General features: G+C 64.6%; 102 protein-coding genes and 4 pseudogenes (2 of these 106 only partly in view). 36 read left to right on the top strand and 70 right to left on the bottom strand.

Annotated features, from left to right (window positions below):
- The 3 genes from DMB86_RS14005 to rox form a co-directional block, all read right to left on the bottom strand.
- Positions 1-1,898, bottom strand: the 5' portion of a protein-coding gene (locus DMB86_RS14005; protein ID WP_113718348.1) for a S53 family peptidase. The gene continues 13 nt to the left of window position 1, outside the view; the window shows 1,898 of its 1,911 coding nt (coding positions 1-1,898); it begins with the start codon at positions 1,896-1,898; its stop codon lies beyond the left edge, outside the window.
- Between the two features lie 183 nt (positions 1,899-2,081).
- Positions 2,082-3,101: an acyl-CoA thioesterase gene (locus DMB86_RS14000; RefSeq protein ID WP_113718347.1), complete on the bottom strand. Its 1,020-nt coding sequence runs from the start codon at positions 3,099-3,101 to the stop codon at positions 2,082-2,084.
- 161 nt (positions 3,102-3,262) lie between these two features.
- Positions 3,263-4,702 (bottom strand): rifampin monooxygenase, encoded by a 1,440-nt coding sequence (gene rox, locus DMB86_RS13995; RefSeq protein WP_113718346.1) that lies wholly within the window; start codon positions 4,700-4,702, stop codon positions 3,263-3,265.
- Positions 4,703-4,920: 218 nt separating this feature from the next.
- Between rox and DMB86_RS13990 the strand changes: the two genes are divergently transcribed.
- The gene (locus DMB86_RS13990) at positions 4,921-5,862 is read left to right on the top strand and encodes a phosphodiesterase (protein ID WP_113718345.1); all 942 of its coding nucleotides are present in this window, start codon (positions 4,921-4,923) and stop codon (positions 5,860-5,862) included.
- 36 nt (positions 5,863-5,898) lie between these two features.
- Here DMB86_RS13990 and DMB86_RS13985 read toward each other — a convergent pair whose 3' ends face one another.
- Complete coding sequence (locus tag DMB86_RS13985) at positions 5,899-7,434, bottom strand: stealth family protein (RefSeq protein ID WP_418202332.1); 1,536 nt, start codon at positions 7,432-7,434, stop codon at positions 5,899-5,901.
- Between the two features lie 287 nt (positions 7,435-7,721).
- Positions 7,722-8,915, bottom strand: a complete 1,194-nt coding sequence (locus DMB86_RS13980; RefSeq protein WP_113718344.1) for an alkaline phosphatase family protein — start codon at positions 8,913-8,915, stop codon at positions 7,722-7,724.
- A gap of 338 nt (positions 8,916-9,253) precedes the next feature.
- On the opposite strand from DMB86_RS13980, the pseudogene DMB86_RS21660 reads away from it, so the two are divergent.
- Together DMB86_RS21660 and DMB86_RS21100 are read left to right on the top strand one after the other, a co-directional pair.
- Positions 9,254-9,307: pseudogene (locus DMB86_RS21660) on the top strand (hypothetical protein); the annotation flags it as partial.
- Between the two features lie 83 nt (positions 9,308-9,390).
- Positions 9,391-9,804, top strand: a complete 414-nt coding sequence (locus DMB86_RS21100) for a DUF4386 family protein (protein WP_236783337.1) — start codon at positions 9,391-9,393, stop codon at positions 9,802-9,804.
- A gap of 54 nt (positions 9,805-9,858) precedes the next feature.
- Here DMB86_RS21100 and DMB86_RS13970 read toward each other — a convergent pair whose 3' ends face one another.
- Entirely contained in the window at positions 9,859-10,821 is a 963-nt protein-coding gene (locus tag DMB86_RS13970) for an alkaline phosphatase family protein (RefSeq protein ID WP_113718343.1), read from the bottom strand.
- Positions 10,822-11,118: 297 nt separating this feature from the next.
- On the opposite strand from DMB86_RS13970, the gene DMB86_RS21095 reads away from it, so the two are divergent.
- Together DMB86_RS21095 and DMB86_RS13965 are read left to right on the top strand one after the other, a co-directional pair.
- Positions 11,119-11,295, top strand: a complete 177-nt coding sequence (locus tag DMB86_RS21095) for an MBL fold metallo-hydrolase (RefSeq protein WP_227878391.1) — start codon at positions 11,119-11,121, stop codon at positions 11,293-11,295.
- Entirely contained in the window at positions 11,250-11,660 is a 411-nt protein-coding gene (locus DMB86_RS13965) for an MBL fold metallo-hydrolase (protein WP_227878763.1), read from the top strand. Before DMB86_RS21095 ends, DMB86_RS13965 begins: the two co-directional genes overlap by 46 nt.
- Before the next feature lie 98 nt (positions 11,661-11,758).
- On the opposite strand, the gene DMB86_RS13960 is transcribed toward DMB86_RS13965, so the two are convergent.
- Positions 11,759-12,967, bottom strand: a complete 1,209-nt coding sequence (locus tag DMB86_RS13960; protein ID WP_113718342.1) for an AI-2E family transporter — start codon at positions 12,965-12,967, stop codon at positions 11,759-11,761.
- A 386-nt stretch (positions 12,968-13,353) separates the two neighbouring features.
- Between DMB86_RS13960 and DMB86_RS13955 the strand changes: the two genes are divergently transcribed.
- On the top strand, positions 13,354-14,343 hold the full coding sequence (locus DMB86_RS13955; RefSeq protein WP_472239150.1) for a formylglycine-generating enzyme family protein: 990 nt from the start codon (positions 13,354-13,356) through the stop codon (positions 14,341-14,343).
- Positions 14,344-14,452: 109 nt separating this feature from the next.
- Positions 14,453-15,952, top strand: coding sequence for an arylsulfatase (locus tag DMB86_RS13950; protein ID WP_113718340.1), 1,500 nt, complete (start codon positions 14,453-14,455; stop codon positions 15,950-15,952).
- Positions 15,953-16,073: 121 nt separating this feature from the next.
- Here DMB86_RS13950 and DMB86_RS13945 read toward each other — a convergent pair whose 3' ends face one another.
- The 7 genes from DMB86_RS13945 to DMB86_RS13915 form a co-directional block, all read right to left on the bottom strand.
- Complete coding sequence (locus DMB86_RS13945; RefSeq protein WP_227878389.1) at positions 16,074-16,748, bottom strand: dihydrofolate reductase family protein; 675 nt, start codon at positions 16,746-16,748, stop codon at positions 16,074-16,076.
- 79 nt (positions 16,749-16,827) lie between these two features.
- Entirely contained in the window at positions 16,828-17,484 is a 657-nt protein-coding gene (locus DMB86_RS13940; protein WP_335645007.1) for a putative immunity protein, read from the bottom strand.
- A 214-nt stretch (positions 17,485-17,698) separates the two neighbouring features.
- Positions 17,699-19,972: a transglycosylase domain-containing protein gene (locus tag DMB86_RS13935; RefSeq protein WP_113718339.1), complete on the bottom strand. Its 2,274-nt coding sequence runs from the start codon at positions 19,970-19,972 to the stop codon at positions 17,699-17,701.
- Between the two features lie 180 nt (positions 19,973-20,152).
- Positions 20,153-21,373 (bottom strand): redoxin domain-containing protein, encoded by a 1,221-nt coding sequence (locus DMB86_RS13930; RefSeq protein ID WP_113718338.1) that lies wholly within the window; start codon positions 21,371-21,373, stop codon positions 20,153-20,155.
- The gene (locus tag DMB86_RS13925) at positions 21,366-22,253 is read right to left on the bottom strand and encodes a cytochrome c biogenesis CcdA family protein (RefSeq protein ID WP_113718337.1); all 888 of its coding nucleotides are present in this window, start codon (positions 22,251-22,253) and stop codon (positions 21,366-21,368) included. Before DMB86_RS13925 ends, DMB86_RS13930 begins: the two co-directional genes overlap by 8 nt.
- Positions 22,250-23,284: a cytochrome c oxidase assembly protein gene (locus DMB86_RS13920; RefSeq protein ID WP_227878388.1), complete on the bottom strand. Its 1,035-nt coding sequence runs from the start codon at positions 23,282-23,284 to the stop codon at positions 22,250-22,252. The genes DMB86_RS13925 and DMB86_RS13920 overlap by 4 nt, the downstream gene beginning before the upstream one ends.
- 2 nt (positions 23,285-23,286) lie before the next feature.
- Positions 23,287-23,766, bottom strand: a complete 480-nt coding sequence (locus DMB86_RS13915) for a MarR family winged helix-turn-helix transcriptional regulator (protein WP_171814502.1) — start codon at positions 23,764-23,766, stop codon at positions 23,287-23,289.
- A gap of 69 nt (positions 23,767-23,835) precedes the next feature.
- Between DMB86_RS13915 and DMB86_RS13910 the strand changes: the two genes are divergently transcribed.
- Positions 23,836-25,620, top strand: coding sequence for a chloride channel protein (locus tag DMB86_RS13910; protein WP_113718335.1), 1,785 nt, complete (start codon positions 23,836-23,838; stop codon positions 25,618-25,620).
- A 146-nt stretch (positions 25,621-25,766) separates the two neighbouring features.
- Here DMB86_RS13910 and DMB86_RS13905 read toward each other — a convergent pair whose 3' ends face one another.
- Positions 25,767-26,654 (bottom strand): LysR family transcriptional regulator, encoded by an 888-nt coding sequence (locus DMB86_RS13905; protein ID WP_113718334.1) that lies wholly within the window; start codon positions 26,652-26,654, stop codon positions 25,767-25,769.
- A 119-nt stretch (positions 26,655-26,773) separates the two neighbouring features.
- Between DMB86_RS13905 and DMB86_RS13900 the strand changes: the two genes are divergently transcribed.
- The 6 genes from DMB86_RS13900 (at position 26,774) to DMB86_RS13875 (ending at position 33,477) form a co-directional block, all read left to right on the top strand.
- Positions 26,774-28,234, top strand: a complete 1,461-nt coding sequence (locus tag DMB86_RS13900; protein WP_113718333.1) for an aldehyde dehydrogenase family protein — start codon at positions 26,774-26,776, stop codon at positions 28,232-28,234.
- Positions 28,235-28,236: 2 nt separating this feature from the next.
- Positions 28,237-29,955 carry a hypothetical protein gene (locus DMB86_RS13895; protein WP_113718332.1) on the top strand — a complete coding sequence of 573 codons (1,719 nt, stop codon included), beginning with the start codon at positions 28,237-28,239 and terminating at the stop codon, positions 29,953-29,955.
- Positions 29,952-30,944, top strand: coding sequence for a dipeptidase (locus DMB86_RS13890; RefSeq protein ID WP_227878387.1), 993 nt, complete (start codon positions 29,952-29,954; stop codon positions 30,942-30,944). The genes DMB86_RS13895 and DMB86_RS13890 overlap by 4 nt, the downstream gene beginning before the upstream one ends.
- The gene (locus DMB86_RS13885; protein ID WP_113718331.1) at positions 30,937-31,665 is read left to right on the top strand and encodes a hypothetical protein; all 729 of its coding nucleotides are present in this window, start codon (positions 30,937-30,939) and stop codon (positions 31,663-31,665) included. Before DMB86_RS13890 ends, DMB86_RS13885 begins: the two co-directional genes overlap by 8 nt.
- Positions 31,662-32,042 carry a RidA family protein gene (locus DMB86_RS13880; protein ID WP_227878386.1) on the top strand — a complete coding sequence of 127 codons (381 nt, stop codon included), beginning with the start codon at positions 31,662-31,664 and terminating at the stop codon, positions 32,040-32,042. Before DMB86_RS13885 ends, DMB86_RS13880 begins: the two co-directional genes overlap by 4 nt.
- Positions 32,043-32,106: 64 nt before the next feature.
- Entirely contained in the window at positions 32,107-33,477 is a 1,371-nt protein-coding gene (locus DMB86_RS13875; protein ID WP_113718329.1) for an MFS transporter, read from the top strand.
- A 978-nt stretch (positions 33,478-34,455) separates the two neighbouring features.
- Here DMB86_RS13875 and DMB86_RS13870 read toward each other — a convergent pair.
- From DMB86_RS13870 to DMB86_RS13835, 7 genes are all read right to left on the bottom strand, one after another.
- The gene (locus DMB86_RS13870; RefSeq protein ID WP_227878385.1) at positions 34,456-35,040 is read right to left on the bottom strand and encodes a carboxymuconolactone decarboxylase family protein; all 585 of its coding nucleotides are present in this window, start codon (positions 35,038-35,040) and stop codon (positions 34,456-34,458) included.
- On the bottom strand, positions 35,024-35,359 hold the full coding sequence (locus DMB86_RS13865; RefSeq protein WP_113718327.1) for a hypothetical protein: 336 nt from the start codon (positions 35,357-35,359) through the stop codon (positions 35,024-35,026). The genes DMB86_RS13870 and DMB86_RS13865 overlap by 17 nt, the downstream gene beginning before the upstream one ends.
- Before the next feature lie 762 nt (positions 35,360-36,121).
- Positions 36,122-36,874: a Clp protease N-terminal domain-containing protein gene (locus tag DMB86_RS13860; protein ID WP_113718326.1), complete on the bottom strand. Its 753-nt coding sequence runs from the start codon at positions 36,872-36,874 to the stop codon at positions 36,122-36,124.
- Between the two features lie 104 nt (positions 36,875-36,978).
- Entirely contained in the window at positions 36,979-37,650 is a 672-nt protein-coding gene (locus DMB86_RS13855; RefSeq protein ID WP_113718325.1) for a DUF1254 domain-containing protein, read from the bottom strand.
- On the bottom strand, positions 37,647-38,198 hold the full coding sequence (locus DMB86_RS13850; protein WP_129545542.1) for a DUF1214 domain-containing protein: 552 nt from the start codon (positions 38,196-38,198) through the stop codon (positions 37,647-37,649). The genes DMB86_RS13855 and DMB86_RS13850 overlap by 4 nt, the downstream gene beginning before the upstream one ends.
- A gap of 295 nt (positions 38,199-38,493) precedes the next feature.
- Entirely contained in the window at positions 38,494-39,291 is a 798-nt protein-coding gene (locus DMB86_RS13840) for an ABC transporter permease (RefSeq protein WP_113718322.1), read from the bottom strand.
- Positions 39,284-40,078, bottom strand: coding sequence for an ABC transporter ATP-binding protein (locus DMB86_RS13835; protein WP_113718321.1), 795 nt, complete (start codon positions 40,076-40,078; stop codon positions 39,284-39,286). The genes DMB86_RS13840 and DMB86_RS13835 overlap by 8 nt, the downstream gene beginning before the upstream one ends.
- A gap of 195 nt (positions 40,079-40,273) precedes the next feature.
- Here DMB86_RS13835 and DMB86_RS13830 point away from each other — a divergent pair, with 195 nt between their 5' ends.
- Entirely contained in the window at positions 40,274-40,519 is a 246-nt protein-coding gene (locus tag DMB86_RS13830) for a hypothetical protein (RefSeq protein WP_113718320.1), read from the top strand.
- Positions 40,520-41,086: 567 nt separating this feature from the next.
- Here the strand turns inward: DMB86_RS13830 and DMB86_RS13825 are convergent.
- From DMB86_RS13825 to DMB86_RS13805, 5 genes and pseudogenes are all read right to left on the bottom strand, one after another.
- Positions 41,087-41,509, bottom strand: coding sequence for a cupin domain-containing protein (locus DMB86_RS13825; protein ID WP_227878384.1), 423 nt, complete (start codon positions 41,507-41,509; stop codon positions 41,087-41,089).
- A 1,174-nt stretch (positions 41,510-42,683) separates the two neighbouring features.
- On the bottom strand, positions 42,684-43,493 hold the full coding sequence (locus tag DMB86_RS13820) for a DUF1206 domain-containing protein (RefSeq protein ID WP_113718319.1): 810 nt from the start codon (positions 43,491-43,493) through the stop codon (positions 42,684-42,686).
- Positions 43,490-44,284: a phosphatase PAP2 family protein gene (locus DMB86_RS13815; RefSeq protein ID WP_113718318.1), complete on the bottom strand. Its 795-nt coding sequence runs from the start codon at positions 44,282-44,284 to the stop codon at positions 43,490-43,492. Before DMB86_RS13815 ends, DMB86_RS13820 begins: the two co-directional genes overlap by 4 nt.
- A gap of 166 nt (positions 44,285-44,450) precedes the next feature.
- Positions 44,451-45,612, bottom strand: a pseudogene (locus DMB86_RS13810) (acyl-CoA dehydrogenase family protein).
- Positions 45,613-45,689: 77 nt separating this feature from the next.
- Complete coding sequence (locus DMB86_RS13805; RefSeq protein ID WP_227878761.1) at positions 45,690-45,962, bottom strand: CoA transferase; 273 nt, start codon at positions 45,960-45,962, stop codon at positions 45,690-45,692.
- Positions 45,963-46,027: 65 nt separating this feature from the next.
- Between DMB86_RS13805 and DMB86_RS13800 the strand changes: the two genes are divergently transcribed.
- On the top strand, positions 46,028-46,315 hold the full coding sequence (locus DMB86_RS13800; RefSeq protein WP_227878383.1) for a helix-turn-helix domain-containing protein: 288 nt from the start codon (positions 46,028-46,030) through the stop codon (positions 46,313-46,315).
- Positions 46,316-46,556: 241 nt separating this feature from the next.
- Here DMB86_RS13800 and DMB86_RS13795 read toward each other — a convergent pair whose 3' ends face one another.
- The 3 genes from DMB86_RS13795 to DMB86_RS21090 form a co-directional block, all read right to left on the bottom strand.
- Entirely contained in the window at positions 46,557-47,045 is a 489-nt protein-coding gene (locus tag DMB86_RS13795; protein ID WP_113718316.1) for a VOC family protein, read from the bottom strand.
- Between the two features lie 166 nt (positions 47,046-47,211).
- The gene (locus DMB86_RS13790; RefSeq protein ID WP_113718315.1) at positions 47,212-48,039 is read right to left on the bottom strand and encodes a class I SAM-dependent methyltransferase; all 828 of its coding nucleotides are present in this window, start codon (positions 48,037-48,039) and stop codon (positions 47,212-47,214) included.
- A gap of 228 nt (positions 48,040-48,267) precedes the next feature.
- Positions 48,268-48,846, bottom strand: a complete 579-nt coding sequence (locus DMB86_RS21090; protein WP_227878382.1) for a CoA transferase — start codon at positions 48,844-48,846, stop codon at positions 48,268-48,270.
- On the opposite strand from DMB86_RS21090, the gene DMB86_RS21085 reads away from it, so the two are divergent.
- The gene (locus tag DMB86_RS21085) at positions 48,739-49,074 is read left to right on the top strand and encodes a helix-turn-helix domain-containing protein (RefSeq protein ID WP_227878381.1); all 336 of its coding nucleotides are present in this window, start codon (positions 48,739-48,741) and stop codon (positions 49,072-49,074) included. The two genes, DMB86_RS21090 and DMB86_RS21085, sit on opposite strands and share 108 nt — an antisense overlap.
- Positions 49,075-49,682: 608 nt before the next feature.
- Here DMB86_RS21085 and DMB86_RS13775 read toward each other — a convergent pair.
- Complete coding sequence (locus tag DMB86_RS13775) at positions 49,683-51,140, bottom strand: purine-cytosine permease family protein (protein WP_227878380.1); 1,458 nt, start codon at positions 51,138-51,140, stop codon at positions 49,683-49,685.
- A gap of 484 nt (positions 51,141-51,624) precedes the next feature.
- Here DMB86_RS13775 and DMB86_RS13770 point away from each other — a divergent pair, with 484 nt between their 5' ends.
- Positions 51,625-51,945: an ArsR/SmtB family transcription factor gene (locus DMB86_RS13770; RefSeq protein ID WP_113718313.1), complete on the top strand. Its 321-nt coding sequence runs from the start codon at positions 51,625-51,627 to the stop codon at positions 51,943-51,945.
- Entirely contained in the window at positions 51,942-52,448 is a 507-nt protein-coding gene (locus DMB86_RS13765) for an SRPBCC domain-containing protein (protein ID WP_113718312.1), read from the top strand. Before DMB86_RS13770 ends, DMB86_RS13765 begins: the two co-directional genes overlap by 4 nt.
- A 443-nt stretch (positions 52,449-52,891) precedes the next feature.
- Here DMB86_RS13765 and DMB86_RS13760 read toward each other — a convergent pair whose 3' ends face one another.
- The 8 genes and pseudogenes from DMB86_RS13760 to DMB86_RS13730 all read right to left on the bottom strand — a co-directional run bounded on the left by DMB86_RS13760 (position 52,892) and on the right by DMB86_RS13730 (position 61,890).
- Positions 52,892-54,397, bottom strand: coding sequence for a hypothetical protein (locus DMB86_RS13760; protein ID WP_129545541.1), 1,506 nt, complete (start codon positions 54,395-54,397; stop codon positions 52,892-52,894).
- 667 nt (positions 54,398-55,064) lie between these two features.
- Positions 55,065-55,511, bottom strand: a pseudogene (locus tag DMB86_RS13755) (Clp protease N-terminal domain-containing protein); the annotation flags it as partial.
- Between the two features lie 175 nt (positions 55,512-55,686).
- Entirely contained in the window at positions 55,687-55,929 is a 243-nt protein-coding gene (locus DMB86_RS20635; RefSeq protein ID WP_171814501.1) for a DUF1801 domain-containing protein, read from the bottom strand.
- 796 nt (positions 55,930-56,725) lie between these two features.
- Complete coding sequence (locus tag DMB86_RS21080) at positions 56,726-57,040, bottom strand: sigma-70 family RNA polymerase sigma factor family protein (protein WP_227878379.1); 315 nt, start codon at positions 57,038-57,040, stop codon at positions 56,726-56,728.
- Between the two features lie 32 nt (positions 57,041-57,072).
- Positions 57,073-57,333: a sigma factor-like helix-turn-helix DNA-binding protein gene (locus DMB86_RS21075; protein WP_236783336.1), complete on the bottom strand. Its 261-nt coding sequence runs from the start codon at positions 57,331-57,333 to the stop codon at positions 57,073-57,075.
- Between the two features lie 91 nt (positions 57,334-57,424).
- Positions 57,425-57,790 carry a carboxymuconolactone decarboxylase family protein gene (locus DMB86_RS13740; RefSeq protein ID WP_113718309.1) on the bottom strand — a complete coding sequence of 122 codons (366 nt, stop codon included), beginning with the start codon at positions 57,788-57,790 and terminating at the stop codon, positions 57,425-57,427.
- Between the two features lie 1,042 nt (positions 57,791-58,832).
- The gene (locus DMB86_RS13735; RefSeq protein ID WP_113718308.1) at positions 58,833-60,359 is read right to left on the bottom strand and encodes a serine hydrolase domain-containing protein; all 1,527 of its coding nucleotides are present in this window, start codon (positions 60,357-60,359) and stop codon (positions 58,833-58,835) included.
- A complete protein-coding gene (locus tag DMB86_RS13730) occupies positions 60,352-61,890 on the bottom strand; it encodes an APC family permease (protein WP_227878378.1) in 1,539 nt (512 codons plus the stop codon). Before DMB86_RS13730 ends, DMB86_RS13735 begins: the two co-directional genes overlap by 8 nt.
- A gap of 37 nt (positions 61,891-61,927) precedes the next feature.
- Here DMB86_RS13730 and DMB86_RS13725 point away from each other — a divergent pair, with 37 nt between their 5' ends.
- The 5 genes from DMB86_RS13725 to DMB86_RS13705 all read left to right on the top strand — a co-directional run bounded on the left by DMB86_RS13725 (position 61,928) and on the right by DMB86_RS13705 (position 67,610).
- Positions 61,928-62,629 carry a TetR/AcrR family transcriptional regulator gene (locus DMB86_RS13725; RefSeq protein WP_113718306.1) on the top strand — a complete coding sequence of 234 codons (702 nt, stop codon included), beginning with the start codon at positions 61,928-61,930 and terminating at the stop codon, positions 62,627-62,629.
- A gap of 462 nt (positions 62,630-63,091) precedes the next feature.
- Complete coding sequence (locus DMB86_RS13720) at positions 63,092-64,669, top strand: phospholipase D family protein (RefSeq protein ID WP_113718305.1); 1,578 nt, start codon at positions 63,092-63,094, stop codon at positions 64,667-64,669.
- Between the two features lie 370 nt (positions 64,670-65,039).
- Positions 65,040-66,224, top strand: coding sequence for an FAD-binding domain (locus DMB86_RS13715; RefSeq protein ID WP_113718304.1), 1,185 nt, complete (start codon positions 65,040-65,042; stop codon positions 66,222-66,224).
- A gap of 4 nt (positions 66,225-66,228) precedes the next feature.
- Entirely contained in the window at positions 66,229-66,864 is a 636-nt protein-coding gene (locus tag DMB86_RS13710) for a TetR/AcrR family transcriptional regulator (protein ID WP_113718303.1), read from the top strand.
- Complete coding sequence (locus DMB86_RS13705; RefSeq protein ID WP_129545539.1) at positions 66,861-67,610, top strand: DUF6766 family protein; 750 nt, start codon at positions 66,861-66,863, stop codon at positions 67,608-67,610. The genes DMB86_RS13710 and DMB86_RS13705 overlap by 4 nt, the downstream gene beginning before the upstream one ends.
- A 397-nt stretch (positions 67,611-68,007) precedes the next feature.
- Here the strand turns inward: DMB86_RS13705 and DMB86_RS13700 are convergent, their stop codons facing one another.
- The 3 genes from DMB86_RS13700 to DMB86_RS13690 all read right to left on the bottom strand — a co-directional run bounded on the left by DMB86_RS13700 (position 68,008) and on the right by DMB86_RS13690 (position 70,968).
- The gene (locus tag DMB86_RS13700) at positions 68,008-69,399 is read right to left on the bottom strand and encodes a DUF2254 domain-containing protein (RefSeq protein ID WP_113718301.1); all 1,392 of its coding nucleotides are present in this window, start codon (positions 69,397-69,399) and stop codon (positions 68,008-68,010) included.
- Between the two features lie 114 nt (positions 69,400-69,513).
- The gene (locus DMB86_RS13695; RefSeq protein ID WP_113718300.1) at positions 69,514-69,720 is read right to left on the bottom strand and encodes a hypothetical protein; all 207 of its coding nucleotides are present in this window, start codon (positions 69,718-69,720) and stop codon (positions 69,514-69,516) included.
- Positions 69,721-69,789: 69 nt separating this feature from the next.
- Entirely contained in the window at positions 69,790-70,968 is a 1,179-nt protein-coding gene (locus tag DMB86_RS13690) for a cation:proton antiporter domain-containing protein (RefSeq protein ID WP_113718299.1), read from the bottom strand.
- 468 nt (positions 70,969-71,436) lie between these two features.
- Between DMB86_RS13690 and DMB86_RS13685 the strand changes: the two genes are divergently transcribed.
- The gene (locus DMB86_RS13685; protein ID WP_113718298.1) at positions 71,437-71,721 is read left to right on the top strand and encodes a lipopolysaccharide assembly protein LapA domain-containing protein; all 285 of its coding nucleotides are present in this window, start codon (positions 71,437-71,439) and stop codon (positions 71,719-71,721) included.
- A 583-nt stretch (positions 71,722-72,304) separates the two neighbouring features.
- Here DMB86_RS13685 and DMB86_RS13680 read toward each other — a convergent pair.
- The 4 genes from DMB86_RS13680 to DMB86_RS13665 all read right to left on the bottom strand — a co-directional run bounded on the left by DMB86_RS13680 (position 72,305) and on the right by DMB86_RS13665 (position 77,147).
- Positions 72,305-73,453 carry a glycerate kinase gene (locus DMB86_RS13680; RefSeq protein ID WP_227878377.1) on the bottom strand — a complete coding sequence of 383 codons (1,149 nt, stop codon included), beginning with the start codon at positions 73,451-73,453 and terminating at the stop codon, positions 72,305-72,307.
- A gap of 1 nt (position 73,454) precedes the next feature.
- The gene (dctA, locus tag DMB86_RS13675; RefSeq protein WP_113718297.1) at positions 73,455-74,903 is read right to left on the bottom strand and encodes a C4-dicarboxylate transporter DctA; all 1,449 of its coding nucleotides are present in this window, start codon (positions 74,901-74,903) and stop codon (positions 73,455-73,457) included.
- Positions 74,904-75,013: 110 nt separating this feature from the next.
- Positions 75,014-76,111 carry a tartrate dehydrogenase gene (locus DMB86_RS13670; RefSeq protein ID WP_113718296.1) on the bottom strand — a complete coding sequence of 366 codons (1,098 nt, stop codon included), beginning with the start codon at positions 76,109-76,111 and terminating at the stop codon, positions 75,014-75,016.
- 112 nt (positions 76,112-76,223) lie between these two features.
- Complete coding sequence (locus DMB86_RS13665) at positions 76,224-77,147, bottom strand: LysR family transcriptional regulator (RefSeq protein WP_113718295.1); 924 nt, start codon at positions 77,145-77,147, stop codon at positions 76,224-76,226.
- Between the two features lie 181 nt (positions 77,148-77,328).
- Between DMB86_RS13665 and DMB86_RS13660 the strand changes: the two genes are divergently transcribed.
- Positions 77,329-77,565, top strand: coding sequence for a hypothetical protein (locus DMB86_RS13660; protein ID WP_113718294.1), 237 nt, complete (start codon positions 77,329-77,331; stop codon positions 77,563-77,565).
- Positions 77,566-77,609: 44 nt separating this feature from the next.
- Here DMB86_RS13660 and DMB86_RS13655 read toward each other — a convergent pair whose 3' ends face one another.
- Positions 77,610-78,494, bottom strand: a complete 885-nt coding sequence (locus DMB86_RS13655; RefSeq protein WP_113718293.1) for a VOC family protein — start codon at positions 78,492-78,494, stop codon at positions 77,610-77,612.
- A 101-nt stretch (positions 78,495-78,595) separates the two neighbouring features.
- Between DMB86_RS13655 and DMB86_RS13650 the strand changes: the two genes are divergently transcribed.
- Positions 78,596-79,390, top strand: a complete 795-nt coding sequence (locus DMB86_RS13650; RefSeq protein WP_113718292.1) for an ArsR/SmtB family transcription factor — start codon at positions 78,596-78,598, stop codon at positions 79,388-79,390.
- Positions 79,391-79,966: 576 nt separating this feature from the next.
- On the opposite strand, the gene DMB86_RS13645 is transcribed toward DMB86_RS13650, so the two are convergent.
- Together DMB86_RS13645 and DMB86_RS13640 are read right to left on the bottom strand one after the other, a co-directional pair.
- Positions 79,967-85,828 carry a beta-N-acetylglucosaminidase domain-containing protein gene (locus DMB86_RS13645; protein WP_113718291.1) on the bottom strand — a complete coding sequence of 1,954 codons (5,862 nt, stop codon included), beginning with the start codon at positions 85,826-85,828 and terminating at the stop codon, positions 79,967-79,969.
- Between the two features lie 455 nt (positions 85,829-86,283).
- Positions 86,284-86,511, bottom strand: a complete 228-nt coding sequence (locus DMB86_RS13640) for a shikimate kinase (protein WP_227878759.1) — start codon at positions 86,509-86,511, stop codon at positions 86,284-86,286.
- A gap of 140 nt (positions 86,512-86,651) precedes the next feature.
- Here DMB86_RS13640 and DMB86_RS20630 point away from each other — a divergent pair, with 140 nt between their 5' ends.
- Positions 86,652-86,828 (top strand): hypothetical protein, encoded by a 177-nt coding sequence (locus DMB86_RS20630; protein WP_171814499.1) that lies wholly within the window; start codon positions 86,652-86,654, stop codon positions 86,826-86,828.
- A gap of 120 nt (positions 86,829-86,948) precedes the next feature.
- Here DMB86_RS20630 and DMB86_RS13635 read toward each other — a convergent pair whose 3' ends face one another.
- The 6 genes and pseudogenes from DMB86_RS13635 to arsB all read right to left on the bottom strand — a co-directional run bounded on the left by DMB86_RS13635 (position 86,949) and on the right by arsB (position 93,754).
- Positions 86,949-88,064, bottom strand: coding sequence for an FAD-dependent oxidoreductase (locus DMB86_RS13635; RefSeq protein ID WP_113718289.1), 1,116 nt, complete (start codon positions 88,062-88,064; stop codon positions 86,949-86,951).
- Between the two features lie 1,098 nt (positions 88,065-89,162).
- The gene (locus tag DMB86_RS13625; protein WP_113718288.1) at positions 89,163-89,339 is read right to left on the bottom strand and encodes a CsbD family protein; all 177 of its coding nucleotides are present in this window, start codon (positions 89,337-89,339) and stop codon (positions 89,163-89,165) included.
- A 401-nt stretch (positions 89,340-89,740) separates the two neighbouring features.
- Positions 89,741-91,162 carry an FAD-dependent oxidoreductase gene (locus DMB86_RS13620; RefSeq protein ID WP_113718287.1) on the bottom strand — a complete coding sequence of 474 codons (1,422 nt, stop codon included), beginning with the start codon at positions 91,160-91,162 and terminating at the stop codon, positions 89,741-89,743.
- Positions 91,163-91,349: 187 nt separating this feature from the next.
- Positions 91,350-92,185 (bottom strand): annotated as a pseudogene (locus tag DMB86_RS13615) (NAD(P)/FAD-dependent oxidoreductase).
- A gap of 14 nt (positions 92,186-92,199) precedes the next feature.
- Positions 92,200-92,622: an arsenate reductase ArsC gene (locus DMB86_RS13610; protein WP_113718286.1), complete on the bottom strand. Its 423-nt coding sequence runs from the start codon at positions 92,620-92,622 to the stop codon at positions 92,200-92,202.
- A 52-nt stretch (positions 92,623-92,674) separates the two neighbouring features.
- The gene (gene arsB / locus DMB86_RS13605; protein ID WP_227878376.1) at positions 92,675-93,754 is read right to left on the bottom strand and encodes an ACR3 family arsenite efflux transporter; all 1,080 of its coding nucleotides are present in this window, start codon (positions 93,752-93,754) and stop codon (positions 92,675-92,677) included.
- 98 nt (positions 93,755-93,852) lie between these two features.
- Between arsB and DMB86_RS13600 the strand changes: the two genes are divergently transcribed.
- From DMB86_RS13600 to DMB86_RS13590, 3 genes are all read left to right on the top strand, one after another.
- Positions 93,853-94,203, top strand: coding sequence for an ArsR/SmtB family transcription factor (locus DMB86_RS13600; protein WP_113718284.1), 351 nt, complete (start codon positions 93,853-93,855; stop codon positions 94,201-94,203).
- Positions 94,200-94,697, top strand: a complete 498-nt coding sequence (locus tag DMB86_RS13595) for a GNAT family N-acetyltransferase (RefSeq protein ID WP_335645006.1) — start codon at positions 94,200-94,202, stop codon at positions 94,695-94,697. The genes DMB86_RS13600 and DMB86_RS13595 overlap by 4 nt, the downstream gene beginning before the upstream one ends.
- A 1,167-nt stretch (positions 94,698-95,864) precedes the next feature.
- A complete protein-coding gene (locus DMB86_RS13590) occupies positions 95,865-96,065 on the top strand; it encodes a matrixin family metalloprotease (RefSeq protein ID WP_113718283.1) in 201 nt (66 codons plus the stop codon).
- Between the two features lie 153 nt (positions 96,066-96,218).
- Here the strand turns inward: DMB86_RS13590 and DMB86_RS13585 are convergent, their stop codons facing one another.
- The 14 genes from DMB86_RS13585 to DMB86_RS13515 all read right to left on the bottom strand — a co-directional run bounded on the left by DMB86_RS13585 (position 96,219) and on the right by DMB86_RS13515 (position 109,533).
- The gene (locus DMB86_RS13585) at positions 96,219-96,905 is read right to left on the bottom strand and encodes a prepilin peptidase (protein WP_113718282.1); all 687 of its coding nucleotides are present in this window, start codon (positions 96,903-96,905) and stop codon (positions 96,219-96,221) included.
- A complete protein-coding gene (locus DMB86_RS13580) occupies positions 96,902-97,786 on the bottom strand; it encodes a type II secretion system F family protein (RefSeq protein WP_113718281.1) in 885 nt (294 codons plus the stop codon). Before DMB86_RS13580 ends, DMB86_RS13585 begins: the two co-directional genes overlap by 4 nt.
- 15 nt (positions 97,787-97,801) lie before the next feature.
- Entirely contained in the window at positions 97,802-98,767 is a 966-nt protein-coding gene (locus DMB86_RS13575; protein ID WP_227878375.1) for a type II secretion system F family protein, read from the bottom strand.
- The gene (locus DMB86_RS13570) at positions 98,764-100,275 is read right to left on the bottom strand and encodes a CpaF family protein (protein WP_227878374.1); all 1,512 of its coding nucleotides are present in this window, start codon (positions 100,273-100,275) and stop codon (positions 98,764-98,766) included. The genes DMB86_RS13575 and DMB86_RS13570 overlap by 4 nt, the downstream gene beginning before the upstream one ends.
- Complete coding sequence (locus tag DMB86_RS13565; RefSeq protein ID WP_113718280.1) at positions 100,272-101,486, bottom strand: CpaE/TadZ family protein; 1,215 nt, start codon at positions 101,484-101,486, stop codon at positions 100,272-100,274. Before DMB86_RS13565 ends, DMB86_RS13570 begins: the two co-directional genes overlap by 4 nt.
- Complete coding sequence (gene cpaB, locus DMB86_RS13560) at positions 101,483-102,238, bottom strand: Flp pilus assembly protein CpaB (RefSeq protein WP_113718279.1); 756 nt, start codon at positions 102,236-102,238, stop codon at positions 101,483-101,485. The genes DMB86_RS13565 and cpaB overlap by 4 nt, the downstream gene beginning before the upstream one ends.
- 12 nt (positions 102,239-102,250) lie before the next feature.
- The gene (locus tag DMB86_RS13555) at positions 102,251-103,192 is read right to left on the bottom strand and encodes a pilus assembly protein TadG-related protein (protein ID WP_113718278.1); all 942 of its coding nucleotides are present in this window, start codon (positions 103,190-103,192) and stop codon (positions 102,251-102,253) included.
- On the bottom strand, positions 103,180-103,623 hold the full coding sequence (locus tag DMB86_RS13550; RefSeq protein ID WP_113719564.1) for a TadE/TadG family type IV pilus assembly protein: 444 nt from the start codon (positions 103,621-103,623) through the stop codon (positions 103,180-103,182). The genes DMB86_RS13555 and DMB86_RS13550 overlap by 13 nt, the downstream gene beginning before the upstream one ends.
- Before the next feature lie 118 nt (positions 103,624-103,741).
- Positions 103,742-103,966: a Flp family type IVb pilin gene (locus DMB86_RS13545; RefSeq protein ID WP_113718277.1), complete on the bottom strand. Its 225-nt coding sequence runs from the start codon at positions 103,964-103,966 to the stop codon at positions 103,742-103,744.
- Between the two features lie 252 nt (positions 103,967-104,218).
- Positions 104,219-104,713: a MarR family winged helix-turn-helix transcriptional regulator gene (locus tag DMB86_RS13540; protein ID WP_113718276.1), complete on the bottom strand. Its 495-nt coding sequence runs from the start codon at positions 104,711-104,713 to the stop codon at positions 104,219-104,221.
- Positions 104,714-104,827: 114 nt separating this feature from the next.
- Entirely contained in the window at positions 104,828-105,373 is a 546-nt protein-coding gene (locus DMB86_RS13535) for a MarR family winged helix-turn-helix transcriptional regulator (RefSeq protein ID WP_113718275.1), read from the bottom strand.
- Positions 105,374-106,842: 1,469 nt separating this feature from the next.
- Positions 106,843-107,358 carry a MarR family transcriptional regulator gene (locus DMB86_RS13525; protein WP_171814498.1) on the bottom strand — a complete coding sequence of 172 codons (516 nt, stop codon included), beginning with the start codon at positions 107,356-107,358 and terminating at the stop codon, positions 106,843-106,845.
- Between the two features lie 877 nt (positions 107,359-108,235).
- Positions 108,236-108,889: a sigma-70 family RNA polymerase sigma factor gene (locus DMB86_RS13520; RefSeq protein WP_113719563.1), complete on the bottom strand. Its 654-nt coding sequence runs from the start codon at positions 108,887-108,889 to the stop codon at positions 108,236-108,238.
- 74 nt (positions 108,890-108,963) lie between these two features.
- Positions 108,964-109,533 (bottom strand): TetR/AcrR family transcriptional regulator, encoded by a 570-nt coding sequence (locus tag DMB86_RS13515; RefSeq protein WP_335645005.1) that lies wholly within the window; start codon positions 109,531-109,533, stop codon positions 108,964-108,966.
- A 393-nt stretch (positions 109,534-109,926) separates the two neighbouring features.
- Between DMB86_RS13515 and DMB86_RS13510 the strand changes: the two genes are divergently transcribed.
- The 5 genes from DMB86_RS13510 to DMB86_RS13490 all read left to right on the top strand — a co-directional run bounded on the left by DMB86_RS13510 (position 109,927) and on the right by DMB86_RS13490 (position 113,287).
- On the top strand, positions 109,927-110,664 hold the full coding sequence (locus tag DMB86_RS13510; RefSeq protein ID WP_113718271.1) for a mycothiol-dependent nitroreductase Rv2466c family protein: 738 nt from the start codon (positions 109,927-109,929) through the stop codon (positions 110,662-110,664).
- A 21-nt stretch (positions 110,665-110,685) separates the two neighbouring features.
- Positions 110,686-111,222: an SRPBCC family protein gene (locus tag DMB86_RS13505; RefSeq protein WP_113718270.1), complete on the top strand. Its 537-nt coding sequence runs from the start codon at positions 110,686-110,688 to the stop codon at positions 111,220-111,222.
- Between the two features lie 397 nt (positions 111,223-111,619).
- The gene (locus DMB86_RS13500; protein ID WP_171814497.1) at positions 111,620-112,075 is read left to right on the top strand and encodes a hypothetical protein; all 456 of its coding nucleotides are present in this window, start codon (positions 111,620-111,622) and stop codon (positions 112,073-112,075) included.
- A 289-nt stretch (positions 112,076-112,364) separates the two neighbouring features.
- Complete coding sequence (locus DMB86_RS13495; protein ID WP_227878373.1) at positions 112,365-112,817, top strand: cupredoxin domain-containing protein; 453 nt, start codon at positions 112,365-112,367, stop codon at positions 112,815-112,817.
- Positions 112,818-112,933: 116 nt separating this feature from the next.
- Positions 112,934-113,287, top strand: a complete 354-nt coding sequence (locus DMB86_RS13490) for a hypothetical protein (protein WP_227878372.1) — start codon at positions 112,934-112,936, stop codon at positions 113,285-113,287.
- Positions 113,288-113,473: 186 nt separating this feature from the next.
- Here the strand turns inward: DMB86_RS13490 and DMB86_RS13485 are convergent, their stop codons facing one another.
- Positions 113,474-113,936: the final stretch of a ferritin-like domain-containing protein gene (locus tag DMB86_RS13485; RefSeq protein WP_113718268.1), read on the bottom strand. It continues 491 nt past the right edge of the window; 463 of the gene's 954 nt are visible here — the last part of the coding sequence; its start codon lies beyond the right edge, outside the window — the gene reads right to left on this strand; it ends in the stop codon at positions 113,474-113,476.

Genomic DNA, 113,936 nt, shown 5'->3' with positions numbered 1-113,936 from the left:
GTGAGCCAGCCGGCGCGGGCGCTGCCCCAGCCGGTCTCGCTGTCCCAGCCGCTGCCGACCGACAGGCTCGTGTGGGTGGTGTTGAAGGAGCGCACCGAGTACGTGTATCCGTTGCTCGCATCCAGCCCGTTCACGAAGTCGACGCGGATGTTGCCCGCATCAATGCCCGCACCGGTCACGTCGTGGAAGCCCGAGTGGTCAGAGTAGATGCCCGGGTTCAGGAGCCCCAAACCGTGGCCGCTGGCCTGGATCTTCAACGCCGTCATGCCCGCGAACAGCGGCGAGGCGAGGCTCGTTCCGCCGATGCGGTAGGTGTCGTAGGCCGCGCCACCGGGGAAGCTCTGCGTCTGGCCCACCAGCATGCCGGTGGTCGGGTCGGCGTCCATCGACACGTCGGGCAGCGCACGGCCGCCGTTGGGGCTGTGGATGCCTGCGGACACCTGGTAATCCGGCTCGGCGAAGTTCGACGAGTAGCCGCCCCCGCCGCCGTACAGGAACGGTACGGACTGCGCCCAGGAACCATTGGCGAGGGAGTACTTGGTGGTCTGCCAGCCGGTCTCGCCGGTCACGCCCGCCGGTGTGATGGCGGTTGAGGTGCCGCCGACGCCGGTGACGTACGGGTCGGACGCCGGGTAGTCGGTCTGCGGCGTGCCGAGGGCCGCCGCATCATCGCCCGAGTCGCCCGTGGAGAACGCGTAGCTGATGCCCTCCACCGCGCCCTGCAGGAAGGCGGTCTCGTAGGCCAGCAGGAGTGAGGTCTTGACCACGTCTCCCACGCCGCCCCACGAGCTCGTCACGATGGTGGCGACGCCCTCATCATTGATGCGGTTGAAGGTGTCCAGCAGGTCGGAATCCTGGCAGCTCTTGCCTGCGTAGTAGCGGATGTTCGCCGCCGGCGCCATGGCGTGCACGGCCTCGACGTCCAGCGTCTCCTCGCCATACCAGCCGGACGCGTCGCACTGCTTCGGCGACTTGTTGCCGTTGACCTGCGTGAAGGCGCGCGGAAGGTTCTGGGTCAACTGCCCTTTGATGAACGGCTTGTCGCCAGTGTCGGTGGCATAGCGGTTGGCGTCGGCCTCGATGGTGGGGGAGGCATAGGCGTCGGTGATGGCCACGGTCACGCCGCGCCCGTCAAGTCCAGCTGCCGCGCCGGCCTCGTAGGCGTTGCGCAGCTGCGGCCCGGTGTATCCGCACGGGGCATACGGCAGCGTGGCGCCGTTGAACTTCGGGAGGGCGGTGCCGTCCGGTGTGGGCAGCGTGGTGGAGTTCTGGTCACCGTACCAATGCGAGCAGACCGGCGCGTTGCGGAAGCCGGCACTGGGCGGCGATGGCTTCTGGGTCCGCGGCTCGACGATCGAGACCGTCGTGTCGAGGCCGGAGACGGCGATGATTGCCGAGGCCACGGAGTCGGGGGCGGTGGCAGGGCCCGTGGGCGCCTGCACGCTCAGGCCGTCATGGCTGAAGTTCGCGATGGTCACGCCAAAGGCCTTGTTGGCCGCGGCGACGCTGCCGCTGACGTCGAGGTAGCCTTGGCCCGCAACTGCCTTCACCTTCAGGCCGGCCCCGTTCAGCCAGCTGGTGACGGCACTGGCGGTCGAAGCCTTGGTGTCGAACTGCGCGTGGTACTGGGCTGGCGTGAGGAAGTGGTGGGAGCTTGAGGCGGCCTTGGCGGCGGCCTGAAGGGCGGCGAGCCCGCCGTTCGGTGCGAGGTAGACGCGCACGCTGACGTGGGCGTTGGGGGAGGCTGCGCCGTGGTTCTTGCCGTGGGCGAGCCAGCTGGGCGACGAGTTGGGGATTGGTTTTGGTGGTGGGGCGGCGTCCGCGGCGCCTGCTCCGGTGACCGCCGCGACGACAGCCGCGACAACCACCATGGACACTCCAAGGAAGGGTTTGCGCATTCCAGGATCTCCAGACATGTTCAGGGGCCGTGTGACGATTGTCGGGGCCCGCTGGGTCAAGGCTAAGACTCAGCGGCCGCCGCGGCAACGGTTTTTTTCTCACGCTGGAGACCACCCGCCGCCCAGGGAACGCGCGGCTGAGCCAAAACGCGGCCCGGCAGCGGTGCGGGAACGGGCCCCTCCTTAATGGCCACCCAACGCAACGGATGCAGCTGGCTGGGTGGACGTCGTCGCACTTTTAGCCGCCAACAGGTGGTTCGGGAGCCTGTTTCCCGGCGCCCGGCCGCGGATTTCGAGCAGTTCCCGGGCATGGGCGTGCAGGCGCTTGTCTTCTTCGGTTACGGGAATCCAGGGGGGAACGGGCACCGAGTTGCCGGCGTCGTCGCGGGCCACCATCACGGTCAGGCAGTAGGTGGTCAGGGCCATCTCCCGTCCCTTCGGATCGCCCGAACGGACGTGGACTGCGATGTGCATGCCCTTCGTCCCCGTGTAGACCAGCCGGGCCTCGACCTCCACCACGTGGCCGATCAGCAGCGGCCGGTAGAAGCGCACGCCGCCGGAGAAGACCGCCACGGTGTCATTTCCGCAATAACGTGATGCGCACACATAGGCGGCTTCATCAATCCACTTCATCACGATCCCGCCGTGCACCTTGCCGCCCCAGTTCACGTCGGCGGGGGCGGCCATGAATCGCAGGACCACGCGTTCGGCCGTTCCCGCGTCAGTGTAGTCCTGGGCCTTCATGGCGGCCACGATCTCTTCCCGCACCTTGACCCGGGCCAGGGCCTGATCGCGCTGTTCAATGTCCTCCGGCGTGGCCGGCTCAAACGGAGTTACCGGGATGGGCTTGCCATCCTCGCCCACGGCCACGAATATCACCAGGCACTGGCTGCGCATCGTGGGGGTTCCGCCCCGGGGGTCCCCCGAGGACACCACGGTGCGGATGTGCATCGACGACCGTCCCGTGTAGACAATGGTTGCCTCCACCTCCACCATGTCGCCGCTGTTGACAGGGTCCGCAAAGTGGATGTTGCCCACATAGGCCGTGACGCAATAGGACTTGGCCCAGCCCACCGCGGCGGCGTACGCCGCCTTGTCCACCCACTCCAGCACGGTGCCGGCGTCCACGGAGCCACTGTGTCCGACGTCGGTGGGGGCCGCAAGGAAGCGAAGGGTCACGGAATTGGCGGCAGTCTCACTCATGGAACGAGTTTATTGAAGTGGCAGTGCGTCCACGGCGTGCGGAGTCTCATATGCCCTTTCACCCGTCATAAAGCGCTCGCCGCGTCCCCCTAGGGAACGTCCGGCAATTGACGACGTTTAGACCACCGGTTTTGCGGCCGAGTGCTGGTACCGGAACGTCTTCAGCTCAGGGGCGCGTGCCGCTGGTCGCCGAACCAGCGGATCAGGTGGCCGGCGAGGGCGGCCTGGTCGTCTCCGGCCCACGCAATGTGTCCGTCGGGGCGCAGGAGCACGGCAGGCGCGTGGAGTTCGTCGACCGTGTCCGCGATCCGGTCGACACGGTCTTCCCAGCCGGACGCCGTAAGCCGGCCGGTCTGGTCCAGCAGCAGCCCGCGGCCGGTGCGCATCCGTGCGTAGAGCCGTCCCCGCGTCAGCTTCACGTCCCGCAGGCGCCGGCCGAGCAGATCATGCCCCTGGCCGACGTCGTACCGGACGGAGATCGCGGTGAGCTTTTCGATCAGGTACCGGTTGACGTCGTCGAAGTCCATGAGGTCGGAGACCAGCTTGCGAACGGCCCGGGGCCCGGGCTCGGTGTCGAGCAGCAGCATGTTCGCGCGGGTGGTCTCCAGAACGTCGGCCGCGACGGGGTGCCGTTCCGTGTGGTAGCTCTCGAGCAGGCCCCCGGGTGCCCAGCCTTGGATGGCGGCCGCCAGTTTCCAGCCCAGGTTGAACGCGTCCTGGATGCCGAGGTTGAGCCCTTGCCCGCCGACGGGAGGATGGATGTGCGCGGCGTCGCCGGCCAGCATCACGCGGCCCACCTGGTAGTGCTCGGCAATGCGCGTGGCGTCACCGAACCGTGAGAGCCACCGTGGCGAATGCACGCCGAAGTCGGTGCCCGCCCAGGCACGAAGCTGCTCCCTGACCTCGTCAAAAGCGGGCGGCACTGCCCGGTCCTCCGCCACGTGTGCGGCGGGCACCACCACCCGGTAAAGGCCCCCGCCGATGGGTCCGGCACCGAAGCGTTTCTGGGTCTTGCGGACTTCGGCGACGACGGCGGCCACCTCCTCCGCCGCCGCCGTCACCTCCATCTCACCCATGAGCGTGTCCACCCGGGACGGTTCGCCGGGAAAGGCCACGCCGAGCAGTCCGCGCACGGTGCTGCGGCCGCCGTCGCAGCCCACGAGATAGCGGGAGCGCAGCCGGGTGCCGTCAGCCAGCTCCACCTCCACCTGGCCATCGCCCTGGGTGAGTGCAACCAGCTCGCAGCCCCGGCGGATTTCCGCCCCCAGCCCGGCGGCATGATCTTCCAGCAGCCGGTCGGTGACCGGCTGGGGAATGCCGAGGACGTAGGGGTGGGCGGTATCGAGGTCAGCGGGGGCCGGCTTGGAGATGCCGGCGAAGAAGCCGTTCAGCGGGTATTTCCGACCGTGGGCCAGGAATTTTTCCAGGAGTCCGCGCTGGTCCATCACTTCGATGCTGCGCACGTGCAGGCCCAGGGACCGGGCGATCCCGGTGGGTTTGGCGTCCTTCTCCAGCACCAGGGTCGACACGCCGTGCAGCCGCAGCTCACCTGCCAGCATCGAGCCCGTGGGACCCGCGCCGACAATGATCACATCGAACATGAGGCCTCCCTGTGTCCGCTCCGTTCCGGCGGGGCGTCCCACCACACTAACGCGTCGGGCGGTGCGGCGGGCCGATCCGGACCGCCCTGAAGTCATTGCAGCCAGACGTTATTGCAAATTGTCGGGAGTGTTGGCCCGCAGTTCACCTGGGGGGTGGTTGGATGGAGGTACATGAGAGGGACGGCAGCCGCCGCATCCACCCGACCATTAAGGCAGTCATGGACCACATCGAGGCCGAGCATCCCCGGCCGCGCCACTTCCTGCTTCACCTGAGCGACACCCACCTGCTGGGCGGCCCGGGCCCCCTGTACGGCGCTGTGGACAGTGAGGAGCGGCTGCGCCAAATCTTCGCCGAGATCGCCACGTCGGGCGCCCGGCCGGAGGCAGTCATTTTTACCGGGGACCTCACCGACAAGGGCGAGCTCGACGCGTATGCCAAGCTGCGCGGGATCGTGGAGCCCGCCTGCAAGGAGATGGGCGCCGAGGTGATCTGGGCCATGGGGAACCACGACCACCGCGGAAACTTCCGCGCGGGCCTGCTAGGGGAGCCGGCGGACAGCGCGCCCGTCGACCACACCCGCTTCTTGAACGGGCTGCGGGTCATCACCCTGGATACCTCGGTGCCGGGCTTCCACCACGGCGAGCTCGGCGCGGACCAGCTGGAGTGGCTGGCCGGGGAACTCGCCACACCTGCCCCGGACGGCACCATCCTGGCACTCCACCACCCGCCGGTGCCCAGCGTGCTGGACCTGTCCGTGCTGGTCGAGCTTCGCCGGCAGTCCGAGCTGGCGGCCGTGTTGCGCGGCTCGGACGTACGCACCATCCTGGCCGGCCACCTGCACTACTCGACCAACGCCATGTTTGCCGGAATCCCCGTGTCCGTCGCCTCGGCCACGTGCTACACCCAGGACCTGAACGTCCCGGTCGGAGGCACCCGCGGCCGCGACGGCGGGCAGGCCTTCAACCTGGTCCATGTCTATGAGCACACGATTGTCCACTCCACCGTTCCGCTGGGCTCCGGCCCGACCGTCGGCGAGCAGGTCAGTGCCGAGGAGACCCAGGCCCGCCTTGACGCGGCCGGGGTACGCATTCCCGACCATGCGGCCCGCACCACGGGCATCCCGGTCCGGGCACGACGGCGCGGGCTGGCGCCGCGCTGAACCTCACGGACCGCGCGGGTCGGCAGGGCCGGCGGGCTACTTTTCCCAGGGCGCCGTGATCGGGAAATACTTCTGCAGAAAGTCCGTCACTACCTCGGCGCGTTCCTCGGCGGGGACCTCCGGGAAGCTGCCGTCGTTGAGGCAGAAGAAGTCCGCATTGCGCTTGGCGAGCAGTTTCGCCAGGTATTTCAAGCCCGCCCGCGCCGTCGTGTCGACGTACTTCACCTTGGCGTCCGTTTGAACGGCGGCCCTGCCCGTGAGCAGCCCGTAGTAGTGGTACAGGGAGTTGGTGACGGAAATGTTCTCCGCCGACCGGAAGGTGCTGGCGGCCGTGGCGCTGAATTCCGCGGGGAACTCGCGCTCCATCTGCGCCATGACGCTGCGGCGCAGCGGCGTGGCCGCATGTTCCAGGTGCCGGGTGGTGATGCGCCCGAAGCGTTCCCACAGCAGTTTCCGGTTCACGCGCGCGGCGTTTTCAAAGCCGCTGCGTTCCGTGTCGTTCTCGCCCAGGCCGATCCTGGTCTCCGCCTCGATGAACTTCGTGATCCCGCCCGGGGTGAAGAACATGTCGGGGCCGACGGGACGGCCAAAGAACATGTCGTCGTTGGAGTACAGGAAGTGCTCCGACAGGCCGTCGATGTGGTGCAGCTGGCACTCCACGGCCTGCGAATTGTGCGTGGGCAGCACCGACGGGTCGGCGAAGAACTCCTCGCTGCGCACCAGCGTCACCGACGGGTGCTCGCCCAGCCAGGACGGGGCGGGGGAGTCCGTGGCGATGAAGATCCGCCGGATCCACGGCGCAAAGGTGTAGACCGAGCGCAGCGCATACTTGAGCTCGTCGATCTGCCGGAACCGGGCCTCGTGGTCGTCCCCTTCGCCCACCACCACGCCTTCCATCCGGGCGCGCCGGGCGGCAATGTATTCCGGTGAGCTGCCGTCCACCCAGGAGAAGACCAGGTCGATGTCGAAGCCGATGTCGGAGGCATGCTCGGCGAACATGTTCTCGATGGTCGGCCACACGTGACCGTACCGTTCCACCGTCCCGCGCACCGCGTCCTGCGCCAGCAGCGTGCGCCGGGTCAGCGAGTTTTCGATGGGCAGCACCAGCTGGTCGCCCTCAAAGCTCCACAGCTCGATCTGGACGCCCAGGGACGCGCCGTAGCTGAGCCCGCCGTCAGGCTCCCACCGCGGTCGGTACAGGCGCAGAATGCGGGACTTGCGGTTCCTGGCCGCCATCCCGTCTGCCACCAGCAGTGCCGACTTCTTGCGGGCATCCACCGTCAGGGCATAAAACGGTTCGTTGGCGCAGGCCTCAACGAGGGCCTTGCGCAGCGCGGCACGGTCGGCCCAGTCGACCGAGATCACGGGCCGTTCGTCGTTGCCGCGCACCAGCAGGTAGTTCAGTCCGGCCGCTTCCAGTGCACCGCGGATGAACAGCAGGTCATCCACCATGGCTTCGTTCGGTGTGCGGTCGCGGTTGATGAGGACATACCTGCCGCGGTGGCGGACGACGTCGGGCCTGTCCTTGAAGCGCGCGACGGCGGACGGCGGGGTTTCCTCCACGAGGTCAATGTCGTCGTCGGTTGCGGGATTGCCATAGTAGACATCATGCGCGGCGGTCACGTCGGTAATGGGGGCTCCAATGCTGTGTCGAAAAATGCTGTGTAAAAAAAGAGGGGGTCTCCTTGAATAATAGTCCGTTGGCGGCACCGGGTGGACCAAAACCGCATGCGGAGCCGGCCCGGCTGTTGCGGCGCCGGGTAGGCCGCCCCTCGCCGTCGTCAGTCATCAGGTGCGCCCCGACTGACTGCCCGATCCGGGCGACCGGCCCACTTCAGGCGCCAAGCGTGTAAAGCGTCCTACGTGGTTGCCGGCTTTGGTGGTTTCGGCGGGTTTTTCCTCACGATCCCGTCTGTGGGGGCGGGAACGGCGGTTCCGTCGAGCGCGGTCAGTGCGGGCATCGGTTGACCGGTGGGCCCCTTCCAGACGTCTGGCGGGACAGGGCTGGGTTCCGGGTCCGGGGGAGCGGGCTGAACGATCGCGGTGCCAGGCGCGGGTGGTTCGGGCCGCACGAGTGCCGGGTCGACGTGCGCCGCGAGGGATGGAGCGCCGTCGACCCTGTCGACGCCCATGGCGGGGAGCCCGAGGAGGTCAATGACGGTTTTGGGGATCGATGCGTGGGAGTGCCATTGGGGGTCGATGCCCTGCCGGACCTTGCCGCCAAACATGATCAGGGGGATCCTGGATCCTCCGATGGCGGCAAAGCCGTCCGGGTGGATGGCGTCGGGCACGGTCTCAATGTCCGGGGTGGGGACGGAATCGGTGTAACCACCCCAGTCGTCCCAGGTGAGGATGAACGTGGTGTCTGCCCAGCCGCCGCCGTCGATGACGGCCTGGACCCTGTCCCAGACGAGGTTTTGACCCTTGGTCACGTAGTCGGGCGTGCTGACGTGCGGAGGGTGTTCGTCGTAACCAGCAGGACTCCATACGTAACAGACCTGCGGGAGGGTGCCGGCCTTGGCCATCGGGATGAAGTCCTTGGGCGGGTAGACCTGTGATGAACCGGGTGCGGTGGCCAGGCTTTTGTAAAACTTGGTGGGATACCCGGACCCGTCGGGGAACGCGCCCCAGGGGACGCCGCCGGCCTCGGCGGCAGTGAAGATGGAGGGCAGGTCCCAGACCGGGTGGGGGCCGGTGAACGGGGGGTTCTTCAGGGTCGGCATCTGGCCGCCGATGGCGAGCATGTGTCCCGGTGTGGAGTTTGATCCCGAGCCGAAGTGGTGGTCGCAGAACAGGAACTGTTTGGCCAGCCAGCTGTAGTAAGGGATGACGGTGTCGTTGTTGACCTGCACGTCCAAGGCAGGGTAGTCGCCCATGGCGTAGTGGACCCAGGCGTTGCGGTCGTGGGGCTGGTCAAAGTTGGGGGGTGCGTCCAGCAACTGGCCGTGGTTGGCGACGGCGGCACCCCAGGAAGCCATGGTGGGGAAGTAGAAGTCAGTGGTCTTGTTCTCCTGGATGAAAACCACCACGCGGTGTCCTGGGATCGCAGCCATGTCACGCCCTTCGCTCCTGGCCCCGGTCCTCTGCCCCCGTGCGCCATGTACTCCATCGAAACACACGCGCCCGTCCGCTGGCCATAGCCGGCCGGATTCCCTTGGCTTGGGGGCGGAATGCTTCTACTCCGACCCAAGGAGCACGTCCAGAATCTCACCGACCGCGACTTCATCCAGTCCTTCTCGGCGGAGCGGCAGTGTCGGATGCAGCTCGTAGAAGTTCCGGCTGCCCACGCGTTGACGCGTCAGGTAGCCGCCCTCCACGCCCCTCAGCCCGTCAAACCCGAGACGCCCAATGCCACGGATGAGAAATCGGCGCCGCCGTCGTTCTGTACCCGGTGGCCAGGCGCGTCAGCCAAACCGCCGCCTTGGGCTTCGTGGCCGCCCGACTGGTGGAAACCTGTCTCATCTTGGTCAGCGTCGTCACCCTGCATGCGACCTGCCCTTGGGCTACGTGCTGTACAAGTAAGCGCTGGTGCCCCGCATCTTCCCGATCGTCGCATTCATCGGTGCCCCGCTGCTCCTGGCTTCTGACATCGCGGTCTTCTTTGGCACCTACGGCCAGGTATCGCCGATCGCCGCGCTCGCAGCCCTGCCCGTCGCCGCCTTCGAGCTGTCCCTCGGCCTCTGGCTGATCGTCAAATGCTTCAGGCAGTCGCCGTTGACCCCCGACGGGCCCGTCGATCCTTCGTCCCGACACCCAGTCAACGGTCCAGCCGTGAACACCCGCACCGTCACGCCACGCGCAGGCTTCCCCACGCCAGAGCCGTCGCCCTTTCGAAGGAACCCGATGCGTGTCAGCCAACCCGATTGCGACGGGAAGCTCATCTGGCGTTCAGCAGTCGCACTGCCGGCGGCCATCGGTGGCGACGTCGACACCGGGGGGTGATCTTCTTCTGCTCAGCGTCGTCGGATGGTCCAGCCCGGCTGCCTTTGCTGGGCGCTATTTGAGCATGTCGCGCATGACGGGTGCATTCCTGTCGTTGTCGGTGAGCGGTGCCAATCCCCACACGCTTTCTATCGTGTGCAGCAGGGAGTAGTGGCTGTACGGCAGGCCGGACTTGTAGCCGCGCCGGGCCGCCGGGCCGGCAAAGATGGTCGAGACGGTGTTGTTACCGTTCTCGCCTTCGTCCCAGGTGACCACCAGCAGGGAGTTTTGCGTCGTGAAAGCTGGTGAGGCCAGGATGCCGGGCACTTCGTGTGAGAGCCAGGTGTCTCCGGTCGCCACCGGACAGTCGTGCATGTCGTTGCAAAGATTGGGACTGATAAACACGTAGCTGGGCAGGCTTCGCGGGTCTTGCAGGTCCTCGCTGAGTTGGGCCAGGGGAACATCGTGCGCCGTGCAGGAGGCGTGGTCGCCGGTGACACTGGGGTAGTACATGAACGGGTTGTGTTTCACCGCGTAGGCGCCGGAGTTCTCAGCCGTACAGGGAGCGGGCATGCCCTCGGCGTACATCTTCCAGGTCCGCCCGGACCGCGCAATTTCACCGGTGATGCTCGGCACCCGTGCCGTGCAGCGTCCGCCCGGGGCGCAGTCGTCCGTGATGCCGGCGGTGGTGCCGCCGGTCAGGGCCAGGTAGTTGGGAAGGCTCGGGTGGGAAATGGCCTGGTAGTTGGTCGCGAGTGCACTTTCGGCGGCCAGTTTGTTGATGTACGGGGCGGAAGCATTACCCATGATGGTTGAGGCCGGCTTGTTTTCCTCGACGATGATGACGACATGGTCGATCCCGGGCGGCGTTCCGCCTTTGGCGGCGGGGCTGGCTGAGAGCCCGCTCGAGGACGACGACGCCGGGGCCGCCGGCGGGAGGGTGGCAACGGGGGCCGGGGAGGCGCATCCCGCCATGAACAGCGCGAGCGCGGTGCAGCCGATCACGAACGCGACGAAAAATATGCTCTTGCGGCTCATCACTCGATGCTATCCGCAGCGGTCTCACCCGGCCATCCCCTGTCACAAAAGTCAGGGCTGACGCCATGGAATGGCCCGTCGACCGCGCCGCCCGCCAGGCAACGGACTCCCGGCATTCGGCCATCCTGCCCCCACCGCGGTGGAGCCGGGCATACCGCCCACTGGACGCGTCGTGGGCAGCCGCGATGACGCAGGGGATATTTTAGGCGATCCCCTCGCGACTGCTGCTTGCCATCCGTCACCGCCAGGTACTGCAGTCCCGACAAGCGGTTGCAAAACCCAAGCGGAAGGAACCCCGTGCTGAGGCAGGTCGCGGAGGGTGTGCTGATCCACGAGAGTGAGTTCTGCCAGAGCAACGCCATTGTCGTGCAGGGCCGGGCCGGCGTGTTGCTCATCGACCCCGGGGTTGGGACGGTCCTCGTGTCCGGATTGTCGAGCATCAAGCGCATGCCCCGGGTCATGCGGCGCTGTTGATTGAGGAAAGCGGCGTTCTCGTTGCCGGCGACATGCTTTCCGATGTCTTGATTCCGATGCTCGACTTGACCGACCCCGCCGACCCGATCGAGGACTATCTGGCCGCGCTGCGGCTGCTCGAGGGCGTGGCGGGCGACGTCGATGTCCTCGTGCCCGGCCACGGGTCCATCGGTGGACCTGACCAGGTGCGTGCACGGATCGACCGGGACCGGGCGTACATGCACGCCTTGCGTGACGCCCAGGTTTCCAGTGACCCGCGGGTAGGCCCGTCGGCCAAGCCCGGGTGGGACTGGGTGGGCGGCGTGCACGCACGGCAACTTCAGGTCCTGGCCCGAAGAAGCGGGCGCGACGGAACACCCGGCTAGTACTGGAATTTGTGCCGACGACTTTGGAAAACGGCCGGCACGTGAACTTGCCGGGCCGACTTCTGCGCCGGTGTTCGTGCTGCCCGCCCGTCAGGTAACTATTCCTGGGCCTCGACGGCCGGGGGCTCACCGGCACCCGCAGGATCGGCAGCCACCGAGGGCGTGCCGGGTGATGGCGCCGCGAGCGTGTTCCGTCCGGTCCAGACCTTGATGATCGACCAGCCGACGGCGGTGAGCGGCACGGCCAGCAGGGCACCGACCAACCCTGCCAGCGTGGTCCCGGCGGCGAGGGCGAGGAGGATGGCCAGGCCGTGGATGCGCAGGACCTTGCCCATCAGCAGGGGCTGAAGGACGTGGTGTTCGAGCTGGTTGGCGCCAACCAGGACAATGACCACCACCAGGGCCGGGACAGGGCCGTTGAAGATCAGCGCCACCACGACGGCCAAGGTTCCGGCGGCGGTGGCTCCCACAATCGGAATGAATCCGCCGATGAACACGAACACGGCCAGCGGCAGCGCCAGGGGCACGCGCATGATGGCCAGGGCCAGGCCGATGATGAGCGCGTCGGTCAACGCCACCAGCGCGGTGCCGCGCACGTATCCGCCCAGCACGACGGCGCCGTGATCCGCCGCTATGTGGGCCTTCGTGCGTTGGGCTGCGGGGAGGAAGCCGAACAGGAAGTCGCGGATCTTTTCCCCGTCCTTGAGGAAGAAGAACAAGATGACGGCCATCAATATCGCCCCGACGGCTACCTCAGCGGCAACGCGGAGCCCGGTCAGCGCTTCGTTCCCAAAGGTGGCGCTGAGGATGAACTTTTGGATGGCGTCACGGATCGAACTTATTTGGGCGTCGCTGACCGGGTAGGGGCCTTGAACGAGCAGCCCGTGCAGGCGGTCGATGCCGATGTCGGCCTGGGCAACCAGGTCCTTTGACTGAGACCGGATGAGAAAGACAACGCCGGTGATGACACCGCCGAACACGGCGAGGATGGCCACGAATGATGTCAGCACCGCCACGGCCCGAGGCCAGCGGTGCCGGGTCAGCCAGTGGACCATCGGGCTGATCGCCGAGGCCAGGATCAGTGAAAGGAGGATCGGGGTGAGGACCAGGGGGACCCGCGTGAGAGCCCAGATGACCACCGCGACAAGGGTCAGGACCAACAGCGCCTGGGCCGATCGGATCGCCGACCGTCCCAGCGCGTCGCTCCAGATCACGGGCAGTCCCCGTGCGAATGTCCCGCCCCGGGCATTTGCCAGTGTCACTGTGGGCAGCGGCTCTGCCGGACCGTTGGTTTCAGTTTGCGCCATGGAGGCCATTCTCGCACCGCGGAGGACCGGATGGTGGCGGAGGTGCACTTAAACGCGCCGGGAATGGGCCTCATGTCCGGTGGATGGCGCAGCAGGCACGCGCCTCGCCAAGGCGCAGGAGGCGCGTGCCGCCGTCGTCGTCCGGTTTCAACAGATCCCGCCCGGATCAAGCTGGCAGAGCAGATAAGATGGTTGTACGTCCTTAGCAGAGTCGCAGGCCCACGGAAATGAAATTACCCCCATCGGGTATTTCTACCCGGGGACGAGCCCGGCAGCGACCATACCCCGGACGTGGGACTGGCATTAGGTCCGCTCCGGGCGTCGCGCATAAGGCAAGTCAAGGCGGGGTCCGGCGACCGGTCCCGCCGCCACCCGAAGGAGCACCATTGGCCACCTGCTGCAGCCCCGAAGGCCGACCAACGCCAGGGCACAGCCTCGCCGGCGTCGCCCCTGATCTCGTCACACCGACTGATCTGCCGCGAGGAGCACGAGCCAAGCATGACGACGTCGCCGTGCCCGCAGGCATTTTCGCCATGGGGGATCCCTTCGACGAAGGCTATCCCGCCGATGGGGAAACACCCGTCCACTGCGTCAGCGTCTCGGCCTTCCGGATAGATGTCACAGCGGTCAGCAATAAGCAGTTCGCCGCCTTCATCGGTGCCACCGGCCACCGTACCGAGTCCGAGATGTACGGCAGCTCGGCTGTGTTCCAACTGGCCGTACGGGCGGACGCAAAAGACATTCTGGGCACGGCGGCAGGCACGCCCTGGTGGCTGAACGTCCGCGGCGCCGACTGGGCACACCCTGCCGGACCGCTGTCGAGCTGGGACGAAATCCCAGACCACCCCGTCACCCAAGTCTCCCACTCCGATGCGCTCGCCTACTGCGCCTGGGCCGGCCGCTCACTGCCCACGGAAGCGCAGTGGGAATACGCGGCCCGCGGCGGCTTGGCGCAGGCCCGCTATCCGTGGGGCGACGAGCTGCACGGCGAGGCCGAAGATGGCTCCACCGTGCACCGCTGCAACATCTGGCAGGGCACCTTCCCCACCGTCAACACGGTCGACGACGGATTCCTCACCACCGCGCCCGTGCGCAGCTTCGAGCCCAACGGTTATGGGCTGTTTCAGACCAGCGGCAATGTGTGGGAATGGTGCGCCGACTGGTTCCTGCCCAAGTACTACAGGTCATGCCAGGCCAAGGGCACCGTGGTGGACCCTCCCGGGCCCACCATCGGCCGCGGGCGCGTCATGCGGGGCGGCTCCTACCTGTGCCACGACTCCTACTGCAACCGCTACCGGCTGGCCGCCCGCAGCTCCAACTCACCCGAATCAGCAAGCGGGAACTGCGGCTTCCGGACCGTCGCTGCGGCCGGTTGACTTTCCGCGGGCGCCGCCGGGGAGATCGCATCCGGGTTAAGCCGCGGCTAGGCTGATGGCAAATGGAGCAACGCGTCCCCGTCTGGGCGGGGCTGGAGGGAAGCAGCGCATGGGCCGGCCCAACGTGGTATTGATTTGTGTCGACGAGTGGCGGGGCGACTGCCTGGGCGCCGAGGGCCATCCGTATGTGCAAACGCCACATCTGGATGAGCTGGCCGGCAAGGGCGCCCGCTTCCGTCATGCCTATTCGGCCACGCCAACGTGTGTTCCGGCCCGGGTTGCTTTGTTTACCGGCCAGTCGCAGGAACGGCACGGCCGGGTCGGCTATCAGGAGGGAATACCCTTCGACAAGGCCCACCCTGTGTCGTTGCAGGGCGAGTTCCGCAAGGCTGGCTATCAGACGCAGGCCATCGGCAAGATGCACGTCTACCCGGAACGCAGCCGGGCGGGGTTTGACGACGTCATCCTCCACGACGGATTCCTGCACGCGGCCCGGGCCGAACACAAACTGAATTTCAAGTACTTTGACGATTATGTGCCGTGGCTGCGCCGCCAGCCGGGGGTCAGTGCCGATGAGGAGTACTTTGACCACGGTGCCGGCTGCAACTCCACGGTGGCCCGCCCCTGGGACAAGGCCGAGCGCCTGCATCCGACGTCGTGGACGGGCTCGCAGGCCGTGGAATGGCTGTACCGCAGGGACCCAACCGTCCCGTTCTTCCTATACCTGTCCTTCCACCGGCCGCACCCGCCCTACGACCCTCCGGCCTGGGCCATGGACATGTATCTGGACCTGCCGGCGTTCAAGCGCCGCCTTGGCGACTGGGAGCACCACTACGAGTCCGTTCGGACGGACGGCTTCCACCAGCTTGCGTTCGGCACCTTGTCCGAGGCTGTCATGCACCGGGCCCGTGCGGGCTACTACGGGCTGATGACTCAGGTTGACCTCCAGCTCATGCGCTTTTTCGAGGCCTTGAACGAGTTTGGCCTGGCTCGGGACACCATCATCGCCTTCACGGCGGACCACGGCGAGATGCTCGGCGACCACGATTTCTACCGCAAGGGCGTCGGCTATGAGGGTTCGGCGCGGGTGCCGTTCATTGTGGCCCCGGCGCCGTCCGACTCCGACGCCGTCCGGGGCGCCGTGGTCGATGAGGTGGTGGAACTGCGCGACCTCATGCCCACATTGCTGGATCTGGCCGGTGTGCCGGTCCCCGACAGTTGCGACGGCCGGTCACTGGTGCCCTTCCTGCGCGACGACACAAGCTCAAAGTCCGCCGGTGCTGCCCCCGCCGAACGGTGGCGTGAGTGGCTGCACGGCGAACACGTCTACTTTGGCCAGTCGCTGCAGTGGGTGACCGACGGCCACGTGAAGTACCTCTGGGCCTCGGAATGGGGCACCGAGGAACTGTTCGACCTTGACGCCGACTCCGGTGAACTCCACAACCTGGCCCCGCTTCCCGAGCACGCCGAATTGCTGGCCCTATGGAAGGGGCGGCTGGTGCAGGACCTCACAGGCCGCGAGGAGGGTTTCGTGCGGGACGGCGAGCTGGTCACCGGGGCGTCCGTGACGGACATCCTTGCGCACACCCTGGCCCTGCTGGACGCCTAGGCGAGTCCTTTTTCACGATGTGCGGCGTCGCATGGTTGTCGTTGAGGAGATCTGCGTCGGTGCGCCCCGCAGGAAGCCTGCCGATCCTCCCTCTGACAGGAGACGGGCCGGCATCAAGACACTACGTTCGTGATCTGCTTTGGAAAGTGACATGGATGATGCCGCTCTCCGCGACCTCGGAACTGACGGCGTAGTTGGACTCGAGTTCCCGGAGGTCGTCCCAGAGGCGGATCCCCCGGCCGAGCAGGATGGGGGTGATTCCGACGTGGAGTTGGTCAATGAGTCCGGCTTTGAGGAAGTCGCGAACTACCGTGGGGCCACCGCCGATCCGCACATCCTTGCTGCCGGCTGCAGCCCGTGCCCGTGCAAGCGCGTCGCCAGGTGCGGCCGTGAGGAATTCAAACGTGGTGCCGCCGGCCATGTTGATCGGCGGTCGCTCAGCGTGCGTGAGTACGAATACGGGGACCCGGAATGGTGGTTCGTCTCCCCACCAGCCGCGCCAGTTGGGGTCGTCCGGGAAGTTGTGGAGTCCAAACATCCCGGCGCCCATGATCTCGGCGCCGACCTCGGCGAAGTAGGCCTGTGCGTACCGGTCGTCGACGCCGGACGTGCCTTCGCCGCTCTCATCGTGCAGGACTCGCTCGCGGAACGTGCGGGTCGCAGTGTAGGCGTGGACGAGCCGGCCCCAATCGTGGCCGAAGGGATGCTCGGGGGTTTGATCGGTGGTGGTGGCGTACCCGTCGAGCGAGATGTTCAGGTCGGCACGGACAGCCATCGTTTCTCCCTCGAGTGTCATTGCAATATGCAATCACTGTAGTTGGTGGGAAGAATCAGTCAAGGAGTGGAGGCGGTGGAACCGAGATCCGGATGCGCGATCACCGCCGCCGTCGAACCGCTCGGCGACGACTGGTACTCACTCTGTCCTGGGCGACATCATCGTCGGCGGTCGGCGATAGCTCCGTGAGTCGCTCGCATGGTCCCGCGAGGGCCGGTTGGTCGGCGTCAGCTAAGTCGGCCTGAATGCTCCGGATAATTGAGGCGAGCAGGCCGGATGCGAGGAGTCCCGGCCCGAGCGGGCCGGCCGAGTCCTTACCGATGGGCGGCAGGCTTTTGAGCGTCGCCCTGGCCTCTGCAGACATGTGGTCCAGTTGCCAGCGGATCTCTTCGCCGACTGCTTCGGGGCGATCGGGCGCGGCCAGACCGGCCGCTTTCGCGGCGTAGGCTGCAGCGCCCAAGGCATGCGCACCCATGTGGGCGACCGCCGCTGCCTGTGCGGCAGCGCGGGCAGCCGCCACCGCGGCAGGAGTCTTCACATCCCGCGCGGCACGGCCAGCGACAAAGCGTTGGCGGATCTCCTCTGCCGCGCCGAGGTCGCCACGAGCAAATGCCCGGGTCCGGGTGATGGCATCGCGAGGCCGAGTATCTTCGGGAGCCTCCGCCTCGAATGCCGCCAGGACGCGCTCCGCACAGTCCGCGGCCCACGTTGCGACGATCCGGCGACCGGTCTCGCTGAGAGCCTGTGGGGAAGCCATATCAGCACCTTCTCACACTTCGCCCACAAGCCGGTGGCACTAATGCCTGGCACCGTTGACGATAGTGGCCGGCCCAGCAGGACGCGCCGGCTTGTCGGTAGATGAGGGTGGGCAACAGCGGCAGCCATCACGCCGGTACCAGGCTGGGCGAGCCGGGCGGGACCGTGCTGCGGACGGCAGTGTCTGGCTCGGCTGCGGCGTCCTGACTGCGTGATCAGCCCTTCTTGCGTTTGGCGGAAGTGTCCCTCTTTCCGGGCCGGGTTCGCTTTGTTGCCGGTGCCGGGTGCTGCCGCTGCTGCACGGGTACGCCGCTGCCGGCCATGGGGTTGTTGGTCCCGGCCTTCAACGGGGCCGTTTTACTGAGCATCTTCGCCGGGGGCGCAGTCAGCGGTTTGACTGCATAGCTGCCTGCGGCGGCGTTCATGACCGCGGCCCAGTTGGAGCCGGCCAGCTGGTTACCGTCAATATTCGGGTAGTAGACGCCGTTGATGGTGAGGTTTTGGTTGTGCCACCGCTCGGCGTTGCCCTGGTAGCTGCCAAACCAGGCCGCCGTGGCCATGCCGGAGTTGGCTCCCACCGTCCAGGTCTGGACGTTCCAGTCAGTGGTGCCCGTTTTGGCGAAGGCAGTGGCCTTGTCATTGAGCGGGATGGCGTAGCCGGAACCGTGCACCAGCATGTACTGCAAGGCGTACGTCACACCGGCGGCAACTTCCTTGGTCATGGTCCGCTGGCAGTTCGCCGTCGGGACGGGGTAGCTCTTTCCCGTCGAGTCGGTGATCGAGGTCAGGGCGATCGGCTCGCAGCGCACGCCGCCGGCGGCAAAGGTGGCATAGGCGGTCGCCATGTCGATCGGCGCCACGTTCTCGGAACCGATGAGGTTGGAAATGTGTGAGACGTCGTAGGGCTTGTTGGTCGCGCCGTTCTTCAAGCCCGCTGCCGTCGCCATCTTTTGGATGTTGCAGAAGTCCAGCTGCGTGGCGGTCTGGAACGTGACGGTGTTGATGGAGATCGCCAGGCCCAGATAGGCGGTCATCGAGTAGTAGTGGTCCGGGTCGTCATTGGGGAGCAGGTAGTGGCCCGGCACCCTCGGGTCGTAGTCGCCGGTGGTGCTTCCGCAGGAGTTCTTCCACGGGTAGCCCACCGGGTAGTCCCGGACGGACCCGTCAATGTTGGTCATCATGGAGTGGCCGCTGTTGAGCCATTCGGCAAACACAAACGGCTTGAACGTGGACCCGATCTGGAAGCCGCCGGACCCGTGCAGGGGCAGGCCGTTGGCGTCCTTGAGGGGAAGGGAAAAGTTGCCCATGTAGTTGCCCGGCTTCGTGGCCGGGTTGTACACGGTGTTTTGGGCCATCGTGAGGACCTTGCCGGTGCCCGGCTGGACACTGACGACGTCGGCCCCGCGCTGCAGGGGATCCGTGGGGCTCATGGTCCCGTTGACCCGCTCCTGCGCCACCTTTTGCAGCTTGGGGTCGAGGGTGGTCTTGATGGTCAGCCCGCCCTGGTACAGGAACTTGGCCCGGTCCTCCGGGGTGGAACCGTAGGCCGCGTTGTTGAGCACCAGCTGCTGGACGTAGTCGCAGAAGTACGGTGCCGTGGCCGCCGCGACACAGCCCTGCGTGGGCTTGTTCAGGTGCAGTTTCAGCGGCGCCTTCACGGCGGCGTCGTGCTCCTTCTGGGTGATCTTCTTTTGGGCCAGCATTTTGCCCAGCACCTCGTTGCGCCGCGTGACCACGTTGGCCGGGTGGGCCACCGGATCGTACACGGAGGGGCTGTTGACGACGCCGGCCAGCGCCGCGGCCTGCGGCAGCGTCAGGTTCTTGGCGTCGGTGTCGAAGTACAGTTTCGAGGCGGCCTGGATGCCGTAGGCGCCGTTGCCAAAGTAGATGAGGTTGAGGTAGCCCTGCAGGATGTCGTCCTTGGACATCTTCTTCTCCAGGGCGATGGCCTGCTTCATCTCGTTGAGCTTGTCGCCCACTGTCTTCTGGGCGCCCAGTTTGGCCTGGTCGGTCTTCCCGGCCGTGACAAGGTTTTCAATGATCACGTTGTTCACGTACTGCTGGGTGATGGTGGAGGCGCCCTCGCGTCCGCCCTGGATCGTGGCCACGACGGCGCGCATGATGCCGGTCGGATCGATGCCACCGTGTTCGTAGAACCGCGCATCCTCAATGGCGACAATGCCGTTCCTTATAAACGGCGACATGTCGGCCAGCGACACATCGTGACGGTTCTCGGCGTAGACCCTCGCTATGACGGAGCCGTCGCTGGCAAGAACCTGTGTGGCCTGGGCGGGCGGGGTCACCTCCAGGCTTGCCGGGAGGTTGTTGAACATGTTTATGGAATCGCTGGCCACCGTGGCCGCCAGGGCCGTTGCCGGGACGAACAGGCAGGCGACAAGTGCCCCGCAGGCAATGCTGGTGACGACCAGGAGGGCCAGCCTGCCCAGGGTGCTCGCTGTGGTGAGGACTGGGTTTCTGCTCGTTTTCATCCGCCTGTGGGCCTTTCAAGATCGGGTCCGCCATGGAGTCGTGCATGGGGTGACGCTACGGGTGTTGTTGTTCCACCGTCGCTGTGGTTGCAGCCTGAAGTGCAGGGCCCGGTTGGGACGGTGACATGAATGCGGTGCCGTCCCATCGCGCGCACGCCCGCTGGTCCGGCACCTCGGCTGTCAGCTGCTGCCCTCCCTCACGCTTTGGAGCACATATTCCAGCTGTTCGGCGGTCATGGCGCCCGGGTGGCGCACCAGCAGCGTCCCGTCCGGGCCGATGACTGCCGTGAACGGCAGCCCGGGCACCTGGTAGGCGCCGGAGGCGGCCCCGGCGGCGTCGCTGAGCAGGGGGTACGTGACGCCGAATTTCGCCGCGAAGGCCGACGCCTCGCGGGGGTTGTCCGCAACGTCGATGCCGACAAAGTTGGCCGTCTTGCCCAGGTCCTTGAAGGACTGTTCCATGGCGGGCATTTCGGCTACGCATGCGGTGCAGGAGCTGGCCCAGAAGTTCACCACCGTCACCTTGCCCTTGAAGGCGCCCAACGGGGTGGTGCGGTCGGGGTCCCCCAGCTGCGGCAGCGAGAACACAGGTGCGGCGGCGTTAATCGAGGCCCCCGCCTGGCTGGCCTTCGCGCTGGGGGACGGGCCGGCGACGTGGATCGAGGCGGCATTGGGCAACAGGTCCACCGCCGCCTGGGCCATGGCGTGGGCGTACAAGTCGGTGCTGGCGGATTCGGTGCCGAACTGGCCCAGGGCCGCTTCCTTGCCGGCCGGGTCGATGTAGAAGAGCTCGGTTCCGTGGACGACTGACTTGGTCTTGGGGTCGAGCTCAATGGGCACGCCGTAGGCCGCGGCTGCGGCGGCCAGCTGCTTCGGTGTGCCCGTGCCAAACACCCAATTGGTGTCCGCGGCCAGTCCGTGGCTGTCCGTCCACTCCTTGACGGCCGATGCCGAGGGGTAGTAGGGATTGGCGTTGACGGAGAGGAACACCACGTCCTTGGCGTTCGCGCCGAGGTCCTTGTTGGCCGCCACCACGTCCTGGGCCAGGAGCGTGCACAGGTCCTCGCACCGGTCGTCGTTGAAGGACAGCACCACGGACCTGCCGCGGTACTGCGAGAGGGTGACGTGCCTGCCGGCCTGGTCGGTCAGCGACAGGGACGGGGCCGCGGGGAGGGGCTCGGACTGCGGGTCGAGCTGGAGCAGGGTGGAAGCGGCCTTATTGATGCCGGGCTCGACGGCGCTGACTCCCACGGCGCCCGTGGCGGCGGAGGTGTGCGGGGCCAGCCCCGAGGCCAGCAGCACGATTGCCACGGCCATCAAGAGCAGGGCGCCCGCCCCGCCCCACAACAGGGCCCTGCCCCGCGGTTTCGGCGCAGCGGTCGGTGTCGGCTTATCAGACATGGGGGATTCCTTCCGAATGTTCAGGCTCCTGGGCGTCCCCGGGGCTTGTCCAGGTTTTGTAAATGACGACGGCGATGCCCCCCAGCACCGCCGCCAGCAGGACCGCCGCGGTGGCCGCCATGTGGCCGGCCATGAATGAGGTCAGGTCTCCCTGCACGGCGCCCACAGCGCCAAAGAGGCCTGCGGCCATCGGGATGCGGAGAAGCTCGGCCACCCAGTAGTAGGCCAGGTATAGCCCGGACACCGCGAGCATGGCGCCGGAGACCGCCGGCAGGATCCGCCCGGCCCTGCGGAAGCGGTGCAGGAGCCCGCTCCCGGCGAGGGCCGTTGCCACGGCCGCTCCCGTCACAAAAAGGCCCATGCCCAGGGCATAAGACAGGTAGCAGGCCAGGCCGGCCCAGAATCCGAGCCGGGTGAAGGAACCGCCCACGGCGGCCAGGAACAGGGGCAGTGCGCAGCTCAGCGATCCGATGGCATAGGCGATGCCGAACATGAACGTCGCTGCGAACGTCCGCCCTCCCGCTGCCAGCCGTGGCGTGGGCAGCCTGAGGTAGAGCGGGCGCCCGCAGAGCGTGGAGACGCCCAGCGCGGCCATCAGGGCCCCTGCCGCCACCATGAACCAGGGCAGCCACCCCGCTGCCAGCGCGGCGCCGGAGACCAGGACCACCCCGAGGGTGCCGAAGACCGCCACGAAACCGCACGTGACTCCGGCGCCGGAGACCAGGCCCCGTCCGGTCCTGGCCGCGCGGTGCCCGCCGGTGCCGCCGGCGAACAGGGCCAGGTAGGCCGGCAGCAGCGGGAACCCGCACGGGTTCACGGCGGCCACCAGGCCCAAGGTGAAGGCATAGCTCGTTGCGGCGGCAACCGCCAGCGGGTTCATCCGCGGGACCCGTCCCGGTCCGAGAGGCCCAGCAGGTAGTCGTTGTACTCATCCAGGTCCACGTCACCAACGCGGGCCGAACGCCGCTCGGCGGCCGCCGTCTTGCGGGCGTCGGAGCGCTGCCACTTGGACACCAGGACCCCGAGCACGAGCAGGGTGGGGAATTCGGTGAAGCCCCAGGCGATGCCGCCGCCGACCCCCTGGTCTGCCAGCGGCATGATGTTCCAGCCCGGCATGGGCGTGGCGTAGAAGTGGACCAACAGGGTGGTGGACATCATGACCACCACGCCAAAGAACGCGTGGAACGGGGTGGTGGCGGCCAGTTCGAGCACGGGAAGCACCTCTCCGGAGATGGATCTGAGCCCCCTGCCCGTCTGGCGCGGGGAGGGGTCCACGCCCAGGATGCCCCAAAAATACAGGAAGCCGATCAGCAGGAAGTGGATGAGCATCAGGTTGTGCCCCCACCAGGTGCCCATCAGGAAATCGAAGGCGGGGGTGAAATACAGTCCGTACAGGCTCATCACGAAGAGCGCGAACGTCACCACGGGATGGGTCAGGATCGACGCGGGCACCGAGTGCAGGGCGTATAACACCCCGCGGCGCACCCTTCCCTTGCGGCCGTGGCCCGCCGGCAGGACGCGGAGCAACAGGGTCACCGGGGCTCCGAGGACCAAAAAGACAGGACAGAGCATGTTCAGCGCCATGTGCTGGATCATGTGGACGCTGAAAAGTTCCATGCCGTAACCGTCGATCCCGGTGCCGGTGACAAACAGGATGCTCGCAATGCCAACGACCCACATGAGGGTGCGGCCCACGGGCCACGCCACGCCGCGGCGCCGGAGCACCAGCACCCCGGCGCCGTAGCCCAGCAGGAGCGCCACGGCCAGGACGGACATCACGGGGACCGGCTGCGGATGCCAGGCCAGCACGTTGGCGACGGTGGGCGGCGCCGTGGGCATCCACATGGGCCCGGACATCACCGCGTGCGGGTCGCCCATGCCGGGCATCGGCGGCATGGCCAATACGCGCACGCTCAAAGTCCCACGATCATCAGGTCCGCCGCGGGCGGTTCCCCGGCGGCACTGGCAAAGATTTCAAAGCCGGTCTTGACAGCCTCCCGCTCCGCCGGCGACAACGTCTCCAGCAGTGCGGCGATTTCAGCCCGGCGGGCCTCCGTCACAGTATGGTGGATGCTCGTGCCCAGCTCAGTGAGGGAGATGATCACTTCACGGCGGTTCGTTGCCGCGGCCCGGCGGGCAATCAGGCCGGCCGTCACCATGCGGTCAGCGAACCGGCTGAAGCTGGACTGGTTGGCTCCGAGCTTCTCGGACAGCTCGCCCATGCGCAGCGGACCGAAGTCCGAGAGCACGACCAGAACCCTGAATTGGGGGAGTGTGACGGTGTCCATGACGCTAGCCAGCGACCTGGCAATCACGCCCAGCAGGGCCCGGGAGGCAGTCAGCGTTTCAACGACGGCGTCGCTGTCCGCCGTGGCCGGGGTGCTAGGATTCATGATTGCAGTATGGCATATATTGCATGAGTGCATAAAATTGTGGTGTAAGCCAGAAGCGAGGAAACCTGCATGTCGGCAACCATCGGCCCCTCCCGGCACGGCCTTGCGGCCCTGTGGCGGACCATCTGGAAGCCCGCCGCGGAAGGCGGCTACCAGCTGGTCGCCGTGGCCTTGGTGGTGGGCGCCGGCGCGGGGTTCGCCGCGGTCGCGTTTCGCTGGATGATCTCCGCCGCCACCGTCTTCTTTTCCGGACATGTCGATTATTCGGCGGTCCAGGGCCACCCGGCGCACCCGTGGCTGCCATGGCTGGGCCCGTTCTTTGTGGTCCTGGCCCCGGCCGTGGGCGGCCTGATCTACGGACCGCTGGTCCACCGCTTTGCCCCCGAAGCCCGCGGGCACGGTGTTCCCGAGGTCATGTACGCCGTGAGCCGGCGCGGCGGGCGGATCAAGGGGCAGGTGGCCGTGGTGAAGGCGCTCGCCTCGGCCATCTGCATTGGCGCCGGTGGATCCGTCGGCAGGGAGGGGCCGATCGTGCAGATCGGCTCCGCCTTGGGATCGTGGCTTGCCAGAGTGTTCCGGATGCCCGATTCCAGGGTCCGCACACTGGTGGCGTGCGGCGCCGCCGGCGGCATTGCTGCCACCTTCAACGCACCCATCGCGGGGGTTTTCTTTGCCTTGGAGCTCCTGCTTTCAGACTTTGAGGCGGGCTCCTTCGGCGCCGTCGTGCTGGCCTCGGTGGCGGCCTCGGTGGTGGGGCGGACGTTCCTGGGGAACCAGGCGTTCCTGCAGCTGCCACCCTTCCACCTGAGCAGCGGATGGGAGTACCCGCTGTTTCTTTTGCTGGGGCTGTTGGCTGCCCTCGTGGGTGTGGGGTTCACCCGGGTCCTGTACGGGATTGAGGACGCAAGCGACTTCGTCGCGCGGCGCATCCCCAACTGGCTTCGGCCCGCCATCGGAGGTCTGCTGCTGGGGCTGCTGCTTCTGGCGCTGCCGCAGATGTACGGGGTGGGCTACCCTGTCCTGCAGGCCGGCGTGGACGGGAAGTATGCCCTTGGATTCCTGCTGTTGCTGATGGCCGGCAAGGTCCTGGCCACGAGCCTGACGATCGGGATTGGGGGTTCGGGCGGCGTCTTCGCGCCGTCCCTGTTCATCGGGGCCATGCTCGGAGCGGCCTTCGGTGACGTTGTCGGAATGATCGACCCCTCGCTGCAAGGCCAGGCCGGAACTTTCGCGCTGGTCGGCATGGGCGCCGTCTTTGCGGGGGCGGCCCGCGCCCCCATCACCGCTGTCATCATCATGTTTGAGCTCACCGGCGAATATTCGATCATCCTGCCCATCATGCTCGCCATCGTGGTGGCCACCGGGGTGTCCAAGCTGATGTCCGCGGACACCATCTACACGCTCAAGTTGAGCCGGCGCGGCGTGGACCTGACCCGGCATCCCGGCACCGAGCTGATGCAGGCCACCCCCGTGGGGGCCGTCATGGACACCAGCCACCGGGCCTTGGACGGCAGCCTCAGTGCCGCCGAGGGTTCGCGGCTGCTGCTGGCCTCCGGCAAACACAGCCTGCCCGTCACCGACGCCGAAGGCCGTTTGGCCGGCGTCGTCACCCTTCAGCTGCTCTCCGCCGAGCTGGCGGGAAGCGAGACCGGACGCGGGCTCCCGCTGTCCGGGGTGGCCGAGCATGTCGCCACCGTTGAGCCCTCGGCGACCCTGGATTCCGTGGTGGAGCTGGTCCTGGACTCCCCGGCCGGAGGCGGCCTGCCCGTCGCGGAGGGCGGGGTCCTGAAGGGGTGGCTGAGCCAGGAGGCGGTCCTGCGACTGCTTTCGAGGGTCCGGCCCCACGGCGGATGACCCCGCCGGAGAATCGATGCCCCCGATAATGCGGCATCGGCCGCGTTGTCCGGGTCCCGTCGGACGTGACTGGACGCAGTCCTCGGCTGCCGGCTTCGCGGCCTCAGCGCGCGCGGGCGGGCGTTGGGCGGACCTTGCCGTGGCGCTCAGGAGGAACTCATCTCGTCGAGCGCCTCCTTGATCTTGGCCACCAGCAGGGAGCTTGACGTCTCGGTGGCGTAGACCAAGCTGATCGTCGAAGTGGCGTTGTCGTCCTCGATGTCCAGATACACCAGTCCGGGGATGGCAAATGCGCGCATCGACTCCGGGACCACCGCGATGCCCAGGTGGGCGGCGACCAGCCCGAGGATGGTGGGGAACTGGACAGCTTCCTGCGCGATGTCAAAGTCCACGCCCACCGCATGCAGCAGGGCGGAAATGTGGTCGAAAAGGGACGAAATGCGGCGTCGCGGGAAGGCGATGAAGGACTCGCCGTGCAAGTCCTTCAAGGAGACCGTGGCGCGCGCGGCGAGCCGGTGGTCAGCGGCGACCGCGACCACCAGGGGTTCGTGCATGATCACCGTGGCGCTGATGCCGGGGACTGTCCGCACTTCCCGGGAGATCCCTGCGTCGAGTGTGCCCGCGGCAATGAGCTCCAGCTGCGCGTCCGTGGTCTCCTCGCGCAGTTGAAGGTCGATGCCCGGCCACGTTGAGCGCATGTGCCGGACCAGGCCCGGAACCAGGCGGATGGCCGCTGAGGAGACAAAGCCGAGCCGCAGCCGGCCCAGTTCGCCGTTCCTGGCATGTAGCAGGGCAGACTCCATGACGGCGTATTGGGCCAGGACCCTGCGTGCGTGTTCCAGCAGCACCTCCCCCTCGGAGGTCAGTTCAACGTTGCGCGAATTGCGCACGAACAGGGCCACCTTGCACTCCTCCTCGAGCTTGCGGATCTGCTGGCTCAACGGTGGTTGCGCCATGTGGAGGCGCTGGGCGGCCCGGTTGAAGTGGAGCTCTTCGGCCACGGCGACGAAAAGTTCAAGGCGTCTCAGGTTCATGCAATCAAGACTAAACGCATATTGAACGCAGTCAAATAGATATTTCTTTATGCAAGGTGTTGCGCCTAACGTTATCCGTGAGAGAAGTCACAGCGTTGAACGTAGCAGAGGATCAAAAAATGCCCGTAATGACCAAGCCTGCCAGCAGCTTCATCAACGGTTCCTGGGTGGAGGGAACAGGCGCATTCGTCTCCCGGTACAACCCGGCGGCGCCGGACCAGGCCGTGACGAGCTACCACCAGGCCGGCTCCGCCGAACTGGCGGACGCGATCCAGGCGGCCGCTGCCGCAAGCACCGCGTGGGACGAGCTGGGCATTCTCGGACGCGGCCGTGTCCTGGCGGCCGCCGCCGCGGCCATCAGGGAACGGGCCGAGGAGATCGCCCTCGTGATGACCGCCGAACATGGCAAGACCATCGCGGAGTCGCGGATGGAGGTTGACGCTTCGGCAGACACCTTTGACTACCATGCCGCCTCGGCCCGCAATCCGGTGGGTACCGAATACCCCTCCAGCCATCCGGAGGAGCGGATCCTGACGGTCCGTCGTCCCCTTGGCGTTGTCGGCGTGATTACCCCGTGGAACTTCCCCCTGCAGATTCCGGCCTGGAAGATCGCCCCGGCCATCCTCCACGGCAACACCGTCGTGTGGAAGTCGGCGAGCAACACCCCCGGTGTCTCCGTGCTGCTCATGGAGGCGCTGGCGGCCGCCGGCGTTCCGGCCGGCGTCGTCAACCTGGTCCTGGGCCCGGGCCAGCTCGGCTCTGAACTGGTCTCCAACCCCCTTGTGGGGGGTGTCACATTTACCGGCTCCGTCCCGGTCGGCCACCACATCCGCGGGATTGTCTGTGGGCGCGGCGCGAAACTGCAACTGGAACTCGGCGGCCACAACGCCACACTCGTCCTTCCCGACGCGGATGTTGAACTTGCGGCCACGAGCGTTGTGAACGCCGCCATGGGATCCACCGGGCAGAAGTGCACAGCCACGCGCCGCGTGATTCTGGTCGGCGGAGGCCACGAGGATTTCCTGGCACGGCTCAAGGAGAAGGTGGCCAAGCTGGTCGTGGGTCCGGGCATGGACCCGGCCGTCCAGATCGGCCCGGTGGTCTCCGAATCCGCCCGTGGGGAAATCAACGCCGCCATCGACCAGGCGGTGGCAGAAGGTGGGGAAATCCTGGCCCAGGCAACCGTGCCGGACGGTGAGGGCAGCTACGTGGCCCCCACCATCCTGACGGGACCCCGCTCGATGGCCATTTGCCAGGAAGAAGTCTTTGGCCCCGTCACCACCGTGCTGCACGCAGACACCTTGGAAGAGGCCATCGGTCTGGCAAACAACACAGCCTTCGGCCTCACCGCAGCCGTCTTCAGCAGCGACGAGCGGTCCATCCGCCGCTGCGTGGCCCAGCTTCAAGCCGGCCTGGTCAAGGTCAACGCCCCGACCACCGGCTCGGAACTCCACGCACCGTTCGGGGGCATGAAGGACTCAACATTTGCCGGCCCCCGCGAACAGAACAGTGCCGCCGCCGCCACGTTCTTCACCCATGAAAAGACCGCCTACCTGCGCCTGGCTCCCAAGAAGGCATGACCATGAACCTCACCGACGAAAAAACCAGGTGTGATCTGCGCACCCCGGATGCCGTGCTCTGCGGCTCGGACATGAACGGCGCATGGGGCACCCGCCACAGCTTCGCCCGCACCATGCTACGCCGCGCGGCATCCCACCAATGGCAGGTGGCCAAGACCCGCCTGGACCTGGATGAGCTCGGACGGGGGACCGTGGTCTTCACCATTGATGCCGAAGGCCATGAGCTGAAATTCATCGCCTTCTGCCAGACCCTGGAAGAAAGCGAACGCACCGACAGGGTCATCGCCAACGCCTGGGACGTCACGGCCGCACTCGTCGAGGGCGAACTGACCCCTGAACGGGAAGCCAGCCTGCGCCGCAACATCCCCGTCCAGGAGAAAGGCCGCACCGACCCGGAAACGATCATCATGACCCGGGCCAACCGCAGCGCCCGCTTCTTTGACTACGTCAGTGACTGCCTGGCCTCCGGCTCCCAGCCAGACGTCGGCACGATCGGTCCCAGCCCCTACCTGATCCGCAGCACCGCCTTCTACGGCAACGGGAAGTTCGGCCTCAAGGAACTGTCCGCCTTCACGGCGGGCCACCCGCTTGCGGTCCCGTACCGTTCACAGATGCTTGCCGCCTGGCTGATGCGCGAGCTCAGCATGGACCTGGTGGAGCATGTTGCCAGGGCCAAGGCCCGGGAGGCCGGCACCGTGGCCGTTCCCCTGGACGACGCCTGGGGCCGCTACCTTGGGCTGGGCAATGCCACCGGGCTGGGCATGGTCCCGTTCTTTGTCAACCACCCCGGCTACCTGGATGCCTGGTGCAAGCTCCGTGAACTGCCGCTGGCAACAGCGCTCGCGGCCGACTACGCCCCGGACCACTCCGACCTGGCCCGGATCGACGGGCTCCTGGAGAAGGCCGACAGGCACCTGGCAGAAAAGTCCGGGCTCAAGACAACGCCGTTCCTCTCCACAGAGGAGATCCGACCCCAGCTTCGCCGTCTCCGCAGCGAACTCCGGGCATTCATGGCCTCTGACCGGAAAGGGGAACCCGTGTTGGCCAGGCTTCATGAACTGGCGGCGGGGCTCAGTCCTGAGGCCCGCGGACTCTTCGCCTCCATTGTCATTGAACTCCGGGAGGATTTCGATGAGGAAGCCGATGCGTTGCTCACGGTTGCCGCCCCCCGGCCCTTCGATCCCGCAATGCCCTGCCGCGAATTGCAGAACCTGGTGAAGGAAAACTACGGATGGTGCGGCAACTACGATTTCGCCGCACCTGAACGATCCTCCTACTACTGGTACTCCTCAGCCGACAGCGAAGAGCCACGCAGGGCGCTTCGTGGGGGGATGGCGGCCGGCACGGTGGAGCACTGCACTGACATTGCACGCCGGATCAACGCCCTGACCGCCGCGTTGGGCGCCGTGCCGGCCCTGACGTGCGTGGGCGAGTTCCTGGTGGCCCATCCAGGCCACAGATTCGCCGCCGAACGTGTCCAGCAGACCAAGGATTACGAGTACGGGGACTTGCAGGACAACCTCCTGGATGCGCAATTTCTACCGCTGAGCACCCAGCGCTTCCAGCTGGCCACCTACGGGATGAACAACTTCAGCCCGCAGTCAACCGACTGGGTGCGTGTCACCCTGTTCAGCGGAGCCCCGCGGGTAGCGGAGGTCATGAACGGAAGAGACGACGACGACTGGCTGTTTCCGCTGGCACCCGAAGGACAAAGCAAATGAACATGCACCAGCAGGCCACGGTCGTGGACGGGCTGCAGATCAGCAACTGGAGCCGTCCGGTCCTTGAAGAACTGCGCACCGGCGGTGTCAGCGCCGTCAACGCCACCTGCGCCGTCTGGGAAAACGCCGCTGAAACCATCCGCTCCATCGCCCAATGGCTCGAACTGGCCAACCGGAACCAGGACCTTTTCTTCCTGGCCAGCCGTGGCGAGGACATCCAGAGGGCCAAGCAGGAAAACAAGATTGCCGTTTTTCTTGGCTTCCAAAACACCAGCCCCTTCGAGGACGACTACCGCTATGTGGAACTCTTCCACCGACTCGGCGTCCGCATCGCCCAATTGACCTACAACAACCAAAACCTGCTCGGCGGGGGCTGCTTCGAGACCGAAGACTCCGGCCTCACCCGCTACGGGCGTGTGGTGGTATCGGAAATGAACCGGGTCGGGATGCTGATTGACCTTTCCCACGTGGGATACCGCACCAGCCGGGACGCGATCGAGGCCTCCACTGTTCCCGTGGCCATCACGCACTCAAACCCGCTCTGGTTCTTCGACACCCCGCGCAACAAGCCCCACGATGTGATCCAGCCGCTGGTGGATCGCGGCGGAGTCATCGGGTGCTGCCTCTACCCGACAGTCAGTGGCGGCGAACACGTGACCATAGAAAGCTTCGCCGCCATGGTTTCGCGCATGGTGGACCACTATGGGCCCTCACATGTGGGCTTGGGCAGCGACTGCACCCGCGGCTGGGACCACGAATTCGTCGGCTGGCTCCGCAACGGACGGTGGCAGCCCACGGCACCGGAAGACTCGCCCCGGTGGCCTGCCTGGCCCAACTGGTTCACCGGGCCCGAAGACTTTCCCCGGCTCACCGACGGACTCGTCACGGCTGGACTCACAGATGACACCATCGCCGCGGTCCTGGGCGGCAACTTCAGCCGCCTTTTTACCGAGGTCATGGACAATGCCAAGGAGAAAGCCCATGTCTGATAACCATGCCAACCTCACGGCGGCCGCCGATCGTGGCGTGGCAGGCGTGTTTGCCTGGGTTCAGCCCCGTGAGATCACCGAATCGGCCTTCCGCGCGCTGTGCGCTGCAGGCGCTGAACCTGCCGAAGCCCGGGAGGGCGGACTTGCCGTACTGCGTGCCGAAGTCGCCGCCCGGAGCGGGCTGGCGCTTTTGGAGCAACTGCTCGCCGCAGACTGGGCGCAGCCCGTGCGGGCCGCCGCGACCAGGTCGACCGGGTGGGGTGGCCTGACGGTCCACGAACTCGACTGTCCGAACCAGCCGGCACTTCGATCGGCGCTTCAGCTCATCGATCTGGCGGTCAGCGGCAGCCCGACGGAAGTCCGCGTCAGCCGCACCACCGTGGCCGGAATTCCGCAAGAACTGTGGAAGGACCTGATCCTGCGGCGCAGCGCCGACCTGCAGCGCACCATCAATGTCGCCATTTCGACGGCAGCCGGCGCGGAATACCTCGCCATCCACAACGGGGGAGTGATCTCGGCCGCCGATCCGCCCAGCGCCTCGATTGCAGCGTCGGTGCTTCCGCGGATGGAAGGGGACAACACGGTCGTCGTCGTGCTGCCCGGCACCGCCGAGCTGGAAAAACTGGACGCCACCATTGCCCCCAAACCCTTGAAAGTAAGTGAACCCGAATGGCTTCGCATGTACCAACTCTCCCGGACCTATCTCATGGCGGACCAGTGAACCCGATCAAGCGCACCCAGTTCTCGGACGGAAAACCCCGCCCCTACTCTGCCACGGCCGCCGTCAACGACATCATCTTTGTCTGCGGGCAGGTCCCCACCCGTGCCGACGGCACCACGCCCGCCGACATTGCCAGTCAAGTGGACCAGGCCTTCGATAACCTGGAAAAGGCCCTGCTGGCAGCCGACTCAGATCTTTCCAGCCTCCTCAAACTCACTGTCTTCCTCGCCGACTTGGACGAGTTCGAGTCCTACAATGCCGCCTACCTCAAAAGGCTCAGCGGCCATCCCCTCCCTCCCCGGACCACGGTGCAGGTTGCCCGGTTCCGGGGGGAGAAGCGCATCGAAATTGATGCCGTCGCCGCCGCAACAGCCTGACCTGCCGGGTCACGGATCTGTTCGGCAACCACCGTCGCTTTGCTTAGCCCAGATCGGAACCATCATGCTCTCTCACGCGCCAGTTCCCGCGCCCACCTCCCAACTCACCATCGATTCCGCGCCGCTGAATTCATTCCACAAGCGCCTGACGCTCTTCAGCTCAGGGGGGCCGTTCCTGGACGGCTACATCCTGGCCATCATTGGCATCGCATTGGTCCAGATCATTCCCCAATGGCAGATGAACGAATGGTGGAACGGACTCATCGGCGCCTCGGCCCTGATCGGGGTCTTCATCGGGGGTCTGGTCTTCGGCAACATCACCGATAAAATCGGGCGGAAGCTCATGTACACGATCGACCTGATCGCGATCATCGTGTTCTCGATTGCCCAGTTCTGGGTCAACGAGCCCTGGCAGTTGTTCACCCTGCGCCTGCTCATCGGCATCGCGGTCGGGGCTGACTATCCGATCGCCACAGCCTTGGTCGCCGAATTTGTGCCGGCAAACTGGCGGGCCCGGCTGCTGGGCGGCTTGAACGCCATGTGGTTTGTCGGGGCCACCGTGGCCGCCTTTGTCGGATACTGGCTGCTGTCCCTGCCCGACGGCTGGCGCTGGATGCTCCTCTCCTCCGCTGTGCCGGCCGTCCTGATCCTCATTGCGCGGGCCACGATCCCGGAATCCCCGCACTGGCTCGTGGGGAAGGGCCGCCACGAGGAGGCCCTTGGCATCCTGAAGAAGACCATCGGCGAGGGTGCGACCCTGGAAGGGATCACAGCCCACGACCCCAACGCAGTCAAGCTCAGCACCAAACAGGCATTCAAGATGGTTCTCACCGGCGGCTACCTCAACCGTGTCATCTTCATCTCCATCTTCTGGACCTGCACGATCGTTACCTTGTTCTCCATCTACGCATTTGGGCCCCAGATCCTGGCCTTGTTCCACCTCCAGTCAGGCGATGCCGCCAACATCGGCTACGGGCTGATCAATCTGTTCTTCCTGGTCGGCAACGTGGTCGCACTCCTCGTCGTGGACAAGCTGGGACGCCGTCCCGTGCTGATCTGGGGGTTCCTCCTCTCCGGCGTAGGCCTGTTGTTTCTGGCGATTTTCCCCACCGCCCCGCTGGGCCTGATCGCACTGGCCTTCGCCTTCTACGCAATCTTCAACGGGGGCCCATCGATCCTGGAATGGATCTACCCCAACGAGCTGTTTCCGACCAAGGTCAGGGCCACCGCCGTGGGCCTGTGCACGGGAACCAGCCGCATCGGAGCCGCCATCGGCACTTTCGCCACACCCCTGGCCCTGACACACCTGGGCCTCTCAGGGACCATGTGGATTGCCGCCGGAATCGCCCTTGTCGGGGCGGTTGCCAGCTACGTCATGGCACCGGAAACCAAGGGGAAAAACCTCGAAGATGCTGCCTCGCTCCAGCACGCCTGAGAGCACCGGTTTCAAGCAATCCACCCTCTGACCCGCAGAGCAGCCCAACGACGACAGTCAGCGGGGCGCTCCTTGACGGCGAGGTCGGTCCTCCGCAGCGGTGCCGCGGGGCGCAAGGATGCCGTCACTGTGTGGTAACCCTTCACGTGGCAGGCGCCGCGATCGCGCGGTGCCGCCCGGGGTTGGGTTCCCGCTTCGGTGACGGCATCCGCCGCGTGACGTTGCGGGATGTCGCCGGTGGCCCACCACCCAAGCGGCCAGGAAGGCCACGAGCCCGACGAGCCAGGCTGTGACGGGGCAGGCGGTGACGGTGCAGGCTGTGACGGTGCAGGCTGTGACCGGCGTCGTCCGGTCCCGCCGGATCCTGCCCGGTCCGGCAGCGCCCTAGGTCAGCGCCCGGACGACCAGGAAAGCAGCGCACCAGGCGATGCAGGGGGTCGGGATGCGCGCCTGCCAGCGCCGGCACATGCTGTCCGGGCCGTTGAAACATGGACGAACCCAGGCCCGGAGTGCGGCACCGAACAGGTCCGCCGTCATGTTTGCCGACCCGGGCCCTTGCCCAGCAGGGGCGGCCAGTGCGCGACCGCATCGCGCACGAAATGAGGGCGGCTACGCGCATACGGGCGGGCCCGGCGGATTCCCCGGTATCCTGCACGTTCGCGTAACCGTGATTCGGCCGGCTGCGAGGCTTCCGAGGATCAGCAGGGCGGGTCCGCCCCTGCCGCGTCCTGTTCGCGTCGAACCATCATTGGCTCTGTCTTCCGCAGGGCGTGACACGGTACCCAACGGCATTTCATGGGCAACCCCGGAATGACGGTCCTTCGGGGAATCCTGGCGGCGCCGCCCGGAGCCCTCCTGGGTCCGGTCGGCGCGCTTCATCCTCGAGGGTTCCGCACTGCCTGATCCCAGGCGGGCTCCCTGCCCTCATCACTGCCCGCGCCCCACGTGGGCGGGACACGCGCGACCGGGTGCTGACCTTTATTTGTAGCCGCGTTTCAGGAGGGTCCTGGCTGACTTCGCGAAGTCGCTTGGGCTGGGGATCTCGAAATCCAACGCATTCGCGTAGCGCGTGACGATGTTGAAGACGGTCGCGACCGCCGCGGCGTCGGCCAGCTGATTCCTGCTGACGCCCGCCAGGGTCGCTGCCCGCGCATCCTCGACCCCCAGCCCTTCCGGGTCGCGGGTCATCTTCTCAATGAAAGTCAGGGCCGCTCGGAGAACGCCGGAAATCGGGGCAGACCGGTAGTCTCTCAAGGCAGCCTCGACAACCCCGGCGCCGAGGCCGTGTGCTGCGACCGCACCGTGGGCACCAACACAGAATGGACACGAGTTGAATCGCGCCACCATCGCCGCCATCAACTCCCGTTCGCCGACCGACCACTCGCTCGGACCGCGCATGACCTGGTGCGTCCACGCATTGAGCACCGGCCCGGCGAAGTCACGGTGATAAAGGGCGACCCGCGCGGCATCCGGGAATCGGCTTCCCGACACGACGGAAATCACTGTGAAGAGTAACCGGCTTGACAGCCGGTCCCCACGCTCGATCTCACGCAGGCGCATCATCAAGACCCCCGATCGCCCGGCAGGCTGCATCCCACCGCATCACCCCGGCGCCAACACTGGCCGCCACAATCACCTCAAACGCACCCTTGTCGCTCCCGGCCGACGTCCGCACAGCCTCCACCTGGTTATCGGTGACCTGATACGAGGCCTCCCCAATCTGGTGGGACAACGCCTCGTACGGCTCCGCAATGGCAGATTCACCTCCGGCACCGCGCGCCATCACGGCAGCCCGGATTCTCGGATCGATGACCCCAAGGTGGGCAACCGTCTCGCCGAGCAACTCACGTTGGCCCTGATACCTCAGTTCGCTTCCGTCCACCTGTTCAGGATAAGTCCGCGACAGGGAACGGCCAAGGTTCGGCCGGCGACCGTCCACTATTCACCACCAGCCTGAGCCGGTACCACTACGCGTCCCGCTCCGCAAAAAGCACCGGCACCGCCATCAGGGATGCCGGTGTCCCCGGGGGGACAGCCGGCGATCCTCAACAGCAGCTCGGCTCCCCGCTGACCACGTGACATGATGCACCCATGACGACAACGAATCCAGGCCCCGAAGGCAGCCAACAGTTGTGTTGGTGCTGTGGCCGAAATTTCCCTGAAGCAGGCATCCTCCGTCTGGGAGCCAGACCCGAGGCCGGCGTGTGCGTCAACTGCACCGTCTCGCTGCGCAGAAGAGCCCGGGAACTGACGTCGGAAGACAAGGGCGCCTGGTCCCGACGGCAGGCACACGCCCTTCGGCGAAGCCGGGAAACCATCATGCAGCGCCGCTGGCACGAACGCCCCGTCCTCGGCCCGGTGCTGCGCTGGATCAACCGCCACATTCCATAGACCTGCCCAACCCTTCGCTTGAACCCCCGTCGCCGTCCCGCCATGCGTTAGGCAGCGGCGGAGTCGCAGCTGGGCGGGCGGACAACCGGCTGAATTCGAGGCCAACAACTTCGCCGCGCGGCCTGCGCTCACCTGTCGGGCCACCGACCTTGGCGGGGTCCAGACGCGGCACCCCCTGTGGGGCGGCGAGGCTCCTCCGGACCTGAATGCTTTGTCCCCGCGAAGGGTCTGTTGCATTTGGCACCGGTCCTCATCACCGGGGTCCGGGTTCCTTTGCTTCGCGGCGGGCCGTCAGTTGGTTTTCGATCACAGGGCGGAGTTGGGCGATGCTGAGACCGAGTGCCTCGAGAGCAGCTTTTTCCGGACCCTCGGCGGCGGCGGAGAGGAGCAGGTGCTCCGTTCCGATGTAGTTGTGAACGTAGTGCAGGGCGACGTCCAGGGCATGCGCGATCATTTTCTTCGCGTCGGTACCGAACTGTAGGGAATGGGCCTGTTCAGTGGTCGCGGTCGGTTCCACGGCGATGATGGGTGGAAGGCGGAGCGCGGCGAACAAGCTCTCCCCGCTCACACCCAGTGTGCGAATGGCCGCGGCCGCAATGCTTTCCGGTTCGCTCAACAGGGCGCCGACGATATGGCGCGGCTCGGTCTCGGTGGCCTGCGCGTCGTCGGCGGCGAGCCGGCGCGAGACGACCAGTGCATGGCGGGCGCGCGGAGCGAACCGCTCGACGATCCTGCCCTGCCCACCAGGGATGGGGTGGGATGGCCGGGCCACAAACCGTTGCTGTGCGGCCTGCTTCGAGACCCCCATGCTTTCGCCGATCTGGCTCCAGGAAGCGCCGGTCCGACGGGCCTGGTCGACAAAGTGGCCGATGAGCGCATCTGCCTGATCTTCGGTGCGGCGCGAGACGCGGATCGCATCGGACAGTGCCTCCAGTGCGTCACCCTCAGGATGGATGGCATGAACAAAAGCAATCAGAGTGTCTAGTGAGACGGGAAAATCTTCCATGCGTCAAGCGTAGATTGACGGTGATCTGTCGTCAAGCATAGGTTGACGGCAGCCCCCAGCAGGCTCGCGAGGCCAAGTCCACCTGATGGTGGACCTGGTCCGGGTTAACGTTGGCACTCGAGTTTAAGTGGTGTGAGCTGGATTTGTTTGGCGAGTGCGTAGGCCGCTCCGTGATCGCCCTCGTCAGCGACGAACACTCGACCGATGAGCAATGCGGCGTGATGCGGCACTTCGATCCGAGTCGTCCCTTCGGGCGTGTGGCCTCCCCACTTGGGTTCGCAGAGAAGGAAGTTGCCGGCCGTGGTGCCGGTGGTGCGTTTGCCGACGTAGGCGAAATTGGCGCCGCTGCCCGGATCGGTGAACTGCACGCTGTAGTAGCGGCCTTCCATCTCGGGCACGTGCAGCACCTGCGGTCCGGCCTTTACATCAAGCCACCCGCCGACGTATAGAACGTCGTCGGTGCCGGTTGCGATGACGCTGCCGGACGAAGCGGACTGCGAGGCGCTCTCGGTCACGGCGTAGACCGTGTTGACGGGGATCGGACCGCCGCCCAAGCCGCGGCTGACGATTATGCGCTTGAAGCCGCCGACCGTGATCCGGGGCCAGAAGTAGATGAGGGCTAAGGTTCCGATCACCCACACTGCCACGGCCGTTACCGCCAGCGGAATGATCGCGTCCAGACCGCCATCGACGATCCGCCGGTAGATGACCCAAGCGAAGAGCGCAAGAATGACGAAAGTGACCGCGGCGCCGTGCTTCAGAATCAGGCGATTCATGACCGGACCTCAACCACCGGCGGTACCTCGTAATTGCCGTCCATGATGGCGGATCCCGGCAGGTAGGCGCGGAGCATGAGCTTGAACCGGCCTGGCGGCGTTGCCAGCCAGTTCCGTGCGGCACCGGATGGCTGGTTGGGCTGCAGCAGGATGTCGACGGAGTCGTCGGCGTTCTTCAGCAGACCGGAATGGCTGTCCACGCTCGATCGGCCGATGGGCGTGCTGATTTTGTAGCCGACGGTGTCCGTGGCTGTGAGCGACCAGAAGGCGTCGGTCGGTGGAAGCTGGCCGGCCGAAAAGCGAAGGCGATAGGCGTGCTCCCCGCTGAGGCGCGCCCCTGCGTCATCGCTGGTCGCCGTCCAGTAGGCGGCCTCTTCGAACACGTTGACAACCGGCAGGGCCTTCTGCAGTGCCGCCCGCACCAGCAGTCCGTTGCCGGGCCGGCCGGCGTGGGGGATCGCGCTCCAGCCGTTGACGGTCTTGGTCTCGGTCTTCGCTATGGCGTTCAAGGCCAGGACCGTGGTCAGGTACGCGAAGGTAAGGCCCATGATCACACCCTGCACGACACCGGAACCCGCGACCCAGGCGAGGAAGCCATTCACGACGGCGGCCGCATCACAGCACCCCGGTTCTGAACAGCACGACAACGGTAACGATCGCGGCGACGGCGACGGCCAGTATCAGCCCGCCCTGCCAGGAACTTGGGTGCCATCCCGGGCCGAACCGGTTCCGTCGGAACCACGGTCTGCCCTTCTTTCCGTTCGGTCCTTCGGAATCCGTTGGCGGTTCCTTTTCATCCTGCGACATTCGTTCCCCTGACTTTACCGTGTCTTTACCGTGTCTTTACCGTGCGTCCCAGCGGAACCAGCGGATGCCGATGAAGGCGCCGATGATGATGTAGCCGGCGGTGGCGATGAGGCCGTTGGTGTCGGTCCAGTCCCAGCCGGAGAGATTCAGCACTCCGGCGTAGAGGTTGATCATGGCCCCGACGGGGGACCAGTCGGCGATGGCGTGGAGGGTGGTGCCGAGGATACCGCTGGCGCCCAGAAGCCCAAGCAGCAGGAAGACGATGTAGAGGATGCGGCCCACGGCGTTGATCACGGCTGCGTTTCTGACGAGGGCAACGAGTCCCTGGGCAATGGCGAGGAACATGGCCCCGCCCAGGATCGACACACACACCAGCAGGAGATATTGGCCTGGGCTGAAGGCTGTCTTGGTGATGATGCCGCCGAGGATGACGACGATGATGGTCATGATGAGGTCGACAATGATCTGCACGGCCAGGCGGCTGGCCATGATCGCCCAGGTGGGGGCCGGGGTGACGCGCAGGCGCTGGAAGACGCCTGCTTCCCGGTCGCGGGCGATCGTGTTGGAGTAGCCGATCAGGCTGGACGCCATCAGCCCGTACGTCAGGGCAAGTGCGACAATGAACCCGGGACCGGCGAATGCGGATGCTCCGCCCTTGGGGGCGCGCAGGCCGATGATGACCAGGATGAAGATTGGGACCGCGAAGTTAAGCAGCAGGGTCCGGCCGCTGCGCAGCAAGACGGTGAAGTCGGCGCGCAGCAACGCCCCGAAAATCAGGCCGATCTCCGGGCGGACGCCCGCGCTGCCGGTGGGGGTGGTGGTTGAATCAGCCACGGATTTCGCTCCCTGTCAGTCCGATGAACACGTCTTCAAGGGTCACGTCGCCGCGGGCGACCTGCACCACCCGCGGGTCGTTCCGGTGCTTGGCGATCAGTCCCGCCGGCGTGTCGAGGGTGAGCAGCCTGCCATGGTCGATGATCGCGACACGATCGCACACTGCCTGCGCTTCTTCCATCGAATGGGTCGTCAGTAGGATGCTGCCGCCGCCGGTGCGCAGCGTCTCGATGCGGTCCCACAACTGGCGTCGTGACTGCGGGTCCAGTCCCGAGGTTGGCTCATCGAGCAGCAACAGGATCGGCTCGTGGATCACGGCGATCAGCAGGGACAACCTTTGTTGCTGCCCGCCGGAGAGTGACTTGAACGTCTTTCCCAGCTCGTCACCGAGCCCGATGCTGCGAATCCGGTCGGCGATGTCCGCCCTGGTGATCCGCAGGCTGTACAGGCCCGCGTACAGCCTCACGATCTGCTCAATGGTCAGCTCCGACTGGAAACTGGAGGCCTGCAGCTGAACGCCCAGGCGTGCCTTCGCCGCGAGCGGGTCGCGCTGGATGTCCACCCCGTCCACCATGACGGTACCGGCAGCCGGCTTCAGAAGGCCTTCGATCGCGCTCAGTGTGCTCGTCTTGCCCGCACCGTTCGGTCCGAGCAGGCCAAAGATCTCACCCCGGCTGATCTGAAGGTTGACCCCTTCAACCGCGGTTTTTGTCCCGTACCGGACCACCAGGCCGTCAACGTCCAGGATCGGTGCAGGATCAGGCGGTGGACTTAATGGATCGTTCATCGTGCCTTCCGGTGCGAACGGGCCCTGACTGGACCGCTCATAGGACAGGCTACGTCAAGGCGCCGCCAAGGACCCGGCCGTATGCTGTGCGTTTCCTATGATTCCGCTGTTAGATGGGGCGGCGGTTGCTCCGGCGTTGCCGGGAAGGCATATTCTTGTGCTGCTGCCCTACCTGCGGCCCCAAAGGATGATGAAATGCACAGTAGCCTGGTCCCCGTGATTGTCATCGTCGTCGTGCTGGCACTCTACGTCGTCGCGCAGGCGGTGCTTAACAGGAACTCGGAGTTCCAGTGCGGGCAATGCGGCGAGACGTTCGCCATTTCCCCCTTCGTGGCCGCACTGACACCGCATAGGTTCAGCCAGAAGCTGGCCACCTGTCCGCACTGCGGCGCCAGGACATGGGTCTCGCGTGTGCCCAAGGACCGGGTTCCAAAAGACTGAGCCTGGGGCTTGGCCCGGTCATCCAGGCGCGGGAGTTGCCTCAATCGGCAGCCCGGCGGCGGGGGATCCAGCTTCCACTGCGTCGGTGGCCCGTTCGTGCCCTGTGTGGTTCCCCAGTGGGCAATTCAACGGGTCAGGGTGCCGATCATTGACCTCCCAACTACCAATTTGGCGCAGGGATCCCTGAACTGAGCCGTCCCCATCTGGATCCGGACCGGGCCCAAGCGGTGGGCACGACTCAACATCCGTGATCGGTGGGGAGTCATCGTTTTCGCCGGCCCTTGAGTGATCAAGCGTTGACGCCTGTCCCGACCACGGGATCTGAGGTTGCGGATCGCTGCGCGGCCCAGGCGTTTGATGAAATTCAGCCTGACCGGGCCGGTGCCCTTTTTTGACGGCTGGCTTGGCGTTCTTGAGCCGCTGGGCCGGACCACCCAGGGGTGGAAACCCAAATGTTGTCCTTTGGCGCAGTCGGGTCCCGTCCGACGCTAAGATGCGGACGCTGGACGTTCCCAGGTGAGCCCGGCGGCTCATGTCCCGCGAACCCCGAAGGTATTCCCTGCAACTCTATGCTGGGCGGGCACGGTGAGCGCGTGCGGCCTCTGCCGACTTTGCGGAGCCAAAATTCGAATAGTCCGCTGACCCTGGTTTTCCCCAGACGATCAGCATTTTGAGCGGCCCGTCGCCGGTGTTGCGCAAGTCGTGGGTCGTCCCCACACGGGCGAGCACCGAATCCCCGGCAGCGATGTCGAAGGTCTCGTCATCCACGCGCATGCGTCCCGCACCTTCGATGACGATGTAGATCTCCTCAAGCGGGGTGTCGTTTTCAGTATGGGCATGCATTCCTTCGAATCCGCCCGGTGGCAGTTCCCAAGTCTGCACCGCAACCTGCAGCTCCGATTGGCCATGGAAATGCCATTGGATACGCACCGGTGAACCCTCGTGCAGCTCATAGTCAAAGCCGTAGTCACCTGATCGTTCAAGCATCATTGCTCCTTGCTTGCTTGCTTGATTCCTGGTCGTTTTTGCACGGGAAGCCACCTTAACGCGTCAGACGCGCTGAAATGTCGAGTTTGGGCCGAACGAGACTTCTCGCTTTCTGAGCTCCAAGCGCCGGCCAGGAATCTTCATCGCGGCCACTTCCTGCCCGGCCCCGTTGGGGAAGTGCGGGATGGCTGCCAGCCGCGTTCGCCCGACAACTCCGAAGCGATTCTTTCGGACTGCCGGACTGCCGGCGGAGCGCCGCAGGGCGAGCGCTAGACCATTTCCGAAATGCAATGTTACATGGACGGTCTTTGACTTCGACGCCGTGGACCAGCTCATGTGTCACACCCACGCGCATCCAGGCCAGACCAGACCAGTGGTCAAAACTTTTGCTGCCAGCGGTCCACCCATGGCATCCCGGCGTGTTCCATAGCTGTTGTGACCCCGCACAGTCGGTCCTTGCAACGCCTATGGCACCACCCCGATGAATCGCTAGTCGGTCATGGAGACAGCGGGCTTCACGGAAGAATCGGACTCCCTGCCGGAACACGCCTAAGTTACTTCAGTTGGCCCACGGCCGACCCCAAATCCGAGGTCCGGATGACAGATGGGGACAATACGGACGTCGAAGCGTTCCGGAATCCTCCTTTCAGCCGTTTTGGTACTTCGTTGCCCAGTATCAAGTGACTTATCGGCAAGGCCACCCGCACCTTCCAGGTCCTCCCACCCAGGCGCCTGCGCATTTCGCTTATCCGTGAATCGGGGCTTTCAAGGGCGATACCCTCGTGCCGGGAAGACAAAACCCCACCCTGATATTTCAGGTGGGGTTTTGCAATACGGGCGATTCGCGTCACTAAACCTTGTTGCGTACTTGACGCAGCACAGCCATGACGGCGCCAACGACCAGGAGGATAATCCCGATCCAAAGCAGGAACATTGCAGCCTTCACTGCAATGCCGAGTACGAGCAATATGATTCCAACGACGATAAGTGCTATTACGATTCCCATTTGCCCAATGTACAGGCATGGCCATTTAGAGGCAACTGCCGTAGAGAACCGTAAATTCTAAATGGTCCTCAAGGCCCGGGCTATTCTGCCGGCAGCGTTCCCCGTTTCTGCGCACATATTGGGTGGAAGAAACGGGGGCGGTCCGGTGGTTGGTTCCCTGTCTCACGGTTGTCAGAGTGTCGCGAGCCGGGCACGGGCGAAGCTGTAGAGTCCATAGGCGATGAGTCCGATCGCGACGACGATGAGGATTGCTTCGCCGAACGGCAGGGCGGCCAGTGATTTCAGGGCGCCGTCGAGACCTGAGGCATCCTGGGGGTCGACTTTCACCGCTGCGACGACGAAGAGGACGCCGAGGGTGAGGATCGCTATGCCTTTGGCAATGTATCCGGTCATGGCCAGCACCGTGATGGCGGGCCGGGAGGGTCCCGACGGGAGCGTGATGTCCTCGCGGAACTTTTGCCGTGCCCCCTTGTAGATGAAGTAGCCGCCAATGCCGGCCGTGATGATGCCAAGGAGAACGAGCAGGGCCTGGCCGCCGGGAAGGGACAGCAGCGTGCCTGTCGCGTGGCGGGTAGACGTCGTGGAGCTGGTGGGGTGCCGGAGCGCGATGGAAAGGGCGGTGAACGCCAACGCGAGGTAGGCGACAGCCTTGCCCAGAGACACCAGGCTCCGGGCCCAGCGTTTCTTCGACGAGGACCCGATGCCCAGTCCTGCCTGGAGCAGGAGCCACAGTCCCAGTGCCGCGAGGCCGGCAACGGTGACCCAGATGACCACCATTCCCCCCGGTAGTTTGACCAACTCGGCGAAGGCTCCGGATTGATCTGACTCCCCGCCGTGGTGGAGGGCGATGCGGATGGCGATGTACCCCATCAGCAGGTGCATGAGTCCGCTGGCAGCGAACCCGATTCGTGCGACCGAGGTCAGCGCCCGGCTGTTGTGCGCGCGGCTGGCTGTCCGGCGGGCCGCCCGGCCGGGCCTCATGTGCCGTCCACCTGGGGCTGGGAATGCGCACCGTGAATACTTTCGCCGCGAACACGGACCGTTCTGGCCGTGTCGATCGCCATGATGACGCCCAGAATGACCAGGGCAAGGGCCATGGACGCGGTGGTGTCCGTGATCCAGTGGTAGCCCAGGTAGAGCCGGCTGGCTACTTGCGCAAGGATGACGACGCCGGCGACGCTGAATAAGACCACGGTGAGGGCTGTTGTTTGACGCCGGCTGGCGATCAGAAACGCCAGGATGAGCAGGAAATCCGACGTGCCCAGGACATGGCCGGATGGAAATGAGAAGGTGCTGTCAGCGCCGAGGAGCATCAGGTTGACCGGCGGTCGCGGGTGGCGGACGAGGTGGGCGATGACTTCGGCCAGCACCACGCCGGTGGCCATGCCGGCAGCAAGGAGAAGAGGACGCCAGGCGTGTTTGGCCAACAAGGTCCAGGCCACGACGACGACCAAGACGATGATCGGCAGGGCTATGGGACCGAAAATAACAGCGAGTGCCACCATGACGGCAGTCAGCGCGGGGGAGCGCAGGGCCATGAACCAGGTGTTGACGGGCTGGTCCAAACGTTGGAACCCCGTGTGCGTCAAGACGGCTTCAAGGAGGACCAAAAACATGGCCAGTCCGATCACCACCAGCACCACCGAGGTGGCATAGAACCGTTTGCGGACGGCAACCGGAACAAAACGTTCCTCAACGATGAACTTTTGATGCCAAGACTGATGGCCATCCTGCTCCGGCGGGTTTTTCCTTGACGCGCCCGTGTGGCTCATACGCTTCTCCTTAAGGCCGGCCGGTAGGTCGGCTGGTGTGCGAATCCCGCGTTAACCGGGTGACTGAATAAAGTATGCCGCGATCCTGTCACCGGGGGAACACCAGGCGCGGAGTTCGGCTGCCGGTGTCACCGTTGTTTGCGCTGTTGTTGTCATGGACTGCTCCCTAGCGGAAGGCAGGGATGCCGGTGATGTGGTTGCCAAGGATCAGCGTGTGGACTTCGTCCGTGCCTTCATAGGTCCGCACGGATTCGAGGTTGTTGGCATGGCGCAGCGGGGAATAGTCCAGCGTGATGCCGTTGCCGCCGAGCATGGCCCGGGCGTCGCGGCAGATGGTGATCGCTTCGCGGCAGTTGTTCAGCTTGCCGGCGGAGATGTGGTGTGACTTGAGCTTGCCGGCTTCCTTGAGGCGGCCGATCTGCAGGGCGAGCAGCATGCCCTTATTGATTTCCAGTGCCATAGTGACCAGCTTTTCCTGGGTGAGCTGGTAGCCGGCCAGTGGCTTGTCGAACTGCAGCCGTTCCTGGGAGTAATGGACTACGGTTTCGTAGCTGTCCCGGGCGGCACCCATGGCCCCCCGATGATGCCGTAGCGGGCTTCGTTGAGGCACTTATAAGGGGCCGCGCAGGCCTTTGGCGTTGGGCAGGAGCGCTATGGCGGGCAGCCGCACGTCGGTGAGTTCGATGTCGCACTGGATTGAGGCGCGCATGGAGAGCTTCGCTTCGATGGGTGTGGCCGTGAACCCGGGGGTGCCGGTGGGAACGATGAAGCCGCGGACGCCGTCGGAGGTCTGCGCCCAGATGATAGCGAGCTGGGCGATCGAAGCCATGCCGATCCAGCGCTTGGAGCCGTTGATGACCCAGTCGTCCCCGTCGCGGGGGGGCGAAGGTCTTCATGCTGCCCGGGTCGGAGCCGGCGGTGGGTTCGGTCAGGCCAAAGCAGCCGATCACGTCGCCGGCGGCCATGCGGGGCAGCCATTCGGTTTTTTGCTCCTCGGAGCCGTGCTTGTGGATGGCGCTCATGGCCAAGGAGCCCTGGACGCTGACAAAGGTGCGCAGGCCCGAATCCCCCGCCTCGTGCTCCATGGCGGCGAGGCCGTACTCGACGGCGGAGCGCCCGGGGCAGCCATAACCCTGCAGATGCATGCCCAACAGGCCCATGCCCGCCATTTCCTTGACGATGTCCTGCGGGAAGATGGCCATTTCAAACCAGCTGGCGATGTTGGGGCGGATGCGCTCGTCCACGAAACCGCGGACCGTGTCCCGCAGTGCCCGCTCCCCGGCGGTGAAGAGGGAGTCGGTGTCGAGCAGGTCGGATGTTTCGGTCATGGTGTTCACCAAGGGTGTGGGGGAGGGCGTGTCAGACAGCGGCAAGTGCGGCTGCGGTGTGGGGATCCTGATGGGCTTTATCCACCGCCATGATGGCGTCGCGGAGCAGCTGCAGGCCGTCGCGGTTCCAGTCCCAGGGTTTGGGCGTGCTGGAGGCCTTGGTCGATTCCGGAGACGTGTCCTGCCGGGACTCCGGCGTCCGTGAGCCTGTCCTGCCAGTGGATGGCGGTGTCGGCGGACAGGGCGTCTTCCAGGATCGGGATCAGTTCCTGGCGGTGGGCCACGCGGGCGTTGTTGGTGGCGAAGCGCGGATCGGCCGCAAGGTGGGGCAGGCCCAGGGCGCGGGCCAGTTTGGTGAATTGCCCGTCGTGGCCGCGGGCTGGTGCGCTACGCCCAGGGGCCGTCCTGGCTGGGCTTGACCAGTTTCGCCGAGGGCCAGGCCCTGGTCCAGCATGTGCTCGGACCCGTCATTGAGTACGAGAGGGGACGCAAACCAGACCTCATCCTCACATTGGACGCATACCTCGCCCACCAGCGCTCCTGGCAAAAGACCGCCACCGCCCTCTTCGTCCACCGACAAACCATCATTTACCGCATCCGAAAAATCAGTGAACTGACGGGTCTTGATCTGACCGAAACGTCGGGGCTGGCCCAAGCCTGGATTGCCCTCCAGATCCACCACGCCATGGACACCGGGCCGTGAAATGACGACCGGCAACGATCCGCAAAGCCCGGCTGCCGTGCGGCGCCTGGGAAACCGCCACTGGCACGTCCCCACCCCGGGACCGGGCACCTGCACCCGGACAGCTGGGGCACCGGACAGCCGGGGCACCGGCTCAAGCGGCCTCCCCGTTCGCCCGCAGCCGGCTCATCGCATGAACGCGGGCAGCCCGGCGTCCGGCATCGGCTTTGGCCCGGAGGATGCGCAACGCTCCGGCGTGATTTCAGTTAGTGGTGAAGTACTGCGCCGCGCGACGGTTCATTTCTGCGGTTGTCACGTTTTCGATGTGTTGGCTGAGCATCCATTGCTGACCGAACGGGTCGCGTAGCCGGCCGCCACGCTCGCCGTAGAAGTGATCGGCCAGTGGGTAGATGACCTCGGCGCCTGCCGTAACGGCCCGCTCCCAGGCTGTGTCGACGTCGGCCCAGTAGGTTGCCATTATCGCTGTGGCTGCACCATTCAGCGACTTTGGTGCCTGGGCCGGGGCACCGTCCGCGGTTTCTTCGCTGATCATGACCACTGAATCCCCGATACGTATCTCGGCATGAATGAGGGCACCCTGGGGATCGGTAAAGCGCTCACCAATCTCCGTGGCTCCGAAGGCGGCCCGATAGAACTCGATCGCTCGGCCACCGTCGTGGACGACCAACCTCGGCGTGACCGTGTGCAAGTGTTCCGGAACCGCGTTGACAGCCGATTTCTGCTCGCTCATGGGGCGCCTCCTCGGGGTGCGGGCTATCATCGACGATACTCGCGGGCCTGCACCGATGCCAGACCCACGAAGGTTCGCGCACACAGCCTCACACACACGGCTTCGGCCGCGCCGGGTTCGTTTTCGGACGTCGCGCCGGTTAGCGGACCGATCCTCAGCCGGCGCCTCAAAGGGAGGCCGTCACCAGGTGGGTTCGGAGGGTGATTTGCAGCCCGGCTTCGGCTTTTTCGGGTGGCTGGGTGAGCCGACCGAAGTTGGCGGTGGGCTGCCCGGGTTGGACCACCGAGGTGCTGGTCCATCCCGCGGCCCGAAAGAGGGCCTCGGGTTCGTCGGTGCAAAAGGGGAGGGGCCGGCCGGTGCCTTTGCGCATGGCCACCAGCGGAGCCAGTCCCTTCAATGCCAGGAGCCCGGTGCCAAAGGTGTCCGCGAGAAAGGTGGATCCTTCAGCGGACAGTGCCGCGGCATTGTGGAGGAGGGATTCGACCGTGGCCGCCGTCAGGTAGAAGAAGAGCCCCTCGGCAACCCAGATCGCGGGTGCGTGCCGGTCAAAGCCTGCCTCCAGAAGGAATCCGCTCCAGGCTTCCGACAGATCGGCGTGGACACAGCGGCGTTCACAGGCCGCTGGCACAGTGCGGAGCAGTTCTTCCTTTTTCGTGAATGCCTCCTCAAAGTCGATTTCGAACACGGTGCAGCCAGCGGGGAGGGGCAGTCGGAAGGCCCTGGTGTCCAGGCCTGCGCCCAGGAGGACAATTTGCGAGTTCTTCCGGGCGGCTCCGATGATGCGGTCGTCAATATATCGGGTACGGACGGGAAGGAATGGGTTGTAGTCCGCGGCTTCCAGGGTGGCCCTGCCAACGTCTCCGGCCAGGACATCGGCCCACGGGTCATTGAAAAGCCGGTCCGGCCGGGCAGTCTCGAACGCTCTCGCGGCCGCAATCCACCGACCCGTGCTGACGGTCGACGCGCGCTCGGATGAGTGGTCATGTGGGGTCATTTCTCCACCCTACCGACCGCGGCTGTCGTCGAGGTGATGGTTACCGGCAAGGTATGGGGTTCGGAGGCCGCATACCCGCCGGCCAGCGCCAGTCGCTGACAATGGCGGCAGGCGTCGATCAGCTTCAACGGCCGGGCGCCCACCAGTGCAATTCCATCTAATTTCCGGACCACAGCAGGCACCGTAACTTTCCCTGTCCAGGGACGCCGAGATTCTAGGAAGCGGCTTTTACGAACACGCCCGGTACGTGGCTGTGACCGGGTTACCGAAGCCGGTGCCACAGTTACCGTGACGAACATGGCCGAGGCCCGCGTGTGGCCGCCAGGCCCCAGTCATGCGGTGGTGGGATTGTCCGGCGGGACGGGTCCGGAGACTGCACGAAGGTGGGACGCTGCTTCGGTGTTCGGTGTTCGGTGTTCGGTGTTCGGTGTTCGGTGTTCGGTGTTCGGTGTTCGGGTTCAGGACGAAGTTCAGCATTGAGGCAACACTGGGCCCATTGGGGGACAGCCGCAGGGCGGGACCTGTGTGGCAGGTCGGGTCAGGTGCGGGGTGTGGTGGTGGCTGGGGAGGGACGGTTTTCGAGCCAGGTCCGTATTGCGGTGTCGTGTTCGCCCGGTTGTGGTGGGGCTTGGTGCGGAGGGGGATGGCCGGGGTCCAGGTGATGGGGTTGCGGATCTGGCGGCGCACGGGTTTCTGGCGGTGGGCCACGCGGGCATTGTTAGTGGCGAAGCGCGGATCCACCGCGATGTCGGGAATTCCCAGGACCCGGGCCAGCTTGGTGAATTGTCCGTCGTTGCCGCAGGCCACGGTCAGGGCCGCGTCGGCTCACTCAAGGAGCTGGCAAGGCACGATCGAGGGATGGTCGTTGCCCATCCGGCCAAGTCCCTGTTCGTCCATCCCAATACCGTGCGCTACCGGTTTCGAAAGGCGGAGGAGCTGCTCCAGGGCAAACTCACAAATTCATCACTCATTGCCAATTTGTACCTGGCGTACCAAGATCGAATTCTGGCCCTTCAGGAACGGAACAAGGAATAGCCCCACTATTCGTCGGCCTCGAATGTGACGCCACGATTTTATCTCGATAAATCGCGTATTGTCTTGTGGCTCCAACGTGATTCCAGCACGATGTGTTACTGGCCGCGTACCCTCGTCCCGTGCGAAGGACACAAGTCCAGTCATGATTCGCCGCCGGAACGCGTCCCTGTGGGGTGACGCGGGCCGGCGCAATTTGTTTCGCAATCGGCCATGGAAAATGAGAATAGATGCGTTTATTTGATCCCTCCCGCAGCCACAAAAGCCCAGCGCACTCGCGGTGGTACGCCACCATCGAGGTCATCTACACCCTTGTGGACTTCTCCGCTGCGTCTCTTTTCATTGTCGGGACATCCTTTTCTTTTCACCCTCGACGACGTCACCGGCCCTGTGGTGCCTCCTGAGCGGGTCGGTCTGTTCGGCGTGTCGCTGGTTACGGCCCGGGACGGGCTGGCAGTGCCCAGTAACGGGGGCTCGTGGAAACCCGCCGTGGGCGGCCACGGCGTACGACGCGCCGAGAACGCCGTCGGCCCTCATACCTTAATCGGTGGGCGTACCACGGTGGCTTTCGCCTGGAGCCGGCTGTCATCGGCCAGCCTTCGGGGAAGCGTTTAGGGGAGTATGTGTTTGCTGGCGGCTGTTTCCAGCTCGGCGGCCTGGGCCTGGGCAAGCTGGGTTTCGGCGGCCACATCAATCGTTCGGGTGAGCAGCCAGTAAAGCCCGGCAGAGACTGGAAGTCCGATGAACAGTGAGATGTCGGCGCCGTTCATTGCGGCAGCCACGGGACCGACGAAGAGGGTGCCGGCGGAGAAGAATGGAACCATGGCAATGAACCCGACCAGGTAGGCTGCGATGCCCGGCCATCCCCAACGTCCGTATATGCCGGCCGGTTTGAAGATCTCGGCGATGGCATAGTGTCCTTTGCGGACGATGAAGTAGTCCGTAAGGTTCACTGCGGTCCAGGGGATGAAGAAATACAGGACTAGAAGTAGGAAGTCGTTAAAGTTGGCAAGGAAGTCCGCAGAGGCAAGGTTCGCGAAGACCAGCGAGATCGCGGCCGTGATCAGGATCGTGATGACCCTCAGCTTGAGGGTTGGCTTGATCCGGCGCAGGCTGTCTAAGGAGGAAATCAGGGTCAGGGAGCCGCCGTACATGTTCAGGGCCGTAACGGAAACCAGACCCAGTGCGGCAATGAACAGCGCTATGGATCCGAACCCGGGGAACAGCTTGTCAGCCGTTGCCTTGATCGAGCCGATGGTATCGAAGTTTTTGCCGGCGGCGGCGGCAATGAAGGCACCGATGAACATCACCCAGATTCCGCCCAGGGCGCTGCCCCAAAATGTCCAGCGGAACGTACCATGGGCCGAGGACGGCGGAAGGTAGCGGGAATAGTCCGAGACGTAGATGGCCCATGAAATCTGGTATCCGGCGGCGACGCCCAGCTGGCCCAGGAAGGGCACCAACTGAAAGCCGCCGAGGTTGAAGGCACCGACAGGCATCTGGAGATGGATCAAGGCAGTCACCGTCAGCAAAACGAGCATGGCGATGGTCAGGTACGTCAAGTAGCGCTCAAAGCCATGGATCAGGTCGTAGCCGAAGAGGGCTACGGCAAAGGCGACAATCGTTACGACCCCTATCCAGAGGCTGCCGGTGCCTGCATGGACGGATCCCTGGAGGGCCTGGCCGGCAAGAACGGTGTTGAATATGTTAAATCCCGCGTACTGCAAATACGCGAACAGCCACACCAGCAGTGCGCCGATATAGCCGAACTGGGGCCTGGATTGAATCATTTGCGGAAGCCCAAGTTGGGGGCCCTGCGATGAATGGGCTGCCATGAAGAGGGTCCCAACCAAGGTCCCCACCGCGATTGCGATCAGTGACCAGATCAGGTTTCCGCCGGTGGTAATGCTGATCAGCCCTACAGCCAGCGTGGCAATCTGGGCGTTGCTCATGAACCACAACGGCCCAATGTGGGAGACCTTTCCGTGACGTTCGTTGAGCGGCACATAATCGATGGACCGGACTTCAAGCCCTCGCCCCTGTGATTGGCCCGCGGTAATGCTCATCATCCATCTCCTTGAAAGTGTGGCCTGACGCCGATGGGTGCCAGTCTTGCGCTTGGATTTCTGGTTCTGCCGCCGGACTCTGCTTTTGACGCAAAGGCCCCTAGCACAGTTTTTCAAGTGTGACTACGAGCACATAGGAACCGCCGATCAGCCTAAGCCGGACACGGTTCCAACGCATATGGGCAAACGGACAGTATTGGCTCCTGATTCCAGTACAGATGCATAGAGCCGACCAACCATGGGGCGGTGGATTTAAGGGTGCGGTTGGATGGCCGGCTCGCTCGAACTGGGTCGGCAATCGATCGACGCCGCGGAAGTGTCCGCCGGTGTTCGTGCCGGGGACGGGAAGTGCCTGGACTAGTTGGACTGGCTTCGGTGACCGCAGCATTGCCGGCATTGCCCGCATTGCACCAGCCGTAAGGGTTGGTGGGCTGAGGGTCGCGCCCTTCCCTTGATAGGTGACTAAATGGTCACCTATCATTAATGCATGGACGACGACGATCCGGTCTTTAAAGCATTGGCCGACCCGACCCGCCGCCGCCTGCTGGACCAGCTCTTCGAGCGCGACGGCCGGGCGCTCGGCGAATTGGACACCGACGTGGAGATGACCCGTTTCGGCGTAATGAAGCACCTCAAGGTGCTTCAGGACGCCGGACTCATCACCTCCGGCAAGGTCGGGCGGGAACGGTTGCTATTCCTCAACCCGGTCCCGATCCAGTTGATCCACGACCGGTGGATCAACAAGTACACCGAGCGACGCGTCAGCGCGCTCACCGAACTCAAGGCACAGTTGGACGGCGAGCAATGACCATCTCGGACGCGCTCACCGGCACCACAACCCAGGTCTGCCAGGTCCTAATCAGGGCGAGTGCCCAGCGGATCTGGGACGCCATCACCACACCGGAGTTCACCATCCGGTACTTCCACGGAGCCCGCGTCCAGACGACCGGCGAGACCGGCACCCCATTCCGGTACTACGCGCCCGACGGCACCACCCTGTGGGGCGGCGAGATTATCCAAGAGGCCGACCCGCCGCACAAGCTGGCCGTTCCCTTGCGCTCGCTCTACGACGCGGACATGGCCGCCGAACCACGCAGCCGGGGCACCTGGCTGATCGAGGAACAGGGCCGTGGCGTCTGCCTGCCCACCGCGGTGCACGACCGTCTGGAGAACTCCCCGACGACCGCCAAGAGCATCGGCGGCATCGGATGGCTGACGGTCATTGACGGCCTGAAGACGCTGCTCGAGAGCGGACAGCCACTCTTCGACGCGGACCCGCCAGCCAGACCGGAATTCCAGCGGGATGCCTAGCTCCGTCATCCCGCATGCGGACATCTTCAAATGCATGCTGGCCCTTTTCATCAACGGACTCGAGTGACGGGTGACGGGGTGAAGACGGCGGCCGCGGCCGCGGCGTCGAGCAGCTGATTCCTGCTGGGGCCAGCCATGGGTGCAGCCGCGCATCACCCACCCCAATCCTTCCGGCGCACGGGTCTTCTTCTTTATGAATGTCAAGGCCGCTCGTGAAACATCAGTTCGCGGGCCGGGCGGCAGCAACTCGATGCGGCCCCGACAACCTCGGTGCCGAGGCCGTGGGTTTTCGGGGGCAAGCCGGCATGCGGGCCGCGTACTTTATGCGGCCCGCGGCGGAACGGAAGTGTGCGCCCATGGCCGTCACGCTTCCGTTCCGGTTTTCTTAATAAGTCGGCCTAGGTCCGCAATGGCCTTTATGGCTCGGCCGGCATTGACTGATGTCAGTATCGACAGGTGTTCGGGTGGACGGCGCTCTCAAACTCCGGGTAGCCAAGTGTTGAGAACAAATTGGTGCCGTATTGTGCGTCCTTGCCGAAATCGTTGGCACCGGGGCCGGACACATTGCCGAATTCGATGGCGCAGCCGCCACCGAACAACTTAGCCACACTCCAGTAGGGGTAGAAGTTCCCCGGGCTGCTTGGTGCGGGAACTGCACAGCCACTCAGGTCCGTTGCCGTGCAGCTTGACTCGCTCAGCGCCAGGTCGGTTTGGAACATGAAGGAGGAATACAGGCGGCCCCTGCTGACTGGCGGTGACTGGATGAAACTGGCCGGGAGCTTGGCGGTAGCCCTGGTGCTGGTGGGCCACTCCGGCCAGTACGGCGTGCCGTCAAAGTCAAGATCGCCGTTTTGGTAAACGCTGTCGATGCAACCGCTGATGAGGTTCGGTGGTGTGCCCAGTGTGCCATGCGTGTCGCCAATCGGATAGCACGCTGCCTCGCCTAGCTCCGCGGTGCCGGTGTCCGAGGTGGTCTCATAGGGGCTCGTGCACTCATTGTAGACCGGGTCGCCCGCGCCGCCCAGACCGTTGAAGACGGCATCGGAAACCGCTGTGCAGGCCTCGAAATGGCCGGTTTCAAATTCGGTGCTGATGTTTGTTTGCAGCGCCGCCCACGGAACGATGTTGGCCTTTGACGCGGTGGAGTACTCGGGCTGGAAGTTCGTCGGGGTGCCCGAGCAATCGGCGATGGACGTTCTTTGGAAACCGTTCGCGGCCGATGCCTGCATATAACCGGTTTGATGAGTCGTGAAGTCCGTGACATTGACTTTGAACGCATTGCCTCCGCCGTGCGGAACAGGGGCGTTCTTCATCGAGACCGCCACCGTGTCACCGGGATTCATCAACAGAGTGTTGCGGTTCGGGGTGAATGTTGCGGTGTTCGACAACTGGGGGCTTGGCGGCCCGGTGGGAACGCCGTTCGTTTGGATGAAGGCGAAGTTGACCGGTTCCTCGCAGGCCGGATTGCAGGAGGCGAATCCCAAGGTGCATTCCAGACTGTCAATGGTCAGGGCCGCGCACCAATGCGCGTTGTCACAGCTGACGGATTCGGAGAACGGCGCGAACCCTGGCGGGTAAAACTGCATTTCCATGAATGCGGAGCCGCTGCCTTCGTAACTTGCGGACGGTGCATTGGCATCACTCTGGGGTGCGCAGGCCTGCTGAGGATAGGAATTTGCGTCGCACATCGCCATGGAGAACCAGGGAGCCGGCGAGAGTTCAAACCAGTGTGCCACGTCAGACCCAGGACTGGCCACGGTGGGCGCGGCCTTTGGATCGGAACCCAGCTTCTCAAGCCACGTCACGTTGTTGCCGGTTCCCGGACGCGACGAAAGGAACGTCAGATCAGGTTCGTCATGGCCAATGTAGTAGCCATTGTCGTAGAAACGGCCGCCCCAGGTATTGGCGTTGTCGACGCCCGCAATTCCGGCTATGTCCGTGCAGTTCATGGATGCCCGCACAGGTTGCTGGATGGTGCTGTGGCCGTTGCAGTCCAGCTCCCCCTGTGACTGTGTGGGCGGTGCGCCCGCCTGGGCCTCACTCGAGACCGTCCAGCCGGCCCCCGTGACCCCGAGAATCGTGACGAACGCCGCCGCGGCGGCAGTCCAGATGGCTCGGCGCCCAAACTTGTACATGCTCATCTCACACCTACTATCAATGGCTGGTTGGAGTGCCAGGAATGCCGTACAAAGCTCATTTACGGCTTAGCACCGGTTTGTTCTCAGGACAATGACCCGCGGCCACAGAAAATTGACGTAGTTCTGGTGCCTTGGCGCACTGGTCCGTCGACCGGGCCGCCACGCGCACGATGAACCCCCGAATGTCACGTGGGCACAGCACCGGAGGTCGAGGCGCTGATGTGGGTGCGAGGATTCCAGGTCTCCACCGGGTTCTGCCTCGCTGTTGAGGTCGGGCACTGGAAACGCTCCACCGAGTCTTCCGGCAGTTCCTACCTGGTGCCCAGCGATCAACCGTCAGGCCGGAGCGGCCGTTTGCAGGTCCATTGACGTGGTGGATGGCATGCCACCGGCTGCGGACCTGCGCAGTTTATCTCGGAAGTTCACCCCAAGGACACTGTCGCAGTTGTGGTTCGGCATTGGTTCAGTCGTCGTCGGCGTCATCGCCTTGGTAGCCGGCGAGTATCCGGATGACCTGCTGGCGGATCGCATTCGGATCGGCCCCAAGCTTCACCAACACCTGCACAGCCACGCCTTCACCGCCGTGGATCAGGCCCAACAGGATGTGCTCGGTGTCAGTGTCGTCGTGTTCGAGCATCATCGACTCACTCATCGAGAACTCCAACACGGCTTTGGAATGGCCGGTGAATGGGATGCTCCCATTGCAGGGCTGCCGCCCCTGACCGACGATCCCCTGCACCTGTCTCCGAACGTCATCGAGGAAGACATTCGAGGATTCAAGGGCCATTGCGGCAACCCCGCCGCCTGCGCGGATGAGGCCGGCCAGGATGTGTTCCGTCCCCAAGTGATCGTGGTTGAGCAGGCGGGCCTCTTCCTGTGCCAGCACCAGAACGCGCCTGGCCCGATCAGTAAAGCGCTCAAACATTTACGTCCGCCCCCTGACCATGGCTTCCCCTGATGCTACCCAGCTGCCGCCCGGCATGGGGTCTTTCGTTCCGTTCAAGGGTGCCCAGCGGACGATCAAATGGATGTCGCTGCGTATGTGGTTTTCGGCGTTTCGAGCGGCCAGTGGTCGTCCCACTTTGGCAGCATCCCCTACCTCAATGTTTCTTGCCCCCAACGCCGGGCACGGACGCGGCCTGTGCCATCCAGGCCGTAATCTGGTGTTCATCGATGCCGTCCAAGGATTCAATCTCAACGCCTCGTGCCGCCTTGCCCATCCCGACGGGTGTCACCGGCGGAACCGGATCGAGCGTCGCGCCATTGATAAACATGAGTTTGACGTGGGTGGCAAAGCCGCCACAGCTAAAGTTCCAGCCGTCGCCGACGCCGTAGTACGCCATGCCCCCACTTCACGGACCGCTGCAGGCCCGGGAGCGACTTGGCCGCCAGAGCGTCGACAGCTTCGGCGATGCCCCGTTGCGGCTGTGGCAGGCTGGCGATGTATGCGAAGACCGGCTTGTCGCCGACCGCCGCTTTCGCGGGGCTTGCCGTGCCTGTCATGGCCGCCGGCAAAGTGAAGGGGGCACCTTCGTGCGCGTCGGTGCGCCTGGCCGGCTTTCGAGCTTCCCCTCCACCGGTCTCCCTGCTGGTCATATCGGCATACTACGCGTGCCTCCGGAATCTGTCGCGGCAGGGCCAGTCCTTCCGGGCTTGACGGACCGTCGGACGCTGGTGGTGCGTTCTGCGATTGCATTGTGGCTCTTCAAAAGCCACAGGGACCGGTAGTCCACCCAGGGCTTGACCCGGCTGGACAAGGAGGCTCTCCCCTCACTGGGGATCGACTTCGACGGGGCGTGCCACGTAGTGTGCCTTTTGATGCCGTTTCGCCCGGGAGGCTTGATCGCAAACTCGTCAATCATCACGCTCGCCGGGCCGGCTATGGGGCATACGCGCCAAGGATCAAAGGTGCAGGTGCGCCGCGCGGCTCGACTGGCGGCGCACTTTCCTACGGGTCCCCTTGCTTCAGCGGGCGCGGTGGGGGAGGGGGCTACGTCGCGGCGTTCGATGACCACGCATCCGGCGGCACGTGGTGAATCCGCCGAAGCACTCGGAGGCAGATGGGCGTCGAGTGCCCAGTCACCTCAGTTTCGGCGTGCGCGTTGGGACTCTCGATGTTCATTCGAGGCGATGGCGTCATTAACGGCTGAGGGTGGTGGCTTCGTCGAGTCGGCTGAGCTTGTCGGGGTTCGCGATCGAGTAGATCCGCGTGACCTTACCGTTCTCGATGGTGAGGCTCGTTGCCCCGACGAGTTGCCCGTCCAACTCCATCCGGATGCCGGGTTGGCCGTTGATCCACGTGGCCGTCGCGGCGAGCCTGCCCGGGGCCTTGGCCATTCCGCCGACGAGGTAACGCGCCAGTCGCACCGCCCCGACCACCGGTCGCCGGGCGGCACGGCGGACCTTGCCGCCGCTGTCGGCGACGGAAACGACGTCGGGCGCGAGCGCGTCCATGAGCCCCTGCAGGTCGCCAGTGTTAAGCGCGGCTATAAGGCGGGCGACAACTTGCTCATGTTCCGAGCGGACGACGTGCACCCGCGGCGGCGCGCGGCGATGTGGTCCTTTGCCCGATGTGCAATCTGTCGCACGGTAGTCCCGGTTTTGCCGACGGCCTCCGCGATCTCCTCGTAGGGCACGTCGATCACCTCACGCAGCACGAAGACGGCACGCTCGGCCGGACCGAGCGTCTCGAGCAGTGTGAGCATTGCGATCGACACATTCTCCGCAAGTTCGACGTCGTCCGCCACGTCGGGGTCGGTCAGGAGTGGCTCAGGAAGCCATTCCCCTACATACGATGGACGAGGAAAGGATCGTCGTCGACGTCGCCAACGGTGCTGTTCATGCCCGCCAGCCTACGCCTCGCCCGTGACGGCCGGCCGCCTCGCGCCAGCACGTCACTTCGCGGACCTTCGACTCGTCGAGACCATGGTTGTGCGCCATGAAGTAGTTGAAGTCAAGGCAGAAACTGCAGCCGATCGTGGCGGCCGATGCCATGGCGGCGTAGGAGGCGAGGTTTGGGTCGAGCTCATGCCAGCCCTCCACCTTCCGCCCGATGCCCATGGCGCCTTTCATGACCGCCTTGTTGTTCCACATCACGCCGATCGAGTCGGGAACGCGGCCCACCATTTTGCGTGCCGCGACTTTCACGAGCGCCTCGTATGCGCCGGTGATCTTCATCGCGGGGATGCGTGTCTCGCCGGTCATTGCTGCTCCTACGTCGTTGGTGGATTCGTTCCTGCAACATGAAGACACCGGCCAACGCCCGCCCGTGACATATGCCGAAGGATGGCACGGGTGCCCCCGTAGTCTTCCGCCGCGGACGCCGGTCCCTGCCTGATCACTTCGGGGGTCATGTCCCTCAAGGGTCCCGACCGTGTCCTCGGTCCTGTCGGAAATCCTTGGTCACCTGACGGTCCACTGGGCCGATCGTGCGGGTACCGGAGGGCCTACTCATGGCAGCTGCGCCTCCACGGCGCCCGGCCGGGCGCCGCTCGTCTCGAATGGGAATTTGGCAGGGCCGCGCCAATGTCAATCACCAGCGGATTTTCCGTGCCGGCGCCGTGCAGCGGCGGGTCTTGCCCGGCGTGCGCCCAGACGTGGGTCGCGACCCGGGAAGTGCTGATCGCCGACAGCGCCTTGGCAGGTTGGACCCGTTCGCAGGGCCTGGAAGAGCCGGCCGATCTTCGGGTCGGAGCCGATAAGACCCAGGCTTCCGGCTGGTTGCGGAGCCGCCCTACATCCGAGAAAGCTTCCCCGCCAGTGGCTGGGGACAGCGCCGGCAACACGCCTGCCCCGATGATGCCGCGCGAAGGGCCTGAGCCTCGGCGCAGCCGACAATCGCCCGGGCCAGTGGCGGCCGCCAAGGCCATGACAAAGCCCTACCGGGTCTATTGGGGGACGATCCGGTAGGGCTTCTTCGTAGATAGTACATCACCGACGAACGCCGTGCACATCCATGCTGGCCGTAGGTGTCAGAGGATGCAGCGAAGCCCGGCGGTCCTGGAGGAACGGACAGGACCCACGCGACGGGAAACGGATCCTTCGTTACGCCATGAATCTCAGGTTCACCCTCCGCCGCGCGGGTCGGAGGCAGGGCCGCGCCCGTCGACACACTGTCGTCCAACTACGTAGACTGCCGGGACCAACTTCGGACAACTTCTGATGTCGGCCAAAAAATCATTGAATAAAGTGCTCTGGAGACGAAGGACCCCCAATAGTCCTTCGTCTCCAGGCAGGTTCGGGGCGGCTACGGCTCGCGGTTTGAGATGGGCATGGTTTGGAAGGCGCGTCCGCGGAGCGCCGGAGCGTGCGAGCACCGCGCTTCGGGTTGGGTCTCCAAACTGAGTTCCTGGACTTGGCGCAGACGTGTGGGGGTGAGTCGAACCTCGGCCGTAAGTGTGCCTCCGGGCCCATGGAAGTTGACTTTCACATGGGAGTTGTCGAGGACGGCGACGCGGATGTCGTCGGGAACCAGCGGGCCCACTTGTTCCTTCATGCCGGCCAGGTCACCTCGCCGCTCCCGCCACGACCGGTCGAGGGCGACACATGGGGCGTAGGCGCCGTCGGTGACGTTGCCGTGGAGAATGAATGACCTTATCGCCGCAAGGACGCCGTCAATACTGTCGGTAGCACTAGTCATATCTGCCGATTGATCGAGAAGGGACTTGAGGGCCTGGATCGCCGGGGCGCTGACAGGGGCATAGGTGCTGCCGCCAAACGCAATGACCCCTATTCCGGATGCCTGGTGCCAGCACATGTGGGCTCCGTATCCGGGATAGCCGCCCACGTGGTGACTAATTGGTCCGAAGTCTGGGTCTTGTTCAATGAAGAGCCCGAGTCCGTAACCGGATGGGCCCCAGGGGAAGTCCCTTGACCGGAGGAGGCCTGTGGCTGTGTCGATGGCCAAGGGAAGCGGTGCGACTGGCTGTTGCATTCGGCGCCGCAGCTCGGAGGGCAGGTGCCCGTCGTCTGCCGAGCTGCTGGTGGCCCCGGCCAAAGTGCCGACCCACTTACTCATGTCGGAAAGGTTGCTCAGAATCCCGCCAATGGCGGAAAAGCTGCCGGGTGCGGTCATTTCTTGCAAATGCCATTTTCGTCCAGCGAGCTGGTACCCGTTGGCCAAGCTGGCGCGAGGAACGTTGCGGTAATCAAAGGTCGTGGAATTTAGCCCCAACGGCCGGAACAAGAGGGCCGTGACCACCTCTGGGTAAGGTTCTCCAGTCACCGTCTCGATGATCCGCCCAATCATCGCGTAGCTTAAATTTGAATACTGGAAGGCTTGTCCTGGACGTGTAGCCCTCACGGTTCCGGCAGCCAACAAGGCGTCGAAGTCCTCGGTTGTCATCGACTCCTGACGGTCTGCCCAGGCATCATCGGACGGGAAGCCGGCGCTCATGGACAAAACGTCGTGGAGGGTGGGCAACCTCCCTGCCGGTCCTTCGTCTGCCAGTCCCGGGAGGTAGCTGCAGACTGGCGCGTCGAGGTCCAGCAGTCCTTCGCGTTGCAGGAGCAGCGTCGTCGCGGCAGCAAAACTCTTTGATAGTGACGCGATCCGAAAAACCGTATTGGCGCCGGGTCGATGCCCGCGGCCTAGTTCGGGTTCTCCCATTGACGAGAAATGGGCCATTTTGCCCTGTCTAACTACAGCCCAGGCCAGTGCCGGGCTCCCGTCGGAGCCGGCAGCGATCTCACGGGCAACCTGCCGGAATGGCTCGTCAACATGTGAGTAGTCGAGGCGGCGTTCCCTGGAAGCCATCGCTTGTGCGTTACTCATTGACGTCGGCGCCCGCCGGATGACGTCGCTGTGAGATTGCCTCGACGGGCCGAACCGGGTCCAGCATCAGCATGTGCGTGTGCCGGCGGGGACGAAGGTACACGAGGTAATAGGCAAGTGAGACGACGACGATGCCACCGGCGACCAGAAGGTCGCTTGAGGTTTGCTGTGTGAGTACAACGACGGACATGACGATCGCCACTATCGGGGCAGCCGGCCAAAGAGGCATCCGGTAGGGTCGGTCCATAGACTTGTCTTTAAGGCGGCTCAGGATCGCGGATGCGGCGACAAGGATAAACTCCACGCACAGAACGGCCCCGACGCAGGTGCTCAATGTGGCCACATCTGTGAAAAGCACAAGAACCGCACCTGCTGCGCCGACTACGATCGTTGATATCCAGGGGGTGCCCCATCGCGGATGGACTGACGCAAGGGCTTTGCTCATGGGCGCCGGCCAGGCCATGTCCCGCCCGGAACTGTAGAGAATTCGTGCGAAGAAGGGCATCAGAGCCACCACGGCATTGAGGACGGCAATGGCTATGCCAAGGCTGATGATGGTGTTAAAGGCGTCCCCACCAATTGACGTTAGAAAATACTGCCACGCATTCGGGCTGGCAGAGAGGTCCGCCAACGATGGTGAGGAAAGGATTGCCATGGAAACCGGAAGCACCTCGCACGCGACAGCGACGCCCAATGCGATGAAGACCGAACGCGCCACGTTCCGCCGGCTCCCGGTGGTTTCTTCGGAGTAGAGCAGTGCGCCTTGGAATCCGTTGTAGGCAAAGCTTGCAACGGCAATGCCGGCAACAAGGGCGCCCATGGTCAACGAATGGGTGGCGCCATCCGAATCCGTGATGAGCGGCTGAAAGAGCGTGCTTATGGGGCGCTGGACATGAAACAGACCCAGGACGCCGACAAACACTACGGCCAGTAGTTCTATGGCCAGGAGTACCCCGACGGCAATTGCGCTGAGTCGGACACCCAAGATCGCCACTGCCGCGCCCAGCAGGATGATGACGGCGGCCAGAATATTGGTGTTGACGTTGAGGATGACCCCTACATACTGCCCGATTCCGAGGGCGACGACGGCCGGGATCAAGACGGCCTGGACCGGCCCGCTCAAGATGAGTGACACGAATCCGGCGGGACGGCCCAGGATTCGGGCGACGAACGTGTAGTCGCCACCGGCAATCGGATAGGCACAGCCCAACTCGGCCCAACAAAAGGCCAGCGCCAGCCCCATGACGGCGGCGATAACGAATGTCAAAGGAGCCCCAGTGCCGGTCAACGTGAACAGGACCGGCGCAATGATGAAGGCCCCAGTGGCCGGCGTCACGGCTGAGACCACAAGCGAAATATTCTCCCAGAGCCCAAGGGACCGGTGGAGTTCCTGCTTGTAGGCTCGGCGTCCCGCGTTCCCGCCGATCTCAGTGCGTGTCACGATGTCCTCCATTGCGGGCGGCGTGAGTGCCGTAAAATCACATACGTAAGCTAATGCCAAAGTCCACGCTGATGTCAACAGTGTTGACACAATTATTTTCGGTTGGTTGTTGTGAGACGATGACGTGATGGTTCAATCTCGACTTTACGACGATGCGATTCACGACGCTGTCCCGGCGCACCACGCGCGCCTGGACCGCGACATGATACTTGAGGCATCTCGGGACCTGTGCGACAGGGAAGGCCTCGGTGCCCTCACGCTCCGCCGCCTCGGAAGGGAGCTCGGCGTTGATTCGACAGCCATGTACCGTCATTTCAAAAACAAAATGGATTTACTGTCCGCACTGATCGATCTCCTCTTCGCCGATGTCCCGGAGCCAGACCCAGGCCGGCCTTGGCGTGAAAACCTGACCACGTTGATGCGGGCATGGTTCGATATCTATCGGCGCCACGTTGGTCTCGCTGAGGCGATGGCCGGCCAAGCCGATGACCAGCCGAGACTCTTCGCTTTGACGGAATGGACAGTCCATGAGCTGCGGCGCGCGGGCGTGCCGTCCGCTGACATTGGATTGTTTCACCAGGCCATTTACAACCACACCGTTGGGTACGGACTGGTAGCGGCACTTTCGCCATGGATGACCACACCAAGCCTTCGAGACGAACAACGGCGCATCTACTCAGCGTTGGATCCGGCATTATTCCCCGCATCCAGTGCTGCATCCGGATCTCTGTACCCCGATACGGATAAATTGTTTGACTTCGGAATGGGCCTTCTCCTGGATGCGATCGAGGAAAGGGTTCGAGAAGAGAAAACCGGCAATCGCCAGTAGCCGGCACGCGTCGTATCGTCCGGCAGTTTGCAGGGGCGCCGCCGGTACCGCCTCGCCCCGACGGTGTTGGCGGCGGAGGCGGTTTTCCTGCCCGGTGCGCCCGTGCCGGAGGGTGGGGCACGGAATCGACGTTCCGCTGGCCGTGAGTGTAGTACCCGCTGTGATGCGAAGTCGGGACCGATGCAAAGTCTGGACCAGGGCTCCACACGGTCGCACACACCAGGGGCATCAAGGCAGGATGGTACCTCCACGCCGGAAATCGCCCGTTAGACCACCTACTGCCAAGCCGCATGACTGGCAGCACAACATGACCAGGCCGCGCCGCGGCCCAGCCACCGAGAACGGCACCGTCCGCGGGGCGCGGCGCGTCAGAGACGCTTGGTGATAGGGGGGACACGCGGCCGTAGGCTATCTTGGGGATCAGACATGGGCCGCTTGACCACGGCGCGGAAGGAATGCTGCATGGACAGTGACGCCGTTTCGTGGTTTCTGAGCCGCGATGAGCGGGGAAACCTGGCCACGCAGGTGCATGCCGGCGATGCCGGATCGCCGTCGTGGTCGGAGGGCAACCTTGTGCGCCCCTTGATCCATGGAGCGGTGTACTTTGCGCGGCTGCATGAGGAGCTGTCGGTCCTGCGGGCGGGTGACCGGGTCTGGTTCACCGATTGGCGCGGCGACGCCAACGAGCGGCTGCTGCCGGGCGGGCCGTCGATCGGGGAACTGCTCGCTGGCTTGGCCCGCGCGGGCGTGGAAGTGCGCGGCCTTGTCTGGAGATCGCACGGGGAGCGCGTTTCGGCCCCCATCAGCGGCCGGGCGAACGAGGTGCTGAGCCGTCAGATCAACGACGCCGGCGGCGAAGTTCTGCTGGATCAGCGGGTCCGGCTGTTTGGTTCCCATCACCAAAAGCTGGTCGTCATCCGTCACCGCAACAACCCCTCGAGGGATGTGGCCTTTGTTGGCGGGATCGACCTTTCGCACAGCCGTCGGGACGATGCGGAGCACTCGGGAGACCCGCAGGCGGTGAGTATGGATTCCCACTACGGGACGCGGCCCCCGTGGCACGATGCCACGCTCGAGCTGCACGGCCCCGTGGTGGCGGATGTCCTGGCTGTATTCGCTGAACGATGGAACGATCCCCACCCCCTGGACCGGCGCACTCCCTATCGGATGCTGCTACAACGCCTCGCCCGGATGCCGCGCCACCCCAAGCCGCTGCCCGAGTCGGCACCTCCGCCACCGCCGGCGGGTCCGCATGCCGTGCAACTGTTGCGCACGTATGGGGTCAAGCGTCCCCCGTTCCCGTTCGCGCCCGAGGGGGAACGCAGCATCGCCCGCGCCTACACGAAGGCTTTTGCCCGCGCCCGGTCCCTGATCTACATCGAGGACCAGTACCTCTGGGCAACGGACGTCGCGGCAGGAATCGCCTTGGCCCTCGAGCAAAATCCCGAGTTGAACGTCATCGCCGTGGTGCCCCGCACACCCGACTCGGACGGCGCTCTCAAAGGTCCGCCCATGCGGCTTGGTCAACTGCGCGCCCTCAAGCTGCTCCGCGATGCTGCGCCCGACAGGGTGGGCGTCTTCGACGTCGAAAACAGTTCCGGAACCCCGATCTACGTCCATGCCAAGCTCTGCATCATCGACGACACCTGGTTTACCTGCGGCTCGGACAATTTCAACCGCCGATCCTGGACCACGGACAGCGAGCTCACCTGCGCCGTGGTGGATACCAATCACGATGCGGCCACATCCTTGGCGCACGCACTGCGACGCGAACTCTGGGCCGAACACCTGGGTCTCGACCAGGACGATCCACGGTTGCAGGACCCGGCCTCGGCACTCAGACTCTGGAAGTCCAGCGCCGACGCCCTCGACCGGTGGCACGAGACGGGCGGCCGCTCGCCGCGCCCCGCCGGTCGGGTTCGGCACCACGTCCCCGAACCTGTTCCGCCCCTGCAGCGCCTGTGGGCCGACCCGCTGAGCCGCTTCGTGGTAGACCCCGACGGCCGACCCCGCCGCCTCCGCGGCACAGCCGAGTTCTAGGCAGGGGTCCCGGAACCCGCCAGCGGCTCGACATCGCCGTACGAATGGCCCCGCACGAGCAGGGACATGATGTGCCGGTGATCAGCCATAACAGTCGGTTTCCTTGCCTCAGCCACGACCCCAATGTCGGGGGTGAAAGCCATCCTCACCCGCCACAGCCGAAAGCGCTGCCCGATCCACCCGCGAGCGCTGCCGGAGCAACCCACACATGCTATCCAAAGCCTCCTCCTTAGACGCCGGCGACCAATATAGGGGATGCCACTGGGGACTTGCTCCGTCGGAGTCGTCGTCCCCCATTTTTCCTTCAGTGACTATTTAAGACCACAGGTTTAGACTGGTGGTCTAAACGGAGTTGGATCGAGGTTTCATCATGAAGGTCTTGATCGTTGGAGCCGGGATCGCCGGCCCGACGCTGGCATTCTGGCTCAACAAGTCCGGCCACGAGGTCACCATCGTGGAACACGCCCCCCAGTTGCGCACCGGCGGTTACCTGATCGATTTTTGGGGCGCCGGCTTCGACGTGGCGCAGCGGATGGGCATCGTGCCCGAGCTGCGCACCCGCGGCTTCGTGTTCACCGAGGCGCGAGCGATCGATCGGAACGGCCGCCAGATCGCGTCGTTCAACCCCGAGGCCGTGATCGAGTCGAACAAGCGGTATCTGAGCATTGCGCGTACTGACCTCGCCGCGGTCATCTACGACTCCCTCGGCGGCGCGGTGGAGCTGATGCTCAGCGACACCGTGCAAGACCTCGCCGACGACGGTGAGCGCGTCCGGGTCACCTTCGAGAGCGGGAGCACCCGCGATTTCGATCTCGTCATCGGCGCGGATGGCCTGCACTCGCGGGTGCGCAGGCTCGCATTCGGACCGGATGAGCAATTCGAGAAGTATCTGGGCATGGTGGTGGCCGCGTTCGATGCGGAGCGGTATCCGGAACGGGACGAGCTCGTCGCGATGATGTACGCCCAGGTTGGCTTTCAGGCGATCCGACTCTCGTTTCGCGACGATGCGACGCTGCTCCTGTTCAGCCTGCGGCACGACGGCGACGTCCCGGCCGGGCGCGGGGCGCAGGAGAGCTTGCTACGGGAGAAGCTGGGCGGCAAGGGGTGGGAGGTTCCCGAGATGCTGGCCGCCATGCCCAACGCGAAGAACTTCTACTTCGACTCGGTGAGCCAGATCCAGATGCCGTCGTGGTCGAGGGGCCGCATCGCCTTGGTGGGCGATGCCGGCGCGTGCCCGTCATTCCTTGCCGGACAAGGCTCGGCACTGGCCATGGTGGAGGCGTACACGCTGGCGGCGGAACTGGCACGAACCAGCGACCACCGCGAGGCGTTCGCCCGCTACCAGGAGCGGCTGGCCCCGCTGATACGCTCCAAGCAGGATGCCGCCCAGGGCTTGGGCCTGGCCTTCGCCCCGAAGAACAAGTTCCAGCTTTTCGTCAGGAATACGGTGTTGAAGATGATGGGGCTTCCCAAGATTGCCGACATCGCGATGGGCAGGAGCTTCCACGACCGCGTCGAACTCCCGTCCTTCCCGGAACAGAACTCGGGGCGCTGACCGAATGGTTCGCCCCCGTTTCACGAAATTGCCTGCGCAGCAGCGACAGGCGATCGTGCAGGCGGCCCTCGACGAGTTCGCGGCGCACGGATTTCACGACGCCTCGCTCAACCGGGTCATCGATGCCGCCGGAATCTCCAAGGGGTCGATGTACTACTACTTCGACGGGAAGGAGGATCTCTACGCCTATGTCGCGCACCTCGGCCTGGCCAGGCTGTTCGCCCAGGCCGGCCCGCTGCCCGACCTGGGTGTAGGGGATGCCGACGCTTTCTGGTCGGTTCTGGGCGACTACTACCTCCGGCTGATGCGGGCACTCGTTGCCTCACCGCAGTTGGCCGCCATGCTGCGCGGCTGGGCTGCCGCGGCGAAGAGCCCCGCCTCACGGAAGGCGCAGGAGGAACTGGAGCAGTCATCCCTCCCGTGGATCGCGCAGGTGCTCGCCACCGGGCAACAGGTGGGAGCGGTGCGCGACGACGTCCCACCCACCCTGCTGATCGCGGTCGCGATGGGCATGGGCCAGGCAATGGATGTCTGGCTCATGTCCCAGCGGGCCGACGATGACGCGCTTCCGGGCCTGATCGCATCGCTGATGAGCATGATCAGGGGAGCAGTCGGTCCCCGAAGGGATGGCCTTCCATGACCACGCCGGCCGCCACCGGCGCGGCGTCCCCGTGGCCATCACAGCCATGCCCCGGCTACGATGGCGACAGGTCGGAAAGGGGTGCGATGCGTGCTTTGAGGAAGTTTCTCTACGAGAACAGCCTGTCCGTGCTTTTCGCCGGACTGTTCGTCGTGTTCCTGGCAGGTCAGGTCCTGGTGGGCTACATGGATGACAACCAGACGCTGGCATCACACGGGAAGAGCGCGATCGGGTTCGGAGCCTGGCTGGGCAGTGGCACGTTTCTCAACGCCATGTTCGTCAACTGGCAGGCGGCCCTGCTGCAGCTGGCCGTTCTGGTTCTTGCCGGCGGGATCCTGCATCAGATCGGAGCCTCGCACTCACGTGATCCGAAGAAGGACGAACAGCACGGTGGTGCCCCCAACAACGCGGAAGAAGCCGCTGACGAGCACCGTTTACCGTGGCTGCGGCGGCACTCGTTGTCCGTCGCGTTGGTCGTGTGTTTCGTGGCGGCATTCGTGCTCCATGTGTTCGCAGGGATAAGCGCGTTCAACGAGGAGCGTGCCCTCTCGAACGAACCGGCAATCGGGCTGGGACTCTACCTTGTCTCAGCGCGCTTCTGGTTCGAGAACTTCCAAACTTGGGAAGCCGAGTTCATTGCCATCCTGTTTTTCCTGGTGTTCAGCATCTTCTTGCGCGAGCAACGGTCCGCGGAGTCCAAACTATTGTCGGCGAGCGACACGGAGACCGGCGAAACCAACGATTAGACCCCCGCCGCGAGGCCGCCTTCGTGAAGCGCTCTCAGCGGACCTCTGCGGCTGCAGTTGCAGAGGCGGCGGTGTGCCTATGATCCATTCATGCCCGGGCCTGTAATGCTTATCAAAGCTTCTGTGGCTGCGCCTGCCGTCGTCCCGAGACTGACCTTTTTCGCCCTTCCAGCACGGGCGTAGGTTTGTCGAGGCCCGCGGCCCCCGTACTCCGGCGGCGCAACCGGCAAGGATCAGCCTGGCTGCCCGGCAGCGGGCACGCTTGGTGGCCATTGGGTGGCCCGCTGGCCGCCCGTGGGCACTTTCCCAGAGCCGCTCACAATGCCGCAGCCGCGTAGAACGCCACGAGTTGGTCCAACCGGTCAGATGTCCAGCAAGCGGGTTTGGCTTTTGTATTTCATGAACCTGGCGCAGGGACCTCGGTCGTTGGGTCGCCATCATCGCCGTCCTGCTGACGGAGGAGTGCCGCGAGCACCTTACGATGCCACCTGGCGAAGTTCCCCTGTTCCACATTGTCGAAGGCTTGCCGGGCGACTGATTTCTGCAGTCGCTCCAGCTGGTCCGCGATGGCCGGATGATGCTGGGATGGCGCATTGCAGGCAAGGCCCCAAAGCAATTGGTAGAGACTGGACGCCACCATCGGATCCGATGTTCCGTACTTCCTCGGCTGCGTGATCGCAGAATCAAGATACTCCGCAAAGGTCGGCCTGGCGAGAATTACCCGTGGCACATCGTTATCGTTGGTTAGGGTAGTCGCACCGAGCTGATATCCCATCAACTCAGCAAGCAAGGCCGCTGTGTGGCCCAGGGCATGGACCGCAGTTGTGGGATCGTTGATGCCTGGGGACAACGCCTTGTTCACCACGTCGGTAAGTTGACGCAACCCGTAGCCTACGTCCTGGGCGGCCGTGCGCTCCGGGCCTGTCGATACAGCATCGTGTATCCCTTTTCGCAATTTTGCGACATCGTCCGGATCGGTGATGCTCCCTTCCCCGCGTGGCCAGTAGGAAGCAAGTGGGGTTCCGCCAAGGAGGAATTCGCCGGGCTCACGGTATAAGGAGATTACGGCATCGATGCTGTCGGCAAGATGTAGAAGTTTTCCTTGATCGACACGCACCAGGAAACCGGAAGAAGCGACGGACACCATGGCGGGCTGCGACGGTGGCTGGGGCGCGGGTGGGCTGCCGGCATCGAGATTGGGGAGATTCGTCGACGCCGTGAGACTGGCGTCCATGTGCACATTGCTTAACATCGTCTCGACGCGGATCTGGCGGGTCAAATGCGCCAAGAAAAGCACGAGGCCAACGACGCTCGCCAAAGCCAGGAGGAAAGAGGTTGTGACCGCGAGGCGCGGAACAAAACCAGCACTGGCACTCTCGCCGCTTGAGCGCACGACCCGAAGCACCGTGAGCGAGTAGGTGAAAGTGGCCAGGAAGAGTGCGAGTGTGACCTGGACGAAAAGATCTTGGGTGAAGTTGCGAAGCAGGCGCGGAGAGAACTGGCTGCTTGCCAGCTGCAGTGTCACCACGGTTAGTGAGAACGTCAGCGCCGTTACGGTGATTAGTGAACCTGCGACAGCGTCAAGCACGGTGCGTGACGCGCCAGGGTCACCGGAGAACACGAGCGCATCCAGCCAGCCGGGCAGGTCGCCGTCGACATGGGCATCGAGATGTGGCAGAAGGACGCCAGCGAGCACGGCGAGCACGACACCCGCGATCGGGAGCGGCCATAACTGCGCACGGAATGCATCTCGTGCGACGTGGAGTCCTTTATGAATGGAACCGTTCAAGGAAGCCCGTCCTTATCCATTGAGCTGAGGCCCTTGTGGTGCTCAATTATTCCCCAGCGCTGTCGAATGTCTGGTGCATTTTTTGTGAGGCTACCACGGACAGCTTCGTCAACCTCACGGTGTTGTCCATGACGCAGTGCGGGTCCTGACGTCTGCGTGGAGGCGGAAGCGGCGATAAACGTCGGAATTTCGTCCTGCGCCGTTCTCGCTGAGGATGACGGTGAAGGAACGGTCCAGGATGGAGAGCCCGACGACCAGGGCCATGAGGTGGTCGAGCTCGTTGAAGCGGGCGGCCCGCAGGACGATCACCCCGTAGACCACGGGGGTGAAGCTTTATCCATTAAATTATCCGCGCGGACACCGGTACCCTCCAGATGAGGGTACCGGTGGCTAGGGTGTTGGGGGAGCAGGGGCTTGAAACCGTTTGGCGACGAGGACGTCTGTGGAGGAATGGGCGAGGATGGACAGCACGATGACCAAGGCTATGAGGTGGAAGAGCTCGTTGGCATGCGGGGTGCCCGATTCAAGCACGAGAATTCCGTAGACGACGGAGGCGAAGCCTTTGGGCCCAAACCACATGGCTGCGAGTTGTTCCTTAATGGCCAGCCGGGTGCCCAGGAAGGAGATGAACAGGGCCAGCGGACGGGCCGCGAGGATGGCCAGCACGGCAAAGGCCCACCCTGACCCGGTGATCTCATTGAACAGGAAGGTGGGGGTGATGAGCGCGCCGAAGACGAGGATGGCAGCGAGCTTGAGCAGTTCCGAGACCAGTTCGCCGAATGCCTCGAATTCCTTCCGGAAACCAGGTCCTGCGGTGGCGACGGTGATGCCTGCTGCGAAGGCGGCGAGAAAGAGGTTTGCCCCGGTGACCAGGCAGATGGCGAGGACGAGCAGGCCGATGGACACGGTTACAAGGGGTTGAAGGCCCTTGGTTGCTTTCAGGAACGGCAGTCGCTCCAGGCCAATGACTGCCAGGGGGATGGCAACGCCGACACCGACGCCCAGGCCTATCTCGGCAACGAGGACACCGATTCCGCTGTCCGTGCCGCCGGAGACGGCCAGCAGCACCAGCACGATGGGCAGGGCCAGTCCGTCATTGAGCCCTGACTCGACATTGAGAAGATGACGCAATCGTCCCGGGACTTCCTTGCGCCCCACAATGGCGGCCGCGAAGACCGGATCGGTGGGTGCCAGCACGGCCCCCAGGAGGAAGGCCGGCACCCAGGGCAGGCCCACAATGTAATGGGCCAGCAATGCCGTGATGAGGAGGGTCAGTGGGAGCCCGAACAGCAGCGCCCGCCCCGGCAAGCGCCAGGCACGGCGAAGGTCTGAGAGCCCGACTTTCATGCCGTCGGTAAACAGGACGGAGAAGAGTGCCAATTGGGCCAGGATTCCGACGGCGGGGTCCCCGGGTTCCATGGGGATGACGTCCAGGACGCCGCGGCCCAGGACGAAGCCGCCCAGAAGAAACAGCACAGCCGTGGAAAGCACCGTGCGGCTGGCGCGTTCGGATATGAGAACACCGAGCAGCAGCAGCACCGCAAAGGCGAACGTCAGGATCGGAACCATCGTCACTCCCGCGAGTAGAGGGCCACGTCAGCAAACCAGATATTCGCCGTACCTGCGCGTTCACCGGTTTAATTCTATGGGTAGCCTCATCCAGGGCCGGTCGCCGCTTGTGGAACCGGCATGCCGGGTTGGTCGCGGAAGGCTTCCGGGCAGTGCCGCACAGCATCCCCCTGCCGACCCGGCGTGCGCGGCGGCGGCGGACCCTGACGCCGTCGGCCGGGCAGCCATGGACTGCCCGGGACACCGGGGCGGGGGAGGAGTAGCCTGTGAAATATCTGTCCTGCAGGGAGAACTTGTTCTGGTTTGAGGAGATGAACAAACGTGGCCGCTGATCAAGTCCCGGGTCCATCGACGGGCCCGCGCCCCGCTTCACGCCCGGCGGGCAAGCCGTCCTCGTCCCGATCGAAACGACCTCCCCGGAAAACGTCGCCGGATCTGCACGGCAAGGACGAGGTGACGCGCTCCGGGATGATCTGGGTCGCCGTCAGCGCCGGACTGGTTCTTCTGATTTTGCTCATCATTTTCATCCTGCAGAACCAAGATCGCGTGACAGTGCACTATTTTGGTGCGGCCGCGGAGCTTTCCCTGGGTATGGCGCTGTTCATTGCAGCGGTCGCCGGCGGGGTGTTGGTCGCGATCTCCGGGACGGCACGGATTCTCCAGCTCAGAAACCAACGCCGCCGCCGGCCCATCCCGTCGAACCCGTCGGGCCCTTCGGCAGCAGGACGGCATGAGGCAACACCTGGTCCGTGAACCCGGTGCCGACCCTGCCTGGCCTGCCCGCGGTTTCCCACAAGCGCCCAAGCAGCGGGCGCCTCGGGCAGCGGGCGGCGTGGGCTGCCGGAGTTGGGCCATGGTGGCCGGGTCCTCCGTCATGGAAGCCCGCCAGGGCCGTGCTGCACGATTGAGAGACATCAACGACTGGAGAACCGCCTGCACGTCGTCCGCGTGACCACCGACCTCACGGTGCCCGACCTCGAGGAGGCGGGGGCCTTCTACGAGGGAACGGTGCTCAACATCGCCCAGCACCACGAGCCCTAACTGCCCACGCCCGGAGACGACGTGGGCGTCTGGCCGGCTGGAAGACAACCGCTTTTGAGTGGCCCTGCTGCGGCCCGCCGTGGGGCAGGTGGTTCAGGGCCAAATGACTGAATTACAAGGGCGGGAAATTGAATCTGACGCGCCGTGCTGCTTACAGTCTCCAGGGAATCCCTTGGCGGACCGACGCTTGGAGACGACTGGCCGATTATGAGTGTGCAGGCGTACTTTAGGCGAACGCTGCGCCGACCCCGTGCGTGTACCGGCAGCTCATTTGACCATGCCATGCGCAGCTTCGTCAGAGGATGCTAGCTCCGATGTCTTTTCCGATTCTGTGCAGCAGCGCGACGGAAAGTTCGGGATTTGTTGACGAGTCCTTGGTGGTGTAGTCGGCCAGGGCGTAGACGCGCGCCAGGGACAATTCCCCCGACTGCTCCGTGGACAGCAGTGATCGACCGGCGACGGCGATAACTGGTCGTTTGCCTGCGCGCCGGGCGAGGGCGGCAGGGAGTTTTCCGGCTAGGGTCTGCTCATCGAGGCTGCCTTCACCGGTGATGACGACGTCGCAGTTATCCTTGCGGGCGTTGAAGTCCAGCAAGTCCAGGAAGAAGTCGGCCCCCGAGACCTGCCGTGCCTTGAGCAACAGGCAGGCGTAACCGATTCCTCCAGCGCTTCCGGCGCCTTCATGTCCGGCTAACGCCGCCGCGTCGGTGAATCCGGCTTCGGCCAGTGTGTCCACGAGGTGTTGCAGTCCACGATCGAGGGTGGCGACGTCGTCGGTTCCGGCGCCCTTTTGGGGTCCGAAGACGGCAGCGGCCCCTTCGTTGCCGAGCAGCGGGTTGTGCACGTCGCTGGCAACGATCAGTTCGGTGTTGTCCAGTTCCGGAAGTGGAGTGTGGTGGATGGTGTGGATCTGTCCCAGGGTCCTGCCGCTGCCATGGAGTTGGTGGTCGTCGGTGTCGTGGAAGCTGTAGCCCAGGACGGTGAGCATCCCCATCCCGCCATCGGTGCTGGCACTGCCACCCAGAGCCAGAACAATCCTGGCAGGTTTGAGGGTCAGTGCGAACAGGATTGCTTCGCCGAAGCCGCGGCTGGAGGCGGTCAGTGGTTCCAGTTTATGGTCCTGCAGGAGCGTCAGGCCGCAGGTGTTGGCGACTTCGACGACGGCGGTGGTGCCGTCGAACGCGATGTCCGCGTGGCGTTGCTGGCCGGTGGGTCCGGTGACGGTGCAAGTGTGCCGGGTGAAGCCGGAGGTGACGGCGGCGTCGACACTGCCGTCACCTCCGTCGGCCAACGGTAGCAGGTCGCAGCGAATCGTCCCGGTCCCGGTGGCTGAGCGGAGCCCTGTGGCGAGGGCATTGGCTACTTCACTGGCGGTGAGGCTGCCTTTGAACTTGTCTGGTGCGATGAGGACTTGCACGGTTCCAGGCACAAGGCTTTTCTGCATGTCAGACCGTCTCCGAGTAGGCGTGCGCGCGGTCGCTTGGTGACGTGTCGTCGTCGGTCGGGGCGGCGGCACGGCGGGGGGCGATGTCCACGGAATCGGAGCGGCCGTAGTCCCTTTGGTCATCGTCGACGGGATCTTCGTCACGACGGGGTTCGACGATCTCACCGTTGAACACGCGACGGACTCGGTTCACGTCCAAGGAGTGGTCCCACCAGGCGATGAACAGCGTGGCGACGGCGTTGCCGCAAAAGTTGACCAGTGCGCGGCATTCGGACATGAACTTGTCAATGCCGAAGATCAGCATGATGCCGACGACGGGGATGGTTCCCATGGTGCTCAGCGTGGCGGTCAGGGCGATGAAGCCGCCGCCGGCCACTCCTGCCGCACCTTTGGAGGTCAGCAGCATGATGGCGAGCAGTCCGACCTGCTGGCCGACCGAGAGGTGGGTGTTGGTTGCCTGGGCGATGTAGAGAGCTGCCAGGGACAGGTAGATCGCGGCGCCGTCGAGGTTGAAGCTGTAGCCGGTGGGGACGACAAGCCCTACGGTCTCCTTCTTGACGCCGGCGTGCTCGAGCTTGCGCATCAGGCCCGGCAGGGCGGGCTCGGCGGTGGAGGTGCCCACGATCAGCAGCAGTTCTTCCCGGAAGTACCTCAGCATCTTGAAGATGTTCAGTTTCAGGAAGCCCATGACGCTGCCCAGGACCACGACGATGAAGAAGATCGAGGTTCCGTAGAAAAGCAGGACCAGCCAGCCGAGGCTCGTGAGGGTGGACACGCCATATGCTCCCACGGCGTAGGCCATGGCCCCGAAGGCGCCCAGGGGTGCTGTCTTCATGACGAAGTTCAGGACCTTGAAAACAATTTTCGTCAGTCGTTCGATGGCGTCCAGGATCGGTGCCCCGATTGCGCCCAGGGCGTTCAGGGCCACGCCGAACAGGACGGCCATGAAGATGATTTGTAGGATGTTGCCTTCAACAAAGGGCCCGGCCACGCTGGTGGGGATGATGTCGGTGATGAACTGCCACCATTGCTGGTGTTCGCCACTGGCGATCAGTTGCCCTGCGGAAGCGGAGGCCTTGATGGCACCGGAGTCGGCGTTCACCCCGTCGCCGAGGCGGAAGATGTTGATGGCCACCAAACCCAAGCCCAATGCGACAATGGTGCCGACCTGGAAATACCCCAAGGCTTTCAGCCCCGTGAGGCCTACCTTTTTTAGGTCGGCCACGCTTGCGATGCCTCCCACGATGGTCAAAAATACGATGGGGCCGATGAGCATCTTCATCGCATTGACGAACGTCGTGCCGATGGGCTTCATGGCCTGACCGGCATTCGGGGCTAGCCAGCCCAACAGGATGCCAACGACGATCGCGGTCAGGACCCAGAAATACAGCTGGCGATACCAGGGCTTGCGGGTCTTTGCCGGCGTGGCGGCGGGGGTGATTCGATCCATGATTCCTACCTCATTGTGGAGATCGTTTGGTACAAGGGAGAGAGAATATCCGGGTGGACGGCGCCAAGGACGACGCCGTCCATCCGAGAAAGGAGACGGGCAGGGTCGGATTAGACGGCGGTCAGGCTCCGGGAAAGCGCGGCGACGATCGCCTCGGTGACATCGTCGGTCGTGGCGTTGCCACCGACGTCTCGGGTCAGGTGCCCGGTTGCGGTGGCCTGTTCGATGGCGGCCTCGACACGGCGCGCTTCTTCATGCAGGCCGAAGTGATCCAACATCAGGGCGGCACTGGCAATGGCGCCGATCGGGTTGCTGATGCCTTGGCCCGCAATGTCCGGGGCGGAACCGTGGACGGGTTCGAACATGCTGGGAAAGCGGCGTTCCGGGTTCAGGTTGGCACTTGCCGCCAGGCCCAGGCTGCCGGCAAGGGCGGAGCCGAGGTCGGAGAGGATGTCAGCGTTGAGGTTGGAGGCCACGACTACGGAGAGTTCTTCGGGCTTGAGGATGAACTTGGCGCTCATCGCGTCCACCAGCACGCTTTCGGTCTGTACGTCCGGGTAGTCCACGCAAACGCGCTTGAAAACGTCGTCCCAGAGCACCATGCCGTATTGCTGCGCATTGGACTTGGTCACGGAGGAGACCTTCTTCACGGTCCGGGTGCGGGCCAGGTCAAAGGCGAACCTCATGATGCGTTCACAGCCCTTTTCCGTGAACAACGCAGTCTGCAGCGCGACCTCGTTTCCCGGCCCACGGCCGCTGAGGTTCCGTCCACCCAGGCCGGCGTATTCGCCTTCACTGTTTTCACGTACCACCACCCAGTCAAGCTCGGTGTCATCGGCCTTGCGCAGCGGGGACCGGACCCCTGGCAGAAACTTGACGGGGCGGATATTGGCCCACTGATCGAAATTCTGGGTGATATTCAGCCGCAGGCCCCAAAGGCTGACATGGTCCGGGACATTCTCCCAGCCAACGGCGCCGAAGTAGATGGCATCAAAATCCTTCAGAGTTTCCAGACCCTCCGGATCCATCATCTGGCCGGTCGTGGCGAAATAGCCGCAACCCCAGGGGAACTCGGTCCACTCGAAGGAAAACTTGCCGTCGGAACTCACCGCCAAGGCGTCCAGGACGCGGCGGCCGGCGGAGACGACTTCCTTGCCCACGCCGTCGGCGGGGATTGAAGCGATACGAAATGTCTGGGTGGCATTCATGTGCCTACCTCCTCGATGAGTGTGTTAGCAGTGTCACACTGCTCTTCCTCTTCAAGTAGAAGGCCTGCGCCCAACCGGCGTCCAAGACCAAGATCCGATCCCCAAAATAGGTTCAGCCTATCAATCGGATCCAGCCAGGATCATCTGATTCGGGTGCGACATGCTGCTCCGCGACCTTCAAGAACGCCCGTGCCGCTGGGGTCAGGTCTTCCTTCCGGCTCAGGATAGCCACATCCAGGTGGGACACGGGCTCGATCAGCAGTGTCTGCAGCCCTGCCTTGCGAGCAGTCGGTGCCCAGGCGGCCGGCATCACCGCATGCCCCACCCCGGCCAGGACCAGGGGCAGGATCGACGTCCGGTGCGCTACCTCCACGACGATTTCTATCTCCACGCCACGCGCCATGGCATCATCTACGAGCCAGCGCATCAGGGAACCTCGCTGGCTCACTACCAACCGATGACCGCCCAGATCTTCACGACGGATCGATTCGGTCGAACCGAAAGTATCAGCCTTCGGGTTAACGATGAGTATCAGCGGTTGTCGCTCCAGCTCCAAAACCTGAACCCCCGGCACCCGGATGGGGTTCGGGGATCCGGCAAGGCCGATCTCGGTACTGCCGGTCCGGACAGACTCGATAACTTCTTCGGGAGTGAATGCAGCGCTGACATTGAGGCGGACCGACGGGTGTAATTCAGTGAAGCTGGCAATCAGCGACGTCAACGGCTCGATCCCCGGAGAGGGCATGCTGACAATGTCCAGCCTCCCACTGCGCACACCCTGAAGTGCCCGCACCGCGGACTGCGCGGCATCAAGATTCCGCATCACTAAGCGGGCGGGGCCAACGAGTTCCCTGCCCGCTTCGCTAAGCACCGCCCGACGGCCGATACGGTGAAAGAGGGGCACACCCAGTTCCTTCTCCAGGCCGGCAATAGTCTGGGAAAGCGACGGCTGGGCGATGAGCAAATGCTCCGCGGCGCGATTGAAACCATCATGGTCGACCACGGCGAGAAAATACTTCAGCTTGCGCGTATCCATGCTTGCTCCTTGACCGTAGGCTTTCACGTCGTCACAGTGGCTGTCCTGAACCCCTCCACGCGAAGCGTAGACAGCCTACGCCGATCAGAGCCCCCGCTTCCACGCCACCCGCTTCCCTGACTTGCGGTGACCACGAGCAACGGCTAACCCCAGCTGCGGCAACGGGCTTCTTGGTTGGACCATGCGTTTGTCATTTAGCGACCCGCCGATCAATGCGATCGCGCTCCAGCGCGGTGTGGCGGATGTGGGCGCGAGCAAGAGGTTCCACCTCGATTATGGTTTCGCCGTGTCCAGCAGTTATGGAACCAGGTACGTCGCGTTCGACATTGGCCCGGTCAAGCTGACCGGCAATAACCGGGTGAACGAGCAATTCTGGACTGCGTCGTCGCGGGATGAAACCTCTGTGGATTTGCACTGACCCTGATGATCTGCGAAGGGACGATCTGCAGGAGCTGCCACGACTCATAACTCGGCAACGACGATCTTCTTCATGGCGAGCATCCTTTGGTACGCGCCCGGATGTTGGAGTAGCTCGCCCATGTCCTGCGGCACGATCTGCCAGCTGACCCCAAACCGGTCGACCAACCAGCCACACTGCTCAGCTTCGGGGACGGAGCTCAGTGCTGCCCACAGGGTCTCGATCGCCTCTTGGTCGGCACAGTCGACCTGCAGGGAGAGCCCCGGCGAAAATGTGAAGTCGTGTACGGGGCCGCCATCCATCGCCGAGAACCACTGCCCGGCAAGGGTGAACTCCGCGAAGAGGAGGGCCCCGGCTTCTCCCGGCTTCGGAACGATCATTCCCGGTCCCGACTCCGGAAACAGGCCGGTGTACAGGTCCATGGCGTGTTGAGCCTGGGCGGCCGCCCCGGTAAACAGCAACTGCGGGATCACCGCGGGACGCCGCTCAGCACCCGGGGCGGCAAGCATCAATTGCCAGTTCACGCCAAACTTGTCCTCCACCCAGCCGTAAAGCTTGCTGTGCGGGTATTCGCCCAAGGCCATGCGAACCTTCCCACCCGCTGCGAAAGCCTCCCACACTGCGGCCATCCCACCACGCGCCTCATCAATGCCGCCGTCGAACAACGCCGGGTCGAAGTTGAGGATGAACGACAACGCGGGGGTGGGCCGGAACTCGTCTCCGGCATTGATCAAGCGGATCCGGTATCCGCCCACGCTCACATCCACGACCAGCGGCTGTCCTGCCAGGTCACGTTGGAAGTCCGGCAGGTCATCCTCCGGGTAGGACGCAACCACCTCCATTGACGCCTCCGGCAGTACGTCCGCGTAGAAGCTGCCAACGTCGCCCGCGTTGCCGTGGCACCAGACGTTGGGCACGATTCGTTGCATGATTTCTCCTCATTAAATATCCAAAATCCTGGTGGGATCTCCAAAGTATGACACGGCCATCCGCCGCTGGTTACGCAGGTATTTACCTGCATAATGGTTCCATGACCGATGTGTACCGGGCTCTCGGAGATGCGACGCGCCGCGCGCTCCTTGACCGCCTCTGTGGGCGGAACGGCCAAACATTGTCGGAGCTGTGCCAGGGCCTGGGCCTGGCGCGGCAGTCCATCACCCAACATCTCGGGATTCTCGAGGACGCGACCCTGGTCACCGTCGTGCGGCGTGGCCGGGAACGGCTTCACTACCTCAACCCGGTGCCGCTCCAGGAGATCCAGGAACGCTGGATCAGCAAGTCCGACCGGCCACGGTTGGATGCGGTCAGCACCATCATGAAACGAGCAGAGGAAACCGCTATGACAAAACGCCCTGATTACGTCTACGTCACCTACATCCGCGCATCGGCGATGACCGTCTGGGACGCACTGACCAGCGAGGAACTGACGGCCCAGTTCTGGGGACATAGCAATGTCTCCACGTGGGAGCCGGGGCAGCCTTGGAAGCACGTTCGCACCGACGGCTCCGGCATTGCCGACGTCGTAGGCCGCGTGGTGGAAAGCGAACGCCCCACCCGACTCGCGATCACCTTCGAGGATCCGGCCGGCGGGACCGAAGCTCGTTCGCTAGTCACGTTCACCATCGAGGAATACAAGGAGATCGTCAAGCTCACCATCGTGCACGAAAACATTCCCACACCCGAAGACGCAGATGCCGCAGCGCTCGGCTGGGCCGCTGTTGGCTCCAACCTCAAATCCCTGCTCGAGACGGGCAACACTTTGCCGCAGGCACCCTGGGACATGCATGCCCAGGTGCGGGACGCCCAAATGCGCGGCAGAAACTGATCTCCGACGATATCCCAGGGCCGGGGTTGGCCGCACACCGCAACGCTTGAACTCTCTGTTCTTCCCCCCACTATCAAGAAGCGGGATTTCTAGTGGATCTGGGTTGACTGCCTGCCTGATGCTTTCCATTGTGGCGTTTGGGCGTGACCGGATAACTTCATTTGGGGCCTTCTCCCGGACAACGCCAGCGTCATCAAACGATGAGGCAAAAACTTCCAGGTGTAGGCCAAAGCTGGCGAAGTGTGGGTGGAATGGAAGCGCTCACGCGGCAGGGGAAGCCGGTAGCTGGCCACTGGCGAAAGCGCTCCGTCCGTAGCCAGGCATAGGTGCGGCACGCGCTGTCCGGGAGCAAGCGAGACCGGAAGTCCACGTCGTGAGTCTTGACGCCTGGATTGACCGCTGACCCCTACCGCCCACAGGACAACCTTCCATGCATTCCCCGACGCAGTTCCCGATCGCTGGTGCCGGGGCCGGAGGGGCTGGTGTCGATGGCGACAAGGTGGATCTCGTTAGGGTAGTTTCGGGAAAGCGTCAGGCCCGTCGAGCCGAAGGTGCTGTTCGACGGGCCTGACGTGTTCAGCCGCGCGTGGCTACGTGAACCGGCGCGGTGGGCTCGGACAGCAGGCCGGTGACCGGATCCACGCCGACTGCGGTGATTACCGACTCGCCGTGCCCGACGTGCGTTTTGCAGCTCCAGTTGCCGTCCGGGTTGGCGGGGAGGTTCACGCAGGCTGGCGCACCGGACACCGAGACGGTGATCAGCTCGCCCGCTGGGGCGGTGCCCTCGATCCTGAGCGAGCCGGGGTGGATCGTGGACTGGTCCGCCGGCGTGGTCATTGCCGGGGTGGGGGCCGGCTGGCCCGGCACGGTGACAATGGCACCGGCGACAGAGGCCCAGGTTCCGCTGGATGCAGGGTTCTTCTTCCCGGTTGCTGCCACCACCAGCGTGTGCTGCTTGGCTAGGTCGAGACCGGTGCGGGTGAACACCGACGTCAGCCCGCCGCTGGCGCTGTAGATGTCGACGGCGGTGGGGGAATCGCCGTCCACAGACACGTTGACGATGCCATTGCTGGCATTGGCCATGGACTGAAGGGTGACGCTGTCCCCATGGAAAGTGAGGGTCGCGGTGTCGCCCACGGTGTTATCCCAGGTGTTTCCGCCGCCGGACTGCCAGGCGCCGCTGTACTGCCACTGGTTCACTGCGCTGCCGGTCGTGGAGTAGCTGATGATCGTTGCAGTTCCAGGGGTGTGTGCACCCGCCGGGAGTGATACAGGGACGGCCAGATCGGTCAGCGCGCGGACCGTCAGGTTGTCAAACTGCTCCCCGGCCAGATAGCCGCTGGCTACCAGGCCGATCTTGCCTGCGGAGAGGGTGGTGTCCGTAGCCGAGCCGACGGTGGTGCCGTCGACGGAGGCGAATATCTGGGATCCGTCGAAGGTCAGGGCGAGGTTGTGCCAGGTGTTCAGTCCCGCACCCTTGGCAATGGTGCCGCCGGTGAGCGGGGCCGCGGCCTTCCCGGAGCCATCTGCAAGGTTGATCGACCAGGCCCCGGTGTCGCTGAGGGTGAGCGAGTAGTAGTGCACCTTCGACGGGTCCTCCTGCGTGCCGCCCAGATTGCTCTGTCGGCCCAGGATGCCGACCGAGCCGGGCTGGGCGTTGCGGACATCGGCCGATACCTGGTAGTTGCTCCAGGCTTGGCCGCCTCCCACCGTGTACGGGTAGGGGGTCTGGATGCTGTCCTGCCACTCAAGCGGCTTGGCCGGGGTTTCGAGCTGGACGCACTTTCCGCTGCGCCCGGCACACTTCGCGATAGTGAACGCGCCTTCCATGGTGGCCAGGTAGCGGGCCTGTTGGCCCGGGGTTCCGGTATCGAACGAATCGGAGTAGGGCAGGGAAAGCGGCTTGCTTGCCGGCGACACTGCGCCGCCCTTGTGCTGGCCGGTCGTGGTGGTGAACGTGTAGATGTAGTTGGGCTGCAGTGCCATGGTGACCGAGCCGTTCGCATCGGGCCTAAGCGTCTTGCCCTGCACGAACCACTGCGAACTGTCGCCGGAGACCAGGTTGGTGCTCCAGACACGCACGGGTTTGGTGGACAGGCCGCCGCCGACAGTGAGCTTGACCGTCTGCGGACCGGTGGCCCGGGTGGTCTCGACGACCGAACTCCAGTCCTTTCCGTTAGGAGACTTCAGGGTCACGTAGCTGCCGGACTGATCAGAGGTCTGGCCGGCCAGGTGGCCGCTCGCGCCGTCCAGATACTGCCATCCCGGCTGCGCGAACTGTGTGGTCTGCGCCGTCACCCAGGTAGACAGGCCGACGTCGTAGTGGCCCGACCATGGCGCGTTGGCCATGACCAGTCCCTGGTCGGCAAAGCCGACGTCGGTGTAGGCCGAGGCGACCAAGGGCCAGTTGATGCTCGCGGTCATCCGGCCGTCGACGTAGTCGATATTGTTGGCTCGAGCCATCGGCAATCCGCCGGCGTTGTAGCTCATCGAGCCCTGTTCGCTGGCCCACAGTGGCGTGTTTAGTGCCTGGGCGGCCTGCGAGGAGGGGCAGCTCGTTTCAACATTGGGATACTGGGAGATCGGCGTGGGGCCGTTCCACCCGCACGGGTAGTGCTCACCGATGACCGAGATGGCCTTGGCGAAGTCCGAGTCCTGGGACATGGCACCGCTGACATCTGCGAACGAGCTACCCTGGTCCGCGGCCACCAGCTTAGTCGCTGCGAATCCATGCTGATCCAGGGCGGCCCGCAGGTCTTTCCACCAGCCCGCGGTCCAGCCGGCCTTCTCATTCCAGCCACCCATGTAGTCGATGGTGAGTCCGCGCTGCTTGGCACAGCCCAGCCAGTCGGTGATGTATTGGATGCCGTTCTGCGAGTACATGCTGGAGCCGACCCAGCCGGGCGCAGCCCAAGTCAGCCCGTAAAGCTTGATCTTGGGGTTGCGCTGCACCGCCTCTTTGGCAAGCCAGAATTCGTACCCGGCGTTGCAGTTGATCACTCCCTTGGTCTCCTCGATGGTCTGCTCGGCCCCCGAGGTGGTGTTCCCGTCCCCGCTGGTCTCGATCTTGAGGATCTGCAGGTTGGCGCCGTAGCCGGGCTTGAAGAGGTAGTCCAGGATCGCGTTTTGCTGGGCAGGCGGGTAGTCGGTCAGCAGCCGGGTGTTGCCGCCGCCGCCACTGATTGCGCCGATACCGTCGAAGGTCCGTCCGGTGTCCTGGCCATTGACAGCGATCGAGGTATCCGTCGCTAACGGATTTGATCCAATCAGTGGGTCTTTCGCGATCGGGCCGCCGTCGCGGGTGACCAGTTCGTCGATGGTCGGCACGACGTTGCCGCCGCCCGAGAACACGATCCTCACGGCCTCCACACCGTCCTTGTCGACCTTCGCCTCCTGGAACACCTTGCTGGAGTCCAGGGTTCCCAAATCGTGCCAACCGTCGGCGTCCTGGTACTGCAGCGTCCCGGCAGCCGAGCCCACAAGTGTGATCGAGCCGAGGTGGGTCGATGCCGTGAACGCCCGGGTCAGCGTCGCACCCTTGTTAGGTACGCTCGCCGCCGTGAACGCGGTCTGGATCGATGCGTCGAACGCATTCAGCACGTTGGATGCCCCGGCAGCGGGCACGTCGGTGGTGACCAGCACTGATCCGGGAGAGACCTGGAACTCGCGGACCTTGACCCACTTGCCGCCCGGGTTCACATCGGTCGCGGTCAGCCGCACGTAGCGTGCCTGCACCGGCGATGGGAATGAGTACGAGACCAGCGGCATGTTGTCGAAGTGAGCCGCGGTCGTCCAGTCTGTGCCGTTCGTGGAGTACTGCAGGTCGGCGTGATACAGCATGTCGCCGGCCGTGGTGTCGGCGTCGCCCTGGTGGACGGCCACCGAGCCGACGCCCTTCACGGCGCCCAGGTCGGACTGGACAGAGTCACCCACCGCGGGGGTCCGGTTCGACCAGTAGAAGGTCGAGAGGTTTCCGTCGGCCATGTTCGACGGCGCGTAGTTCTGGTACTGGCCCAGGTTTGTGCTCGCCGTCGCGGTGACCCCGTAGCTCGGCGACACCTGGAACTCACGGATCTTGACCCACTTGCCGCCCGGGTTCACGCCAGTCGCGGCTAACCGTACATAGCGCGCCTGCACCGTCGCTGGGAATGAGTACGAGACCAGCGGCGCGTTGTCGAAGTGAGCTGCGGTCGTCCAGTCTGTGCCGTTGGTGGAGTACTGCAGGTCGGCGTGATACAGCATGTCGCCGGCAGAGGTGTCGGAGTCGGCCTGGTGGATGGCCACCGAGCCGACGCTCTTGACCGCGGCCAAGTCGACCTGGACATAGTCACCCACAGCTGGGGCTTGGTTCGACCAATAGGACGTGGAGAGGTTTGCATCGGTCATGTTCGTGGGCGAGTTGCTGGCATAGGTGCCCATGCTCGTGCTCGCCGTTCCCGTGTAGGGCGTGAACCCGCCGACAGGCGTGGCGCCGAGCCAGGTGTTGTAGGCCGCGACGGCCTTGTCACTGAAAGTCTGGAACACCCCGTCTCCCACGCTGGGCACGATCGAGTTCGCCACGACCTGGCCGTTGTTCCCGAGGTCAGGCACTGTGGCCTGTTTGGCGGCGGTGACCTCACCGAGCGCCGCGAGAGCCGACTTCGTTGCAGTCTCACCCTGTCGGGACTGGATCGCCGTCAGGGAGGCGACTTCTTCCTGCAACGCAGTGGCCCAGTGTGCCGCTGCTACGATCCAAGGCTGGGCGTCCCTGTAGAAGCCAGGCTGCGCCATGGATTTCAGCTTCTCCGGCGCGGCTGCGATAGTCGCCAGCCGGTCCTCGAGCGGCTTCATGCCAGCGGCGTCGCCGGCTTGGTAAGCAGTCCAGAATGCGTCGATATCGGCGGAGAGTTCGGGCGCGTGCTGCGAGCTGGCCCGATACGGCGTCCAACTCTGGTTCAGGTCGACGAACGCACTGAGTGAATTCTGCATGGCCGGGTCTGCCCCGGCGAGCTCGTCGATGATAGCGGCCTGTGTCACCGACGCGTCGTACTTCGGCGAATTCCAGGTGTAGTCGCCGTAACCGGCCAACGCGATCATCGACGCGTATGCCTCGATCATCGGGTTCGAGGTGATCCCGTCGATCTTCGTGTAGAGCTGCGGATCACGACCGGTGAGCGGGTTGAGGAACAGGCGGCCCCGCTGGCCGTCGTTGACCGGCAGGTTGTCCCAGATGTAGAGATGGTTCGTGTGGTAGTTCTGCGCGGCGGCGGTGACCGATGCCAGTGTGATCTGGTCGCTGAAAACGCCCTCGCCAGTCCATTGCACCCGCACTGAGGGGTCCAGCGTCGTGCCAAATGTCGTCTTGTACGCGCTGGCTCCGGAACCGTTGTACTGCGTGGGCACTGTCTGCAGCGGCTGCAGGTGGTTCGGCGTGATGTAGCCGTTGACGAGCTCGTTCAGGTAGAACGTCTGAGCCTTCGCGACGTCGTACGAGCCGCCCGTGGTGAATTGCGTGGAATCAGCGGTGCAATGCGCTGAGGTGTCGATGTCATCCAGCGCGATGTAGAACGAGGTCACGCCGATCGAGCGCAGCTGGTCGAACTTCGTCTCCGTCGCCTGCAGGTCCGCCTGCGCCGAGTAGCAGATATCGTTGCCCGGTGAGAGAGCGTAGGTGAAGTTGACGTGGTTGGCGTTCGCGGCTCCGACCAGCTCCTGCAACTGCGCCAATTGCGCCTGCGGGTAGAGGTCGCGCCACTGACTGCGCAGGTATGGGTCGTCCTTAGGCGTGTAGATATACGTGTTCATCTTGTGCACGCCGTCGAACGCCATCATGTCCATGCGGGCCTGATGCGACCACGGGATGCCGTAGAACCCCTCAATCTCGCCACGGATGGACATCTGCGGCCAGTCGCGCACCGTGACGGCCGGGACCGCGCCGCCTTTGACGATCTGACGGAGCGTCTGCACCGCGTAGTAGGTGCCTGACGCGTCGAGGCCGTCCAGCGCAAGCACATTGTGCCCATTCACGGTCCCACTACCGAGCACGTAGCCCTCGGGCTTGATCCCCGTGGTCCCGTCGAGGTTGATGCCCGCAAGCACTCCAGCCATGGCCGGGTTGTCTCCCGTCGTACCCAGGTACACGGCATCGCCGTCCGGTGCGCTCGTGACGAGCTTGGCGGTTCCACCCGCCGCCGAGATGGTCTTCGTCAGCAGCTGCTCGGCACTCGGGTCCGTCTTCGCCCCCACGACCACCGTGACGGCACCTGTCAACGGGAACGACACGCCTCCTGCGGTTTCCTGCTGCGGACTGGGCAGGATCTGAGGCAGCTGCTGCGGACTGGGCAGGATCTGAGGCTGTGCGTCGGCGTGTGCCAGCTGTGGCTGCCCGGTCGCGACGATCCCGCCTGCCATGGCCACAGTCAACACGCCGATAAGCAAGGTACGGCTGGTCTTCAGCATGCGGTGTTGTCCTCACGGTTCGAGCTACAGGAGATATTCGACTTCGGTCACTTGCACTCAAGCCAGCGCCGTTGCCAGACTGATATTGGATGCGCTCACAATGTTGGCGATATCATCAGCATGTTCACGCGGATTACAAATAACGAGTCCGTGTCGAAACAGTACTAATGTTATCCATATCACGTCAAGGGTGTGACAAGACTCAGCTAAGGTTCTCGCGAAATTGGGTGCGTACGTAACTCGCAATTAAGACGGGTCAGGCTGCCTCCAGGGTTGATATTTGACTTGTGAGTCCTTGGCTCGCAGGTGAAAGGAAGCGTGACATCCCTAAACTTCCCTCGGGCTCCAGCCGCCCTGGGCGAGGGCTTCGGCGATATTGTGCACGAGTCGCATCGGCTCGAGGTTGGCCGGAACGCGACTGCCATGCTCTGTCGACGTCAGCCCTTCAAGGGTGCTCAGCTGCAATGCTGAGCACGCCACGACGACGTCGTCTCCGGCTGCGTCGGATGCCAGTGCAACATCGTCCAGCCAGGGGCAGTGGTCTTCATTTTGAAGGGGATCCTGGCGGCCATTTTGACTTTGTTTGTTGCTGGGTGGGGGTTATCGGCGTCGATGAACGGTCTGCCCAGGCTTTCCGCGACTGCTTGGCCGATCACCGATTTTCCTGAACCGCAGACGCCCATGACCACAATCGTGCAGGGGAGGGGACTCATAGGGGACCCGGTTCTGGCGTACCGGCAGGTATCGGCGTCATGGTTTCATCAAGCACTACGACGCCCCGGCAACCCCACACCAGCGCGCCATCGAGCACCCCAAGGTCCGCATGCGCCCGATCATCACCATGAACACCGCGTTCAAGCGCATCCGTCCGGCACAACTCCAACGCGACATCCTCCACCTCACCGGAGAACTCGAAAAGCTCGCCCTGAACAAGAAGGCGCCCCCAGTCAAACCACCCGTCAACACCCGCTGGAACAATAAGGGCTGGGAACTCAAATGAGGCAACGTATCGAGCTAACCGGAGGTACTGCTTTGAGGCAACAAGGGTCTCGCGACGGAGAGGGCAGGGCCGGTTGCGGCATCCGCGCGGCCTATCCAGGCGGGCGGCTTCGGGTCTGCTTCACTGCTGGTTTCGAAAGGGGAGTGCGTTCAAGGCTGCATTGCGCACCGTAATGCCCGATCGGGTCTTCGGCACGAGGAGGCGTGATGCGATGCCGGCGCCACGTAGCAGCGGCCGGACGTATTTGCGGTGCGCGTGTTCATAGTCGGCGAAGGCAGCCGTGTGGTTGCCGGGGTGCGTCCCCATCGCCTCGGCGAGGGTCTTGGCTCCGACGATCGCACTGCTGGAGCCTTCGCCGAACAGGGAGAGGCAGCTGGCCGCGTCACCAAGCAGCACCGCCCGTCCGGCACTCCAGTGCGGTACTTCGACGCGGGTGACGGCGTCGAAGTACCTATCATCGGCCGCGTCCCATTGCTTGAGTGCGTGTTTGGTGAGCCAACCGCCGCCACCGTAGATGGAGTCGACGAGGCGCCCGCCTTGGTCCGGGTCGCGGTAGTCGAAAGCGTGCTGGCCTCGGAAGATGAAGGCGAATCCGGGATTCCCGCCTGCTGGATGGATGGTCAACGAGGTGCCCGGTTCGTTGTACATCAGCACCGTGCGCGGATCCTCGACAGGCATGGGGGAGCGTACTGTGCCCACGAACATGCCAAAGGGGCGGGAATAGCGTTCGTCAGGACCGAAAGCGAGGGCCCGGACGGTGGAGTGGATCCCGTCGGCACCAATGACCAGGTCGAAGCGCCGGGGAGGGTTCCGTTGAAACTCGACGTCGATCCCGGCGCCATCTTGGTTCAGGCCGGTGACTGAGTCGTCCAGGATGAGGTGGCTGTTTTCCCGGGCCTTGCCAAGCAACAGGGTAACAAGCTCAGAGCGTGCGACCTCCACCTCTTCATGGCGGTCACGGCGTTTTTGCGTTCGGATTGATGCCAGGGGCCGCCCGCCGGCGTCGACGAAAACCAGCCGCTTAACACCCGTGTCGGTCTCCTGAAGGTGCGGCCAGATGCCCATTTCTTGTACAACAGCCACAGCGGATCCCCGCACGTCGACGGGATTGCCACTAGATCGTGCGCCAGCTGACCGTTCCACGATGGTGACAGACCAGCCAGCCCTCGCGAGCCAGTAGGCGACGGTCGAGCCGGCAATACCGCCGCCGGAAACCAGAACACTGTTATCAGCCATGCGCTCATTCAAACACCAGCCCAAGTGGCTTCCAACACCAGATATGAGTCCGTTTCGTTGGAGGCCACACCTCAGGAGCTACCTTGGGCCGGGAGACAAGCACGGTGGCCATAATCCCTCCCTGGCCGGTGCAAAGCCTTCCCGGCGCCGGCTAGGTCCGGTCCGGGCGGACGATTCGATTTGAAATCCATACCGGCAGTGGAGGACCCTGGTCCGCAGGTAGACCTCCAGCCGGTGTTTCTCGCCAGGGTCGGTCCCCGGCCGCGGGGTGGTGGCCTGTCCTGCGGGGGAGGCCAAGGCCATGGCTCCCCCGCAGTGCAGGGAGTGCCCGGGCGGGTCCGGCAGGGGCCGGCCGGTATATTCGTGGACAATCTCGGGGGTGAGGGAAGTGACAGGCACCTCATGGGCGCAGAACCCCTCGCATTCCAGGCGCGTGTAGCTGACCTCCAGAAATTGCCCGGGGCGCGTGGAGGATTCTTCGACGCTCTCGATCAGCAGGTATTCATCGGTGCCGCACCGGCTGCACCACGGGCCGGGATGGCCCTGCGGTGGTGTGTGTTCTCCGGCGGGAGCCGGGGCTGCAGGCGCCATTGCCCGCCCTCCTTGGTCAGCGGAACCGTGCATCGGTGTTGGGAGTCGTTCCAGTGGCGGCCAGATGTCATCGGCCCTGTCCAGGGTCAGTGGACGGGAGGATCCGGTGGCATGAAGGGATCCGGCGGGTAGGGGGCCGGGGGCACAGGTTCCGCGGGGTCCGGCGGTTCTGTGGGGTCGGGGTGCCGGTTCGGCTCCGGTGGTTCAGTGGGGTCCGGGGGCCGGTTGGGGTCCGGTTCTCTCGGAATGGGTTCAACCGGCGGCCACACAGGCTCTGGCGCGGCCGGTGGCTGGGAGGGGTCGGTGGGTTGTTGGTCATTCATGGTCCTGCTGCCTTTGTCGTCAACACGGTGTCCGGATGGGCGGGTGCGGTCTTCGCCGGCGGGAGTGGCGGTTCCTGTTGTATCGGCGTCAATGGGGGCGGATTCGCGCCCCTTGGAACTCTTACCTGCTCGATGGCCACACCGCACGGTGCCGATCGGGCCCGATGACCGGTCCTGTTGCCCGTCAGTGTTTTTTGAAAATGCCCTTGGCCTTGTCCGCGGCCTGTTTCAGCTCAGCCTTGGCGTGTTCTGTTTTGCCTTCGGCTTTCAGGCGGTCGTTGCCGGCCGCCTCGCCTGCGGCTTCCTTGCCCTTGCCGCTCACCTTCGCGGCGGCGAGCTTGACTTTCTCGCCCAGACCCATGACGCTGTCCCTTCTCCTGGGCCTGCCGGTCCGTCCCGGCGGGATGCCTTCAGCATAAACCTTCAATCACGGGGCCAACAGCGGTCGGGACGGGCCGTTGGAAAACTGCCCGTCGTCCCTGCTGCGGCCATCGGAAGTGCGTCAAGGACCCGGGACCTGACCTGACGACGGGGGTAAAACCAGGGGCCGCCGGGTGGATCAGCGGCGGGAGGAATTCCCAAATGGGTCTGCTGTCCGCAGTGATCGATCTCCGCTTTGCTGATGTCGCGGAGCCAGCGCCAGGCAGACCTTGGCGTGAAAACCTGACCACGTTGACGCGGGCTGGCTCGATATCTATGGCGCCACGTTGGTCTCGTTGGGGCGGTGGCAGGTCAAGCCGATGACCAGCGCTAACCCAGATTTTAGTTGGTGATGGTGGCGGAGCGGCCATGGGCCAGGCCGGTGGGGATGCCGATCAACACGGGCTCTGGGGCGGGGCAGCACGAGGATGCTGCCTCGTCCTGGCCCGGGCCGGTCTCGGTGGGGAGGTCGCAGCTGCCGCCCAGATCCGTGGAGCAGACACCTGTTTCGGGCAGTTCAAGGTGGACCTGGTCGGCGGCGGCTTGGTCTCCGGCCAGGGCGGCGACGATGGAGCGGACCTGTTCGTAGCCGGTGGCCAGTAGGAACGTCGGGGCACGGCCGTAGGATTTCATCCCGGCAATGTAGAAATCCTTCTCCGGGTGTGCCAGGACCTTGGCACCGTGGGCGGGGACGGTGCCGCAGGAGTGGAATTCCGGATCGATCAACGGTCCAAGGTCCCGGGGCGCTTCCACAATCGGGTCCAGTTCCAGCCGGATTTCGCGCAGGATGTCCAGATCGGGGCGGAAGCCGGTGGCGGGGATCAGCAGGTCCACGGCCAGGGTCACGTCCCCGTCCGGGGTGGTCCCGGTGACAGCAAGTCCCTGGTCCGTGGTGGTGAAGGAGGTGGTGGTGAAGGAGGTGTGCAGTTCGATGTGCCCGTCTTCGGCGAGCTTGCGGAGGCGGGTGCCGAGCTGGCTGCGGGCCGGCAACCCGTCCGGGTCTCCGCCGCCGTAGAGGCGGGTCGCGTCGGATCCGCGGACGGCCCAGCTGATCCGGGTGCCGGGCTCGTTCTTGGCCAACTGGCACAAACTGATGAGGGTATTCGCGGCCGAGTGGCCGGCCCCGATGACGAGCACATGCCTGCCGGCGAAGCGGGCCCGGTCGGCGCCGGTGACGTTCGGCAGGGGCTCGGTGATCAGGCCGGCGGCAATGGCGTCGGCTTCGCCGGGTGCGGGCAGGCCCGCCTGGCCCAACGGGTTCGGTTGGGCCCAGGTGCCGGACGCGTCGATTACGGCGCGCACCTGGTGGTCGGTCACCGTCCCGTCGACGGTGGCGACACGGACCAGGAACGGTTGGGCGTCGCGGCCGCGGGAATGGGTCTTGTCCATTCCGACCCGGCTGACCGCCGTCACGGTGGAAGAAAAGTGTAGGGCCGCCTTGGTGGCCGGGGTCGCTGCCAAGGGGTTGAGGTACCGTCCGACGAGCTCGGCACCGTAGGGCAGGGACGTCAACCGGGGTTCGGTCCAGCCGGCGGGTTCGAGCAGGCGCCGGGAGGCTGGGTCGATGTTGTGCCGCCACGGGGAGAACAGCCGGATGTGGCCCCACTTCCGGATGGCCGCACCGACGCTGTCGCCGGCTTCAAAGATCAGGAGAGTGAGGCCACGTTCGATCACGTTGGCCGCCGCGGCCAGGCCGATCGGTCCGGCACCAATGATGGCAACAGGCAGCTCGTTTCCAGGGTCCGTCATGGTCGTGTCCGTCATGTCCGTGGTTCTCCTTCGGGTATTCACTATCAGTTGCGTAGGGGTTTGGGGTGCCCTGCCACGTGCTGGCCCGGCAGGGCACGCGGGAGGTGCGTGCTGGTTAGCAGCAGCCGGTGCCGTTGGTGCAGCAACCAGTCTCGGTGCAGCAGTCGTCATCCATAATGTTCACCTCCCTCCGCTGAGTCTTTTAGGCGTGGGTTCGTGCTTCCATCAGGGCGGTGGCGATGCTGTCGGCATCCTCCAACGCGGCGAGTTACCGTTCGGCGTCCAGGGCCGCGGCACAGCCGGTCCCGGCGGGCGTGATGGCTCTTGGCGGTAGCGGTGGTCCACGGCATCGCCGCAGGCGAAGACGCCGGAAAGGTTGGTGACGGTGGTCGGGGCATCGACCCGGATGTAGCCCTCGTCGTCCAGCTCGACCTGACCAACTACCAGCTCGGTGCGTGGCAGGTGGCCAATGGCGATGAAGATGCCCGTCTCTGCCAGTTCCCGGGTATCCCCGGTGGCGGTGTCTTCCACGCTCACGCCGGTGAATTTGCTGTGCCCGTGGATGGCGGTGATGGCGGTGTTGTACATGATGCGGATCTCGGGATTGTCCTTGGCCCGCTGGGCCATGTTTTTGGAGGCCCGCAGTTCCCCGCGGCGCACAATCACCGTCACCGTTTCCGCGAAGCGGGTCAGGAACGTCGCTTCTTCCATGGCGGAGTCCCCGCGGCCGACGACGACGAGGTCCTGGTCGCGGAAGAAGGAGCCGTCGCAGGTCGCGCACCAGGAGACGCCGTGGCCGGAGAACTTCTTCTCCTCCTCCAGGCCCAGTTCCTTGTAGGCGGATCCGGTGGCGAGGATGATCGCCGGGGCTTCGAACCGTTGCCCGGCCCCGGTCACCGCGGACTTGAGGTGTCCGGTGAGGGTGGTGGAGGTGACGGCGCGGGCGATGACCAGCGGGGCCAGCCCGGCACGGGCGGCGTAGATCGCGGCTGTGTATCCGGCGGGGACGGAACCAATGATGATCAGTTGTTCAGTCATGACTGGAGCCTTTGCTAGCTGGTGGGGAGGACTTCGGCGATGAGGCCTTGGACGCGGGCCTTGATGTCGTCGCGGATGGGGCGGACGGCGTCCACGCCCTGCCCGGCCGGGTCTTCGAGTTCCCAGTCCTCGTAGCGCTTGCCGGGGAAGATCGGGCAGGTGTCCCCGCATCCCATCGTGATCACGACGTCGGACTCCCGCACCGCGTCCGTGGTCAATACTTTGGGGATCTCTGCGGACATGTCAATGCCCTCCTCAGCCATCGCCGTCACTGCGGCCGGGTTGACCGACTCAGCCGGTGAGGAACCGGCCGAGCGGACCTCGATCGCACCGTTGGAGAGGGTGGTGAGGTAGGCGGCGGCCATCTGGGACCGGCCGGCGTTGTGCACGCAGACGAACAGGACGGTGGGCTTGCTGGCGGTTTCGGTGGTGCTCATGGATCCGGGTCCTCAAAGAAAGTAATGGGATGTTGGGCCATGGTCGCAGTGGTTAGTTGGTGAAGAATCGTTTGCGCGCCCACAGGGCGGCGTAGACCAGGGCGACCAGGGCGGGCACCTCGATCAGGGGGCCGACGACGCCGGCCAGCGCCTGGCCGCTGGTGACACCGAAGGTACCAATGGCGACGGCAATCGCGAGTTCGAAGTTGTTTCCCGAGGCGGTGAACGCCAGGGTGGTGGTCTTGGCATAGCCGAGGTTCAGGGCGCGGCCGATGACCATGCCGGCGCCGAAGACGACGATGAAGTAGACCAGCAGGGGCAGTGCGATCCGGACGACATCCAGCGGGCGGGAGGTGATGGAGTTTCCCTGCAGGGCAAAGAGCAAAGTGATCGTGAACAGCAGTCCGTAGAGTGCCCACGGGCCCAGCTTGGGCAGGAGCCTGCCCTCGTACCAGTCACGGCCCTTGGCTTTTTCGCCGATGGTGCGGGTAAGGAATCCGGCCAGTAGCGGGATGCCGAGGAAGACGAGGACGGAGGCGGTGATGGCCCAGAAGGAGAAGTCGGCACTGGTGGTGGGCAGTCGCAGCCAGGTGGGCAGGACTTGCAGGTAGAACCAGCCCAGGGCGCCGAAGGCGACGACCTGGAAGACGGAGTTGATGAAGACCAATACAGCGGCAGCTTCCCGGTCGCCACAGGCCAGTTCGTTCCAGATCATGACCATGGCGATGCATCGGGCCAGACCCACAATGATCAGTCCGGTGCGGTACTCGGGCAAATCCGGGATGAAGATCCAGGCCAAGGCGAACATGAAGGCGGGCGCCGCCACCCAATTGATGACCATTGAGGTGACGAGCAGGTTACGGTCGGCCAAGACTTTGCCGGTCTCGTTATAGCGGACCTTCGCCAACACCGGATACATCATCACCAACAGGCCAACGGCGATCGGCAGCGACACGGAGCCGACCTTCACCGCATCCAGAGCCGCGTTCAGGCCGGTGATGAACCTGCCCAGCAGCAGGCCCAGGGCCATGGCGGCGATGATCCACACCGGCAGGAACCGGTCCAAGGTGGAGAGCTTGCCGACAACGGCGGCCTCCCCGGGGGCGGAAGGGGTGGTGGTCTGGGTACTCACAAGGCTCCTTGCCGGTACAGCGAAAGATTGACGGGTGTCGATACAGGAAGTATTGACCGCCATATCGACAATTGTCAATCTATGGGCATAATGGGTACATGACCACTGCATTAGCCGTCGAGACAAGCGCCGATCCGTCCTGCTGCGAACCCAGCGGACACCCCGTGCTGACCGCAACTAATGCGCAGGAATCCGCCCGGATCCTCAAGGCCCTCTCGGACCCGAACCGGCTGCGCCTGCTCTCCATTGTCAAAGCCGGCGACGGCGGGGAGGCCTGCGTCTGCGACCTCACCGAACCCTTGGACCTGGGCCAGCCCACCGTCTCCCACCACCTGAAAATCCTTGTCGACGCCGGGCTCCTGGAGCGGGAGAAGCGCGGAACCTGGGCGTACTACTCCCTGGTCCCGGGCGCCCTGGAAGCCGCGTCCGCGCTCATCCTGGGCCTGTGAGCGCCGAAATTAGGGGGATGGTCTCCTCCGACTGGCCTGCAGTTGAGCGAATCTATGCCGCCGGCATCCTTGGCGGCAACGCCACATTCGCGGACGCAACCCCGCCAGAGAGCGAGTTCTTCGCAACCCGGATCCCAGGTCTAAGCCTCGTCGCCACCGATATCAGTGGGAACATCCAGGGGTGGACCGCCGCCACGGCCACGTCCATCCGAGAGGTCTACCGCGGTGTTATCGAGCATTCCGTCTATGTCGACTCTTCATCCGCAGGCCGCGGGATCGGCCTAAACCTGCTCCGCAGCCTGGCCGATCGGGCTCGGGAGCTCGGCTACTGGAGCCTTCAGTCATCCATCTTTCCCGAGAACCTACCCAGCCTTGCCCTGCATGAGAAAGCAGGCTTCCGGCGGATCGGGCACCGCGAACGCATTGCCCTCATGAACCACGGCCCTCACGCCGGGACCTGGCGGGACACCATATTGGTGGAACAGCGGCTCTAATACGGATCTAAGCCGGCATCCTTGTTTGGCAATCTCGGACCCGCCAAACGAAGTTGCGCAAAAGCCGCATACAAAGCCAACGGTCACGGGGCATATCGTTGGTCAAGTTGGCCACCTCGATCAAGCCATCAGTGCCGAATTACGTGAGCTGAAAATCGGATGTCGTCACGCCGGTGTGATTGCTGTCCAGCGAACGAAATCCTGACTCGTCGACGCTATTCAGTGCCATGAGTACGGCGATCGGAGGGCCAAAAGTTGGCCGCCACGGTCTCGCGTCGTTCGGGCCCGGGACGGAGTTTTACTGGTTGTCAAAAGCGGTCCGTGGTAAGTCAACGCACTGCGTTGTTCGGGACGTGGTTTCAGGCCTGTCGGCCAAGCCGCCAATTGCCGCTGCGAAACATGGATTTTGGTGATTTTTGTTGGGGTTGTAGGACCGCGGCGCTCCGTGTGGAAGGAACGCCGGGGTCACCCGGAAGCGTCGAGCGCTTTCGGGACGCTATTCCATGCCCTATAGTCACCATAGGCTTGAGTGCGCACGGGATCGATTGTTCGTGACCAGGCCGCCTTTGATGCGCATGACAAAGCACGACGTGACCCCGGCATTCCTGTTGGAGAAGAACGCCGGGGCGAGGATCATCGGGGGAAGGATTGGGCACGCCATGATTGCCGGAGGGTGCGGATCCTCGCCTCCCGAAGTCTCCCAGCGGTCGAGTGCCGCAGTGGGTTATTGATGAACGGATGGGTGCCAGTCCTGCGCCTACGCAATGGAGAGCTGCTCCAACCTATGGACGCAAAAAGTCAAAGAGAGCACGCCCGTTAAGAGGACGACGACTCGGCAGAACAGCATCGATAACGGCCCTTGTATTGGTGGTCGGTTACGTGGATGCGCAAGCGATCATCACCGCTCCCATCCTCCCTCAACGCTCTCCACATCGGTGATCGGCATCCTGGAAGGCCAACACCGGGGCATGAGTCCGCTTCGAAGCCCTTAGGCTCCCCGCGGTCGTGACTGCTCCGGTGCTCATTGCCTGGGAGTCACCTACGGAGAATCCCGATTTTTCCGCCGGTGTAGTGGGGGAGGCTGGCAGATAAGCGGTCGGGATCGCGGGCAGTCCCACTGTTTACGTCTCCGGACAGGTCCGGCTGGACGCGCCCCGGCTCAGCACGATGCTCGGCGGTCCCAAGGGGACGCTCATGGTCAGGGCCATTGTTGAACACGAACTCGGCCACCTCGTCGGCTTAGCTCATGTCACCGACCACAGGCAGCTGATGTACCCGGAGACGGCGCTGACTCAGACGGACTATGGTCCCGGTGACCTGACGGGGCTGGCGCTGCTCGGTCAAGGCCTGTGCGCACCCCAACTTTAAAAAGCCGAACATCACAAGGTTGTCTGGTCCAGACACACAGGAGCCATACCCATCGAGAGGCCCGTGCAGCGGTGGGGGCTGGCCAGGTATCCGTATGACTGTCGCAGTGCCCAAGAAGGCGTGCCATCCGGCCCACTGCCTCGTGCGGTCGGTTTAGGAGAGCAAGAGCGCGGTCATCGCGCCGGCCAGGATGGCGGGTCCGAAGGGTATGTGACTTTTCAGCCCTCCGCGCCGGATGGTGAGGATCACGAGGGACACGGCCGCTCCGATGAGGAAGCCGAGGAAGGTGCCGGTGAACAGTGCCTGCCAACTTTGGAAGGCCAAGACCAGACCGACCATGGCGGCGAGCTTGACGTCTCCCATGCCCAGTCCCCGGGGACTGATCAGGGCCAGGACCAGGTAGAGCGTGAAAAGCAGCGCCGCCCCGAGGACGGCCCTGAGCAGTGAGGTCCCGGGTGTTGTTCCGGCTGCTGCCGCGCCGGTGAGCAGGATGGCGGTGATGGCGAGGCCAGGCAGCACGATGTTGTTGGGGAGCAGGCGGTGCCGGAGGTCGATGGCGGCCAGGGCGGTGCCGGCGGCGGCGAAAAACAGGTAGGCGGGCAGTTGCGGGTTCGCTCCGAACCGCCAGACGGTCAGGACGAACAGGGCGGCGGTGGCCAGTTCAACCAGTGCCAACGTGAGCTTCCGCGTTGGCCGTGGGCACGGTTGTCCCTGCCGGTTCGTATGGCTGAAGGTGGCGACGACGGATCGGACGTAGGCGCCTGCGGCGAGCCCGACGACAGCGGCGCACATGATCAGCCACAGCGGTGCCGGGGCCCAGTCGATGTCTATTCCGCTCATTTGTTGAAGGTGTCGATGACGCCGAGGGCGGCGGGTCCGAGCATGACGATGAAGAGCACTGGCAGGATGCAGAACATGAGGGGGAAGAGTACTTTGACGGGTATTTGCATGGCTTTTTCTTCTGCTCTCTGGCTGCGTTTGAGCCGCATTTCGGCCGCCTGGGTGCGCAGGACGCCGGAGATGGATATGCCGTACATGTCGGCTTGGACGATGGAGCGGACAAAGCGGCGCAGGTCCGTGACCGTGGTCCGGGCGGCGAGATCGGTGTAGGACTGCCGGCGGGAGCGGCCTACCTGCATGTCTTGCAGGGTGCGCACGAGTTCTTCAGCCAAGGGGCCTTTGCCGTTGTAGGCTGCCCGGGCCATGGCGGCTTCGAAGCCGAGCCCGGCTTCAACGGCGATGGTCATCTGGTCCAGGGTGTCCGGCAGGGCCCGGGCGATCGCCTCCTGGCGTTCGGTTCCCTTGCTGTAGAGCAGAAGGTCGGGGACGAAGTAGCAGATGGCCGTGACAAAGAGGGCCAGCAGGGGCCGGCCCGCACCGGACGAGCCGGCCGCGAACAGGCTACCCAGGGCGGCGGCGGTGACGGCGAGCAGCACCTTGGCGGAGAGCACCTTTTTCATGGGCCAGCCGGCCGGCCGGCCGGCCCGTACGAGCAGGCGGTCCAGGCGTGCCACGAAGCGGGCGGGCGTGAACCGCCGGGCCAGGTCCGCGAAGCGCTGCCCGTGTTCTGGTTCCGGTGCTGCCGTGGCCTCGAGGATGCCGCGGGAGAGGTTGCGTTGGGCAGCCCGGTCCCGGTAGAGCCTGGGGGAGAGCAGGGACCAGCCGAGCACGGGCAGTGCCAGTGCGGTGGCGGCAACGGCCAGGACGATTGTCAGGGGCATGTGCGGTTTCTCCGGTCAGAACTTGAAGGCGATGACTTTGCGCAGCCAGAGCCCGCCGACGATCAGGAACACGGCGGCGGCGGCCATCATGGCGTAGCCGATGGGTCCTTCGAAGAAGCGGGCGAGGTAGCCGGGGGTGATGAGGGCCAGGATGCCGCCGAGCCCGAAGGGCAGGACCATCAGGACCAGGGCGGAGATGCGTCCCTCGGCGCTGAGGGTTTGGATTTGGCGTCGGATCTGGTTGCGTTCGCGGATTGTCTGGCCGACCTGGTCGAGGACCTCGGCGAGGTTCCCGCCCACTTCCCGGTGGATGGCGATGGCCTGGGCCACCCAGACGAAGTCTTCGCTTTGCATGCGTTCGGCCGCCGCTTCCAGTGCCTGGCCGACGTCGCGGCCGAGGCGGGTCTCATTGATGATGCGCGCGAATTCCTCCGACGTCGGCGCTTCGGCTTCGGTGGAGAGCGCGTCCACGGCGCGCACCAGGCTGTGGCCGGCGCGCAGCCCGCTGGCCATGAGCTGGAGGGAATCATCGAGCTGGGCGCTGAAGGCGGCCCGGCGGCGCCCTGCCAGATGGCCCAGGAGGAACCTTCCGGCGAAACCGCCGGCCAGGAGGGTGCAGACAGCGGCCAGCGGTCCGGCGGCCGTGAGGAGGAAGCCGGCCACGATCAGGGTGGGCGAGGCGACGATGATGATGTATTCGGCCGGATTCATCCTGAGCCCGGCGGCTTCCAGTGCGGTGGCCAGGGCTGGCGCCCCCCGGAGCTGGTGGAGCAGCTTTTCGATGATCCGGGTCGCCGCGGCGGTCAGCTGCGCCAGCCGGGACTGTTGCCCGGCGGCGGGGACGACACGTTTGACGGAGACCTTGGGCCGGGGGGGCAAGACGGCGAAGTACCCGGCGGCGAGGGCGGCGCAGCACAGCAGCAGGCCCAAGACCAGCAGTGCGGGCGCGGCCGCTGTGGCGCCGCCGGCCGGTCCGTTCACCGCCGACCACCGGCGGCGGGGGCCGTGCCGAAGACCTGGGGGGAGAGTTCGATGCCGAGCTCGGTGAATCTGTCGGTGAAGCGGGGTCGGACGCCGGTGGGGACGGGTTTTCCCAGGAACCGGCCGTTGCTGTCCACCCCGGCGCTGTAGTCGAAGATGAAGGCGTCCTGGAGGGTGACGATTTCCCCTTCCATGCCCTGGACTTCGGTGACGTGGGTGACCCGCCGGGTGCCGTCACGCAGGCGCGTCAGCTGCACGATCACGTCCACGGCGGAGGCGATCTGTTCACGCACGGCCCGCAGCGGAAGGTCCATTCCCGCCATCAGCACCAGCGTTTCGAGCCGGGAGATCGCATCGCGCGGGGAGTTGGCGTGGACTGTGGAGAGGGAGCCGTCATGGCCGGTGTTCATGGCTTGGAGCATGTCCAAGCTTTCCCCGCCGCGGCACTCCCCGACGACGATGCGGTCCGGGCGCATGCGCAGCGAGTTGCGGACCAGGTCGCGGATGGTGATTTCGCCCTTGCCTTCGATGTTGGAGGGCCGGCTTTCCAGGGTCACCACGTGGTCCTGCTGGAGCTGGAGTTCCACCGCGTCCTCGATGGTGACGATGCGTTCGTCGGCGGGGATGAAGGAGGAGAGGACGTTCAGCAGGGTCGTCTTGCCGGTTCCCGTGCCGCCCGAGACGATGATGTTCAGGCGGCCCTTGACGCAGGCGTCGAGGAGCTCGGCCATTTCGGGGGAGAGGGTGCCGAACTGGACCAGGTCGTGGACCTGGAACGGGTCGGTGGAAAACTTCCGGATGGTCAGCGACGACCCGTGCACCGCCAGGGGCGGGATGACGGCGTTGACGCGGGAGCCGTCCGCGAGGCGGGCATCCACCAGGGGGGAGGACTCGTCGATGCGGCGCCCGACCTTGGAGACGATGCGTTCGATGACCCGGCGAAGATGCTCCTCCGAGGCGAAGCGCACGCCCGTACGCGTGAGTTTGCCCTTATGTTCGGCATAGATCATGTTGGGTCCGTTGACCATGATCTCGGTGACGTTATTGTCATCGAGCAGCGGCTGGAGGGGCCCGTAGCCGATCACGTCGTCCGTGACTTCCTTGATGAGGCGTTTGCGTTCCTCGCGGGTGAGCAGGATCGCCTCCGCCTCCACGACCCGGACCAGTTCCTCCTGGACCAGTTCGTACAGCGCTTCCTCGGTGAGGGACGCGTCCAGAAGCCGCACCCCCATCCGTTCAAACAGTTCCTCGCCGGCGCGCTGCTTCAGCTTGGCCAGGGCATCGTGGGGCTGTTCGGGGACGGCGGTGCCGCCCAGCCGGGTCCGGGGCGCGGCTGCCGGAACGCCAGCCTCACGTGTCGTTGCGTCGGATGCGGGCACGGCTGTAGGTGCCCGGTCCGCGGGAGTCGGCTGCGCGCCGGCGTCGGGCAGGGCAGGCGCCGTCCGCGGCACGGCGGGAGGCGCCGAAGGTTTGCCGTGCGCGGCGGCGAGGCGTTCGGCAAGGTTCACAGTGTTCCTCTGCGGTGGCGGGCTTTGCTGCGGCGTTTGAGGGCCGGGGCGGGGGCGGGGGTGAAGCGGTTGACCAGGGAGCGCAGGGCCTTGGCCGCCCTGTCCTTGGTTTTGTCCTGCAGCAGCGGCAGTCCCTGGTTGGTGGAGAGCCGGGCGGCCCGGCTGAAGGGGATGACGACGTCGGCCTTGTGGCCCAAGGTGCTTTGGACGTCGTGCATGGAGAGCCCGTCGCGGGCGTCCGCGCTGTTGAGCACGATGTGCCGGTGGGCCGGAACCATGCCCAGTTCCTTGAGGACGTCCATTTCCTTGCGCAGCCCGCGGATGCTGGGTACATCCATGCCGGCGACAAACACGTAGTCGGTGGACTTGTCCAGCGCCGCCAGCGTGTGGTCGGAGAGCCCGGCACCGGTGTCGACGACGACGTAGCGGTATTGGCTGGCGAGCTGGTCGAGCAGGTGCGAGACGTCGGCGGTGGTGATCTCGGCCTCCGCCGCCGGCGAGTCGGGGGCGCAGAGGGCGTACACGCCCGTGGGGTGGGGGCTGAGGTAGGACTTGAGCACCATCGTGTCCTGGGTCGCGGCACCGCGGACGGCTTCGGCCAGGGACTGTTCGGGGGCGATCTGCATGGCGTTTCCCACGTCCCCGAACTGCAGGTCCAGGTCCACCAGCACGGTGGCGTGCGGGGCCGCGGCCGCCAGGCCGATCGCGAGGTTGGTCGCGACGGTGGTCTTGCCGGCCCCGCCCTTGGGGGAGAGTACGCAAATGACCCGGCCCTTCACGCCTGCCTCGGCCGGCTCGGGCACGGGGGTGAAGGCCTGGCGGCGGTCGGCGGCGGTGCGGACGGCGCGGTGCAGCAGGGCGGTCATGTCCGAGTGCCCGGCGTCCGGGGCCATGACATCGCGGATTCCGGCCCTCATGGCAGCCATCGCCACGTCCGGCCCCGCGGGGTGGACCAGCAGCACGCTCACGCCGGGGTGGGAACGGTCCAGGGCCGATGCCAGGGCAAGGGTCTCCTCGACCGGCGTGCCCGGGCCCAGGATGGCCACTTCGGGAAGTGCGGCATCGTCCTGCCGGGCGAAGAGGACGTCCGGGTTCAGCGGGAACGCAGCCTCATCCCAGTGTTGGATGTCTCCGGCCAGCTCGCCGGTGGCGGCCTCGGCCAGGCGCCGGGGGAAGGCGGCATCGGTGGTGACCAGCAGGTAGCGGCTCATTTGAAGACGCCGTCCCTGGTCAGTTCGCGGGTCCCGCCCTCGGACGCCGTCGAAGGTTCCCTGGTGAGCCAGATTTTGCCGTTTTCGGCGGCGAAGACAATCTTTTCCACGTCCGGGGCCGTTCGGGCCAGGGTGACGAGGACGCTTCCGGCCGGCACGGCGGGCGCTGCGCCGGCCTGCCCGCTGCCTGTCGCGGGAGCTGCGGCGGCGGGGACGCCCTGGACGGTGAGGACGAGGACCTTGTGCAGCTCGAGGTGTACCACTGGGCCTGTCGTGGAACCGCTGGAGCCGGACGGGAAGGAAAAGAGCACGCCAACGGTGTCACCGGGTGCAAGCTGCCCGCCGACCACCCGTTGGGGTTCGAGCTGGATGGTGACCGCCTGCATTCCGGCGGGGAGCGGGACCTGGCCCGGGACCTTCTCCTTCAGGGCGGCCGGATCAACGAAACGGCTGGTGAGCAGCTGCTCTCCCGGCACGAGGTTGGTGGAGGGGACCTTCCCGGCGATCTGGGCCAGGTTGGTGATGGCTCCGACGGCAACGGCGTTGGCCGGGATGCTTTGTCGGGCGGCCAATTGCGGCAGCTTCTCGGCGGCCGTGCCGGCCGGGATGGGGACGCGCACGGTGTACACCTGCACGGACCGCGCGCCCTGCAGGGCACGCTGGTCCGCGTTGGCAACATAGGTGGCCAGAACCGTGGCCCCGACGATGGCAAGGACGACGGCGGCCGCTGCGGCGATGATGCGGACTTTCACGAAGGAGGGCTCCTACTGAATCAGGTAGACGAAGAAGGCGTTCAGGGCCGGACCCCCAAGCCGGGTGACCTGCCAGTTTTTGGCGTCGTCGAGGGTGACGAGTTGGGTGAAGTAGCCCTTGATGCCGGTGCATCCGCCGCAGTCGGCGGTGCCCGACTTGCCGGTGCTGCCCGGCCAGCTCCAATCGGTGAGGTGGAAGGCGGCAAACCCGGAAATCGAGTAAGTGGCGTTCTGCCCCTGGCCGGAGGCGACCGCGTACACCGGAATCAGGATCGTCGTGTTCACGATCCTGGACATGGTGCAGGGCGGACCGCTTTTGCCCGGCTGGCTTCCGACCTGTGCGGAGAGGTCGACGACGGCGGCGCACGGGCTGGTTTCATCCAGCCAGCCAAACCCGCCCGGCACCACGTTGCCGGCCGCATCCGTGCACGACGTGCTGGTCTTGATCCACAGCACCTGCCCCGGCGGCGTCTTGTCATACAGGCAGCGCGGGGTGGTGAAAGGAAACACCGTGGCCGCCGCGGGGCTGCCCCAGGAGGCCTTGGCATGGGCCGTGACCGTGCTGGTGGGCACGCCCAGCACCGACCCGAACGCGTTGGTGAGCACGTGCTGCCCACCGGCTGTCAGGGTCCCGGTGTTCACAGTGACAGTGTTGGCGGCGGCATCCACCGTCGCCGTGGCGCTGGAGGCATTGTCGTTGGCGTTCTTTCCTGCGAAGGAGGCAGCCGTGGCCGCGATGTCCCCGCAATTGCCGGCCGCGCAGTTTTGGGCGATCGCGACCGCGGCCGCGTCCGCCCCGGTTTGGAGTTGCGTGCGTTCGAAGTAGATGCCCCCGGCGTCGATGACCATCGCCGCGCAGCCGAGCAGGACCACCATGGACAAGGCGGTGATGATCGCCACCGCCCCACGCTCCTGGCCGATCCGGCGTCGAAGCAGCGCCCTTATCCTCCGCATTGCATGACGGCCTTTCCGGTGATCGAGACGGTGTTGCCGAACATTCCCGTCAGGAACGTCAGCGGATACCTGGCCGTGACGGTCACCGACACGTTCGCCGCACCCGCAGCCTTCAGGCACGAAGAGGGATCCGTGCCGGTCGTGACGACCGCGAGCTGCGCATCGGTCAGCGCCGGGTTCAGGGACGGGGCGCCCGCCTTCGCGGCGGCCCGGGCGGCGGCCGGGTCGTTGCCGATGGCCATCACCCGCGCGCCCTCGCGGGCCGCGCCAGTTAGCTCGATCTGGGCGTTGTACACCCGCCCGAACTCGATGATGCCAAACAGCAACAGCAACAACACCGGAACGACCAGGGCGAACTCCACCGCAGCCGCCCCCCGCTCCGAACCCAGGCGCGACGTGAGCCGGCGACGGATGGCCGTCCGGGATTCCATGGTGTGGGAGCGTGCTGTACGGGATGGCGGGGTGCGGGAGGGAGCCGGGGCGCCCTCCCACACGGCAGACCTGTTCCAGAGACGTTTCATCCCGGAACCGAGACCCTTAGAGGAACCGCTAGGGCGTCGGTGTGGTGACGGGCGCGTTGAAGGTCTTGCCGGCAAGACCCTTAAAGAAGTCGCTCAAGGCAGGACCGAATGCAGTGATGCCGACGACGAGGACGACGGCGATCAGGCCCACAAGGAGGGCGTATTCAACGGCGGTGGCACCGGTTTCCTCGCGGCGCAGGCGCTGCCGCAGGTTGAAACCAAAGGTGTGAAGGGTGGCAATGATTGAGACCATGAGTTGCTCCTGGAAATTGAGGGTGCCGGCCCAGCGCCAGCATCCCGAAAGAAATATAGCACGGAAAGTGATTTGCTTGTACGTCAAGTAAAATGTTTATCGTTCATTTATTTGCAGCCGGAACAAGTCTGGATTTTGCCAGGGCGGTGCCATGGGAGTGGTTGCTTCATCACCGACCGGCCTATCACAGTGCCGTGGCCGCCAGTGCGGGGTCCGACGGCGTGGGTCCGCCGCGCGTGGTCCGCGCGGGCTTCAGCGCAGTTCTGGATGGCCGGCGGACGATTCGTCCACCAGCCGGCGTTCCAAGGAACCGCTGAGCTCGCTGAGCACATGGTGGAGCTCGTCGGGTGTCATGCCCGGCAGCCCGGCAAGGGTTTCGCGCACGGTGGCATCGAATTGTTCGTTGAGCCACTGCATGGCGTGCTCTCCGGCAGGGGTGAGTCGAACGAGAAGTGCCCGGCGGTCGTCAGGGTTGGGCTCGCGCCTGAGGAAGCCCGCTTTCTCGACCCGGTCCAGCATGGCCGTCATGGTTCCGGACGTGACCCCCATCAGTGCCGAGAGGACCTTGGGAGCCATTGATCCGCCGTCGTGGAGGTGGCCCAGGGCGAGAACGTCACTGGAACCCAGGTGCAGCTCTCTGGCACGCAGGTTCCGGAAGTTCTCGCCCATGACGATCAAGCGGCGCAGGGCTGCGGCGAGGGTGGCAGCCGGGTCGCCCCCGGAGGCGTCTTCCTGAACGGTCGTCATCGCTGCCGCCTGCGGTCGCGAAAGTCACGCAGGTCCGGTCCCAGACGGCACACGGCACGAGCATCCACTCGCGCCGGGGCACACTTTGGCCCCCGGGGCGCGGCGGACGACGGGCTAGACTTCGTGCAGCAGCGGCGTCTGAGGGGGTTTCTGGGGCTGAACATGGTCTGCCTGCACGGTTTCATCGGTGTCCGAGCCAAGGGATTGGCTTAGCTCATCCAGGACCTTTTCCAGACCGCCGACGTCCAGGTCGGGAACTCTGGCGAGGGAATCACGGACGGCGGCATCGAACTGCTCGTAGAGCCACTGCATGGCATGTACTCCGGCAGGGGTGAGTTGGATGAGCAGCGCCCGGCGGTCGTCAGGATTGCGCTCGCGTTTGAGGAATCCGGCCTTTTCCACTCGGTCCAGCAAGGCGGTCATGGTCCCGGAGGTGACTCCCATCAGGGCCGAGAGATCTTTCGGTGCCATTGACCCGCTGTTGTATAAGTGGTCGAGGGCGGCGAGGTCGCTGGGGCCGAGCTGCAGTTCCCTGCCACGCACGCTGCGGAACGTTTGCCCGCTGGCAATGAGGTCGCGCAGACTGCCCGCCACAGCATGGACGGGATCACCGTCCATGTCGGCCGCTTCGCTTAACGCCGTGATCGCCACAGTTAGCATCCACTTCCATTGATCTTAAAGTCCATCATTGAACTTTAGCAGTGACCCCGGTAGAAGCCCTATTCACGCATCAATGTCGCGCCCGCAAAGCTTGACAGGCAAGCTACTTGGGGTTCAGTTATATTGTTTGTTGCCTCTTGATTCTACGTCGCTGCACTGGCCGGATTCAAGGGTTCCACGGGCACGCTTCGTTCAACCTACGGGCGTCAGTATCGCAGATGAAACCGACCCTCACATCCACGTCGTGATGTCACTGGCCAATGCGCTTGTGCACCAGCACCTGCCCGGTCCACCCAGTCGCGCTGGTTGTCCCGGGCCGGCAGTGCCCGGCGCCACCGTCGCCGATGGCGTGAACGGCGATAAGGTGGCCGCGCCCACCGGCGTCGGCTGCACCACGAGCATCGCCTCCTCCGTCCGCCATCCGGCGCGGGCCGCTGGACGCATTCTTGAGTCGCTGCTCAACGGTTGAAGGGAAACTGGTGAAGCCTGAGGCGCGGACAGGATGCGGATCCGATGAGATCGTTGTTCCAGGTTCGCTACGGGGATGGTTCACAGAACGTGGCAGCGCTACCCACAGCAACGGAGCTGTTCGAACTGCTGCCGGTCTGAAACACGTACCGTCTGCGCTCTTGATCCGTCCACGGCGCTGTGGGAGGCAGCCTCAGTTGACGCGCAGACCTGTGCGGATCCACGATATGGCGGGTTGGTATCCTCGATGCGGAGCGCCAACACCCGGGCCCTTCGTGGTCGTTGCGTGCAGAAACTTGTGTGTGCCGGTTGGCTCCACGCGCGGACTGGCGATTTCGCCAGGCGTTGCGTAGCGTACGGGGGTGTCCTTCCGATCCCGACTACGGAAGGACAACCCCAATTTGCGCCCCGGCCCTCCGGTTTTTCATCGGAGGTTGGGGCACTTCCTCCCGATGCCGCGGTCTCGCACGTCTTCGCTGCGTCTGTGGGCACTCCGCCCCGCCCTTCGGAATACGGCCGAGCTTCGGTACATCGAGATGGACCAACCCGACCGGACGCCCGCGCTCGTACCGGTGGCATGGCGTCGCAGAATCCTAATCGCGGTCATTCTCGGCACGCCTGTCGCGACGGCGATCCAGGCCGAACCTGCCCGGAGTTCCCGCACGCTCTGCAACATAGTCTCTTTAAGCTGTGCCGGTGCTTTGGATAGGCTGTGCGCGGTCGGTTGGAGGGGTCCCGCAACTCGGCCCTGCCCGCATCCGCGATAGCTGCGGACCCACCGGTGGAAGCGTTGGCGTGAGTCTCCGAGCTCACTAGCCACGTGCGCCAGGATGGCCGAAGGCAATTTGATCGACCAGCACTGCACGCCCATCAACAGTCAATCGCGCATTAGCGTGGGACATGTGAACTTCCGGGAACGCGAGAATTAGACAAGCCACTAGGTCCGGTGGTTCTCCGATTTTTCGAGCCCCTAAGTGTCGCCAACCCGTGGCCGAGTGCCTCTAGACCTTGTGCGTCAACGGCTGCCCCCGGCTCCCCGGTGTGGCTTCCTCGGGGTCTAATTCTAGTGATTTGCTCAGTTCGCTCACGGCTTTTTCCAGTTCTGCCACGTCGAGGCCGAAGACTCTGGCCAGGGAATCACGGACGGCGGTGTCGAACTGTTCGTAGAGCCACTGCATGGCGTGGTCGCCGGCGGGGGTCAGGTGGATGAGGAGCGCCCGGCGGTCGTTAGGATTGCGCTCACGTTTGAGGAAGCCGGCTTTTTCCACCCGGTCCAGCAGGGCCGTCATGGTTCCGGAGGTGACTCCCATCAGCGCCGAGAGGTCCTTCGGTGCCATTGACCCGTCGTTGTACAAAAGGTCGAGGGCGTCAAGGTCGCTGGGCCCAAGCTGCAGCTCCCTTCCGCGCACGCTGCGGAATGCTTGACCATTGGCAATCAGGCCGCACAGATTCCTCGCCACAGCGCGGACCGGGTCATGCTCCATGTACGCCGTGTCCCTCAGTGCCGTAATCGTCACCGTTACCATCTCTTCCGTTGATCTCAAGCCAGTCGGCCGTCATAGATTTTGAACAGCAACAGCTCGGCCTGCCCTGCAAAAACGCGAATTTCTGGAAACTTCGGCAATCTATCACCTTGCTCGGCCCTACCCGCTTCATTTGAGGAACTCGGGACAGGGCAGCAACCTACTTCAGGTGCTTCCGTAGGCATCGCGACGCGCACGGATGCCCGCCAGACGCGGAAAGCCGCTGGGGACCTCTAAACCTAGCAAATCAGCTAAGTCTCAAGTTTCGCGCCGACTATCAAGCAAGAACCCGTCAGTAATCCCTCAAGATTTCCTCAACCTTCCGAAATTTCTGGCGCATAGCCCCAGATGGTAGTGATCGTCTGGCTAGGTGGTGTCTAATCTCGCTATATCGTGCACACTGAATTTCACCTCTTCATGGACACCGGGTCTCACTACTTTGTATGTCCTACCCAGACCCGTGCTACCTCCCGAGGCTATGCGCCAATTAGTTTCAGCTCGGCTGTTGTCCTAGGACCGTGCTGCCAATGCACTTTTTGCCGTACAGCCTCGTACTGCCCGTCCGGGCATTGACGAAGGAGCCGTCCTACCCGTGGAGACCATCGCTTCGTGGCGGCGTTCTGTGATTGTCCTGTGGTCGCTCATTGTCGTAATCGTCGGCAGCAGGCGACGTCTCGTTTGGCAAGGTGAACCCCGTCAGGCTGGGACGGTAGCACTGGCTGTCCACGTGATGTGAGGAGGAGGTGAACCAGACCGCCCCCATGCGGAGAGTGAAAATCGTTGCACTGTGGCTGTTGCACTGTCGCTGTGGTCATGTGTCCGTCAAGGTGTAGGGCAACAAATCGGGGCTCCTTCCGGGCCCAGTTCAGTTTTACGCGACGAGGCTCGGCGGTGTGCTTGACGGTTCGGTCATTGCTTGCCGTAGCTTGAGGAGGCTGTCCCGGATTCGGCTTTTTACTGTTGGCAGTGGCACATTCAGGATGATCGCTACTTCGGCGTAGGTCAGCCCGTCAAAGAAGGCCAGTTCGATTGCGGTGTGCTGGAGCGTCGATAGCGAGAGTAGATGAAGGTTGACGTCCTCGACCTCTAAGATGGCGGCCGCCGCCTCGGCCACCACATCGTGATCGACGCAGTGGCTCCCAACGACGAAACGAGTTTGGCGGTCGCGGCGGGATTGTTCGGCTCTGACGTGGTCCACAGCGCGGCGCCTGGCGATGGTCAGCAGCCAAGCCATCACGGACCCGCGTGCCGGATTGAATCGGCTGGCGGCTTTCCACACCTGTATGTATACCTCCTGGGAGGTATCCTCGCTGAGCTCCGTTGACACGAGAATTCGCCGGATTACCGCGAATACTCGCTTGTGAGTGTGCACGAAAAAGTCCTCAAAAGCGACGTTCTCGCCCTCTGCTATACGGCACAGCAGATCGATGAGTGCCCGATTCTCCAAGACCGTGGATGATTCATCAATTTCACACCACGGCGATGGTGCCCGCTCGGTTGCGGCTGGTCTTGGTAGCACTTGCATGGACGGCCCTTTAATCTCGGAGTGCAACATGACTACGGCTAGGTGAGGTCAACACGGGCCTTTTTGACATCCTGTCAGGAGACGCCCTGCCTTGGTGGGGTCAGCTGGGTGCGGCCTCCGTGATCTGCAATGAGGGAGAGGGCCATGCGCTTGGCCCAGATGGCGGCTTCTTTATCTCCCTCGACCGCGGCGATGATGGAGCCCTTCGTCAGAATGTGGCAGGACCGTGCAAAACGGTCTGGTTCGTCAAGTCCCGCTTCTGTGGCAAGAGTCCGCATGAAGTCCCGGATCTGGGCCAGATAGCCGGCGGCAGTTTTCCCTAATGGATGGTCGGGCCCCATTTCCAGCATGGTGTTTATGAGGGAACAAGCCTCAAAGTCGTCCCGGTGGAACCACCCGTCTAGAACGTCGAAGATGGTCAGCAACTGGGCTATAGGGTCATCGGACCTGCGTCTGCACTCTGAGATGATCTGCTCGAGCGTCAATTCTTGATGGCAGCGTTCCAAGAACGCCAGGACGAGATCATCCTTGGAGGGGAAGTGTGCATAGAACGTCGCCTTGGCAACCCCTGCCCGCACTATCAGTTCAGCGATGCCGACATCGCGGATGCCACGCTGGGAAAATAATTCATAGGCTGCGTCCATAATTCGCTCCCTCGCCCCAGACCGAGCAGGCGAAGAGGAGGCAGGCATGTCAGTCGTATCAGCTAAAAAACTCGGGGCGTGTTCCATCAAGATTGACACTACACCCAAACCAGACAGACCGGTCGGTACAGTCCCTGTTCTGGGGAAGGAGACCCCAACTCCATCCCTGCCCCGGCCCAACCCCCGCCAAAAAACTGACCATGGACCGGCCTGCAGGCAAGGCAATTTGGGGCCGGTCGAGTTTGGAAAATCGGGTCGGAGCTGCCACAGCCCGTGGCTGCCTTTTGGGTCCTAGGAAGTATTGACGAATTGCGCGAGTTGGAAGCCCGACGCTGCAGTACCGGTCCTGGATACCGGTGGACGTGGGTTGCCAACCGGTGTAAAGGTGGAGGAATGGATGCCGACATTCATTTCTATTTTGACCCGGTCTGTCCTTTCGCCTGGCTGACGAGCAAGTGGGTGCGGCAGGTGCAGGCTCAGCGTGACTACACCGTGGACTGGCGGTTCATCTCGTTGCGGTTGATCAATGCCAAGGTTGACTATGACGCGCAATTTCCACCAGAGTACGAGGCTGGACACACGGCCGGGCTCCGGCTTCTGCGGGTGGCCGCCCGGGCACGTGCGGAGCATGGCCGCGAGTCGATGGCCGGATTGTATGCGGCGTTTGGGGCGCAGATCTTTGATGTTGCCCCCGACCCGCTCAACCAGGACACCGAGGGTGTGGTGCGCGAGCGGCGTGGGACACGTGGGTTTGTGGAACCGATCCTCGCCGAGGCCGGCCTGCCCCTGACACTGGCGCAGGCTCTCGAGGACGAGTCCTGGGACCGTGAAATCAAGGCGGAAACGGACGAGGCGCTGGCGCTGACGGGCAAGGATGTGGGCACGCCCATCATCCACTTCCAGCCACCGGCCGGTGTTGCCTTCTTCGGGCCCGTCATCAGCAGGCTGCCAGAGGAAGATTCGGCCACCGAGCTGTGGGACCATGTGGTCGGGCTGGCACGCTTCCCTGGTTTTGCGGAGCTCAAGCGCAGCCTGCGCGAGCAGCCACAGCTTGCTGCTCTCGGAGTTGACGGCGATGCGGTCGGTCAGCAGGAAGACTGGCACGGGGGCAGCCGTCGGCAGAAGAAATGAACACTGTGTGAGGATAGACCCATGAACCAAATAAGCAAACGCCACCACAGGGAGTCCATCACGGTTCAGGCAACATCGGAGATGCTTTACGACCTGGTTTCCGACATCACCCGCACTGGGGAATGGAGCCCGGTCTGTACCTCGTGTTGGTGGGACGATGAGGCTAACGCCGGCCGGGTTGGCGCCTGGTTCACCGGCCACAATGAGCTCCCAGACCGGTCCTGGGAGACCAGGTCACAGGTGGTGGCTGCCGAGCATGGCCGCGAGTTCGCCTGGGTGGTGGGTGGCAGCCTCGTCCGCTGGGGCTACACCCTGACCCCAGCGACTACGGGGACGATGCTGAGCGAGTCTTGGGAGTTCCTGCCGGGTGGGATCGCCATGTTCGAGGAAAAGTACGGTGACAGCGCGTCCGTTCAGATCGCCGATCGCACCCAGCAGGCGCTCGAGGGCATCCCGAAAACGCTTGCCGCCATTAAGCGGATCGCTGAGTCCCTCATGGCAAGTGAGCAGGCCCGGTCATGTCCAGTTCCCTGGCCGCGTTCGGGCTCCCTTCGCTGAATGGCGACCTAAAGTTCGAGGACAGGTGATTTTAAGACTTCAAGGCTGGCCCAGTTTTTGAGTGCGGTTACAGTAGCCTGAGCGAGGCGCAGTTGTTGCCTTCGTCCGGGAGTACCGTTGGCTGTCGATCGCCACCGATCCGGTCCGACCGGCACTTTGGCAATTCTTTTGCTGGTCGCGGAGTATTTGTCCTGGTCCGTGGGATCCGTCTACGCGGAAGCCGAAGCGGAAGCGGAGGGTCTCTCAACGGCCTGATCGTTCGCCCGTGCAATCCGGACTGACCACGGCTACGAATAACTTGTGTCCTCGAAAACCATTAGGAGGACGCCACTATTTGAGGCGCACCGCTGCCGGGGCGCCATGACCGGATCGGCACAAACCCATGTCAACGCAGACAATGACAACGAACCACCGTTCCACCATGACCGGCAGGGGACTGCTTGGCAGACCGGTCAAACACTCTCTGCGGGCACTTCCTGTGGCTGCCTTGGTGGTGGCAGGTGCGGCACATATTCCGGTCATTCCCGCCCACCTCCACGAAGCGCCGTACATCGGGATCCTTTTCATGGTCCTCGCCGCCGCCAGCTTCGTCCTGGCAGCCGTGCTCGCCCTCGGCGACGTTTCAGTGGCTTACGTCACCACCGCCGTCGTCATGGGCCTGGCCCTCCTGGCCTACGTAATTTCGCGGACCATTGGATTGCCTGAGATCGGCGACGACATTGGCAACTGGCTTGAACCGCTCGGAGTGGTGTCGGTCATCGCGGAGGCAACCGCGTGCTTGAGCGCAGTCGCCATCGCAGTCAAAGCAGGTCATCAGGCCGGCATCCACAGCCTCAGCCTGAGGCAGCCATGAGTGCAACGACAGTTCCTCAAAATTTCGGTCCCACATCAAGCACCGGAACTGTCTTGGTCCCGGCGCTGAGAGTTTAGTAAACGGTCCCATTTTTGGAAATGCCCAATGCGTGAAATGGAGCAAAACAAGGCAATCGTTTCAGGCCTGTGGACGTGACTACCGGGGACGACCTTGAGAACACCACCGTATACATCAACCCTTCCGCCAGCCACCAGCGTGGAACCAGCTCTGACCGGGCACGAGGGGGATCTGCGGCATTTCTCGTCAACAACCATGAAAAGGAAACCCCATGATTCCGAACAAATCCCGTCAACGCCTCCTCCTCGCCCTGATATCCGCAGCCACCATCCTCGGCGCCAGCGCCTGCGGGAGCGCCGCGACGGCAACCAACTCACCATCGGCACCTTCGGCTGCGACGTCGTCATCGGCCGCGTCGATGAGCCCGGATACGAGTGCCACCGCGACCGCGTCTACCGCGGCGTCAACGGGGACAGCAGTCAAGGCAGCCATCCAGATCAAGTCCTTCGCCTACACCGGCCCGGACAGTGTCAAAGCCGGTGCCACAGTTACCGTGACGAACAAGGACGCCGTGGCCCACACCCTCACCGCCGACGACGGGTCCTTCAACGCCGTCGTTGAGCCCGGTGCCAGCGTCACGTTCACGGCCCCGACCAAACCCGGCGCATACACCTACCACTGCAAGTACCACGCCAGCATGCACGGAACGCTGAACGTCAAATGATCCGGGCCAAAAGCTCCAGACGGGACGGCCCCGGGAAGCGATCAGAACAGCTCAGCCATCACGGCCGAACACCAGCTATCCTCGTGCTTCGGGTTCTGGCTGCGGCTGGATTGGCCGTGGACGCCGTCGTTCATGCCCGGCTCGCGCCGGGCTATCAGGGCGCCGCCCCCGGAGGTATCGGAGAAGGCAATCTGTTTCTTATCGAAGCGGCAGCCGCCGCGGCGGTCGGGCTCTACGTGCTGATCCGCGGAAGTCGGCCGGCCTGGGTTCTGGCCGTACTAGTTGCTGGCGGTGGACTGGCCGTGCTGCTTCTCTACCGTTACCTCCAGATCCCTGCATTCGGTCCGTTCCCTGCCATGTACGAACCCGTGTGGTTCTTTGACAAAACACTCACCGCCCTCGCCCAAGCCGCCGTCGTACTCGTGGCAATGGCGGCCCTGACGCTTCACCGAAAAACCCGCAGTGGCTGACTTCAGGTCATGCCTCCGCCCGATGTGCACGGAAGCGCGTGACTCGCCAGGGCCAACGGCCGTGGGGGGGGTCGGTGAGGGCGGGCATGGATGGCTGTGGGGTCTCACTTGAGTTCCGCGGGTGTTTCCTGGCTGGTCCGGGGAGGCACCCGCGGCAGCAGGGCCTGACTTAGCAGTTTCCGCCGTTTAGTCGTCTCCGTCGCGGTCGTTGTCGCCGCTGGTGTTGATGGTTCCGTTTACTCCGCGGGGGAAGAACCCGCCCGAGCGCACTTGGTGGCCGGTGAGGTAGACGATGTTCAGCACCTGGGCGGTGGTGCGCCCGTATGCGATGGCGTTGGCATCGGCGGGCACCAGATTGGCCTTGCCGTTGAGGACGATGGGCTGGTCGTCATCGGAGCGGCCGTCGACGGCGTCGCGCAGGTTCGAAATGTTTACTGTGGGTGCTGCCAGGCCCATTTCCAACAGTGTGGTGCGGATGATGCCGGCGTGGTAGGCCTCTACGGCCAGGATTCCTGCGGCCGCACTGAGGTAGGTCTTATTCGTGACCAGCGGCGCGGCACCCTTGTAGGCGGTGACTCCGACGTCTTCGAAGACGAAGGCTCCGAGGAGGAAGTTTTGTTCGTTTGCGTAGACGTCGAACTTTTGTCCC

This window comes from Arthrobacter dokdonellae (assembly GCF_003268655.1).
GTDB classification, from domain to species: Bacteria; Actinomycetota; Actinomycetes; order Actinomycetales; family Micrococcaceae; genus Specibacter; species Specibacter dokdonellae.
Note: the sequence above shows the minus strand (reverse complement) of the source record. Positions and strands in the feature narration are given on the sequence as shown.

What these genes read in the sequence shown, in the direction of transcription:
- DMB86_RS13890 (WP_227878387.1), top strand. Translation starts at nt 29,952, where the DNA reads ATGAACATGCACCAGCAGGCCACGGTCGTGGACGGGCTGCAGATCAGC.
- DMB86_RS13625 (WP_113718288.1), bottom strand. Translation starts at nt 89,339, where the DNA reads ATGGGTCTGGGCGAGAAAGTCAAGCTCGCCGCCGCGAAGGTGAGCGGC.
- DMB86_RS13740 (WP_113718309.1), bottom strand. Translation starts at nt 57,790, where the DNA reads ATGACCGGCGAGACACGCATCCCCGCGATGAAGATCACCGGCGCATAC.
- DMB86_RS13600 (WP_113718284.1), top strand. Translation starts at nt 93,853, where the DNA reads ATGACCACTGCATTAGCCGTCGAGACAAGCGCCGATCCGTCCTGCTGC.
- DMB86_RS13505 (WP_113718270.1), top strand. Translation starts at nt 110,686, where the DNA reads ATGAACCAAATAAGCAAACGCCACCACAGGGAGTCCATCACGGTTCAG.
- DMB86_RS13590 (WP_113718283.1), top strand. Translation starts at nt 95,865, where the DNA reads ATGCTCGGCGGTCCCAAGGGGACGCTCATGGTCAGGGCCATTGTTGAA.
- DMB86_RS13870 (WP_227878385.1), bottom strand. Translation starts at nt 35,040, where the DNA reads ATGATGCGCCTGCGTGAGATCGAGCGTGGGGACCGGCTGTCAAGCCGG.
- DMB86_RS13885 (WP_113718331.1), top strand. Translation starts at nt 30,937, where the DNA reads ATGTCTGATAACCATGCCAACCTCACGGCGGCCGCCGATCGTGGCGTG.
- dctA (WP_113718297.1), bottom strand. Translation starts at nt 74,903, where the DNA reads ATGGATCGAATCACCCCCGCCGCCACGCCGGCAAAGACCCGCAAGCCC.
- DMB86_RS13680 (WP_227878377.1), bottom strand. Translation starts at nt 73,453, where the DNA reads ATGCAGAAAAGCCTTGTGCCTGGAACCGTGCAAGTCCTCATCGCACCA.
- DMB86_RS13770 (WP_113718313.1), top strand. Translation starts at nt 51,625, where the DNA reads ATGGACGACGACGATCCGGTCTTTAAAGCATTGGCCGACCCGACCCGC.
- DMB86_RS13515 (WP_335645005.1), bottom strand. Translation starts at nt 109,533, where the DNA reads ATGGACGCAGCCTATGAATTATTTTCCCAGCGTGGCATCCGCGATGTC.
- DMB86_RS13950 (WP_113718340.1), top strand. Translation starts at nt 14,453, where the DNA reads ATGGGCCGGCCCAACGTGGTATTGATTTGTGTCGACGAGTGGCGGGGC.
- DMB86_RS13725 (WP_113718306.1), top strand. Translation starts at nt 61,928, where the DNA reads ATGGTTCAATCTCGACTTTACGACGATGCGATTCACGACGCTGTCCCG.
- DMB86_RS13705 (WP_129545539.1), top strand. Translation starts at nt 66,861, where the DNA reads ATGACCACGCCGGCCGCCACCGGCGCGGCGTCCCCGTGGCCATCACAG.
- DMB86_RS13580 (WP_113718281.1), bottom strand. Translation starts at nt 97,786, where the DNA reads ATGCCCCTGACAATCGTCCTGGCCGTTGCCGCCACCGCACTGGCACTG.
- DMB86_RS13830 (WP_113718320.1), top strand. Translation starts at nt 40,274, where the DNA reads ATGCACAGTAGCCTGGTCCCCGTGATTGTCATCGTCGTCGTGCTGGCA.
- DMB86_RS13990 (WP_113718345.1), top strand. Translation starts at nt 4,921, where the DNA reads ATGGACCACATCGAGGCCGAGCATCCCCGGCCGCGCCACTTCCTGCTT.
- DMB86_RS13825 (WP_227878384.1), bottom strand. Translation starts at nt 41,509, where the DNA reads ATGATGCTTGAACGATCAGGTGACTACGGCTTTGACTATGAGCTGCAC.
- DMB86_RS13660 (WP_113718294.1), top strand. Translation starts at nt 77,329, where the DNA reads ATGCGTTTGTCATTTAGCGACCCGCCGATCAATGCGATCGCGCTCCAG.
- DMB86_RS13720 (WP_113718305.1), top strand. Translation starts at nt 63,092, where the DNA reads ATGGACAGTGACGCCGTTTCGTGGTTTCTGAGCCGCGATGAGCGGGGA.
- DMB86_RS13875 (WP_113718329.1), top strand. Translation starts at nt 32,107, where the DNA reads ATGCTCTCTCACGCGCCAGTTCCCGCGCCCACCTCCCAACTCACCATC.
- DMB86_RS13520 (WP_113719563.1), bottom strand. Translation starts at nt 108,889, where the DNA reads ATGCAAGTGCTACCAAGACCAGCCGCAACCGAGCGGGCACCATCGCCG.
- DMB86_RS13905 (WP_113718334.1), bottom strand. Translation starts at nt 26,654, where the DNA reads ATGAACCTGAGACGCCTTGAACTTTTCGTCGCCGTGGCCGAAGAGCTC.
- DMB86_RS13855 (WP_113718325.1), bottom strand. Translation starts at nt 37,650, where the DNA reads ATGAATCGCCTGATTCTGAAGCACGGCGCCGCGGTCACTTTCGTCATT.
- DMB86_RS13980 (WP_113718344.1), bottom strand. Translation starts at nt 8,915, where the DNA reads ATGGCTGCGATCCCAGGACACCGCGTGGTGGTTTTCATCCAGGAGAAC.
- DMB86_RS13670 (WP_113718296.1), bottom strand. Translation starts at nt 76,111, where the DNA reads ATGAATGCCACCCAGACATTTCGTATCGCTTCAATCCCCGCCGACGGC.
- DMB86_RS13640 (WP_227878759.1), bottom strand. Translation starts at nt 86,511, where the DNA reads ATGGGCGTCTGCGGTTCAGGAAAATCGGTGATCGGCCAAGCAGTCGCG.
- DMB86_RS21080 (WP_227878379.1), bottom strand. Translation starts at nt 57,040, where the DNA reads ATGGACGCGCTCGCGCCCGACGTCGTTTCCGTCGCCGACAGCGGCGGC.
- DMB86_RS13545 (WP_113718277.1), bottom strand. Translation starts at nt 103,966, where the DNA reads ATGGTCTCAATCATTGCCACCCTTCACACCTTTGGTTTCAACCTGCGG.
- DMB86_RS13655 (WP_113718293.1), bottom strand. Translation starts at nt 78,494, where the DNA reads ATGCAACGAATCGTGCCCAACGTCTGGTGCCACGGCAACGCGGGCGAC.
- DMB86_RS13815 (WP_113718318.1), bottom strand. Translation starts at nt 44,284, where the DNA reads ATGAGCCACACGGGCGCGTCAAGGAAAAACCCGCCGGAGCAGGATGGC.
- DMB86_RS13960 (WP_113718342.1), bottom strand. Translation starts at nt 12,967, where the DNA reads ATGGCGCAAACTGAAACCAACGGTCCGGCAGAGCCGCTGCCCACAGTG.
- DMB86_RS13925 (WP_113718337.1), bottom strand. Translation starts at nt 22,253, where the DNA reads ATGAACCCGCTGGCGGTTGCCGCCGCAACGAGCTATGCCTTCACCTTG.
- DMB86_RS13860 (WP_113718326.1), bottom strand. Translation starts at nt 36,874, where the DNA reads ATGGAAGATTTTCCCGTCTCACTAGACACTCTGATTGCTTTTGTTCAT.
- DMB86_RS20630 (WP_171814499.1), top strand. Translation starts at nt 86,652, where the DNA reads ATGCGCCCGATCATCACCATGAACACCGCGTTCAAGCGCATCCGTCCG.
- DMB86_RS13930 (WP_113718338.1), bottom strand. Translation starts at nt 21,373, where the DNA reads ATGTCTGATAAGCCGACACCGACCGCTGCGCCGAAACCGCGGGGCAGG.
- DMB86_RS13540 (WP_113718276.1), bottom strand. Translation starts at nt 104,713, where the DNA reads ATGACGACCGTTCAGGAAGACGCCTCCGGGGGCGACCCGGCTGCCACC.
- DMB86_RS13610 (WP_113718286.1), bottom strand. Translation starts at nt 92,622, where the DNA reads ATGAGCACCACCGAAACCGCCAGCAAGCCCACCGTCCTGTTCGTCTGC.
- DMB86_RS13915 (WP_171814502.1), bottom strand. Translation starts at nt 23,766, where the DNA reads ATGAATCCTAGCACCCCGGCCACGGCGGACAGCGACGCCGTCGTTGAA.
- rox (WP_113718346.1), bottom strand. Translation starts at nt 4,702, where the DNA reads ATGTTCGATGTGATCATTGTCGGCGCGGGTCCCACGGGCTCGATGCTG.
- DMB86_RS13510 (WP_113718271.1), top strand. Translation starts at nt 109,927, where the DNA reads ATGGATGCCGACATTCATTTCTATTTTGACCCGGTCTGTCCTTTCGCC.
- DMB86_RS13620 (WP_113718287.1), bottom strand. Translation starts at nt 91,162, where the DNA reads ATGACGGACACGACCATGACGGACCCTGGAAACGAGCTGCCTGTTGCC.
- DMB86_RS13795 (WP_113718316.1), bottom strand. Translation starts at nt 47,045, where the DNA reads ATGAGCGAGCAGAAATCGGCTGTCAACGCGGTTCCGGAACACTTGCAC.
- DMB86_RS13935 (WP_113718339.1), bottom strand. Translation starts at nt 19,972, where the DNA reads ATGAAAACGAGCAGAAACCCAGTCCTCACCACAGCGAGCACCCTGGGC.
- DMB86_RS13910 (WP_113718335.1), top strand. Translation starts at nt 23,836, where the DNA reads ATGTCGGCAACCATCGGCCCCTCCCGGCACGGCCTTGCGGCCCTGTGG.
- DMB86_RS13635 (WP_113718289.1), bottom strand. Translation starts at nt 88,064, where the DNA reads ATGGCTGATAACAGTGTTCTGGTTTCCGGCGGCGGTATTGCCGGCTCG.
- DMB86_RS13685 (WP_113718298.1), top strand. Translation starts at nt 71,437, where the DNA reads ATGATCTGGGTCGCCGTCAGCGCCGGACTGGTTCTTCTGATTTTGCTC.
- DMB86_RS13850 (WP_129545542.1), bottom strand. Translation starts at nt 38,198, where the DNA reads ATGGGCCTTACCTTCGCGTACCTGACCACGGTCCTGGCCTTGAACGCC.
- DMB86_RS14000 (WP_113718347.1), bottom strand. Translation starts at nt 3,101, where the DNA reads ATGAGTGAGACTGCCGCCAATTCCGTGACCCTTCGCTTCCTTGCGGCC.
- DMB86_RS13940 (WP_335645007.1), bottom strand. Translation starts at nt 17,484, where the DNA reads ATGGCTTCCCCACAGGCTCTCAGCGAGACCGGTCGCCGGATCGTCGCA.
- DMB86_RS20635 (WP_171814501.1), bottom strand. Translation starts at nt 55,929, where the DNA reads ATGGCGTACTACGGCGTCGGCGACGGCTGGAACTTTAGCTGTGGCGGC.
- DMB86_RS13775 (WP_227878380.1), bottom strand. Translation starts at nt 51,140, where the DNA reads ATGATGAGCATTACCGCGGGCCAATCACAGGGGCGAGGGCTTGAAGTC.
- DMB86_RS13945 (WP_227878389.1), bottom strand. Translation starts at nt 16,748, where the DNA reads ATGACACTCGAGGGAGAAACGATGGCTGTCCGTGCCGACCTGAACATC.
- DMB86_RS13535 (WP_113718275.1), bottom strand. Translation starts at nt 105,373, where the DNA reads ATGCTAACTGTGGCGATCACGGCGTTAAGCGAAGCGGCCGACATGGAC.
- DMB86_RS13715 (WP_113718304.1), top strand. Translation starts at nt 65,040, where the DNA reads ATGAAGGTCTTGATCGTTGGAGCCGGGATCGCCGGCCCGACGCTGGCA.
- DMB86_RS13820 (WP_113718319.1), bottom strand. Translation starts at nt 43,493, where the DNA reads ATGAGGCCCGGCCGGGCGGCCCGCCGGACAGCCAGCCGCGCGCACAAC.
- DMB86_RS13790 (WP_113718315.1), bottom strand. Translation starts at nt 48,039, where the DNA reads ATGACCCCACATGACCACTCATCCGAGCGCGCGTCGACCGTCAGCACG.
- DMB86_RS13835 (WP_113718321.1), bottom strand. Translation starts at nt 40,078, where the DNA reads ATGAACGATCCATTAAGTCCACCGCCTGATCCTGCACCGATCCTGGAC.
- DMB86_RS13900 (WP_113718333.1), top strand. Translation starts at nt 26,774, where the DNA reads ATGCCCGTAATGACCAAGCCTGCCAGCAGCTTCATCAACGGTTCCTGG.
- DMB86_RS13550 (WP_113719564.1), bottom strand. Translation starts at nt 103,623, where the DNA reads ATGGAATCCCGGACGGCCATCCGTCGCCGGCTCACGTCGCGCCTGGGT.
- DMB86_RS13710 (WP_113718303.1), top strand. Translation starts at nt 66,229, where the DNA reads ATGGTTCGCCCCCGTTTCACGAAATTGCCTGCGCAGCAGCGACAGGCG.
- DMB86_RS13555 (WP_113718278.1), bottom strand. Translation starts at nt 103,192, where the DNA reads ATGCGGAGGATAAGGGCGCTGCTTCGACGCCGGATCGGCCAGGAGCGT.
- DMB86_RS13565 (WP_113718280.1), bottom strand. Translation starts at nt 101,486, where the DNA reads ATGAGCCGCTACCTGCTGGTCACCACCGATGCCGCCTTCCCCCGGCGC.
- DMB86_RS13665 (WP_113718295.1), bottom strand. Translation starts at nt 77,147, where the DNA reads ATGGATACGCGCAAGCTGAAGTATTTTCTCGCCGTGGTCGACCATGAT.
- DMB86_RS13645 (WP_113718291.1), bottom strand. Translation starts at nt 85,828, where the DNA reads ATGCTGAAGACCAGCCGTACCTTGCTTATCGGCGTGTTGACTGTGGCC.
- DMB86_RS13650 (WP_113718292.1), top strand. Translation starts at nt 78,596, where the DNA reads ATGACCGATGTGTACCGGGCTCTCGGAGATGCGACGCGCCGCGCGCTC.
- DMB86_RS13500 (WP_171814497.1), top strand. Translation starts at nt 111,620, where the DNA reads ATGACAACGAACCACCGTTCCACCATGACCGGCAGGGGACTGCTTGGC.
- DMB86_RS13765 (WP_113718312.1), top strand. Translation starts at nt 51,942, where the DNA reads ATGACCATCTCGGACGCGCTCACCGGCACCACAACCCAGGTCTGCCAG.
- DMB86_RS13895 (WP_113718332.1), top strand. Translation starts at nt 28,237, where the DNA reads ATGAACCTCACCGACGAAAAAACCAGGTGTGATCTGCGCACCCCGGAT.
- DMB86_RS13760 (WP_129545541.1), bottom strand. Translation starts at nt 54,397, where the DNA reads ATGAACTGCACGGACATAGCCGGAATTGCGGGCGTCGACAACGCCAAT.
- DMB86_RS13690 (WP_113718299.1), bottom strand. Translation starts at nt 70,968, where the DNA reads ATGGTTCCGATCCTGACGTTCGCCTTTGCGGTGCTGCTGCTGCTCGGT.
- DMB86_RS13735 (WP_113718308.1), bottom strand. Translation starts at nt 60,359, where the DNA reads ATGAGTAACGCACAAGCGATGGCTTCCAGGGAACGCCGCCTCGACTAC.
- DMB86_RS13970 (WP_113718343.1), bottom strand. Translation starts at nt 10,821, where the DNA reads ATGAGCCGCAAGAGCATATTTTTCGTCGCGTTCGTGATCGGCTGCACC.
- DMB86_RS13585 (WP_113718282.1), bottom strand. Translation starts at nt 96,905, where the DNA reads ATGAGCGGAATAGACATCGACTGGGCCCCGGCACCGCTGTGGCTGATC.
- DMB86_RS13495 (WP_227878373.1), top strand. Translation starts at nt 112,365, where the DNA reads ATGATTCCGAACAAATCCCGTCAACGCCTCCTCCTCGCCCTGATATCC.